Raw genomic sequence first — 113,183 nt, 5'->3', positions numbered from 1 at the left:
CTTGAGGTCCACGACCCACTTGGTGGCCGACACGTACCCGTACAGACCGGGCACCACCTGGCGCACGGGGAAACCGTGGTCCACGGGGAGGGCCTCGCCGTTCATCGCGATCGCGAACAGCGCCTCGCGGCCGTCCATGACCACGTCGACCGGCGTGCCGCAGGTGAAGCCGTCGGCGGAGGTGGACAGGAGCATGTCGGCGCCGGACTGGAGGCCGGCCTTGCGCAGCACCTCGGCCATGCGGACGCCGAGCCAGCGGGCGTTGCCGGCGTACGGGCCGCCGACCTCGTTGGAGACGCAGGTGAGCGTGACGTCCGCCTCGGTGAGCGGCATGCCGAGCAGTTCGGCGTACGTGAGCTCCACCGGCCGGTCGACCATGCCGTGGATGCGCAGCTTCCAGTCGCGGGGGTCCACCTGGGGGACGATGAGCGCGGTGTCCACCCTGTAGAAGTCCTGGTTTCTCGTGATAAATGACGACAGGCCCTTGATGCGGAGGTCGGCGCCTGCCGAAATGGGCTTGGCAGGCGTCACGGGCTTGGGCAGCGCCACGCCCACCCGTGCGGAGTCCACCACCTGCCGCCCGCCGAGCTGCCGTCCCAGCACGGCGGCCGCTCCCGCGACCACCACCCCACCGGCGGCGCCGGTCAGCAGCCGCCGCCTGTCGAAGGCCCGCAGGTCATCTCCTGCCCGCATCACGACGGGGCGCTCCACGTCGTCGGCCCTCGTGTCACTGGGCCCAGCGACGGTGGCCGCCGCGCCGCTCGACGCGGCGGTACGGCGCTCGCCCGTCGCCCGCCGTACCAGCCAGGAGAGCGTCCACGCGCCGACGGCCACCCCGATCACGGTCGGCAGCACGTCCAGGACCCCGGCGTCGGGGCGGGTGAGCACCGCGATGGCGCCGACCGCGCCGAACGCGGCCAGCCCCGCGAAGCCGTAGGCGAGCCGCCGCAGGGACAGCACCCCGATAAGGGCCGCGACGGCGGCGAGCACCACCAGGACGCCCCCGACCAGGACCGACTTGTCGTTCTCGCCGAACGTCGTGATCGCGAACTCCTTCAAAGGAGCAGGCGACAGATCGACTGCCACATCGCCCACGGCCACGACGGGGAACGTCTCCGGCCCGACGAGCGCGGCCACGAGCTGGGCCACTCCGAGGGCCACGCCCCCGGACACCAGCCCCACCAGGGCCCCGGCCCAGGCGGGCGCCACCGAATTCCTCTGCACAACTCGACGCTACGCCGCCCGGCGCCACACGGTTCTTACGCGATGGTTACGAGCTGAGCAGCTCTCGCACGAGGGGCGCCAGCGCACGGAAGGCCCGCCCCCGGTGGCTGATCGCGTCCTTCTCCTCCGCCGACAGCTCGGCCGTCGTGCGCTCCTCGCCGTCGGGCACGAAGATCGGGTCGTAGCCGAACCCGTTGGACCCACGCGGCGAGGTGACCAGGTGGCCCGGCAGCAGGCCCTCGACGACCCGGCTCTCCCCCGAGGGCAGCGCCAGCGCGGCGACACAGGCGAACTGGGCGGTCAGCTTGTCGGCGGGCACGTCGGACAGCTGCGCCAGAACCAGGTCCAGGTTGGCCTGGTCGTCGCCGTGCCGCCCCGACCAGCGGGCGGAGAAGACGCCCGGCATGCCGCCCAGCACGTCGACGCAGAGCCCCGAGTCGTCCGCGACCGCGGGCAGCCCCGAGCCCTGGGCGACGGCGTGCGCCTTGAGCAGTGCGTTCTCCTCGAAGGTGAGCCCGGTCTCGGCGACCTCGCCGATCGAGGGGAACTCCTCGAGCCCCACGATGTCGAAGCCGGCCAGGATGCGGCGCAGCTCCGCGATCTTGCCCGCGTTGCGGGTGGCCAGCACGATCTTCATGAGCTCAGAGCCTCCTGCTGGATCAGCGTGAGCTCCTCGCAGCCGGTCACGGCCAGGTCGAGGAGCTGGTCGAGCGCCGCGCGGTCGAACGGGGCGCCCTCGGCGGTGCCCTGCACCTCGACGAAGCTGCCCTCTCCGGTCATCACGACGTTCATGTCGGTCTCCGCGGCCACGTCCTCCGTGTAGCAGAGGTCCAGCATCGGCACCGAGCCGACCACCCCGACGGAGACGGCCGCGACCGAGCCGATCAGCGGGTCGCCCGGGCACATCCGGCGCTCGCGCATCCAGGCGATCGCGTCCGCGAGGGCGACGTAGGCGCCGGTGATCGCGGCGGTCCTGGTGCCGCCGTCGGCCTGCAGCACGTCGCAGTCGAGCAAAATGGAGTTTTCGCCCAGCGCCTTGTAGTCGACGCAGGCCCGCAGCGAGCGCCCGATCAGCCGGGAAATCTCGTGGGTCCTGCCGCCGATTTTGCCGCGAACCGATTCGCGATCGTTACGAGTATTGGTCGCCCTGGGCAACATGGCGTATTCGGCCGTAACCCATCCCTGGCCGCTGCCTCTGCGCCACCGGGGCACGCTGTCCTGGACCGAGGCGGCGCACAACACCCGCGTGTTGCCGAATTCGACCAGCACCGAACCTTCGGCATGAGCCAGCCAATCTCTGGTGATGGTGATGCTGCGTAGCTGGTCAGGGTTGCGGCCATCCTGTCTGGACATGCAGATCACCCTATCTCCGTGCCACGACACTCTTGACCAAATGTGTCCGCCACATGGATCCTTACGCAATGACAACGGGGGTGTTGCGAAACCCTGACTTCCTCCGGTTCCTCAGTTCGCATGTCGCGGACGAACTTGGGGCGAATATCTCACGTGTGGCGCTCCCGCTGGTGGCCGTGTTCGCACTGCACGCCGGTCCGGCTGAGGTCGGTGTGCTGTCAGCGCTGCAGACGACGGCGTTCCTGCTGATCGGCCTGCCGGCGGGGGTATGGGTCGACCGGATGCGCAAGCGCCGCGTGATGATGGTCACCGACCTGGCCAGGTTCCTGCTGCTCGGCAGCATCCCGCTGGCGGCCCAGCTGGGGCTGCTGTCGATCGGCATGATGTTCGTGGTCGCACTGCTGGCGGGCGCGAGCCAGGTCTTCAACGACGTCGCCGACCAGACGTACCTGCCGGAGCTGGTCGGCACGGGGCAGCTCAGCGACGGCAACTCGAAGCTCGAGGTGGTCCGCTCGGGCGCGTTCCTGGCGGGGCCGGGCATCGGGGGCGCGCTGGTGCAGCTGATCGGGGCGCCGTTGACGCTGATCGCCACCGCGCTCGGCTCGCTCGGCTCGGTGCTCTTCCTCGGCTCGATCAAGGCGCCCGACAAGCCCCCCGCGATCACCGAGCACACTTCGCTGCTGCGCGGCATCGGCGAGGGTCTCGCGTACGTGTGGCAGGACCGGCTGATGCGCATGTTCGTGGCCTCCACGGCGGCCGTCAACCTGTGCGTCAGCGCCGTGCTCGGCCTGTCGGTCTTATTCCTGGCCGACGAGGTCGAGCTGGCCCCCGGCGTCGTCGGCCTGCTGCTCATGTCCGGCGGCGTCGGCGGCCTGATCGGCGGCCTGACCGCCGGCTGGCTGTCCAGGCGGTACGGCATAGCCAGGATGACCTGGCTGGCCGTCAGCGTGGCCTCCCCCTTCGGCCTGCTGATGCCGATGACGCAGGCCGACTGGCGGGTGGTGTGCTTCGCGATCACCTCGATGGCGCTCTCGTGGAGCGCGACACTGATGAACGTCGGCCAGATCACCTACCGGCAGACCGTGACCCCCGAGCACCTGCTCGGCCGGGTCAACGCGTCGGTGCGGTTCATGGTCTGGGGCATCATGCCGCTGGGCGCGCTGCTCGGCGGGCTCGTCGCCCAGCAGATCGGCGTGCGGGAGGCCCTGTGGGTCTTCATGGCGGGCAGGCTGCTGGCGTTCCTTCCGCTGCTGTTCTCGCCGCTCCCCCGCATGCGTGACTTCAACGAGGTTCAGGCCAGGTCGTAGACCGCGCCGCTGCGGGCCAGCTCGAGCGGGCCCGCGAAGCCACCTCCCGTAGCCTGCTCGAGCACGGTCCTCTGGTCGTTCCACGGGACGAGGTGCGTGAGCACGAGCCGGCCGACGCCGGCCTTGGCGGCGTGCTCGGCCGCCTGGCGGCCGGTCAGGTGCAGGTCGGGAGGCAGGCCGGGGCGCTCGACGAACGACGCCTCGCACAGCATCAGGTCGGCGCCCGCGGCCAGCTTCACCAGCTCGCTGGACTCGCCGGTGTCGCCGGAGTAGGCCACGGACCTGCCGCCTTCGGACACGCGGAAGCCGTACGCCTCGACCGGGTGGTTGACCAGCCCCGCGGTCAGCGTGAACGGCCCGATCTCGAAGGAGCCCGGCGCCAGCGGCACGAACTCGAAGGCGGTCTCCATGCCCGGCTCCTCCGGCATGCCGTACGCGGCCGAGAGCCGGCGCGGCGCGTCGGCGGGCGCGTAGACGGGCACCAGAGGGTACGGCGCCGCGGGCCCGTACGTGCGGGCCACGTGATAGCCGCACATGTCGAGACAGTGGTCGGCGTGCAGATGGGACAGGCAGATGGCGTCCACGTCGTACAGGCCGATGTGGCGTTGGAGCGCACCGAGCGACCCGCCGCCGAAGTCGAGCAACATCCTGAACCCGTCCGCCTCGAGGAGGTAGCAGGACGCGGGGCTGTCGGGCCCGGGAAAGCTGCCCGAGCATCCGACGATGGTCACCTTCATGTGGGCTCCTTTTCCGCGTCGCGGCCGTTAAAGGTAGTACCCCCCACTGGTGCGACCTCGACCACATCGATCTCCGGGCCCAGGAAACGCCGCCCGAGCCGGGCGAAGAGCAGGGAGTCGCCGGTGGCGCGGAAGCGGTGCCGGGGGGTGGCCTCGCCTCCCGCCGCCAGATCGCGGTCGTGCAGGATCCGGTAGACGTCCTTGGCCGTCTCCTCGGCGCTGGAGACCAGCGTGACCCCGTCGCCCACGACGTAGGAGATCGCGCCGGTGAGCAGCGGGTAGTGGGTGCAGCCGAGGATGAGGGTGTCGCACCCCGCGGCCCTGATGGGCTCCAGGTATTCGCGCACGACCTTGATGAGCTCGTCGCTCATCGTCTCCCCTCGTTCGACGTACTCCACCAGGCGTGGGGCGGCCACGCCGGTGAGCTCTACGTCGGGCGCCGCGGTGAAGGCGTCGTGATAGGCCATGGAGTCGATGGTGGCCCTGGTCGCGATCACGCCGACCTTGCCGGTGCGGGTGGCTCGCACCGCGCGCCTGGTGGCGGGCTGGATCACCTCGATGACCGGCACGTCGTAGCGCTCACGCGCGTCACGCAGCACTGCCGCGCTGGCGCTGTTGCACGCGATCACGAGCATCTTGACGCCGTGCTCGACGAGGTGGTCCATCACCTCAAGGGCGTAGGCGCGGACCTCCGCGATGCGTTTCGGCCCGTACGGCTGGCGGGCCGTGTCGGCCACGTACGTAATGGACTCGTGGGGCAACTGGTCGATGATCGCGCGAGCGACCGTCAGGCCGCCGACCCCGCTGTCGAAGATCCCAATACTCGTGTCCGGCACGCTCTAGAGGGTAGGCGACCTGCGCGATCAACTCTGCGTAAGAATCCTCACATTCGTAGTTGTCAGCCTCTTCCGACCCGGGCCAGCTGGCGCGACTGGGCGACGAGGCGGCCCGCGGAGTCACGTACCTCGACCTCCTCGTCGAACCAGCCGTCCGAGATCAGCCGGCCGCTGCCGAGCAGCGTGAGCCAGCCGGGCGCGGGCAGCGCGCGCAGGTGCCAGGTGAGCTCCACGGTCGGCGCCCAGCCCCGCGCGCCCGCGGAGAACACCACGGGCGGCAGCGCGTCGACGGCGAGCGCCAGCACGTACGGGTCTGGTTCCTGGGGTTCGGCCATCCTGAAGTACGCCCGCGACTCCGGCCTGCCGGTCGGCTCGCCCTTCAGCCAGCCGATCGTGGGCGGGTCGAAGAGCAGCTCCATCTGGGCGTTCAGGGTCATGCCCGACTCCGGCTTGGGGTCGGGGAGCTTGACGCACTCATCGCGGCCCGGCATGTCGTCCGCCGGCTCCTCGAAGACCGGCTCGGCCCCGTTCAGCGTGGCCGTCGTGATCAGGCCCTCGATGTGCGCCATACCGTCCTGCACGAGCGTGGCCCTGGCGAACGCGGCCGTCCTGCCCGCCTTGAGCGGCTCGATCCTGACCTGCGCGGGGCCGGCGACCGGTGCTTTCAGGAACTGCGCGGTCGTGCTCACCGGGTGCTCGAACGGAGAGGCGTCCACCGCCGCGCGAAGTATCACGGCCATCAGGTAACCGCCATTGAGCGGGCCGCCGATGGCGTATCCGGGATCGAGACAAACGTCGTACGTGCCCTCATCGACCTTGATCGCCTGCGTCGCCTCGTCGAACTTGGTCATCCACGCCCGCCTCAAATCCAGAACACTATTCTGGAGCCATACTCTAGTGCATCCCGCTATCAGCGCGCCTACCTGCGAAAACATGATTCGGCTGAGAAAGTTCGATCATGTCGAGTGTCACCGAACTCATCGGTCAGTCCGTTTGGGACTCCAATGGGGTGTGGGTCGGCCATGTCGTGGACATCCGAGTGGTCAAACACAAGGGGGAGCTGCAACAGAGCCACACCGTCTACGGACTCGTCGTCTCGAGCCTGCGCGCACCGCTGCTGCTGGGCCTCACCCGCGAACGCGATGACCGCCCCGAATGGCTCTCCCGGATTTTGTCCCGCCTGGCCTATGCGTGCTGCACGTTTGTGCCGTGGGAGTGCATCGCGGAGTACGGCGGCGGCGAGGTCCACATCAGCGCGCTGAGAAAGGAGCTCACCCGGGTCTGAAATCTCACTTCAGTACATTGCAAGCGCCGCTCTAGCAACATCAGCTAACTTCTTTGAGGTCTAAAGTCCCCATTGTGAGTTGAGTGATGTCTGCGAATAATCCCCCCTACGGCCAGGATCCTGACCGGACCACGGCGTACAACCCCTCGGCTTCGGGCCAGCCTTACCCGCCGCAGCAGCCCTACCAGCAGCCTTACGGACAGCAGGGGACGTACGGGCAGCAGGCGTCCTACGGCCAGCAGCAGCCGTACAACCCTCAGCAGTCCCAGGGGCAGCAGCAGCCTTCCTACGGCACCCCTTACGGCCAGCAGCCCTCTTACGGCCAGCAGCAGGCACAGGGCGGCTGGCAGCAGCAACAGCAGCCGCAGCAGGGTTGGCAGCAGGGCCAAGGTTGGCAGCAGGAGCAGCAGGGCTGGCAGCACGACCAGTACGCCCAGGGCGGCTGGCAGCAGCAGGGCCCCGAGGGCTTCGGCCCGGCGGAGCCCGCCAAGAAGGGCCGCAAGACGTGGATCATCGCCGCGGCCGCGGCGCTCGCGGTGATCCTGCTCGGCGGTGGCGCGGTGTGGGCCGTCGGAGCCATCGGGGGCGGCGGCACGCAGCCGAACGAGGTCCTGCCCGCGAACTCGATCGCCTACGTCCGGCTCGACCTGGACCCGGCCGCGAACCAGAAGCTGGCGCTGTTCCAGGTGGCCAGGAAGTTCACGATGACCAAGGACACCTTCACCGGCGAGGACCCGCGCAAGGCGATCTTCGGCATGTTGAACGAGGACTCCGACTCCAAGATCGACTTCGCCAAGGACGTCGACCCCTGGCTGGGCAGCAGGGTCGGCTTCTCCGCCGTGCCCTCGGGCAAGGAGGAGCCCGACTTCGCGGTGGCCATCCAGGTCAAGGACGAGGCGCAGGCCAAGGCCGGCCTCGCCAAGGTCTTGAAGGGCGACAAGTACGGCCTCGCCTTCCGCGAGGACTACGCGCTGCTCAGCTCGACCCAGCAGCTGGCCGACAAGTTCGCGAAGAGCGACACCAGCCTGGCCGACAACACCGAGTTCAACGACGACATGGGCGCGATCGGCGAGCAGGGCGTGCTGTCGTTCTGGGCCGACATGGGCGGGCTCATGGACCTGGCCAAGAAGGAGATCCCGGCCGACCAGGCCGCCGCCGTCGAGCAGATCAAGGACGCCAGGTTCGCCGGCGCGCTGCGCTTCGACAGCGCGTACGTCGAGCTCGCCGGTGTCATGCGCGGCGCGAAGGGCCTGACGCCCGAGGGCGACCTGCCCAAGGCCGAACTGGGCACGCTGCCCGCCACCACGGCGGGCGCCCTGTCGATCTCCGGCCTCGACCAGATCGTCACCAAGCAGTGGGCCCAGATCCAGAAGCAGGCCGCGGCGACCGGCGGCACGGAGATCAAGCAGTTCATCGAGCAGGCCCAGAGCCAGCTCGGCCTGCAGCTGCCCGGCGACCTCGCCACGGTCGTCGGCCAGAACTTCACGCTCGCGGTGGACAGCCAGGGCCTGGACGGCGACCAGATCAAGGGTGGCGTGCGCGTCGTCACCGACCCGGCCAAGGCGCAGGCCATCGTCGACAAGGTCCAGCAGGCGCTGACCTCCCAGAGCAAGGGCGCGCCGCAGATCGCCAAGGTCAAGGGCGACGGCGTCTTCACGGTCGCGACGACGGACGAGTACGCCAAGCAGCTGGCCGGGGAAGGCACACTCGGCGACTCGGAGACGTTCCAGACCGCCATCGCCAATGCCGATGACGCCAACTACGCGGTCTACGTGGACCTGGACAAGGTCGAGAACCTCTACCTCAAGTCCATGGAGGGCGACGACAAGGCCAACGCGCAGGTGCTGCGGGCCGTCGGGATGAGCGGCAGCCTGACCGACAGCGAGGCGACGTTCTCGCTGCGGGTCCTGTTCAACTGACGCCGAAGAGAAGGCGGCCGGTCACGGACCGGCCGCCTTTCTTTGTCGGTCATGCCCAGAGCTGGCCTTCGAGGCGGTCTTCGGCCTCCTCCAGAGTGCCCTCGTAGGCACCCGTGGACAGGTATTTCCAGCCGCCGTCGGCCACCACGAACACGATGTCGGCGCGCTCGCCCGCCGTGACCGCCTTCTTGGCCACCCCCAGCGCCGCGTGCAGCGCCGCGCCGGTCGAGACCCCGGCGAAGATGCCCTCGGAGGCGAGCAGCTCCCGCGTGCGCCGCAGCGCGTCGGCCGAGCCCACGGAGAAGCGGGTGGTCAGCACGGACTCGTCGTAGAGCTCGGGGATGAAGCCCTCGTCCACGTTGCGGAGCCCGTACACCAGCTCGCCGTAACGCGGCTCGGCCGCGACGATCTGCACGCCCGGCACCCGCTCGCGCAGGAACCGGCCGACCCCCATCAGCGTCCCCGTCGTGCCGAGCCCGGCCACGAAGTGGGTGACGGTGGGCAGGTCCTCGAGGATCTCCGGACCGGTGGTCTCGTAGTGGGAGCGCCAGTTGGCCGGATTTCCGTACTGGTAGAGCATCACCCAGGAGGGATTCTCGGCCGACAGCTCCTTGGCCACGCGTACGGCCTCGTTGGAGCCGCCCGCGGCCGGCGAGGAGATGATCTCCGCACCCCACATGCGCAGTAGCTGGCGGCGCTCCTCCGAGGTGTTCTCCGGCATCACGCAGATCAGCTTGTAACCCTTGAGCTTGGCCGACATGGCGAGCGAGATGCCGGTGTTGCCGCTGGTGGGCTCGAGGATCGTGCAGCCCGGAGTGAGCCTGCCGTCCTTCTCGGCCTCCTCGATCATCCAGAGGGCCGGCCTGTCCTTGATCGACCCGGTCGGGTTGCGGTCTTCGAGCTTGGCCCAGATCCGCACGTCGGCGGAGGGCGACAGCCGTGGCAGACCGACGAGCGGTGTGCGGCCGACCGAGTCGATCAGTGATTCGAACCGCATGTCATCCGCCGGCGACGGCAGGAAGCACGGTCACCGTGTCACCGTCGGACAGCGGCGTACCGAGGCCGCCCAGGAAGCGCACGTCCTCGTCGTTCAGGTAGACGTTGACGAAGCGGCGCAGGCTGCCCTCGTCGACCAGGCGGTCCTTGATGCCGGGGTGGGCGGACTCAAGATTGCTGATCAGCTCTTCGAGGGTGGCGCCCTCGGCGTCGACGGCCTTGGCGCCGCCGGTGTAATTACGCAAGATGGTCGGAATGCGAACTTCGATGGCCATCGCGCTCAGTCTCCTCAGGTCAGGTCGTCCCATCGGCAGCAACGCCGACGGCTGAAGGGGGATTCCGGGCAGGGGCTTCCGATAAGAAACCTGCTCAGACTGCTGCCGCCGCCCTACTCTCCTGCCCGGTCAGGACCGTAGCGGCAGTGAGACGGCAGATTCCTCATCGACAGTCGTAAACGACGACAGCCGGAGTATGCGCGAAGAGGAAGCTCTGCACCGGCCTGACCATCATGGGAGAAACCTTACCTCTTCCTCCGTAATCACTCCGTCGAGGATCCGGTACGAGCGGAACTCGACCTTGTCCTCGTCCCGTGTGGAGACCAGCACGTAGTGGGCGTCCGGCTCAGAGGCGTAGGACACGTCGGTGCGCGACGGGTACGCCTCGGTGGCGGTGTGGGAATGGTAGATCACGACGGGTTCCTCGTCGCGGTCGTCCATCCCGCGCCAGACGCGAAACTGCTCCATGGAGTCGAAGCGGTAGAAGGTGGGCGAGCGCTCGGCGTTCTCCATCGGGATGAACCGCTCGGGAACGCCGTTCTTGCCCGCGATGACACCGCACGCCTCGTCGGGGTGGTCGGCACGGGCATGGGCGACGATCTTGTCTGCCAGTTCCTGCGAGATCGACAGCATGCCCGGAAATTACCAGAGCGCCCGGACCAGGCTGTCCTGGAGGTAGGTCAGCCAGTCGTAGGTGACGTAGGCCGGGTAACGCGGATCGTCCTCGGACATCATGGCGATCTCGTCGTGGACCTCCTCGGTCACGTCGAGCTTCGTGCCGAGCGTGAGGCGTACGTCGTTGAGCGAGCGCAGCCACGCCTGGGCCTGCTCGGGCGTGAGCTCGGCACGGCCCGACTTCGCGGTGTCGAAGACGGTCTGGGCGTCGGCCCGCTTGCCGTCGCGCAGCGTGGCCTCGGTGTAGCGGCGGAACTCCGCCGACTCCTGCTCGTCCTCGTATGCCGAGGGGAACAGCCGGGCCAGCACCGGGTCGGACGGCGCCTCGCCCCCTCCGATGCCCAGCGCCCGCTCCAGCGGGTCGTCACTGGTCTGCCCCGGCTCCACGATGCCCAGCATCATCGAGACGAGCGAGCGCAGCAACGAGACCTCCGCGGCCTCGAACTCCGCGATGACGCCGCCACCCTTGCCTCGCGAGAACCCCGATGTCACCCGCGCCGCCTCACTTGACCGAGTCCGGCTGGAGCGTCGCCCACAGGCCGTAGGAGTGGAGAATCTGCACATCGCGTTCCATCTCTTCACGCGTGCCGCTGGACACGACGGCCTTGCCCTTGTGGTGAACGTCCAGCATGAGTTTCTCGGCCTTCTCCTTCGTATAGCCGAAGACCGTTTGGAAGACATAGGTCACGTAGGACATGAGGTTGACGGGGTCGTTCCAGACGATGGTCACCCATGGCAGATCGGGTCGGACGTCCGATGACGGACGCTCAACGGCGATTGGAGCGGTGCTACCCACATCCCCGAGTCTGCCCTATCTGGGCCGTAGTCTTCGAGTCGTGACGATGCCCATGAGCACTGCGTTGCTCACAGATCACTATGAGCTGACGATGCTACAGGCGGCCCTGCGGAGTGGGGCCGCGAACAGACGCGCCGTTTTCGAGGTTTTCGCCAGACATCTACCGGGCGGCAGACGCTACGGGGTTGTCGCTGGGACGGGACGTGTCCTGGACGAGCTGGAACGCTTCCGTTTCGGTGAGGAAGAACTCACCTATCTGTCCGAGAACCATGTCGTCGACGACACCACTCTGGCGTTTCTCGCCGATTACCGGTTTTCCGGGAACATCTACGGCTACCGCGAGGGCGACCTCTACTTCCCCGCTTCTCCCATCATGATCGTGGAGGGCACGTTCGCGGAGGCCGTGCTGCTGGAGACCCTCGCGCTGTCGATACTCAACCATGACTGCGCCATCGCCTCCGCCGCCTCCCGCATGACCAACGCGGCGGGCAAGAGGCCGATCATCGAGATGGGCTCGCGCCGTACGCATGAGGGCGCCGCCGTGGCCGCCGCCCGGGCCGCGTACATCGCCGGGTTCGCCTCCACCTCCAACCTGATGGCCGGGCACGTGTACGGCGTCCCGACGGCCGGCACGGCGGCGCACGCGTTCACGTTGCTGCACGACTCGGAGAAGGAGGCGTTCGAGGCCCAGATCGCCTCGCTCGGCCGCGGGACGACGCTGCTGGTGGACACGTACGACGTGGCCGAGGCGGTGCGCACGGCCCTCGAACTGGCCGGGCCGGACTTGGGTGCGGTACGCATCGACTCGGGCGACCTGGCCGCCGCCGCGCAGGAGGTACGCGAGCAGCTCGACGCCCTCGGCGCCTTCGACACCCGCATCCTGGTCACCTCCGACCTGGACGAGTACGCCATCGCCGCGCTCGCCGCAGCCCCCGTGGACGGCTACGGCGTCGGCACCTCCCTCGTGACCGGGTCCGGCGTCCCCACGGCGGCCCTGGTGTACAAGCTGGTGGCGCGGGAGACGGCCACGGGCAAGCTGGAGGCCGTGGCCAAGCGCTCGGTGGGCAAACCGTCGCGCGGGGGCCGCAAGGAGGCGTTCCGACTGCTGGACGAGTGGGGCCACGTGGAGACCGAGCTGATCACCACCGGCGGCCTGGTCCCCGAGGGGGGCATCCCCCTGCTGCACGAGCTGGTGCGCGACGGTGAGGTCGTGGGCAGGGAGCCCGTGTCCGCGACCCGCGAGCGCCACGCGGACGCCGTCGCCAGCCTCCCCCAGGAAGCCCTCCACCTCGGCAGGGGGTACGCGGCGATCCCCACGGAGTTTGCCTGACGTACTAATGAGAAGTCTGCTAAATGGACCGCCGCAACGGCCTTGACCCGGCACGGCGGCAGGGCGGTGGGCTGATGAGCAGATTTCTTATTAGAGTTCTGGTTATGGGGACCGCGCTGATCATCGTCGATGTGCAGAACGACTTCTGTGAGGGTGGCAGCCTGCCCGTGACCGGAGGCTCCGAGGTGGCGGCGGCGATCACCCGGCACGTGGCCGAGCACGGCTATGACCACGTGGTGGCGACCCGCGACTACCACATCTCGCCCGGCGCCCACTTCTCCAACAAACCCGACTATGTCTCGACGTGGCCCCCACACTGCGTGGCCGGCACCCCCGGAGCGGACTTCCACCCGTCCTTCGACGTATCGGGCGTGGAAGAGGTGTTCAGCAAGGGCGGGTACGCGGCCGCGTACAGCGGTTTCGAGGGCTCCTCCGGCGACGGGGTCCCGCTGTCCGAGTGGCTCAGGCAGCGCGGGGTGCACGAGGTCGACGTGGTGGGGATCGCCACGGACCACTGCGTACGCGCCACGGCGCTCGACGCGGTGAAGAACGGCCTGGCGGTTCGGGTGTTGCTGGACCTGACGGCGGGCGTGGCCCACACGACCACGGAGGTGGCGCTGGCGGAGATGAAGGACGCGGGCGCCACCCTCCGGGGGGCGCCCGTCGTGGGGTGATCAGTCGGCGTCAGCAGGCAGGATCGTCCGCCCGTCTCGCTGTCGAGCACCTTGCGGGCCGCCAGGTGCGCGTCCGACGCGTGGTCGGCAGCCGCCAGCACGCCGCTCATGTCGAGAATGGGCATCAGTCGAGCTCATCCCGGCCGGCCCTTCCGGCCGGCACCTCGTCTGCGCTGCTCGCGAAGTTGGGATCGCCGCTGTCGAACAGCGGCAGCCGCGGCCGATGCCCCTCCAGGACGATCTTCTCGCCGAGGGCGCATGATCGCCTCACGGATGTAGACGTCCTCGGACATCCCGTGAGCCCGGGCCGCCTCGGCGACCTGGTGCTTGATGCCCTCGGGCAGCTACAGGCACCCTTTTACGGTAACCCGGCGCACCCACGGCGCCACTGATCACGATGCGTACATGATAGGCAACGCTGAGGTCATGTGATATCCATGAGGGCGAACCCTCTCCGGAGCCGTAGTAATACGGAGAGTCACATAATCCTTTTTCGTGTGAGGTACTTTCATGTTGGCCGTCTCCCTGGGTGTGGCCTGGCTCGTGCTCGGCCCCCTGTGCCTGTGGGTGCTCGTGAAGGGCCGCGCAGTCGAGCGGGTGGGTGCGATCGTGACGGTGGCGCTGCTGGAGGGCGGCACGATCGCCATGGACGCCCTCTACCCGTCCACACCCCCTGCCCATGCCGTCGCGGCGCACGTCGAGCCCTCCTGCGACGAGCGCGTGCCGGTGCCCCGGTCCGCTCGGATGGGGCGGGAGATCATGCTGACGTGGGCGGCGACCCCGCACGAGTGCCGGGCGGCCGAGGCCGTCGTGCGCACGCAAGGGCGGAAGATGCTGGTCTGGCTGTACGAAGGGCCGAGCATCGGCCGGCGCGTCTCCGTGCTCGCGGTGCGTCGCCAGCACACGTTCACGCTGCCCGTACAGGTCAAAGGCGGTACAGCGGCACTCAGGGTTCCAATACACGCAAAATCGGGCTATGTCCTGACCGATGGGCGCACGGGGCGACGCATACCGAAGCAGGCCTCCTAAGGGACGACCGGGTCGACGCCACAGGCCTTGCTCGCAAGCCGCCCGCCTGAGCTCAGGCCTTGGCCACCGCCAGGCGCAGCGCGTCGTCGAGCCGGGCGAAGACCTCGAACGCGTGCCGCAGCCCCGTGATCGACAACACCCTGGACATGACGCCCTGGACCCCTCCGAGCAGGAGCCTGGTCCCCCTGGACTCGCACCGCTGCAGGACGCCGACGAGCTCGTTCATCCCCATCGAGTCGCAGAACCGCAGCTCACCCAGGTCGAGGATCAGGAAGGGCCTCGGGGGCAGGTCCCAGAGGGGCTCCAGGTGCTCGCGCAGCACCGACAGCGCGTTGACGTCGAGCTCGCCCTCGAGCCTGACGATGACTGCGTTTCGAGTGAGGCCGGAAGTGACGCTCAACGTCGGCTTTCTGGTGGCCTCAGACGACATGGGCAAAGTCCTTCTGCGTATCCCGAGATGAGCCAAGTGTGGTTGTTGCCACTTTGGTTGAGTTTCTAACGGGAGGGCACTGTTCTGTGGCCAAACGCACAGAGTCACGGAGCGTAGCAACAACCGAATTGCCGGGATTCGGGCGGAGGCCACGACGGAGGACCACCGCCCGGACGGCGAGCGCGAGCCGCGGCCGGAGATGGGCCGCAACCCTCGCTAGAAAGCTCGGCTAGCGCCGCTGGGTGGCCCAGCGGCGGATGGTGTCGATCCGCTCCCGGATCTGCTCCGCCGTCGCCTGGGCGATCGGCGGACCGCCGCACGCGCGGCGCAGCTCCGAGTGGATGACGCCGTGCGGCTGGCCCGTGCGGTGGTTCCACGCGCCCACCAGTCCGTTGAGCTCGCGCCTCAGCTCCGCGATCTGCTCGTGCGGCGACAGGGTCTCGCGCGCCGGCTCCACCGCCTGCTTGCGCTTGGCCGCCTGCTGGTCGGACTGGCGCTTGCGCAGCAGCGTCGCCACCTGGTCGGGCTCCAGCAGACCCGGCAGACCGATGAAGTCCTCCTCCTCGGCCGAGCCGACCTCCGCGCCCGTGCCGAACTCGCCACCGTCGAACAGCACCCGGTCGAACGTCGCCGACGTCTCCATCGTCTCGAACGGGAGCTCGTCGCCGAGGACGTCGGGATTGTCCTTCTGGCGGTTGGCCTGCTCGAGGAGGCTGTCGTCGAGCCCGTCCTCCGGGGGACGCTTGTTGAGCACGTGGTCGCGCTCCACCTCCATCTCGTTGGCCAGCCCCATGAGGGTGGGCACCGAGGGGAGGAAGACCGAGGCCATCTCGCCGCGCTTGCGGGCGCGCACGAAGCGGCCCACGGCCTGGGCGAAGAAGAGCGGGGTCGAGGTGGAGGTGGCGTAGACGCCCACGCACAGGCGGGGGATGTCGACCCCCTCCGACACCATGCGCACGGCCACCAGCCAGCGGTCTTCCGAGGCCGCGAACGCCTTGATCTTCTTCGACGCCCCGGGGTCGTCGGAGAGGACGACCGTGGCGCCCTCGCCGGTGATGTTGCGCAGGTGGCGGGCGTAGGCCCGGGCGGTCTCGTGGTCGGTGGCGATGACCAGGCCGCCCGCGTCGGGCACGCCCCTGCGCACCTCCGTGAGACGGCGGTCGGCGGCCTGCATGACCTGGCGGATCCAGTCGCCCTTCGGGTCGAGCGCGGCCCGCCACGCCTGGGAGAGCTGGTCCTTGGTGAGCGGTGTGCCGAGCGTCGCGGCGATCTCGTCGCCCGCCCTGGTGCGCCACTTCATCTCGCCGGAATACGCCAGGAAGATGACCGGGCGCACGACGCCGTCGTCGAGCGCGGGGCCGTAGCCGTAGGAGTAGTCGGCGACGCTGCGCTTGAGGCCCTCGCCGTCCTCCTCGTAGCCGACGAAGGGGATCGGGTTGTCGTCGGACCTGAACGGGGTGCCGGTCAGCTGGAGGCGGCGTGTGGCGGGCTCGAACGCCTCGCGCACGCCGTCGCCCCACGACTTGGCGTCGCCCGCGTGGTGGATCTCGTCGAAGATCACCAGCGTCTTGCGCGCCTCCGTGCGCGCCCTGTGCAGGGCGGGGTGCATGGCGACCTGCGCGTACGTCACCGCGACGCCCGTGTAGTCGCGCGAGGTGGCGCCCTGGCTGTTCTTGAACTCGGGGTCGATGGCGATGCCGACCCGGCTGGCGGCATCGGCCCACTGGCGCTTGAGGTGCTCGGTGGGCGTGACGACGGTGACCGCTCTGATCACCCCGTTGGCGAGCAGCTCGCTGGCGATCCGCAGGGCGTAGGTCGTCTTCCCCGCGCCCGGCGTCGCCACGGTGAGGAAGTCACGCGGCTCGCGCCTGAAGTAGAGGTCGAACGCCTCCTGCTGCCAGGCACGCAATTTGGGCGCGGTGCCCCACGCGGCTCGGTCTGGATAGGAAGGCGAAAGGTGGGACGCGGCGAAGGTGCTCACCGCATCACCTCTGGGGTTCGTGTGCTTCGCTTTCTCACAGTGACCCAAGGGTAATCGGGCCCACCGACAAGACGTGCCGTGAGCCGAGGATTCTGGCCAACGTCATCTCCACGTGCTAGGGCTGGCGGACAAGAAACCTGCTCACCGGACTGCCGCCCCACCGTCATGCCGGGTCAGGCCTGGCGGCAGTCCTTTTCGCAGGTTTCTCATCCGTATCGGATGCTCGCCATGACCGCGTCGAGCGCCTGTCTGCGAGCGGTTTCCTCGGGTTGGAGCAGCCCCACGAGCAGCACACCGTCGCCGCCCCGAGTGAGCAGTGTCACTCGCATGAACGCCGGCCGGTTGGCCACATCCTGATATTCCGCCCGCATCGCACGCGTGCGGCCTCCCGGAAGTTCCTTGTTCTCCACGACGGTCACCCGGTCGCCCTTGAGCAGCAGCCTGGAGTACAGCTCCGCGGCCTCCGCCGTGGCCTTCTCTGCGTTCTCCACGGGCCCGGGGACCGGCCTGGCCATGACGAGCCCGCCGCCATCGTCCCTGATCACCGACGTGAACCCCGTCACCGGCGCCACCACCCCCTGGCGCCATCCCTCCGGCAACGTCACCGTCACCCCGGCCAGCGAGTCGCTCAGCCGGCCGGTCTCCACCGGTGGCGCGGTGATCCGCAGCGCGACGGCGCTCGCCCCCGCGACCAGTCCAACCCCGGCGAGCACCGCCGCCGTCACACCTGCCCATCGCCGCCAGGCGGGCCCTGCCACGCGCCTGCGCCGCCCTGGATCCACCGGAGAGCCGCGGAACCGGGCGGACGGGGGTAGCGAGTCCCAAGGGTCCTCCTCGCTCTCCACGGTCCTGCGGATCCGTGGGTTCCAGGGCTCGTCCGGTTCGAGATCCAGCGGGTGGGGCTTGCCGCGTACCGGCTGCAGGTCGAGCGGATGCGGCTCCCGCCGTACCTGCTCGAAGTCCCGGACGGGCTCCGGCTCCAGGTCCGGTACGGCCTCCAGGGGGCCCGCGCGCCCGCGCCGCGGCTCCTCCTCGTGAGGCGGGCCCCACGTGTATCGCGGAGGAGTGCGGCGATGCCTCGGACCGGGCTGAGGCGGCCAGACGCGGCGATCATCCTCCATGGCACCTCCCTGTCCCGCTGTCCTATCACTCCTCGGGACGAGGGTCAGGAGAACCGTTGTCGCTGTGACAGGAGAGGCGGAATTCAGCGGGTGCGTCCGGCGAGCGCGGTGGCGCTCAGCGCGATGGCGGCCATGAGGAACGAGATCACGACGAACCCGGTGGCGATCTGGGAGGGCGAATGCCCGATCAGGTTGATCAGCGCACCTCCGATCCCGATCGAAAGCGCGGATCCGAGCATGTCCGTGACCGACAGGGCGGCCGAGTTCGCCCCCTGCTCGTTCACCGGCGACTGCTTCAACGCGGTCACGCTCACCGTGGTCATGCCGAATCCCATCCCGAACCCGGCCACGATCCAGGCGGGCACCGCGATCCACCCGGTCACCCCAGGAAGGACGGAAAGCAGACAAATCAGGATCGAGATGGTGACGCACCCCGCCCCCAGCCGGATCCTCTTGTACGCCTCCCCGTCCTTCCTGCTCTGCAGGTACGACCCCGTGGACCATCCCAGCGCCCCGGTGGTCAGCGCGATCCCCGCGTAGGTCGGATCGAAGCCCTTCACCTCTTCCAGCGCCAGCGGGATGAAGGAGTTCACCCCGAAGAAGGCCGCCGAGAAGAACCCGCGCATCAGCACGGTCGTCGCCAGCCCGCGCCCGAACCGCAGCGCTCTGGGCGGCAGCAGCCGGTACAGCCCGTAGACGAGGAACGCGAGGCCCGCCACCGTCTCGACGGTTCCCGGCACGGGATCCGTGTGCAGCCGGTCCACTCCGTGCAGCAGCACCCCGGCTCCGCCCGCCGTGGCGGTGGCGGCCAGCGTCATCGCCAGCGGCTTCGACCGCGGCCCCTGCGACGGCTCCGCCTCGGACGAGGGCATGCGCAGCGCGGGTACGAGCATCGCCAGCGCGGGCACGACCAGCGGGATGATCCCGAAGAAGACGTAGCGCCATCCCCACTGCACGGCCACGAACCCGGCCACGGCCGGCCCCACCATTGCGGGCACCACCCAGGCCGCGGAGACGGCCGCGAACACCTTGGGCCGCAGCCCCGCCGGATAGACCCGCGCGATCATCACGAGCAGCGCCACGATGGAGGCCCCCGCCCCCAGCCCCTGCACGGCCCGCGCCACGAGGAACAGCACGGCCGACTGGGCCGCTCCGGCCAGCGCCATGCCCGCCACGAACAGCACCACCCCGGCCAGGAACGGCGCCTGGTAGCCGCGGCGGTCCGACCAGAGCCCCGCCACCACGTTCGCGAACAGGCTGGCGATGAGGAAGGCGGAGATGCTGATCCCGTAGAGGTTGAGCGCGTTCAGCTCCTTCGCCACCGTCGGCATGACGACCGCGACCGACATGCCCTCGAAGGCGACCAATGTGATCGTCAGGACGATCCCGACCGTCGGGGTTCGGAATTCGGGCGCGAGGATACGCGTGGGTCCGTGGGGAGTGTCGAGTGCTTTCGGTGCTGTCACCCACACATCGTAATTTGCCGGAAACCTAGGTCACCGGGGCGTGCCGGTACACCGCCCACATCTGATGCATGCGCTCCGCCTGCTCCTGCGTGAACTCCGACATGCAGCGGTCGTAGGCGTAGTCCATGAAGTTGTGCGCGGGGTCGGTGCCCGGGTTCGAGCAGGTGTCCTTGCCCGGCGGGCAGCCCTCGGTCGGACTGGCCTCCATCGGGGTGTCGGCGATGCCGTCGCCGGGCATCGTGCAGCCGTTCTCGAACGTGTGGAAGAGGCCGAGCCAGTGCCCGATCTCGTGCACTCCGGTGAAGCCGCGGTTGTAGTTGGAGAGCGGGCCGCCGGGCAGGCTGCGCCAGTCGATCACGACGCCGTCGAGGCCGGGGGACTCGTCGTACCAGAAGGGGTAGCTCGAGAAGCCCAGCATCTGCGTGCTGAGCTGGGCGATGTAGAGGTTGAGCGTGGTGGCGTCGCCGCGGTGCAGTTTCACCTTCATCGGCCGCTCGTTGCCGACGGGGTCGGTGAACCACACGGCGTTCTCGTCGACCGTGACGCCCTCGAGCTTGAAGCGCACGCCGGTGTCCACGCCGCCGTAGACACCGCCGTACGCGGAGTTGAGCGTCTTGATCTGAGCCTCGACGTCCTGGTCGGAGACCGGGCGCACGCCGCCGGTGATGACGTGGACCCAGGTGGGCACGGTGATCCGGGCGGGCGGCGTGATGCCGGCCAGCCTCCTGGTCACCTCGGTCATGACCCTGGCCACGTCTTCCGGCTTGGGCGAACGTGGCCACGGCACCCGCAAGGCATGGGCGGCGGCGCAAACTGCCGCCTGCGCGGCCTCGACCCGGAGCGGCGGCGTGAGCCCGGCCGCCAGGAGGCACGCCAACGAGACGGCGGTCACGCGCCGGGCCATGCAATCCCCCACTACGACATGAGCTGGTCTGGCTACCGACCGTAACTCGACGTGGAGGGATTACCGCTCAGCAACACTCACTGCTTGTCGTCGCCGCCCTTGCCGCCACCCGCGGGCAGACCCTGGTAGATCTCCTTGCACTCCGGGCAGACCGGATATTTCTTGGGATCGCGGCTGGGCACCCAGACCTTGCCGCACAGGGCGCGAATGGGCGTGCCCGTCACCATGCTCTCGGTGATCTTGTGCTTGTCCGCGTAGTGGGCGAATCGCTCGTGATCGCCATCGCCGTGCGACGTCCGCGGCGTGGTCTCCTGCTCTGGGAGGATCTTCGTGCTGCTCACCCCACCGAGTTTATGCCCGCACGCGCCCTGGTCCCCCACACAGCGGTACGGCCCCCGCCACGTGGCGAGGGCCGTACGTGAAAGACGAGGTCAGCCCATGTGGACCGGCGCGCCCTCGGTCTTCCTGCCGGACTTGACGAACAGCGTCAGCACGGCGGTCAGCAGCGCGATGCCGGTGCTCACCAGGAAGGCCAGGTGCATGCCGTCCATGAAGGAGTTGTGCACGGCGTCGCCGATCTGCTGCGGCACACCGGGCGGCACGGCGCCGAACGCGGCGGCCTTCTCCAGCGCCGTCATCTGCGCGGGCGGGATCGCCTGGGCAGCCGGGCCCAGGTAGCCGGCCAGCTTGTCGGAGATCTCGCCGGCCATCACGGCGCCCAGGATCGCGGTGCCGAGCGCGCCGCCGACCTGCATGGCCGACTGCTGCACGCCACCCGCGACGCCGGTCAGCTCAACCGGGGCGTTACCCACGATGATCTCCGTGGCGCCCACGAACACCGGCGACATGCCGAAGGCCAGCAGCACGAACGGGATGCCGCTCTCGATGAACGACGCGTCGATGCTGAGCTGCGACATGAGGAACATCGAGATCGCGGTGATCACCAGGCCCGCCGCCATCGTGATCTTCGGACCCAGCCTGCCGATCGCCATGCCCGCCAGCGGCGAGGCGAAGATCATGCCGGCGCTCATCGGCAGCATGCGCAGGCCCGCCTCCAGCGGGGACAGGCCGTGCACGCCCTGGAAGAAGAAGCCCAGGAAGAACATCGCGCCGAACATGGCGAACGCGACCATCATCATCAGCACGGTGCCGATGGAGATCGAGGCGTTCTTGAACAGCGACAGCGGCACCAGCGGCTGGCTGGCCCTGCTCTGCCAGAAGATGAACGCGCCGACCAGCACCACGAACACGGCGATGAAGGTCAGCGTCGTGCTGTCGCCCCAGCCCCACTCGGGAGCCTTGATGATCGTCCAGACTAGCGAGAACATCGCGCCGGACAGCAGCAGCACGCCGAGCCAGTCGATCCTCGCCAGCGTTTGCGCGCGGTTGTCCTTGATCAGGATCGTGCCCAGGACGAGGGCGGCGAGGCCGACGGGGGCGTTGATGAAGAAGACCGTCTCCCAGCTCGCGTTCTCGACCAGCAGGCCGCCCACGATCGGGCCGGCGGCGCTGGACAGGCCGATGATCGCACCCCAGGCCCCCATCGCCTGGTTGAGCTTCTCGCCGGGGAACGCTCCACGCAGCAGCGCCAGGGCGGCCGGCTGGAGCAGCGCGCCGAACAGGCCCTGCAGCACCCTCAGGGCGATCAGCGCGCCGACCGGGCTGAGGCCGGGAATGATGTCGGCGAGCTCGGCGCTGAGTCCGATGCCCACCGAAGAGAGGGCGAAGCCGGCCACACCGATCAGGAAGACGCGCTTGTGCCCGAACAGGTCGCCCAGCTTGCCGGCGGTGATCAGGAACACCGCCAGCGCCAGCAGGTAACCGCTGGTCACCCACTGCAAGTCGGACAGCGAGGCCTTGAGGTCAACCTGGATGGACGGGTTGGCGATGCCCACGACCGTGCCGTCGAGCATGACCATGATGACGCCCAGGCTGACCGCCAGCAGCACGAGCCACGGGTTGCCCGCTGTCCCCGTTTTAGCGGGGCCGAGCGACGACGGCGCGTCGACCGCCTTCGCATGAGCCATGAAGTCCCCCTAAGTAAGCCCCCACCGGGGCATAGATCTCGTAAACACTAGGTAATCTATGTCAGAGGATGACTTATCACAATCGATTTTTAATCGTCGCGGTATGACTTATGGCACACTGTGACAGAAAGGTTTCGAGGGAGTGGCCACTGTGGGTCTTCGGGAACGCAAGAAGGAGAAGACGCGCCTGGCGATCCTCGACGCCGCGCTCGACCTCTTCCTCGAACAAGGATACGAGTCGACCACGGTGGAGCAGATCGCGGGGGCCGTCGAGATCTCTCCTCGTACATTCTTCCGCTACTTCACCAGCAAGGATCACCTGGTGCTGTGGTTCCACGACCACGGCGAGGAGATCCTGCTCGAGACCCTGGCCTCCCGCCCCGAGGACGAGCCTGCGTTCACGTCGCTCACGCACGCGCTGCGCGCGGTCCTGCACGACGTCATGAGCTCAACGCCCGAGGACGCGGAGAGGTTCCTGAAGATGCGGCGGCTCCTGGAAGGCCATCCGCGCCTGGTCGGGCTGTCGGTGGCCCGAGGCGCGGAGACCGAGCGCCGCCTGGTCGAGGTGATCGCCACCCGCCGGGGCGTGGACCCCGACGAGGACCAGCTCTCACACCTGATCGTCGCGTTCGCCTCGTGCACCATGCGCGTCGGCTTCGAGTGCCCGCGCCGCGACGCGACCCTGCCGGAGATCACGCGGCGGATGGCGGAGACCATCGAACTGGCCGAACGCTCGCTGCGGCCCGGCTGGGACTGCTGAGGGGCCGGACCGCCGGGTCGTCAGTTCATCGTCGGGTCCTCCGGGCAGGTCGCCACGAAGGCCAGTTCGCCGGGCTGGCGCCGTAGCACGTGCCGCCAGAGCGCCCGGGGATCGTGATGAAAGGTGTCGCCGGCCTCGGAGTCGACGACGTACCAGGCGCCTTCGGCGATCTCACTCTCCAACTGGCCGGACGACCATCCCGCGTACCCCGCGAAGATGCGCATCTGCGCGATCTCCCCCTCCAGGATCTCGGGCGGCGCGTCCAGATCCACCGTGCCCAGCCGCGAGACGGCCGGGGTGCCCGCGTGCAGCCTGCGCCAGCCGAGCGGCTCCTCGCCGCTGGGGACCGCCGCCAGCGCGAGCGCGCTGTCCGTCTGCACCGGCCCGCCCTCGAAGAGCACGGGCGGCCCGGTCACCAAGGGGTCCCACACGGGGAGAACCTGGGTCACCGAGATGTCGCTCGGCCTGTTGAGCACCACACCCAGGGTCCCGCCGTCGTGGTCGTGTTCGAGGATCAGCACGACACTACGCCGGAAGTTCGGGTCATCGAGAAGCGGCGTCGCCACCAACAAACCGCCGACGTAGATCGCTTCCGCCATACCTCCATCATGAAGGGTCCAGACCAGTCTGCGCTCCCCTAGTCCGCCGATGTTACTTTTCGTGCCCGCTTGGGCACCTTACGTAGCAAAGATCATGCTCGGGGGGAGCTCATGCGCATAGGAACGCGTATCGTCCTGGCCGCTGTCGCACTGTGCGCCGCGCCGCTCCTTCCCAAGAGCGCGCAGGCGTGGCCGGACCGCGATGACCCGTTCACGCTGACGGTGGACGACGTGGGCTGCCGCTCGGGACGCGCGGAGGTCACGCTCCACAACCAGACCTCCGAAGCCATACGCTTCGACCTCCAGGCCGACGGGGAGAGCGTGGCGACCGGCTCGATCCCGGCACGCAAGACGATCGCCAGGCAGGTCCGGGTGCGGAAGGGCAGTGCGGCCGAGATCGAGGCGTACTCGTTGAACGACCGTCAGCCGGGCACGCTCATCGACTCCAGCCGCGTCAGGAACGACTGCCCCTGGGGTCACCACCGCGGCAACCTGCCCTTCACCGGCCCGCCCACCGACCTCATCGCCAAGCTGGCCACGGCGGGCGGCCTGATCGTGATGGGCGGCATCCTGTGGTGGTACGGCTCCATCTGGCCGCGCTCGACCCCCTAGGACTCCCCCTCCATCCCCCGTACGACGAACGCCCCGGCCCTGGCGGCGGCCAGCGTGCGCGACACCGACCGCTCGGCGTCCTCCCGGGTCACCGGCTCCCTCGTGACCACCAGCCGGTAGTAGAGCGGCGCCGAGATCGCCCGGATCACCTCGCCGCCGTCCGTGCCCTCGGGCAGCTCGCCCCGCTTGACGGCCAACTCCACGACGTTGGCCCACTCCTCGATCCGGCGCAGGTAGAAGGTGCGCAGCGCGCCGGCGGCCTGATCGTCGCTGGTGGCGGCGGCGATCACCGCCTGGAACGTGGCCCCGAGGCGCCCATCGTTGATCGCCCCCAGGACGGACAGGGCGTTGGCCCGCAGGTCGCCTTCGACGCCACCCGTGTCGGCATGGGGCGTGGACTGGTTGGCCAGCTCGGTCATGAGGTCGGCGACCAGGCCCGCCCTGCTCCCCCATCGCCGGTAGACCGTGGTCTTGCCGACGCCCGCCCTGGCCGCCACCTGATCCATGGTCAGGCCATGGAAGCCGTGTTCGACCAGCTCATCCTGCGTGGCCTCCATGACGGCGGCGCGCACTCTCGCCGTACGGCCACCGGGCCGCACAGTTCCCGCCGAACGGGAAGGTTGGTCCATCTAGTCTCCTTGTCGCAACGTTCCATTCTAACGGAACTTCCATTCCATTAAGGATCAACATCGCGTTTCCCCCACCTCCTGGACGCGGACATGAGGTGATCGGTTCCACCCCAAGATTCGTTCGGCAATACCGAACACACCTGCGCTAAGGTGCGGGTGTGGGAGAGACGATTCAGTCGGTGGAGCGGGCGGCGGCGATCCTGCGCCTGCTCGCCTCAGGACCACGCCGGCTCGGGGTGGCCGAGCTGGCCAGGGCGCTGGGCCTGCCCAAGGGCACACTGCACGGCATCCTGCGCACGCTGGTCCACGTCGGGTTCGTCGAGCAGGACCAGGCCAGCGGGAAGTACCGCCTCGGCGCCACGCTGCTCCACCTGGGCAGCAGCTACCTCGACGTCAACGAGCTGCGCACCCGCGCCATCAACTGGGCCGACGCCCTGGCGGGGCGCAGCAGGGAGAGCGCCTGGATCGGCACCCTCCACGAAGGTCACGTGCTGGTGATCCACCACGTGTTCCGGCCCGACGACAGCCTGCAGGCCCTCCAGGTGGGCACCTACCTGCCGACGCACGCCAGCGCGCTCGGCAAGGTCCTGCTCGCCCACGATCCGTACGGCGAGGCGCCCGCACCGCCGCTCCAGCCGTACACGAAGAACACGGTCGTCGACCCCGCGGCGCTGGAGAAGGAGCTCGACCTGGTCAGGACGCGCGGCTGGGCGGCCGAGATGGAGGAGCTGACCGAGGGCGAGGTGGCCATCGCCGCGCCCATCAAGGACCCGCGCGGCCTGGTGGTGGGCGCCATCGGCATACGCGGCGCCGTCGAGCGGCTGGCCACCGACGGCGCCCTGCACATGGAGTTCGTCTCGTACGTACGCGACGCCGCCCGCGCCATCACCCGCTCACTTGAACATCCCTAAGGCCACGAAATAGCATTCGTTCGGCATTGCCGAACCTGAACCAAGCGAGGAACCCCGTGCCTCGACCTCACTACGTCGCAGCCATCGACCAGGGCACCACGTCCAGCCGCTGCATCGTCTTCGACCAGGCCGGCAACATCATCTCCGTCGCCCAGCGCGAGCACCGCCAGATCTTCCCGAGGCCGGGCTGGGTGGAGCACGACGCGGGCGAGATCTGGCAGGCCGTGCAGGGCGTGCTCGCCGAGGCGGTCAGCGGCGCCGGCATCGAGGACGGCCAGATCGGCGCGCTCGGCATCACCAACCAGCGCGAGACCACAGTGCTGTGGGAGCGGGCGACGGGCCGGCCCGTCTGCCCGGCGATCGTCTGGCAGGACACCCGCACGGCCCCGCTGACCCGGGCGCTGGCCGAGCACGAAAAGCTGTTCAAGGAGAAGGCGGGGCTGCCGCTGACGACCTACTTCTCCGGACCGAAGATCCGCTGGCTGCTGGACGAGGTCCCCGGGCTGCGGGAGCGGGCCGAGCGCGGCGAGGTGCTGTTCGGGACGATGGACAGCTGGCTGCTGTGGAACCTCACCGGCCGGCACCTCACTGACGTGACCAACGCCAGCCGTACGATGCTGATGAACATCCACACGCTGGCCTGGGACGACGAGCTGCTCGCGGCGCTGGGCGTGCCCCGCGCGATGTTGCCGGAGATCCGCCCGTCCGCCGAGGTCTACGGGCACACCGCGGCAGGCGTGCCGGTCGCCTCGGCGCTCGGCGACCAGCAGGCGGCGCTGTTCGGGCAGACGTGCTTCGCGCCCGGGGAGACCAAGAGCACCTACGGCTCCGGCAGCTTCCTGCTGATGAACACCGGCCAGGAGCCCGTCGTCTCCAAGCACGGCCTGCTGACCACCGTCGGCTACCAGATCGGCGACGGCCCAGCCACCTATGCCCTGGAGGGCGCCATCGCGGTCACCGGCTCGCTGGTGCAGTGGCTGCGTGACAACCTGGGCCTGATCTCCAGCGCGGCCGAGATCGAGACCCTGGCCAGGACGGTCGACGACAACGGCGGCTGCTACTTCGTACCGGCCTTCTCGGGCTTGTTCGCGCCGCACTGGCGGTCGGACGCGCGCGGGGTGATCGCGGGGCTGACCGGGTTCGTCAACAAGGGGCACATCGCGCGGGCCGTGCTGGAGGCCACGGCGTGGCAGACCCGCGAGGTGGTCGACGCGATGAACGCCGACTCGGGGCTCGACCTGACCACGCTGCGCGCCGACGGCGGCATGACCGCGAACAACCTGCTCATGCAGACGCTCGCCGACGTGCTCGCGGTGCCGGTGATCCGGCCCATGGTGGCCGAGACGACCGCACTCGGCGCCGCCTACGCCGCCGGGCTGGCGACCGGCTACTGGCCCGACATCGACAGCCTGCGCGCCAACTGGCACAAGGCCGCCGAGTGGCGCCCGGCCATCGACGAGACCGCGCGCGAGCACGAATACCGCAACTGGAAGAAGGCCGTGGCCCGCACCCTCGACTGGGTCGAGCAGTAGGGAGTCTGGAAATGAGGACCACGACCGGCGCTGATCGGGTGGAGACCCGTGAGGAGCTCTCCCGCACCGCCTACGACCTGCTCGTGATCGGCGGCGGCATTCTCGGCACGTCGGTGACCTGGATGGCCGCGCAGGCCGGGCTGCGGGTGGCCATGGTCGACGCGGGCGACTTCGCCGGCGCCACCTCCAGCGCCTCCTCCAAGCTCGTCCACGGCGGCCTGCGCTACCTGCAGACCGGCAACGTCAGGCTGGTCGCCGAAAACCACCGCGAGCGCCGCGCCCTGGCCGCCGACATCGCACCGCACCTGGTCAAACCGCTGACGTTCCTGGTGCCGATCTACAAGGGCGGGCCGCACGGCGCCGCCAAGCTGGGCGCGGGGGTGTTCCTGTACTCGGCGCTGTCGGTGTTCGGCGACGGCATGGGCAAGGTGATCACACCACACCAGGCCATGGCGCGCGTCCCCGCGCTGCGGAGCGAGGGGCTGCGTGCCGCCGCCGTCTACGGCGACCACCAGATGAACGACAGCCGCGTCGCGGTCATGACCGTCCGGGCCGCCGTGGACGCGGGCGCCGTCGTACTCAACCACGCCGAGGTCGTCGGACTGCGCAAGACGGGCGGCACCGTCGCGGGCACCGCCGCGGGCACCGTCACTGGGGCCGACCTGCGCGACCGGCTCGACGGCACCGAGTTCGGCGTCTCCGCCCGGCTCGTGCTGAACGCCACCGGGCCATGGGTGGACCACCTGCGCCGCATGGAGGACCCGGACGCGGCGCCGAGCATCCGGCTGTCCAAGGGCGCCCATCTGGTCCTGCGCCGCCACGAGCCGTGGAAGGCCGCGCTGACCACGCCGATTGACAAGTACCGGGTGTCGTTCGCCATTCCATGGGAGGACCACCTGCTGCTCGGCACCACGGACGAGGCATACGAGGGCGACCCCGCCGCGGTGAGCGCCACCGACGCCGACATCGCCCAGATCCTGGACGAGGCCGGCCACGCGGTACACGACTCCCAGCTCAGACGCGAGGACATCACCTACGCCTTCGCCGGGCTGCGGGTGCTGCCCGGCGGCCCCGGCCAGGTGGCTGCGGCCAAACGGGAGACGGTGGTGACCAGGGGCTCGGGCGGCATGCTCTCGGTGGCGGGCGGCAAGTGGACCACCTACCGCCACATCGGCAAGCACGTCCTCGACACACTCGCGCACCTGCCGGGGCTGCCGCTGGGCGACGACCTGGCCGACATCCTGCCCGCCGTGCCGCTCCCCGGCCTGGCCAGCCCGGACGCGGTGGCCATGCGCCTGTGGACCGACCGCGACCCGGGCGCGCGCATGGACCCACTGGTGGCCAGGCACCTGGCCACGCATTACGGCTCGATCGCGTTCGACCTGGCCCGGCTCATCCGCGACGAACCCGCGCTCGGCGAGCGCATTCACCCGGACGGTCCCGACATCTGGGCCCAGGCGGTTTACGCGCGCGACCGCGAGTGGGCGGCCACGGTGGACGACGTCGTACGCCGCCGCACGACGCTCACGGTCCGCGGCCTCGACACTCAGGACGTACGGGCCAGGATCCAGGAGTTGCTCGGCTGATCCTGGGCCGCCACGAGCGCGCCGGATATAGAAGAGTGTCCTGGCCGGGACCGACGGGGCGCCCACTCCCGTGGCCGCCTGACCGCTCGCAGAAGTGGTCTGGCCGTCCGGCGGCGGGGAAGGGGGGTGGCATGTGTACTCCCATGAACGAAGCCCTGATCCGTCACTTCTGCGACCTTCGCGACGGCATCCACGGCCAGGCCGTCTCGCGGGAGGACAAGGAGCACCTGTTCGCCAGGGCCACCGAGCTGCTGGACCCGGTGGCGCGCCGAGCCCTCGAGGAGGTCAACGCCGACCTGCTGCTCGGCACCGGCGAAGTGGTGGCGAGCGGGGTCACCCGGTCGCGCGAGGGCGGGCTGAACGCGATGTGGTCGCTGACGTGGCCGGAGCAGCGCGCCTGCCACGTCCAGCCGATCGCCATCGTGGCCCATTACGGATGCGACTTCCACCACCCGCACCTGCGGGGCAACACGGTCGGCGACTGGCCGATGAACGTCTTCGACGCGGCGGACGCTGAGGCGCAGCTCGACACCTTGCGAGTGATCGCCGCGGGCGACGCCCACAACCTGGTCTTCCAGGAAACCTACCGCCTCATGCCCGCCGTCACGGCCCAGACCGCGTAACCCTCCGCCCACCGCACCACACCGACGCGCAGGCCAAGGGCGGACAGGCACGTTTCGGGCGCCGGTGGGGAGAGAGGGCGCGCGGCGGGACTCGGCACAACGCGTGCGGCGTGGCGCGCGAACCGGCGGCACAACGCATGCTGCGGCTCGGCGGGAACCACGGAACCAGGCGGCACACCGCATACGGCGGGCCGGTGGGAGCCACGGAGCCGGTCAAAGGACCGCCGTAACGGTGGCCGGCCACGTGCGGGTCAGCGGGCGTCCCCCTGGAGGCGCTCAACCTGGACGGCGGGCGGCGCCAAGCCGGCTCCGCCGTAACAGATGGAAAACCACCCGCCACGTGCGGCGGGCGGACCCGGCCAGACCCCGCCGCACAGCTACGAGATGGAGATCTACGCCTCGGTGAAGCCGCGGGCGCGCCCCCCGGCGGATTCGCGCACCGCGGCCGCGACGGCGGCCGCCACGTCGGGGTGGAACACGCTGGGGATGATGTAGTTGGGACCCAGCTCCTCCGGCGTGACGACGGCGGCGAGGGCGCCGGCGGCGGCCAGCAGCATCTCCTGCGTCACCCCACCCGCCTGCGCGTCCAGCAGCCCGCGGAAGACGCCCGGGAAGGCCAGCACGTTGTTGATCTGGTTGGGATAGTCGGACCGCCCCGTGGCCACCACGGCCGCGTGCTCGCGGGCGTCGTCGGGCGACACCTCGGGCTCCGGATTGGCCAGCGCGAACACCACCGCGTCCTTGGCCATGGTGGCGATGTCGTCACCGGTCAGGATGCCCGGCGCCGAGACCCCCACAAAGACGTCGGCGTCCTTGACCGCCCCCCGCAGATCCCCCGAGTAGCCTTCGGCGTTGGTGTGGTCGGCGATCCAGCGCAGCGACTCGTCGAGGTCGTCGCGCCCGCGGTGCACGGCTCCCAGGTAGTCGCAGACGACCACGTTGCGCGCGCCGGCCGCCAGCAGCAGCCGCAGCACGGCGTTGCCGGCCGCACCCGCGCCCGCCATGGTGATCTTGACGCTCTCGATGCTCTTGTTGACGACCCGCAGCGCGTTGGTGAGGGCGGCGAGCACGCAGATCGCCGTGCCGTGCTGGTCGTCGTGGAAGACGGGGATGTCGAGCAGCTCGCGCAGCCGCCGCTCGATCTCGAAGCAGCGCGGCGCGCCGATGTCCTCCAGGTTGATCCCGCCGAACCCGGGCGCGATCACCTGCACCGTGCGGACGATCTCGTCGACGTCCTGCGTGTCGAGGCAGATCGGCCAGGCGTCGATGCCCGCGAACCGTTTGAACAGCGCCGCCTTGCCCTCCATCACCGGCAGCGCGGCCTCGGGGCCGATGTTGCCCAGCCCCAGCACGGCCGAGCCGTCGGTGACGACGGCCACCGTGTTGCGCTTGATGGTCAGGCGCCTGGCGTCCTCCTTGTTGCGCGCGATGGCCATCGACACGCGCGCCACGCCCGGCGTGTACGCCATGGACAGCTCGTCGCGGTTGCGCAGCGGCACCTTCGACTTCATCTCGATCTTGCCGCCGAGGTGCATGAGGAACGTGCGGTCGGACACCTTGTGGATGACGACGCCCTCGACCGCCTCGAGCTGGTCGACGATGGTCTGGGCGTGGTCGGTGTCCCTGGCGGCGCAGGTCACGTCGATACGGAGCTTCTCATGGCCCGCGTTGCTCACGTCGAGGGCTGTGACGACACCCCCTGCCGACTCTACGGCGTGGGTGAGCTGGCTGACGGCCTTGCCGCCGGCCGGCACCTCGAGACGCACAGTGATGGAGTACGACACACTCGGGACGGTCGCCACGTCAATCGCTCCTTCGGGACTGACCAAGAATTCCCCCATGATAGGGCTCCCCAGGTCAATCCAGTGCCTCGGCCGCCGCGACGATCAGGTCGACGCATGTCGGAACGGGGATCGTGGTGCTGTCGATGACCAGGTGATATTGACAGGGATCCGTCGGATCGACCCTGTAGAAGTGGCGCACGTAGGCCACCCTGGCGCGGTCGTTGTCCTCGATGATCTTGCGGGCCTCGCGCTCGCTCATCCCCCCGAGCGTGGCCGTCTGCCGGATCCTGCGCTTGACCGGCGCGTCGAGCCTGACGTGCAGCGCGCCCGGGTGGTCGGCCAGCACCACGGCCCCCGCCCGGCCGAGGAACACCCCGCCCTGGTCGAGGGCCATGTCTTTGAGCATGCGTTCGGTACGGCGGACGAACTCCTTGGGCGCGAGCGGCATCGCGCCCGGCACGTACATGTCCACGCCGCCGAATGTGACCGTGGGCAGCCGCATCGCTCCCGAGAGCAGCCTGCCGAGGCCGTGTTCGGCCCGGTCGTCGTGGGCCAGCGCCTCCTCCAGCGTGCAGCCCAGCTCCTGGGCCACGGCGCTGGGGATGGCGCGGTCGACGAAGGGCACACCGATACGCTCCGCGACGGCCGGGCCGATCTGACTGCCGGCCGTGCCGTATGTCGCGGATATGGTGACGATCCGCATAGACCCAGGTTAGAACAGTGCGCTTGCCAAAGCTCTACGCGCTCTCGCCAAAGATGGGTCTTCGGCCGGCAACGCGTCGAACAAGCCGAGCAGGTGACGCCTGGCCTTGTCGCGCTCGTCGCCCGAGGTGCGCTTGACCACGGCGATGACGCGGTCGAACGCCTCGTCGACCGAGCCGGACAACATCTCCAGATCGGCGGCGAGCAGCTGCGCGTCGATGTCGGCCGGGTCCTGCAGTCGTCGCTGGACGTCGGCGGGGTCGGCGTCCTCGGTGCGCTTGATCAGATTGACGCCGGCGAGGCCCATCTTGGCGTCCTCGTTGCCCGGCGCGCGGGCCAGCAGCCGCTGGTAGGCCGCCGCCGCCGCGTCGAGGTCGCCGTCCTCGATGGCCTGCTCGGCGGCCACGACGTCGGGGTCGGCGGGCGGTTCCGCGGGCCCCTCCTCGCCTTCGGGTGCCGTCTGGGGCCGGGCGTCGGGGTTGGCCTGGTAGAACTGCTCGACCGCGCCCATCAGCTCGTCGAGCCAGCGGCGCACCTCCTGCTCGGGCAGCACCTGCTGGAAGCCGGTGACGGCCTGCCCCTGGAAGATCGCCAGCACGGTCGGCACGGCCTGTACGCGCAGCGCCTGGGCGATCTGCGGGTTGGTGTCGACGTTGACCTTGGCCAGCACGACCCTGCCACCGAGGTCGCCTGCCACTTTCTCCAGCACCGGGCTGAGCTGGGCGCTGCCCGGCGCTCTGGGCGACCACAGATCGAGGATCACCGGCACGGTCATCGATCGGTCGATGACCTCGGTCGTGAACGTCTCCTCGGTCACGTCGACGACCGAGGCCGACGAGGCCGCCTGGGGACCCGCCGCCTCCCGCCGGGCCTGCGCCTCAAGGGCCTGCTTGCGCGCGCCCAGGTCAATCGCTCCGTAGAGCGACCCGGGCTTAGAGAAGTCCGCCATGCTCTTCATCTTGCCGCATCGTCGAGGTGACGAAGTCACCCGCCGCCCTGTTGAAAGTCACACGTCGCCCTCCTGGAAGTCTCCCGCCGCCACCCTGAGGGTGCGCAGCTGGGTGAACATCCGGTGGAGTTCGTCCTCGGCGTACATCGTCAGGCCGAACTCGGCGTCCATCAGGTCACGGGTGGCCCGCTCCACGACGTCCCTGCCGGCCTTGGTCATCTCGGCGAGCACGCCGCGCCCGTCGCGCGGGTTGGGCAGCCGGGTGACGAACCCGGACTTCTCCAGCCTGTCCACCGTGTTCGTGACGCTTGTGGGGTGGACCATGAGCCGTTCGCCGATCTTCGACAGCGGAAGCGCTCCTGTCTTGCTGAAGGTCAGCAGGACCAGGGCCTCGTATCGGGCGAAGGTCAGGTCATACGGCTTCAGGAGCGCGTCGAGCTGCGACAGCAGGATCTGGTGCGCTCTCATGATCGAGGTCACCGCGGCCATGGCGGCGGAGGGCCCGAAGTGGGCACGCCAGCTCTCCGCGGCGCGGTCGATGGGGTCGAACGGCAGGTTGAGCGGCTTGGGCTGTGACACAGCGCATACGCTAGCGCGCCGGTCATCCCGGTTCGTCCGGTGACCTGGAGCGACAGGCATCCCCGCTTGACCAAGAATCCGGACGTCAATCATCACGCTCAGTTATGGTTCTCGTACACATGGTGACGCGAAAGCCAAGTCCATCGGCCTGTGGGGACGGGCCGGACTGATCGTTTTCGTCTTGCCGAGGGGCACGGGGGGTGCTTGATGAACGTCAACAGGGAAAAGCGTGCGTGAGCACGCGGGCGTTTCACGAGAAGAGCTGAAGCACAGCGCGGCCGTCACGGTTGCCGTGCTCATGGCTCTCGGCCTGGTCGCGGCGTGGAACGTCCTGATACCCGGCGTGGACGCGTGGGAGAACATCGTGGCCGCCGTCATCGGCTCGCTGCGGTTGACCGGGCCCGTGGCCGCGGCCTTCGCGGCCTGGGTGGCGCTGCGCAAGCGCAGGGCGTTGCGCGGGCGGTCGCTCACGACGTGGCGGGCGCTGAAGGCGCCGCTGGCCATCGTGGTGGTGGTCGTCGGTTCGTTCGGGGCGACGGTGCTGATCCTGGCGGTCAAGACGGTTCTCACCGACCAGGCGGGGCGGCTGAGCCTGTCCGGGCTGGGCATGGGCATGGCGGGTCTGGCCCTGTATTCGGTGATCGGATGGGTGGCCGGGTGGTTGCTGCCCAAGGCGTTCACGCCGCCGCTGGCCGGGCTCGCCTGTTACGGATTGTTCTCGTGGCTGGCCGACGACCGCGGCTGGGCCGACAAGCTGGCGCCCGGCACCGGGGAGCCGTACGACCTGTTCCAGGGGTTGAGCGGGGCGCCCTTCTTCGACCAGACGATCTGGCTGCTCGGCATCACGGCGGCGCTGCTGCTCGGCTGGGCGGCGCTGGTGACCAGGCAGGCCCTGGTGCTGGCGTGCGCGCTGCTGTCCGTGCTGGCGGCCGGGATGGGAGTGTCGCGGGTGCTGGCCCAGCCGAAGCCGGCCGCGGCCGTGGACATCGCGTACAGCTGCCAGGATTGGCCGATCACTGTGTGTGTTCATCCGGGGATGCGGGCGGGGCTGACCGAGCTGGGGGCGACGTTCACGCAGATCGCCTCCCGGCTGGCGGGCACGCCCGCGGCGTTCACGCGGGTGGAGCAGCGGCCGCTGGAGGAGGAGCTGAAGCCGTCGAACGGGCTGGCGCCCATCCACGTGCCCGACCTCTCGGCGGGGTTCGCCGAGGAGGCCGCGTACGAGTACATCGAGTCCCTGGCCGCCCCCTGCCCCGGCACGGTGGCGGACGGTTACCGGGAGATCGTGATGGCGTGGCTGCGCGGGGAGCCGCTGCCCGGGGGCCCGCTGCCCGAGCACCAGTACGCCGCGTCGTGGTTCTCATGGTTGAGTGAGCACCAGCGGAGGGAGTGGCTGCGGATGTTCTACAGCGACTTCCAGAACTGCGGGCTGTCGAGCACGCACTTCGGCGGGGGCCCGGCGCGGGCGCAGAAGGCGCCGTCGGCCCGCCCCACGCCCGAGTCGAGCCACGTGTACCCGGTGTACCCGGAGAGCGAGGACACGCCCAACTCCGCCCCCAGCGCGTCCATGGCCGGTCTGGGATCCGTGACGGAGTGAACGACGGGGATCGGAAGATGTCACCAAACGGCTGGGACTGATGATCGCCGGGCGGGTAGTCATGCTCGCATGACGACTTCCCGTACGACGCCGCCCGAGGTGACCCCCGAGCGGCGTCGCAGGTGGCGATATGTGGCGGGGCTCCTCGTCCTGGCGGTCCTCCTCGTCGTGGGCGGCCGCCTGGCCTGGACCTGGCTCAACCCGCTCGGTGAGCGGACCATCGACCGCAGCCAGCCGGTGCTGCTGCAGTCCATCAAGGACCTGAGCCGCTTCGAGGCCGCGACGGGCAACTTCCAGGTGGTCGTTGACCTGGAGAAGGACGCCAACTTCCTGCCCGACGCGATCAAGGGCACCCGCACGCTGTTCGTCGGGGCGGGCGGGGTGGACGCGTACGTCGACTTCTCCGGCCTGGCCACGAACGCGGTGACGGTCTCGGAGGACCGCACCCAGGCGACCGTGCGCCTGCCCCGGGCGCAGCTGGAGAAGCCGAACCTGGACAACAGCCGCTCTTATGTGTTCGCGCAGCAGCGTGGACTGTTCGACCGGGTCCAGGGCTTCCTGTCCGGGTCGCCGGGCGATCAGCGGGAGCTGTACCTGCTGGCGGAGAAGAAGATCTCGGAGGCGGCGGTCGCGAGCGACCTGCGCGCCAGGGCAGACGCCAACACCAAGGCGATGGTGTCGGGCCTGCTCAAGTCGCTCGGCTTCACCAAGGTCACGGTGAAGTTCACGGACGAGCCCTAGTACCTCACGGGCGCCTTAGTCACCCTGTGCACCCTCCTAAGTATCTCCCTACTCCCGATACGTCCGGAGATAGGGCATCCGTCCGATGTGTCCGGGAGGGCCTTAGGAGGAGTCTTAAGAGTGCAGGGAACAAGGAGCACGAACACAAGGGGCACTCCCATGAACGCCGAACTCGAATACACCGTGATGCAGTACCAAGCCTCCGAACTCCGGCGGGCGGCCGCCGAGGAGCGGCGCGCACGGGAGGCCCGGAAGAGCCTGCGGTCGGAGCGCCGCCACCGCTCGGTCCTCGCCAAGTTCCTGTCCTCATGACCGCCCACAAGCAGCCCGGCCGCAACCTCCCTCGCGGCCGGGCTGAACAGCCCCCGTAGGGGGCGGCGTCACGGGTTCATGACGCCTTCGTCGCGTTGCCCCGGTCCATTCCTGGTCGGACCGGGGCATCGCGCTGTGTAAGGGCCTCCAGTTGCCGTACGACTCTGTCGAGTGGCGCGGAGGCGTCGATTTCATGTGTCGCCGTGGCCCGCAACAGCGGCTCCACGAGGGCCAGGTCGTTCAGGATGGCCTCTCGCTCCTCGGGGAGCTTGCCGAAGGGGTTGTTGGTGCGTGCGGCGATCCTGGCCAGCATCACGCCGGCGGGCGCGCTCAGCAGCACGACGTGATCGAACCGCGCGTAGAACCGGCCCTGGTTCGACTTGCAACCTGCCACGAACAGGCTGCCCTCTCGGTGCCCGTCGAGCAGCTCCGCCATCGCGTCCTCGCGCCACACCCAGTCCGGCGACCCGTCAGGCGCCGTCACCCAGTGGCTCCATGCGTCGGTGTCGGTGTCGACGGTCCTGTGCCCGCGCGCGGCCAGGGCCTCGAGCGCGGTCGACTTGCCCGTGCCCGACATCCCGGTGACCAAGACCTTCGCCATGCGGCGAGGCCCTTACGGCTTGGGGACGGTGATGAGCAGGGCGTCGCCCTGGCCGCCGCCGCCGCACAGGCCCGCGGCGCCCAGGCCGCCGCCCCTCCGCTTCAGCTCGTACGCCAGCGTCAGCACGATCCTCGCGCCCGACGCCCCGATCGGGTGGCCCAGGGCTATGCCGCCCCCGTTGACGTTCACCTTGTCCAGAGGGACGTCCAGCTCCTTGACGGACTGCAGGACCACGCTGGCGAAGGCCTCGTTGATCTCCACCAGGTCCAGGTCGCCGGCCGTGACGCCCTGCTTGGCCATCGCCTGCTTGATGGCGTTCGCCGGCTGGGACTGCAGGGACGCGTCGGGGCCGGCCACGTTGCCGTGCCTGCCGATCTCGGCCAGCCACTCCAGGCCCAGCTCTTCCGCCTTGGACTTCGACATGACCACGACGGCGCACGCCCCGTCGGAGATCTGCGAGGCCGAGCCCGCCGTGATGGTCCCGTCCGCCGCGAAGGCGGGCCGGAGCCTGGCGAGGGTCTCCGGGGTCGTGTCACCGCGTACGCCCTCGTCCTCGCGGACGACCAGCGGCTCGCCGCGGCGCTGCGGGATCTCCACAGGGACGATCTCGTCCTCGAAGACGCCGTTCTTGATGGCGGCGGCGGCCAGCTGGTGGGAGCGGGCCGACAGGGCGTCCTGCTCCTCGCGGCCGATGCCGAGGCGGGCGTTGTAGCGCTCCGTCGACTCGCCCATCGCGCACTGGTCGAACGCGCAGAACAGACCGTCGTGGGCCATCGAGTCCACGACCTCCGAGCCGCCGTACTTGACGCCCTTGCGCAGGCCCGGCAGGAGGTGGGGGGCGTTGGTCATGGACTCCATGCCGCCGGCCACCACGATGTCGAACTCGCCCGCGCGGATGAGCTGGTCCGCCAGCGCGATGGCGTCGAGGCCCGACAGGCACACCTTGTTGATGGTGATGGAGGGGACGGTCATCGGGATGCCCGCCTTGACGGCGGCCTGGCGGGAGGGGATCTGGCCCGCGCCCGCCTGGAGCACCTGGCCCATGACGACGTACTCGACGGCTTCCGGCGCCACGCCGGCGCGCTCCAGAGCCGCCTTGATGGCGATGCCTCCGAGCTCCACGGCCGGCAGCCCGGCCAGGGATCCCAGGAGTTTGCCGATGGGAGTGCGAGCTCCGGCCACGATGACGGAACTGGACATGACAACGGCCTCCTACGCTCGCGTCGGGTTCTTTGACACCATACCCACGAGTAGTCGCACGCTCGCTATGGAGGCGGACCACACATGTTCATGCGGATCGACCACATCGGGATCGCGTGCAGGGACCTCGAAGAGAAGATCGCGTTCTTCTCGGAGACGTTCGAGCTGACCGTCGTCGCACGGGAGGTGAACGAGGAGCAAGGCGTGAAAGAAGCCATGCTGCACATTGCCGACGGCGAAGGTGGGGGCTCCTACATTCAGCTCCTGGAGCCTCTCTCGGAAGACTCCCCCGTGGGAAAATTCCTCGCGAAGCGGGGCGAGGGCGTCCACCACGTGGCATTCGGCGTGCCCGACATCACCGGCGCCATGGCTAAGATCAGCGAGAAGGGTGTGAGGCTGCTGGACGAGCGTCCAAGACACGGGTCGATGGACTCGCAGATCGCGTTCCTGCACCCCAAGGACGTGGGCGGGATGCTGACGGAGTTGGTCCAGGCGGCCAAGCGCTAGAAAAGGCACAAATCGCGCAAATGTAACTAGTCACGCAGAAAGTTGGACGGGGCTTCGCAGGTGGCACCAGCGGAGTACGCTTGACCTTCCACCGGACATGGAGCCTGCCGCGAGGCACAGGCTCCTGGATCGGATGCCCCGAACCCCCCGTCCGGCCCGTGTAGCCGTCTCGACAACCCAGGATCGAGCCTCCATGCAGTCCGACATCGACGCCCAGCTCAACAACTTCTTCGAAGACGCCCCAGCACGCGAGTTCGACGTGGTGCTTCGTGGTTACGACCGGCATCAGGTCCACGATCACCTGAAGCAGCTCGACGGGGAGCTACGTCAGGCCCGCGAGCAGGTCACGGGCCTGCAGCGCGATCTGTCCGACTCCCAGCGCCAGCTGCAGGAGCAGGAGCGGCCGACCTACTCCGGCCTCGGCGCCCGCATCGAGCAGCTGCTCCGCCTGGCCGAGGAGCAGGCCACCGAGCTCGTGCAGGCCGCCAGGTCCGAGGCCAACGAGATCAAGGCCGCCGCCAAGGTCGAGGCCGCCGACCTGCGTGCCGCCGCCGAGTCCGAGGCCGCCGAGAAGCGCGCCCAGGCCACGCGCGAGAGCGACGAGATGCGGACCGCCGCCGAGCGGGACGCCGAAGAGATCCGCTCCACGGCCCGCCGGGAGGCCGACGAGCTGACCAACACCACCGAGCGCGAGGTCGCCAAGCTGCGGGCCACCGCCGACCACGAGGTGGCGGAGAAGCGGGCCGACGCCGAGCGCGAGATCGCCAAGCTGCGCACCACCACCGAGCGTGAGGTCGCCCAGCTGCGGGCCTCGACCAAGCGCGAGCGCGACGAGGTGCTCACCACCGCCAAGCGCCAGGCCGACGAGATGCGCGCGCAGGCCCAGCGGGTGCTGGAGGAGTCCGAGGCCAAGCGGGCGCAGGACGAGGCCGAGTTCGAGATCCAGCTCGCCTCCCGCCGGGAGGAGGCCGAGCGCCAGGAGGCCGAGCGCCACGCCACGGCGCAGGCCGCCACGCAGAAGCTGGTCGCCGAGGCCGAGCAGCGGGCCGCCACCGCCGAGTCGCGGGCCACGAAGGCCACCCAGCAGGCCGAGCAGACCCGCCGCGAGGCCGACCTGCACGCCAAGCAGCTCGTCGCGAACGCCCGCAAGAGCGCCGAGACGGTAGTGGCCGACGCCAAGTCGAGCGCCGAGACGATCGTCACCGAGGCCAAGAACGAGGCCGAGCGCACCCGCACGGCGATGCAGCGCCAGGTCGACGAGCTCACCCGCCAGCGCGACAGCATCACCAGCCACCTGGCCCAGCTGCGCCAGCTGCTCGGTGGCGCCGCCCTGCCGGGCATGGAGCCGGAGCCCGCGGTCACGGCCGCCCCGCCGAAGCCCGCGCTCGCCGCGCCCGCCGTCGTCGAGGCCCCGGCCCCGGCGCCCGCTCCCAAGGTCGAGACCAAGGCCGAGGACGACGCCGAATGGTGGCAGGAGTAGCCGCCGGGCCGCCTATGGGGCTGCACACGGGGGCTGAATAGCAGGTTGGAGAGGGCCTGGCGATCCGATGGTCGCTAGGCTCTCTCTTTGCCATCAGCTTGTATAAGTTGTACGGGTTTGCCGCCGACCTTCCCTGGGAGTCGCCTTGTCCGCGGATACCGAGCCCACCACCACCGCAGAGCCACCGAAGACCGCGGAGAAGGAAGCAGCACGGGCTCAGGAGAGCGACGACGCCGCGCAGCCGTACGGGCTGCCCGGGAAGCCGCTCGCCCGGGGCCCCTTCCTGTTCGGGCTGGTCGGCGGGCTCGGGGTGCTGACGGCGATCGCGCTCGCCCAGATGGTCGTCCAGTCACTGAGTACGATCATCCTGATCGTGGTGGCGATGTTCCTGGCCGTCGGCCTGAACCCGGCCGTCGAGGCCCTCCAGCGGCGCGGCCTGGCCCGGAGGGGCGCGATCTCGATCGTGTTCGCCGGGGTCATCGTGGCGTTCGCGCTGTTCGGCCTGGCAGTGGTGCCGCCGGTGAGCCAGCAGCTGACGGAGTTCGTCGCGGCAGTGCCCGACTACGTCACCGAGCTCGGCAAGAACCCCACGCTGCACCAGCTCGACGCCGACTACCAGATATTGGCGCAGCTCAAGACGTTCGTGACGACCACACTGGGGCCGTCGCTGGCCAGCGGGATCATGGGCGCGGGGCTTGTGGTGCTGAACGGCGTGTACACCACGGTGACGCTGCTGGTGCTCATGCTCTACTTCCTCGGCTCGCTGCACACGATCAAGGAGTACCTGCTCAAGCTCGTGCCGTCCTCCCGGAGGACGCGGACGCGGGCGATCAGCGAGGAGATCCTCACCGGCATCGGCGGGTACGTCGCGGGCAACGTGCTGATCTCGATCATCGCGGGCGTCCTGTCCTGGATCTTCCTGTCCGTCGCAGGCGTCCAGTACGCACTCGCGCTCGCCCTGGTCGTCGCGCTGACGGACCTGATCCCGCTGGTGGGCGCCACGATCGGCGCGGTGCTCGTGACCGGCGTCGCGTTCCTGCAGTCGGTGCCCGCCGGGATCGCCTGCGCGATCTTCTTCATCGTCTACCAGCAGGTCGAGAACTACTTCATCTACCCGAGGGTGATGAAGCGCTCGGTGGACGTGGCGCCGGCCGTGACGGTGATCGCCGCGCTGTTCGGCGGCGCGCTGCTGGGCATCGTCGGCGCCCTGCTGGCCATCCCGGTGGCCGCGGCGATCGCGCTGATCATCCGCGAGGTCGTGGTGCCGCGCCAGGACGGCGTCTGAGGCCCTTTGGAGCGAGGGGGCTTCTGCCCCGCCCGGCCGTGCCCCGGCAACCCGCCACGCTTCGGCTGAGGCCGACGGCGCGCGCGTCAGAAGGCGTCAGCGCTGGGAGCCGCCGAGCTCTGTCCTGAGGAACTCCGCCACCGCCGCGTTGAACGCCTCGGGCTGCTCGACCGCGCTCAGATGGCCCGCCTTAGGGATGATCTCAACCCGCCCATCGGGCACGGCCTGCGCCATCGCCTCGGCGTCGGCAGGCGGCGACAGCTCGTCCTCCTCCCCCACGACGACAAGCAGCGGCACTTTCAGCGCGCTCAGCGTGTCGAACGAGTCGGGCCGGGCGGCCATGGCGCGTTGCGCCCAGGCGACGGCACCCGGCGGCGCGGACTGCACCAGCCCCTTGACCCGCCCGAACACCATGGCCCGCCGCTCCTTGGTCGTCGGCCCGATGAGCCCGGGAAGCACCTCGTCGACCAGCACCCCGCTGCCGTCGGACAGCACGGCCTGGGCGATACGTTCCCGGTTGTCCCTCGCCGGGGGCGGGTCCGCGCCGGCCTTGGTGTCGGCCAGGATCACGCCGAGGACCCGGTCGGGGTGCCGCCGGCAGAACGCCATGGCCACGTAGCCGCCCATGGACAGCCCGCCGACCACCGCCCTGTCGATGCCCTCATCGTCGAGCAGCGCGGCGACGTCGTCGGCCATCAGGTCGATGGACGGGTCGTCGTCGCCCAGCCGCGAACCGCCGAAGCCGCGCAGGTCGGGCGTGATGACCCTGCAGGCCTTGGCCAGCCCCTCCCGCTGGGCCAGCCACATGGCCGACGACAGCGGGAACGCGTGAAGCAGCACAACCGGGAGCCCGGTCCCGGACGATCTCGTGTAGAGCTGCACGGACGACACGGTAACCCGGTTCACGGCGGCAAGCACTCAATGTCGTATGCCGATATCACCGATAACGCCGACCGCTTCCGTAAGAAGCAGCCATAAAGGCGGCACTCCGCCAATGTCCGCCATAATCCTGACATTGCCTGGTGAATAATTCCTGCGCACAATCCAGGCAATGGGCTGGTGCACCCCCGCGGCGACAGCGACGGCGGAACCCACTGTCACTTCGTGGTGCGGCGGCTCAGATGGCCGTGGCGCCGCCGTCCACGAACAGCACCTGACCCGTCATGTACGCCGAAGCCGAACTGGCCAGGAACACGGCCGGCTGAGCCATCTCCTCCACCGTCCCCCAGCGCCGCATGGGCACACTGGCGACCGTGGCGGCCCCGGAGGTCTCGTCCTCCCAGAGGTTGCGGTTGAGGTCTGTGGCCGTCCATCCAGGGCACAGGGCGTTGACCCGTACCCCGGACTGGGCCCACTCCACGGCCAGCGTCTTCGTCAGCGCCACCAGCCCCGCCTTGGCGGCGGCGTAGGGCGCCAGGAAGGGCGCGCCGAGCGCCGCCACGGAGGCCACGTTGATGACCGTGCCCTCGCCCCGCTCCAGCAGGTGGGGGGCGACCGTGTGGCAGACGGTCATGGCCGAGTCGAGGTTGAGCCGCATCAGCTTGTCCCACCCCGACAGCCGCAGGTCCTTGAACGCGACCAGGAAGTTCGAGCCGCCCGCGTTGTTGACCACGATGTCGAGGTGCCCGAGCCCGTCGATCGCCGCCGCCACGGCCCCGGCCGCGGCTTCGCGGTCGGTGAGGTCGGCGGGGATGACGACCGCGCGCCTGCCCAGCGCCTCGACTTCCTTGCCGACTTCGGCCAGGGTCTCGGCCGACCGGGACACGAGCGCCACGTCGGCCCCCGCCTCGGCGTACGCGAGCGCGATGGCCCGCCCGATCCCCTTCGACGCCCCGGTGACCAGAGCCTGCTTCCCACTGAGATCGAACGCGCCCACAATGCCTCCTCAAATCATTACCGAACAAGATTCTAGGGACATGGCCCCCGAAAACGCCACCGGCGCGGAACCCATGAGGGTCCCGCGCCGGTGTCCGGTCAGTAGGGGCTAACCTCCCAGCCCCCAGATGATGATGTCGAGTGCGTCGGCCAGCCCGCTCTTGTCCAAGTACTGGGTGACCTTGAAGCCGGTTTCGGCGATCGTGCCCGTCCTCGTGTTCTCCGGCTCGATCTTCTCCGGCCTGAAGATTTGCCGCTCGCCCTGGCCGGAGCCACCGGGCCTGGCGGCAGGCGGCGGTCCGTCCGGATACATCCGGCCGTCACGGTAGACGGTGTAGGACTGGGTCGGCTGGGTCGAGCCGTCGTTGCGGTAGATCTGGCTCGGCCGTGGCTGCATCGGCTGCCGGCTGTCCCTGGGCGGCGTCTGCCGCTGCTGCGCCCTGTGGCTGGTCGGCCGCTGCGCCGGACGCTGCCGTGCCCGCTGGATCCCGCTGGGGACCCGGCCGGCCCGCCTGTTGCGCGTCCTGGCCGCCGCCGCGGCCCGGCGCTTCGCCGCCGCCTCAGCGGCCTTTCTCCTCGCCTCTCTTCTCGCCGCCGCCGCGGCCCGCCGCTGTGCCCGTGCCGTCGCCGCCTTCCTGGCTCTCTCAGCCGCTCTCTTCTTGGCCTGTTCCTGGAGCTTCTTCCTGGCCGCGGCCGCGGCCTTCTTCCGCGCCGCTTCCAGGGCCCGCTTCTTGGCCTCGGCCGCGGCTCTCCTCCTGGCCTCCGCCAGTGCCCGGCGCCGCGCCGCCGCGAGTGCGGCCCGCCTTGCCGCCGCACGCGCCGCCGCGATGGCGGCCCGCCTGGCGGCGGCCATCGCCAGCCTCCTCGCGATGATCTGCGCCGAGACCCGCACCACGATGGCCGCGACGAACCAGAACAGCTGACCGTCGGGGTCGCTCATGGTGACGGGGCTGTTGTTGGCGTAGGCGTAGGCGTTGAGCTGCTGCGGGTTCTGCTCCTCCATGACGGGGTCGACCGAGAGGAAGCGCCCGTTCTTGGGGTCGTACTCGCGGGCCCCGAGGTGGACCAGCCCGGTCGTGGAATCCTGAGTGCCTCCCACGAATCCGCGCTGCCCCGGCCAGAACGCCGGTGGCGATCCCCGGTTCTCGCCGAACGGCGTCGTCCTCCGTACGGCCAGCTCACCGGTCCCGGCGTTCACCGCCGCCTGTGCGGTGCCCTGGTGGTCGTTGACCAGGAAGTAGACCTGGTTGTCCGGCGTCCGCACCGCGATGGGCTCGCCGCCGAAGGTGTAGTAGCGGGTCTGCTCTACGACGTCCTTGGCGAAGTCGAAGCGCAACTCCATGTCGTCGATGTAGAGCGTGGCGTCGGTCGGCGTCTTGCGGATCAGCCGGTCGCCCTCCGCGTTGTACACGAAGGACGTCGTCTTGCCCGCCTCCGTCACCGACTCCAGGTTGCCCTCGGCGTCCCAGACCAGGCTCTGGTCGGAGTTGCCGACCTTGCGCCTGGTGGTGTTGCCCGCGGCGTCGTACTCGAAGAGGTCCGACCCGACGGTCTGCAGCGCGTGCGGCTGCTCAGCGCCCGGGGCCGGATAGGTGGAGGTACGGGTGGTCTCACCCGCGCCGCCCCAGGCGTGCTTGATCTCCTTGGTCCGGTTGCCTGTGGCGTCGTACTCGTAGCTGACCGCGTACGGGGCCACGCCGCCGATCTTGTCCGACTGCGGGGTGCCGCCGGCGCAGTCGTCGGTGGCCGTCCACGCCGAGGTCATGCGGCGCAGGTGGTCGTACTTGAAGCACTGCGTGTCCTGGCCGCTCGCACCCTTGTCGGCGATCTTGGTGATGTTGCCGACCGCGTCGTAGGTGTAGTTGAGGTCCAGGTCGGTCGCCGTGGCGCCCTCCCTGTCCACCCGCATCCTGGACAGCCTGCGGGTGGCCTCGTCATGGGTGTAGGTGAGCCAGGTCTTCTTCCCTCCGGTGCTCAGCTCCGTCTGCAGGGTCTCGCCCAGCTTGGAGTAGCGGGTCGCGGTCACGTACGTGGACAGGCCGCTGACCTTGGTCGGCTGGCTGAGCTCGTCGTAGGTGTAGACGACCTGCTCGTCCGCCAGGCCGCCCCCGGCGGGGAAGCTGACGGACTGGACCTGGTCGTCGATCGTGTAGCGGGTGTTGAGCTGGTACGAGCCCGCCAGCTTGCCCTCCCGCTCGGGGATGGTGACGGTCTCGCGCAGCGTGCGGTAGTCGGTGTCGATGGCGTTGATCTCCGCCTTGTACGCCTGCCCGCCCACGTAGCGGATGCTGGCGTTCATGTGGCCCTTGGCCAGCGCGTCGTACTGCCACTCGGCGAGCAGCGCACCGGTCTCGGAGCCCTCGCGCAGCTCCTTCTTGCGGCCCAGAATGTCGTAGACGTAGTACAACGTCTTGCCGCGCGAGTCAGTGGTGCTGACCAGCTCGTCTGCGTCGTTGTACGTCATCGTGGTGGCGCCCTTGTCGGGGTCCTCCATCTTGATCTCGCGGCCGCGCATGTCGTAGTGGTGGCGCCACACGTTGCCCGCCGCGTCGGTCACCGTGGACAGCCGCCCGGCCTGGTCGTAGGTGTACTTGGTGGACTCGTACTCGCCCGTCGGGGTGGCGCCCTTGTACTGGCGCAGCTCGATGAGCCGGTCCTCGGCGTCGCCGATGCGGGTCGTGGCGGTGCCTCCGGGCGGCGGCGTCACGTGGATCCGGTCGCCCTGCTGCGTGGTGCTGACCCGGTACTTCTCCTGTCCCTTCGACTTGAGGATCTGGGCGTTGACGTCTCCGGTGCCGTCGAAGGTCACCGCGACCTGGTTGGGCACGTCCACGTCGGCCACGGCGAGCAGGTCGGTGGAGGGCGTCCCGGTGGCGAAGTAGCCGGTGTTGGACTTGGCCGCCTCGCCGAGCGAGTTGTAGATGGTGTCGGTGATCGTGCGCCCGTCACGGAGCGCCGGGTCCTGCGTCTGCTCGTCGCGGGGCGCGGGCTCCTGCGTCTGGCGCTTGCGCATCAGGCCGTCGTACAGCTCGTGGCTGGCGCTGTAGGTGCCGTCCGCGTTCAGCGTCTTCGTGGTGACGAAGCTGGGACCGTCGGTGCGCATCGTGTAGGCGTACTCGGTGCTGGGCGACTGTCCGGACGCCTTGCTGCGGTCGGGCTGCCAGACCTTGACCAGGCGGCCGAGCGCGTCGTACTCCATGTCGATGCGGCGGTTGTTCGCGTCGATCTCGGCGTACGGCTCTCCCCAGGCCGGTTCGAGCAGGGTGCGGTCGACGTGGCCCAGCTGGTTGGTCTCCTTGATCTCGGTCGGGGGCGCGCCCGCCGTCGGGGTGTAGGTGGTGGTGGACTTGGTGCCGAGCGCGTCGGTCTCGCTGGTCTCGCGGCCGTAGGCGTCGTAGGTGTGGGTGCTCTCCACGATCGTCGCGCCGTCCCCGGAGACGGTGTGCTCGACCGTGGTCACGTCGCCCTTGGTCGGCGCCTGGCCGTACGCCTTGTTGTCGTACTGGACCTTCTCGTCGGAGATGACCTCACCGGCGGCCAGCGTGGACACGGAGGTGCCGCAGCCGGCGGCGACCTTCTGGATCCGGCTCGTGTAGTCGAGCATCCAGCTCGTGTCGTTGCGGGCGTAGGTGTAGCGGGTGCACTGGTCGTCGTCGGTCGTGGCCAGGTCGCCCTTCTCCTCCACCTGGGTGAGCAGGCCCTTGGTGTCGTACGCGCGCTCCTCGCCGGTACGCCGCCACTTGCCTCCATCCAGCGCGGTGCGGGTGACCATGGACTTGGGCTCGACCACGTACGCGGCCTTGGTGATGCCGTCATCCGTGGACTGGGCGGTCTTCACTGACCAGGGCTCCTCCAGCGTGGCGGTCAGGATGGCCCCGCCGTCGCCGTCGTAGAGGATCTCCTCGCGCTCGAAGCCCGCCAACTGGTCGAGGTCGTCGAGCTTGACGCCCTCGGAGTCCGTGACCTGCGCGCTGCGCTTGGAGCCGTCGGCCTGCTTGTCACCGTCCATGCCCCGGAAGTACCGGAACTCCGTCAGCGTGCGCTTGGTGTCCTGGCCGTCGCCCTGGCGCACCCGGACCCGGCCGTAGCCCCGGAAGTCGGACCACGTGCGGTGCTCGGGCTTGACCAGGGCGTTCTCGGCGTAGCGCCAGGCGGTCCCGTCGAGGTACTCGTAGTCGGTGACGACGTTGGGGGCGCCGCCGACGCGGTCCACCTCGACCGTCTGCGTGACCACGTACTTGTGGAACCAGTCGTTGACCTCGGCCTCGTTCGGCGGTGACCAGCGCTGCGGGAAGCAGCGCCTGGTGTTCTTGTCGGCGGCGGGAACGTCGCCGGGCTTGCAGTCGGCGGCGGAGTAGTTGACGCGCAGCTCGCCGCCGGACTCGTTGTTCACGGCCTGCACGCGCCACTTGACCAGCGGGGCACGGCCCTCGTTGGCGTCCACCCGGTTGGGCAGCTGGACACCGGTGAACGTGACCTTGGGCAGCGTGAGCGTGGCGCCCACATGGCCGGACTGCTGGATCGACGCCAGCCACAGCGCCGGACTCATGCCGTCACCCGAGGCGGGGAACTGGTGCGTCAGCGTCCAGGAGTCCACCGCGCAGTACTGCGCGCCCGCGCACTTGGCCGGGTCGGTGTTGAGGATCTGCGTGGTGACCTTGGCCAGACGCTTGCGCGTGAAGAACGTCGGCGCCAGACGGTCGACGCACTTCACGCCGGAGTCGCAGATCTGGTCGAACGGGACGTCCGGCCAGCTGCTGGCGGTCTCCTTCTTGAGCTGGTCGGCGGCGCAGGTGATCGTGCCGCTGGGCAGGCAGCGCTCGGCCACGTCGAAGACGACGCGGGCGGCGGGTGCCTTGGTGAACAGCTCGTTCTGCAGGTAGCCGTAGTCGATGCGGGTGAGGTAGCCGGCGCGGTCGTACACGGTGCCCAGTTCGGGCTTCATGTTGCGGCCGTAGTAGTTCTTCTCCTGCGCGTACCAGTACGTGGTGGCGTTGCCGTGGGTGTCCACCGCGTAGTCGAGGTTCCACCGGTAGGCCTGCTGGCACCAGGCGTTGGCTGGCGTGCTGGAGTAGCAGGGCTCCCCGCTGTTGTTGCCGAACACCGGCACCGTCTGCACCGACTTCGTCTCCGGCTTGCCGGTGACCCAACCGGGCAGGCGGTTCAGGCCGAAGGTGTACTGGGTGCCGTCGGCGCCGGTGACGCGCCAGTACTCGCCGTTGTTGTCGCCGTTGGTGGCCCCGGTGAGGTACTCGATCCGGGTGCCGTCGTCACGCTTGGGCCGCCACTGCTTGGTCGTGGCGTCCTTGATCAGCTCGACGGCCGAGTTGCCGAGCGACAGGGTGACGTTCTCCCCGTCCCAGCACAGGTCGCCGGTCTTCTTGCCGTCGATCATGCAGGACTTGTAGCGGCGCTCGATGTAGCCGCTGGGGTTCAGCTCGAAGCCCTCACCGACCCAGGACGGCTGGTTGTTGGTCGAGGCGGTGCGGCCGTCCACGCTCTGGGAGGAGTAGTCGATCGACAGCTCCGGCTCGTCGCCACCCAGCGCGGGAGGAGTGCGCAGGTCGTAGTCCCAGTTGAAGTCACCGGACTGGGCTCCGACGCTCCAGCTCGCCGACGGCGCGAGTGAGGTGGCGGCGTGGTCGCCGGACGGGCCTGAGGCGGCGGCCGTGACCGCGTACAGGCCGGCCGACTCGAACTCGGCGGTCAGCGTGCCCGCCTTCGTGTCGTTCTCGCTCTTGACCGGCTGGGGCGCGGCGCAGCCGTCGGCCGCGGTCAGCGCGCAGTCCTCCAGCTTGACCACACGGAGCCGGGAGCCGTAGTCGCCGCCGTAGGCGTAGCGGAAGCCGGAGTAGTCGATCTGCAGGCGGGTCTTCTTGCCGGACGCGGCCTTGAGGCTCGCTCCCTGGCCGGGCGATACGCGCATCGCGAGGCCGAGCAGCTTGGAGTCGAGGAGCTCGACGCGTACGGGGTCGGAAGCCTCGGCCTTGGCGGCGGCGCCCGTCTGCGGGGCCAGCTTCACGGGGAAGCCGGTCGCCGCCAGGGTGCTCGCCCCGGTGCCGCCCAGCTCCGCCGCCTGGGGTTTGGGCCAGGTGACGCCTGGTGGCGCCTTCCACGCCTGTTTCTCGACGGGATCGGCCAGCGGGGGCAGGACCGGGACGCTCGTGCCCTTGACCGGCTTCTCGTTCTGCACCGAGGGGGCCGACCGGGGCGCGGCCTCGGCAGGCATGGCGTACGTGAGGGGGACGACGAGGGCGATGGAGAGCACCGCCGCGAGCCTGCGGGGCCAGGACGACTCGGGCTTGGGCTCCAGGAAACGGTTCCAGTAAGGGTCGGGATTGTCGGGTTCGTCGGGTTGGTGAGCTCGGTTCCAGCGGGATTCGGGCAGGTCTAACTCACTCGGCAGGTCCATGAACCTCTCCCAGTCGGGGTGCTGATCGGGACTTACTGGGTGGCTGAAGGTGCTGGGATTTACTGGGCGGCTAGTTGGGCGATCTGCTCGGCGCTCAGTACGCCGTCATAGGTCCGGACGTCGTCCACGGTTCCTGGCCAGTAGCCGGTGAAGGCGCCCGCGGTCTTGGTCCGGCCCAGCTGCAGCGGGCCGGTGGCGTTCCACGCGCTGACGTGGTCGGTGATCGTGGTGGTGGAGAGCTGACCGTTGACGTAGATGCGTAGCTCGCCGGCCAGCGCGTCGTAGACGCCGGCGATGTGCGTCCACTCCAGCGCGTTGGGGATGGCGTCGGAGCGCGTGCGTACGAGAGCGGCCGTGTCGGTGTCGGCGGCGCGCATGCCGAGGGTCCACCGCCCCTGTTCCTTGTCGAAGCCGAGCTGGAACCCGGCCGTCCTGCTGCCCGGCTGTGCCACGGCCGCGGTGTCGGCGGTCGGCACGTAGTCGAGCTGGGTCCAGGCGGCGACGGTGAAGCTCGACTTGGTGTTGACGGGGGCGGCCGTGGTCTGGGCGTAGCCGTTGACGCCGTCGAGCGCGAGCGCGCCGTCCAGCCAGCCGGCGGTCCACGACGCGCCCCCGGCCAGCGTCGCGGCCGTGGCCCGGCCCGAGGAGTCGGCGGCCGACGTGCCGGACTCCTCGTCCAGCTTCCAGTGACCGACCAGCGTGGCGGCGCTGTTGACCAGGTCGGCGACCTCGTCGGCGAACATCGCCCGGCCGTAGACCCGGACCTCGTCCACATCGCCCGGCCAGTACTCCGCCGCGGCGCCGTTGACCTTGCCCCGGCCGATGGTGAGCGGCCCGGTGGCGTTCCACGGCTGGGTGAAGGCGACTGAGGACTCCAGCTTGCCGTTGACGTAGAGCGAGAGCCGGCCCGCCGCGGAGTCGTAGACGCCGGCCAGGTGGGTCCACTCGTTGAGCCTCGGGGCGGCCGCGGAGAGGGCGCGGACGGTCGTGGCGCCGTCGGCGTCAGTGCCCGCCCGGGTCAGCGCCCAGCGGTCGTCGGGCTTGGAGTACTGGAGCGCGTAGCCGCCTGTCCTCGCGCCTTCCTGGGTGACGACGGTGGCAGTGGCGCCGTTGCCCGTCAGGCGGGCCCAGGCGGTGACGGTGAAGTTGCGGCTGGTGTCGGTTATGGGGCCGGAAGTCTGCGCGTACGCGTTGGCCAGGCGCAGGCCCATGCCGGTCCTGCCGGTCGTCCACGTGGCCCCGTAGAGGGTCGCGGGGTGGGCGTTCGCGGCGTCGGCGGCCGCGGTGCCCTGGCCCTCGTCCAGCGCCCAGTGGCCGCTGGCGGCCTTGCCCGCGTTGACGTTGAAGACGTACGTGCGGATCGGGCCGAGCTGGCCCGCGCGGTCCTTGCTGCGGACCGACAGGACGTTGGGGCCGTCATGGCTGGGCGTGAGCGCGATCGTGGCCTTGCCGTCCGCGCCGGGTGCGACCTCCGTCTTGGGCGTGGTGTCGAGCCCGTAGAGGTACGCGGCCACGTCGGTGACGCCGTTGGGGTCGAAGGTGAACGTGCCTGCCAGGCCGACTCCGTCGCTCCAGGTGTCCTCGGAGTACTCGGGCGAGGTCACGACCGGTTCCCTGCCGGGGGCCGTGGCGTCCACGGTGGCCTCGCACCAGGGGCTCCAGGCGCTGGTGGCCTTTCCGTCCTCAGCGCGTACGTGCCAGCGGATGAGCGCGCCGTCGGCGTACAGGCTGGTCGGGATCGTCGCGTAGTAGGCGGAGCCGGACGAGCCCGTCCCGGTGACGTACTCGCCGGTCTTCGTCCCGGCGGCGTTGTACCACTCGAAGTGGCCCTTGACCGAGTTGTCGGTGTCCTTGAGCTTGGCCCACAACTTCGGCGTGGCCGTGCTGATGACCGGCCGCCCCTCGCCGGAGACGCAGGCGCCGCCCGGGTCCGACCACGTGTCCGCGGCCACCGGGTCGGTCGGGATCGAGTTGTACTCGATGACGGCGACCGGGTTGTTCTTGAACTTCTTCCAGGCCCAGTAGTCGGTCTCGCTGGTGGCGTAGAGCCCGATGGTCATGGTGGACCATTTCTTGGCGGCGGCGTCGGCGGCCCACGACGTGACGTCGAACTCCACACCGCCGGGCGCGCAGGACCCCGTGCCATAGCCCTTGGCCACGTTCACCGTGGAGAGCAACCTGCTCTTCGTCGGCGGGTTGTTCCAGGTGGTGCTCTTGCTGATCGCGCTGGTCCCCCAGGCCTCCACCTTGCGGGCGTCGCATGAGTACGACCACGTCTCATACGTACGCAGCGTCGCCTTGATGATCTGCTTGCCGTGGATGGTGGAGCCGGTGGCCATCTGGAAGAACGAGCGGTTCGTCTGGGTGGAGCTGATGTGGCCGACGCGGGCGACGTCGCTGGAGTTGAGGTAGTTGGAGTTGGGCCAGTTTTTCCAGACCGCCGTCCACGAGCCGCGCGAGGCCGAGAAGTACGGGTCCAGGTAGACGGGGAACTTGGTCTTCGGATCCGCCAGCATCTTCCTGTCCGGCTTCAGCCGGAGCTGCCTGCCCGCCAACTCCACGCCCATCGTGGCCTGCTTGGCCTCCGGAGAGCGGCCTTCCTTGAGCGCCTGCGGGCTCGTGATCCCCTCGGAGTCCCACATCTTCGGCGTGGGCGCGATGAAGATCGTGCCGCCGCCGTTGTCGAGGGCCTCCAGGTTGCCTGCCGTGTCCGACTTCAGCGACAGGCCCTTGGTGGTGAGCGGGTAGGCGAGCTCGGTCAGGTTCGCCGCCGCCTCCCGCGACTTGACCACCAGGAGGTGCGAGAAGCCGTCCACGTCCGCGGTGACCTGGAGGTCGACTCCCGGCGCGACCTCGGGGTAGGTGGCGGTGTCGCCGTTCAGGGTGGGCTTGGGCAGGGTGCCCTGCCAGCCGAGCTCCAGGGACTTGGCGCCGCGCGACAGGCGGGCGAGCGGGGCGGTGCCGCCGCCGGAGAACGTCATGCCGGCCGCCGTGGCCACCGGCTCCACCGCGCCGTCGGGGCGCATGCGGAGCGTGGTGTCCACGGGGACCCAGCCGGTGGCCTTGCGCACGCGTACCGGGCGGACGTACTGCTCCAGGGTGAACGTGCCGTCGGGCTTGGCCCAGACCTGGCGGGTCTCGTTGCGCAGCGACTCGACCTCGACCGGCTTGCCCCCTGTGCGGGCGAGCGTGAGAGCGGACTCCTCGGGCGGCTGGACGGTTTGTGTCTCCGCAGGCCGTTGGACGGTAGGTGTCTCCGCGGGCGCCGGATCTGGTATCGCAATGATCGTGAAGGCTAACGCCGCCGCAACCAACCCACGCAATGCCCGCATACGTCCTCGCCCAAGGTGAGCTGGGATTACGCGCGGGACGGACCACCCGCCCGGCGTTTCCACGATCTTCGGTTGACGATCGGATTTTCACCCTGGTAGAGCAGCAGGTCTAGAGTTTTGCTCATTCTGCTCAAAGTTTCCTTCATGGCTGCGACCCATCCGGAAATTTCCGTCAGAGCGCGTCTCAGACCTCCGTCGGCAGCGGCCACGCGGCCGGGTTGATCCGCTTGACGATCTCGTTCAGGGCGATGCGGACGTACGGCTCACCCACCCACAGGTGCTTGGCCCCGTCCACCCCGATGACCTCGGCCTGCGGCACCCGCGCGAACCGCTCACGGGCCTCGTCGGGCCGGAGGTAGTCGTCGAACTCGGGCACGAGCGCCACCAGCGGCCGCCCGAACCTCGTCCAGGCGTCCAGGTCGTCGTCCGTGGCCCTGTGCAGCGGTGGCGAGAGCAGAATGGCACCCTCCACCAGCGGGTCGTGCGCCCACTTCAGCGTCAGCTCGGTGCCGAACGACCAGCCGACCACCCACACGTGCGGCAGGTCGTGGTATTCGGCGTACTCGAGCGCCGCGGCGACGTCGAACCGCTCCCCCTCACCCCCGTCGAACGTGCCCTCCGAGGTGCCGCGCTCGGAGGAGGTGCCCCGGGTGTTGAAGCGCAGCACGGCCAGGTCGGCGAGGGCGGGCAGCCGGTTGGCGGCCTTCTTGTAGACGTGGCTGTCCATGAACCCGCCGTGCGTGGGCAGCGGGTGCAGGGTCACCAGCGTCGCCACAGGGGGACGGTCGAGTGGCAGGGCCAGCTCACCCACCAGGGTCAGGCCGTCGCCCGTGTGCAGTTCGATCGGCTCGCGCCGGGCGGGGAGCACGGTCGCCGCGCGAATCTCCACAGTTGCTTCCCTTCAATAACGGGTGCGGCCTGGGCCGCGGTCGAGTCTCTTACGCCAGCAGGCCGGGTGCCAGTGGCGGCGCTCCTCGTCGCCCCCCGGCCAGTTGGGCCAGGCCACGAGGTGCGGCTGGCCGCTGCGGATCTCCTGGTCGCAGCCCGGGCACCGGTAGTCCTTGGTCGAGGAGGCGCCGGTGAGCATGCGTACCTTCCACTCGCCGTCGGGCCATTCCTCCACTTTGTCCAGCCCGGTGGGGAAGCCGAAGGGGCGGGAGGACTCCCTACGGCGGGCGCGGCGGGGGCTCATCGACGTGGGAACTCGCTCACTTCGGCAATGACCAGCTGGTCGAGCAGGGGCGCGGGCGCGAAGGCGGGCTCGCGGTACTCGGCGTAGAGGGCTCTCAGGCCGTCTCTGACCCTGGCCAGGCCGAAGGACTCCAGCATTTCGAAGGGTCCGGCTGGATAACCGCAGCCCAGCCGCATGGCCGCGTCGATGTCCTCGATCGAGGCGTATCCCGAGTCGTACATCCGCACGGCGTCGTTCAGGTAGGGGAAGAGCAGGGCGTCCACCACGAACCCCGCCCTGTCCTTGCACGGCACCGGCGTCAGCCCGGCGATCTTCACCAGGTCCCTGGCGGCGGCCGCGGCGTCCTCCGACGTGAGCGCCGTCGAGACGAGCTCGGCCACCTGGTCGCCGACGAGGTGCACGCCGACCATCCTGGCGGGATCGGGGAGGCGTACGGCGTGCTCGATCACGGGGCGGTCGGCGAGGCGCAGCACGACGTCGGGGTCGCCGGACGACTTGAACCCGGCCGCCCGCAGCCGCTCCTCGAGCCCGTCGCCCCTAGCCCCGTCGCCTTCGGACCCGACGACCTCGAACGTGCCGAGCCTGGACTTCACCGGCTCCTTGGGCGGTGAGTCGCCATAGAAGCCGCGGCCCGTCTTGCGGCCCAGCAGCCCGGCGGTGACCAGCTCGCGCAGGAGCGGCGAGGGCGCGTGCCGCCGGTCGCGTGTCTCGTCGAACAGCACCCCCATCACCTCGTACGCGGTGTCGAGCCCGATCAGGTCGAGCAGCGCGAACGGCCCCATGGGCAGCCCCACGCCCAGCCGCATCGCCGCGTCGATGTCGTCGCGCCCGGCCACGCCCAGCTCCATGAGCACGGCGGCCTGGTTCAGATAGGGCAGGAGCAGCCGGTTGACCACGAAACCGGCCCGGTCGCCCACCGCCACGGCCGTCTTGCCCAGCCTGCCCGCCAGCGCCGTGATGTCCGACACCACCCCGGGCGCGGTCACCACCGTCCCCACGACCTCGACCAGCCTCATCACCGGCGCGGGGTTGAAGAAGTGCATGCCGACCACCCGGTCGGGGCGGCCGGTGGCGGCGGCGATGGCGGTGACGGACAGCGAGGAGGTGTTGGTGGCCAGCACGGTCTCGGGCTCGCAGATCCGGTCGAGGTCCTTGAACAGCGAGATCTTGTAATCGAGGATCTCGGGAATCGCCTCGACCACCAGGTCGACGTCCCGCAGGTCCTCGCGCGAGGTGGTCAGCGTGATGCGGCCCAGGATCTCGTCCCGCTGCCCCGGCGCCAGCTTCCCCCTGTCCATGGCCTTCCCGGTGGAGCGCTCGAGATGCCCGCGCCCCCTGGCCAGCGCCTCGGCGTCGGCCTCGACCCCGATCACGCGCAGCCCGGCCCGCGCGAACACCTCGGCGATCCCGGCCCCCATCGTGCCGAGCCCGACCACTCCCACCCGTTCGAACGCCATGCGTCCAGTTTTCCAGAGCCGCTAAGGTGGAGCGTCATGCGGCTGGTCATCGCGCGATGCAGCGTGGATTACATCGGACGGCTCACGGCGCACCTGCCGATGGCCCCCAGGCTTGTACTGATCAAGGCGGACGGGAGCGTGAGCATTCACGCCGACGACCGCGCCTTCAAGCCGCTCAACTGGATGAACCCGCCGTGCAAGCTCAAGGAGGACGGCGAGACCTGGACGGTCACCCACGGCAAGACCGGCGAGAAGCTGGTCCTGACGATGGCCGAGATCCTCCACGACTCCAGCCACGAGCTCGGCGTCGACCCCGGGCTGATCAAGGACGGGGTGGAGGCCCATCTGCAGGAGCTGCTCGCCGAGCACATCACGACGCTGGGGGACGGCTATTCGCTGATCCGGCGGGAATACATGACGGCGATCGGGCCGGTGGACATCCTGTGCCGGGACGCGGTGGGGGCGACGGTGGCGGTGGAGATCAAGCGGCGGGGGGAGATCGACGGGGTCGAGCAGCTGACTCGCTATCTTGAGCTGCTCAATCGCGACCCGCTGCTGGCACCCGTGCGGGGCGTCTTCGCCGCCCAGGAGATCAAACCCCAGGCGCGTGTTCTTGCCACGGACCGCGGCATCGACTGCGTCACCCTGGACTACGACACCCTCCGCGGCATCGAACCCGAGAACCCGACTCTGTTCTGATCTGATCTGTTGCCATCCCGCCGCACATGGTGAGACCCCCATACGTTACGGCTGCGCCCTGAGCAAGCCACCCGCCATACTTCAGCTGGTGGCCCTCCAGGAAACGGCCTCTGTCCCTTCACCGGCTGGGCGCCGTTACGCGAGCCCATGATTGCCCGGTTACCGTGGCCCACCCCTGGCGCCGTCCACATTGCGCCCAGCCGCGCCGCACGCGTCACGTGCCGCCAACGGTCAGGCGGCGTAAGGCCAAGGGGTGGCGTTTGGCCTAGTAAGGGGCGACTTACCGGATTATCGTGGCGCCATGACGACGCTGACGTTCGACTCACTCAACCCGGCGACCGGCGAGATCGTCGGCAGTCACCCCAAGCACACCCCCGACGCCGTCCACGAGGCCGTCGGGCGGGCGGAGGAGGCGGCCGGGTGGTGGGCCGCCGTCGGACCGGCTGAGCGGAAGCAGCGGCTGCTGGACTACAAGGCGGTCATCACCCAGAACCTCAGGGACCTCGCCCGGCTGGTCCATGAGGAGACCGGCAAGCCTCTGGGCGACGCCACGCTGGAGATCGTGCTGGCCATCACCCACCTCGACTGGGCCGCGCGCAACGCGCACAAAGTCCTGGGCCGCCGTCGCGTCAACACCGGCATGATCGGCCTCAACCTGGCCGCCACGCTCGAATACCTCCCTCTCGGCGTGGTCGGGGTGATCGGCCCGTGGAACTACCCGGTCTTCACCCCGATGGGCTCCATCGCCTACGCGCTGGCGGCCGGCAACGCCGTCGTGTTCAAGCCCAGCGAGCTCACCCCAGGCATCGGTGTGCGACTGGCCGAGCTGTTCGCCGAGGCGGTGCCCGAACAGCCCGTGTTCCAGGCCGTGACGGGGCTGGGCGAGACCGGGGCGGCGCTGGCCGGCGATCCGAGGGTCAAGAAGGTGGCGTTCACCGGGTCCACTGCCACGGCCAAGCGCGTCATGGCCGCCTGCGCCGAGAACCTCACGCCCATCGTGGCCGAGTGCGGCGGCAAGGACGCGTTCATCGTGGACGCCGACGCCGACCTCGAGAAGGCCGCCGACGCCTGCCTGTGGGGCGCGATGTCCAACGCGGGCCAGACCTGCGTGGGCGTCGAGCGCGTCTACGTCGTCGACGCCGTCTATGAAAGCTTCATGCGCGAGCTGTCCGACCGGGCGACAAAGGTGAAGGCCGGCGAGGACTACGGGCCGATCACGATGCCGGGGCAGGTGGACATCATCAAGCGGCACATCGATGACGCCGCCAAATCCGGAAAAGTCGTGACCGGTGGCCCCGGATCCGTACGCGCTCCGTACGTGGACCCCGTGATCGTCGAAGACGTGCCGGAGGACTCCCCCGCGGTGCGCGAGGAGACGTTCGGCCCGACCATCACCGTCCGCCGCACCCGCGACGCCCAGGAGGCCCTGGAACTGGCCAACGCCTCCGCGTACGGCCTGGGCGGGACCATCTTCTCCCGGAACACGCACAGGGCCATGGAACTCGCCCGCATGATGCGTACCGGAATGACCGCCATCAACTCCATCATCTCGTTCGCCGGAGTGCCGGCGCTGCCGTTCGGCGGGGTGGGCGATTCGGGGTTCGGGCGGATACACGGAGCCGACGGTCTACGCGAGTTCGCCAGGCCCAAAGCCATCTCCCGTCAGCGCTTCGCGATGCCCGGGATGAACCTGACATCGTTCACCCGGGGGCCCGCCGAACTTGAGCGGCTGATCAGGCTTGTCACCTTCTTGCACGGCCGACGTAAAAGTTAATCTTCTTACCCTTTCCCAAAACGGATCATCCGTCCATAATTGTGTGCTCTGGGGGCCACGATCATGTTGGACGGGTGGAATGTGAACCGGTCTTACCGGGGGATGTCAGCTGAGCAAAGACTGGCAGACAGACGCGAGCGGCTGATGACGGCCGCGTACACGCTATACGCCAAGCCGGGATTCACGGCGACGACCATCGAAAGGCTGTGCTCGGAGGCGAGGATCTCCAACCGCGCCTTCTACGAATGTTTCGGCGGACGCGAGGAGCTCCTTCAGGCGTTACACGAGCGCTGCGTGGACGAAAGCCTCGCGGTCGTGACCAAAGCCGTCCAGGAGGCGCCGAAGACACTTGACGACAGAGTCAAGGCCGGGATTCACGCCTATATCGAGTTCACAACGGCGGATTGGCGGCGCGCCCGCATCATGCACGTCGAGGTACGCCGCTCGGGAGATGTCCTGACGCAGTCCCGTCAGCGCTCGGTGGACTCGTTCGCGCGCCTCATCGAGGAGGCGTCCGCCGATTTCGCACAGACCACCAGGTTGAATCGGCGACTGGTGGCACTCGGTGTAGTTGGAGCGCTACAAGAGTTGCTCATCGAATGGCTGCAGGCGGACGAGCAACCGCCGATCGACGAACTCGTCGACGTCGCGGTGCACATCTTCACCCAGAGCCTCGGCGCGCCCTGAGTATTCGAGAACCATTTCCAACGGTCAGCCCGAAAACCGCATTCTGGCTAACCCAAGAAAGAGCGGGCAACGGCTGATCGTCGCCCGCTCGATATGTCACATCAGGCCACCGCGGCAGCCGGAACCTCTACATGCAGGACCCGATTCAGCCGGGTCACCGCCAGGATCCGCATGATCCTCGGTGGCACCCCCCGAAGAACGAGGCGGCGTTGCACGCTCAGCGCGCGCCTATGCGAGCCCACCAGCACCCCGAGACCGGTCGCGTCGATCATCTCCAGTTTGGAGAGATCCAGGATCAGGTCACCTTCGCCGGAGTCGAGAGCCTTGTGCAGCCGCTCCCGCACCCCAGCGGAGGTGCCGGCGTCGAGCCTGGCACCGATCCGTACTACCTGGGCACGTGGATTGCCCCGGACTCGCATGCCACCTCCTCAGTCAGACACGCAGCGTAGTCACTGCCCTGCGCAGAGCTCTCATCGAGCCGAACCCTGTGCAGTCTTGTCTCCCCTACCCACCTATCGGAATTGACACGACTGCTTTCAGCAGGAACTCTCCGTCGTCCGTAGGGTGGGCGCTCACCTTGCCGCCCACGGCGGCCATACGCTCCCCCATGCCCGTCAGCCCGCTCCCCAGATCCGCGGCCTGCCTCCGCGCCACGCCGTCGTTACGTACGCTCAGCTCCGCCTCCTGCGGGGTGAAGCGGATCGTGATGTCGCAGAACGTCGCGGTGCTGTGCTTGAGCACGTTGGTCACCGCCTCGCGAACCGCGTAGGCGAACACCGGCGCCACCTCGTCAGGCAGCTCGCCATAGGGCATGCGCAGCTCACAGCGGACGCCCGCCGCTTCGAGCACTCCCTTCACGCTATTCAGCTCAGCTGCCAAGTCAAGCTCGCGGTAGCCGCGCACGGCCTGCCGCAGCTCCTTGAGCGCCTTCCTGGTCAGCGCGTTCACCTCGGCCATCTCGGCCTTGGCCGCCCCCGCGTCCACGTCCGACAGCCGTACGGCCAGCTCGGTCTTGACCGCGATGGCGGAGAGCTGGTGCCCCACGAGGTCGTGCAGGTCCCTGGCGAAGCGCAGCCGCTCCTCGGCCAGCGCCAGCCGCGTGTGCGCCTCCCGCCCCTCATGAGCCTGTACGGCGAGCGACCAGATCCACACCCAGACCCTGTTGGACGGCGGCACTATCGCGCACCAGATCCCGTAGGTCAGCGTGTAGAAGATGAGGCCCGCGCCCACGGGCAGGTCCATGCCCATGACAGGCGTGCCGGTCGCCAGGGTCAGGCCGCCGAGCGCGATGCCGACCGCCCACGCGCCCGCCGCCATCGACCAGGACCTGCGTCTGGGGATCTCGAGCGTGGCGACGCCCAACCAGCACATGAGCACGAAACCCCACCCGAACGGGTCGGCCCCGCCCAGGACCGCCGTGACCAGCGCGAGAACCGCCGCCACCACCACCTGCCTGGTGGGATAGCGGCGGTGGTCCAGTATCTCGTTGAGTATGCGCGAGCAGTACCACGTGAAGCAGATCGCGGCGATCAGCGCGGGCACGACACGCCACCACTGAAGCCTTCCCTCGGCGAACATGATCGCGGTCGTCATGGCGATGAGCAGCCACATCACGACGAAGTTCGAGATCAGCACCTTCCAGGTGAGGCGGCGCGCCCGCGTGATCTCGTCCATCTAGCCCGCGCGCAGCACGTCGCCGAGCTTGAGCCTGGCCCCGGTCCGCAGCACGGCCCGCTGGTAGATCTTGGCGCCGAAGCCCAGCACCGCGAGCACGGCCAGCGCCATGGCCGCCATCGACACCCCCGCCTGCCACAGGGGCACCTCGGTCGCGGCCATCCGCACCGGCATGACCATGGAGGAGAACGGCGGCACGTACGACACCACCGTGGCCAGCGTGCCGGTCGGGTCGTCGGTCGCGTAGAAGGCCACGAGGTACGTGAGCATGATGACCATGGTCAGCGGCGTCATCACGGTGCTCACCTCCTCCTGGCGCGAGACCAGCGAAGCGAGCGCGGCCGCCAGCGTGGCGAAGAACGCGTACCCGAGAATGAACCACACCAGCACCCCGGCCAGCACCCCCGGGATCCCGGGCGGGAAGTCGGAGGCGACCCCGGAGGCCGAGGCCGAGACGAACCCGACGAACAGGATCGTGACCAGGTTGATCAGGCCGACCACGCCCAGCCCGATGATCTTGCCGCCGAGCAGCTGCCACGGCCGCAGCGTCGAGAGCAGGATCTCCACGATCCGGCTCCCCTTCTCCTCCACCACGCCCATGGCCACCATCATGACCTGGCCCATGAGAAGCATGAAGAGCACCAGGACGAGCACCACGGCGATCCCGGCGCGGGCCGCCTCATAGCGCGTGTCGGCGCCCACGGACTCCATCTTCAGCGGCGGGATCGACACGCCGGCGGCGCCGAGCCTCACCTCGCGGTTGACGCTCTGCAGCAGCACGCCGAGCTGGCTGTCGATCTCACCGTCCGTCAGCACCCTCGTGCCGTCGACCAGCACCGCGTCCACGTCCCCGTCGAGCACGGCCCGCTTGGCGGCGGCCTCGTCGGGGAAGCCACGCCACTCGAACTTCGCGTCCGGCGCGGCGGCCTGCAGCGGCAGCTGCTGGGAGTTGACGGTGCCCAGCGTGTACGAGTCCGGCCCGCCCATCACCTTGGGCGCGAAGGACACCGCCGCCACCAGCAAGGCCGTGATGATCAGACCGATCGCGAACCCCTTGGTCCGCAGCTGCGTGGTGATCTCCCGGCGGGCGACCAGCATCAGCCCGTTCACGCCACGGCCTCCTTGAAGATCTCGGTGAGGGTCGGCCGCTCGACCCCGAAGTGCTCAACGTGCCCTGCCTTCGCGGCGCGCCGCAGGATCTCCTGGTCGTCCCCGCCGTCGCCGGTACGCAGGACGTGCCTGTCGCCGCTCACGGTGACCGTGCCGGGCAGGCCGTCAGCCCAGCCGGGGGCAGGGTCGCGTACGACGACGCGCAGCGTATTGCCCTCGGCCGCCCGCAGGTCGGCCACCGTGCCCGTGGCCACCATCCGGCCCGCCGAGACGATGCCCACCGAGTCGCACAGCCGCTCGACCAGCTCCAGCTGATGGCTGGAGAAGATCACCGGCACGCCGCCCCTGCAACGCTCCTGCAGAGCCGTGGCCAGCGCGTCCACCGCGATCGGATCGAGCCCGGAGAACGGCTCGTCCAGCACCAGCACCTCCGGCTCGTGCACCAGCGCCACGGCCAGCTGCACGCGCTGCTGGTTGCCCAGCGAGAGCGCCTGCACGGCGTCGCCCCTGCGCTCGGTCAGCCCTAGCCGCTCCAGCAGCTCGTCCGTGGCCTTCTTCGCGGCAGCGGGACTGAGCCCGTGCAGGCGACCGAAATATTCGATCTGCTCGGCGACGCGCATCTTCTGATAAAGCCCTCGCTCCTCTGGCATGTAGCCGAAGCGCCGCCGGTCGTCGTAGCCGAGCGGCCTGCCCTGCCAGCTCACCGAGCCGGAGTCCGCCTGGAGCACCCCCATGACGATGCGCATGGTCGTCGTCTTGCCGGCGCCGTTCGCGCCCACGAACCCGAACATCTCGCCGGGCCGTACTGAAAAGCTGATTCCGTCCAGGGCGACCTTGCCTTCGGGGGCGCCGGGCCCACCGCCGAAGCGCTTACGCAGCTCGCTGATCTCGAGCATCAGGTCATCTCCTTTGTCATGGGTCAATCGTGTCGTCGGCGGCGTTCGCCCTGCTAGTCGCGGAAATCACGGCCCCAGTATGGATCCCGCGTCCCTTTCTGATGACATTTGTCATTACGCTGATGCCATGACGCGCGCCGACAAGGACAAGCCGGTCGTCCTCTCCCGGATCTACACCCGCGCAGGCGACGATGGCACCACCGCGCTGAGCGACATGAGCAGGGCTTCCAAGACCGATCCCCGGCTGGCCGCCTACGCCGACGTCGAGGAGGCCAACGCTCACCTGGGGCTCGCCCTCTCGCACGGCACGCTGCCCGCGGACCTCGTGGAGGTCCTGGTCCGGATCCAGAACGAGTTGTTCGACGTGGGGGCCGACCTGGCCACGCCGGTCGTGGAGAATCCGGAGTTCCCGCCCCTGCGGGTGGAGCAGTCGTACATCGACCGGCTGGAAGAGCAGTGCGACCGCTTCAACGCCGAGCTCAAGCCCCTGCGCAGCTTCGTGCTCCCCGGCGGCGACCCCGCCACGGCCGCGCTCCACGTGGCCAGGGTGACGGTCCGCAGGGCGGAGCGCACCACGTGGGCGGCCCTGCAGGCCCACGACGACATGAACATGCTGACGGCGAAATATCTCAACCGCCTGTCGGACCTGCTCTTCATCGCCTGCCGGGTCGCCCACGGGGGCAACGAGATCCTCTGGAAGCCGGGCGGCACCCGCTAGGCGCGAAGTCCACGTAGGCGCCGAGCTGCACCCGCTGCTAGGCCACGTCCAGGTAGGCGCTGGGCGGCGCGGACTCCAGCCACGCCAGGAAGCCGGTCAAGGCGTCGGCGCTCATCGCGAGGGAGATCCCGCGAGTCGTCCCGCCGCAGTCGACAGCGAAAAGCCCGCCGTCGATCTCACGGCGGGCGGAAATGACGAGGCCGCGCCTCGCGATCGCGTGGCGCGGCCTCAGTCGGACGCCCAGGAGCGGAATCCAGTGGAGCTCCCCGTCGGCGTAGCGGGCTACCCCGCTCTGCCAGCCGCGGTCGCCCACACGCAGGCGACACAGTACGCTCCCGCGCGAGCGGGCCAGCGTGACGCCCCGCAGGACTATGAGGGCGGCAAAAGCTACGAGAATCAGAACCGTCGCCACCATGCCGCCCCCCAGAGCCCCGCTTGTAATTATTAAACCTCTTCGCCCGCCGCGCGGAGCCGAGCCCTGGCACGCTTGGCCTCGATTGCCGCGTCGGCGTCTTCCTGGTTGGCCTCGATCGAGGCCTGCGCCCGGTCGAGAGCGTCGCGGGCAGCCGCGACGTCGACCTCGGAACCGAGCTCGGCCACCTCGGCGAGCACGGAGACCTCGTCGTCGGCCACGGAGATGAAACCGCCGTGCACCGCAGCCACGAGGTCGCCCTCGCCCTCCCGTTTCACGCGCAGCACGCCGCCCTCGACGAGAACGCCGAGCACAGGTGCGTGTTGCGGCATAATACCGATCTCGCCGTCCACGGTCTTGGCAATCACCATGTCGGCCTCGCCCGACCAGATCTCACGCTCTGGTGAGACAACCCCTACTCGTAGCTTCGCCACTTTTGTAGGTTCCTTTCCGATCTGGTGGTGGCACGGCTTGCGTCACCGCGCCACCACCCTAGGGCGACTTACCGGCGCTCGAGGTCCTTGGCCTTGGCCACGGCCTGCTCGATGCCACCGACCATGAAGAACGCCTGCTCAGGCAGGTGGTCGTACTCACCCGCGCACAGGCCCTTGAAGGAGGCGATGGTCTCGTCCAGCGGGACGGTCTCGCCCGGCTGGCCGGTGAACGCCTCGGCGGCGTACATCGGGTGCGACAGGAAGCGCTCGATGCGGCGGGCCCGCTGGACGGTGACCTTGTCCTCCTCGGACAGCTCGTCGATACCGAGGATCGCGATGATGTCCTGGAGCTCGCGGTACTTCTGCAGGATCCGCTTGGTCTCCTGAGCCACCCGGTAGTGCTCCTCGCCCACGATCTGCGGGTCGAGGATCCGGGAGGTGGAGTCGAGCGGGTCCACCGCCGGGTAGATGCCCTTCTCCGAGATCGGCCGCGAAAGAACGGTCTGCGCGTCGAGGTGCGCGAACGCGTTGTGCGGCGCCGGGTCGGTGATGTCGTCCGCGGGCACGTAGATCGCCTGCATGGAGGTGATCGAGTGACCACGCGTCGAGGTGATGCGCTCCTGGAGCACACCCATCTCGTCGGCCAGCGTGGGCTGGTAACCCACGGCGGACGGCATGCGGCCGAGCAGCGTGGAGACCTCGGAACCGGCCTGCGTGAAGCGGAAGATGTTGTCGATGAACAGCAGCACGTCCTGCTTCTGCACATCGCGGAAGTACTCCGCCATGGTCAGAGCCGACAGGGCGACCCGCAGACGGGTGCCCGGCGGCTCGTCCATCTGGCCGAAGACGAGCGCGGTGTCCTTGAGGACGTCCGCCTCCTCCATCTCCAGCCAGAGGTCGTTGCCCTCACGGGTGCGCTCGCCCACACCGGCGAAGCACGAGGTGCCACCGAAGTTGCGGGCGACCCGGCGGATCATCTCCTGGATCAGAACGGTCTTGCCCACGCCGGCGCCGCCGAACAGGCCGATCTTCCCACCCTGCACGTACGGCGTGAGCAGGTCGATGACCTTGATGCCCGTGACGAGCAGCTCGGTGCGGGACTCGAGCTGGTCGAACGCCGGCGACGGCCGGTGGATGCCCCACCGCTCGGAGATCTTGAGCGAAGAGGTCGGCACGTCGAGCGTCTCGCCCAGCGCGTTCCACACGTGACCCTTGACCACGTCGCCGACCGGCACCGAGATCGGGGCGCCGGTGTCCTCGACCGCCTGGCCTCGGACCAGGCCGTCGGTGGGCTGCATCGAGATGGTCCGGACCAGGTTGTCGCCCAGGTGCTGGGCGACCTCGAGGGTCAGGGTCTTGTTCTCGCCGCCGAGGGTCACCTCGACCTTGAGAGCGTTATAGATCTCGGGCATCGCCTCGACGGGGAACTCCACGTCGACGACGGCGCCGGTGACACGAGCCACGCGGCCCGTGCCGGCCGCCGCGGCCTCTACGTTTTCAACAGCCTCTGCAGTCATTTCACTCTTTCCCCGCTGCGGCGTCAGCGAGCGCGTTGGCGCCACCGACGATCTCGCTGATTTCCTGGGTGATCTCGGCCTGGCGAGCCTGGTTCATCTCCTGGGTCAGCAACCGCATCAGCTCGTTGGCGTTGTCGGTCGCGGACTTCATCGCGCGCCGCCGCGCGGCCTCCTCCGAGGCCGCGGACTGCAGCAGCGCCGTGAAGATGCGCGACTCCACGTAACGCGGCAGCAGCGACTCCAGCACGTCGCCGGCCGTCGGCTCGAACTCGAAGTACGGCGGGATCGCGGTGGCCTCCGTCGCCTCGGTCTCCTCGACCTCCAGCGGGAGGATCCGCTTGACCACGACGTTCTGGGTCAGCATCGAGACGAACTCGGTCGAGACGATGTGGATCTCGTCGATCCCGTTCTCGTCCTTGAACGAGTCGATCAGCGTCTGCGCGATCTCCTTGGCGTCGGCGTAGGCCGGCTTCCTGGAGAAGCCGACCCACTGGCCGCCCATCTCACGGTGGCGGAAGCTGTGCCAGGTGACACCCTTGCGCCCGGTGACGAACGGCACCACGGTCAGTCCGCGCTGCTCCAGCAGCCCGCGCAGGGCCTCGGCCTCGCGCAGCGCGTTGGCGTTGAAGCCGCCGCAGAACCCGCTGTCGCTGGTGACGATGAGCACGCCCGCCTTGGCGGGGTTCTCCTTCGCCACCGTCAGCGGATGGTCGACGCTCGCCGCGTTGCTGACGACGCCTGTGACGGCGCGAGTGATCTCACGCTCGTAAGGCAGCGCCGCCTGCATCCGCTGCTGCGCCCTCACGATCCGTGAAGAGGCGATGAGCTCCTGGGCGCGCGTGATCTTCGCGGTCGACTTGACCGAGTTGATCCGCCGCCGCAGCAGCCTGAGCTGGGCTCCCATGACCTACTTCTCCGCCGCCGGACGGACAACCTTCTTGATCTTCTCCTGGCCGACCTCCTGGGCCTCCAGCGGAGCCACCGGCTCGTCCTTGACCAGCAGCTCGCCCGACGACGTGGTGAAGCCCTTCTTGAACTCCGTGATGGCGTCCTTCAGAGCGGTCACCGTGTCGTCCGACAGGTCCCTGGTCTCGCGGACGGTGTCGAAGATCCCCTTGTGCGAGGCCTGGATGTAGTCCAGGAACTCCGACTCGAAGCGGCGGACGTCCTCGATCGGCACGTCGTCCAGCTCACCCGTGGTGCCCGCCCAGATCGAGGCCACCTCGCGCTCCAGCGAGAAGGGGCTGTACTGGGGCTGCTTGAGCAGCTCGACCAGCCGCTGGCCGCGCTCGAGCTGGGCCTTGGACGCGGCGTCCAGGTCGGAGGCGAAGGCCGCGAAGGCCTCCAGGTCACGGTACTGCGACAGCGACAGACGCAGCGTGCCCGCGACCTTCCGCATGGCCTTGGCCTGCGCGGAGCCACCGACTCGGGACACCGAGACACCGACGTTGATGGCGGGCCGCACACCGGCGTTGAACAGGTCGGTCTCGAGGAAGACCTGGCCGTCGGTGATGGAGATGACGTTGGTCGGGATGAACGCCGAGACGTCGTTGCCCTTGGTCTCGATGATCGGCAGGCCGGTCATCGAGCCACTGCCCATGTCGTCGGAGAGCTTGGCGCAGCGCTCCAGCAGACGGGAGTGGAGGTAGAAGACGTCGCCGGGGAAGGCCTCACGGCCCGGCGGGCGGCGCAGCAGCAGGGAGACGGCGCGGTACGCGTCCGCCTGCTTGGTCAGGTCGTCGAAGACGATCAGGACGTGCTTGCCCTGATACATCCAGTGCTGACCGATCGCCGAGCCGGCGTAGGGCGCGATGTACTTGTAACCAGCGGGGTCGGAGGCGGGAGCGGCGACGATGGTGGTGTACTCCATCGCGCCGGCCTCCTCCAGGCGAGCGCGCACCTGCGCGATGGTCGAGCCCTTCTGGCCGACCGCCACGTAGACGCAGCGGACCTGCTTGGTGGGGTCACCAGAGGCCCAGTTCTCGCGCTGGTTGAGGATCGTGTCGACGGCGATCGCGGTCTTGCCGGTGCCACGGTCACCGATGATCAGCTGGCGCTGACCACGGCCGATCGCGGTCATGGCGTCGATCGCCTTGATGCCGGTGGCCAGCGACTCCTTGACGGGCTGCCGCTGGACGACAGTGGGGGCCTGCAGCTCGAGGGCGCGAATGGCCTCGGCCTCGATGGCGCCCTTGCCGTCGAGCGGGTTGCCCAGGGGGTCGACCACGCGGCCGAGGAAGTTGTCGCCGACGGGCACGGACAGGACCTCGCCGGTCCTGCGGACCGTCTGGCCCTCTTCGATGCCGCTGAACTCACCCAGGATCACGGCACCGATCTCGCGGGTGTCGAGGTTAAGTGCCAGGCCGCGCGTGCCGTCCTCGAACTCGAGCAGCTCGTTAGCCATCGCCGAGGGAAGGCCGGAGACATGGGCGATGCCGTCGCCGGCGTCGACGACGGTCCCGATCTCCTCGCGCGCGGCGCCTTCCGGTTCGTACGCCTGGACGAAGCGCTCAAGCGCGTCCCGGATCTCGTCCGGCCGGATCGTAAGCTCCGCCATCTCTACTCTGTCTCCCTATTCGCCTAGCCGGCCAACCGGCGGCGGACTTCTTCGATTCGTCCCACAATGGTGGTGTCGATGATCTCGTCGCCGATGCGGACCGAGAACCCACCGAGCACTCGCTTGTCCACCTCGACGTTCAGGTGCACGTCGCGGCCGTAGGAGGCGCTCAGCCACGCCGCCAAGCGCTGCTTCTGCCCCTCGGTCAGCTCGACCGCGCTGCGCACCACCGCCACAAGGCGCTGGCGCTGCGCGGCCACGAGGTGGCCGACCTCCTCCAGCCCTGCTTCCAGGCTACGCCCACGCGGATGCACCGCGACCTGCGTAATCAGGCGCAGGCTGCTCGGCGAGACCTTGCCGCCGAGCAGGTCGCGCAGCAGCTGCGCCTTGCCCGGCGCGGGTGCGGCCTGGTCGGCGAGCGCACGACGCAGGTCGGGGTTGGCGGCGACGATGCGGCCGAAGCGGAAGAGCTCGTCCTCCACATCGTCGAGCCTGGACTGGCTCTCCGCCTCCGCGGCCGCGGCGACGACACCGAGCCGTTCGAGCACGTCGGCCAGGTCACCGGTGCGCGACCACTTGGCCGCGACCGCGCCCTCGGTGGTGGCAAGAGCCGCCTCGCTGACCTTGCCCTCGAGCAGCGCGCGCACAGTGGCCGCCTTCTGCTCCCCGGACCTGGCCGGGTCGGAGAGGGCGCGGCGCAGGCCATGCTCGCGGTCGAGCAGATCGGCGACCGCGAACAGCTCGTCGGAGAGCGTACCGAGGTCGGCACTGCCTGCGACCGCGTTGAACCGCTCCTCGACCTCGGCCAGCGACGTCCTGCTCAAACCGCGCATCAGCGCACCGCCTGCGGCGAGGCCTCGAGCTCGTCGAGGAACCGGTCGACGATGCGGCTCTGCCGGACCTCGTCCTCGAGGGACTCACCGACGATGCGGCCGGCCAGCTCGGTCGACAGGCGACCGATCTCGGTGCGGAGCTGGGCGAAGGCGGCCTGGCGGTCCGCCTCGATCTGCGCGTGGGCCGCCTCGACTAGACGGCGGGCCTCGGCCTGCGCCTCCTCGCGGAGCTCGGCCTTGATCTGCGCGGCCTGCTCGCGAGCCTCCTCGCGCAGCCTGGCCGCCTCGTGCCTGGCCTCGGCCAGCTGGTCGCGGTACTGCTGCTGCAGGGCCTGCGCCTCGGCCTGGGCCTCCTCGGCCCTCTTGATGCCGCCCTCGATCGCGTCGGTCCGCTCAGCCAGCGTCTTCTGGATGCGCGGCATGAGGATCTTGCCGACGACGAAGAGGACGACGAAGAACGAGAAGATACCGACGACGAGTTCGTAGGCATGCGGGATGAGAGGGTTGGCGGCCCCCTCCTCGGCGAGGATCGTAGCTGCCTTGTACGTCATGAGTGCAGCCTTTCGTCAGAAGGGCGCGTTACTTGATGCCCTGGAAGATGAACGGCGCGACCAGGCCGATCAGGGCGAGGGCCTCGGTGAGGACGAAGCCGAGGAGCATGTTCTGGCGGATCAGGCCGTACGCCTCCGGCTGGCGGGCGATGGCCTGCACGCCCTGACCGAAGATGATGCCGACGCCGATGCCGGGGCCGATGGCGGCGAGACCGTAACCGATGGCGGTGACGTTGCCGGAGACCTCAGCGAGAACGCTCATTACTGTTATTCCTTTACTGGACGGCCGGTGAAGCGGAATCTCACCGGTCATGGATATTCCGGTATGTGGGTTCTCAGTGCTCTGGGTGCAGCGAGCCGCCGATGTACATGGCAGCCAGCATCGCGAACAGGAACGCTTGCAGGAACTGGATGAACATCTCGAAGCCCGTGAGGATGATGGTCATGATCACGCCGATCACGCCCACCCCGGCGCCGAGCGGCGTCAGCTTCTCGAAGAGGAACCAGAAGCCGACCATGCTGAAGAAGGCCAGCAGCATGTGGCCGGCGAACATGTTGGCGAAGAGTCGGACCGCGTGCGTGAAGGGCGCGATGATCAGGTTCGACAGGAACTCGATCGGCGAGAGCAGCACGTAGATCGGCTTGGGCAGTCCCGGCGGGAACATCATGTTCTTGAAGTAGCCGAGCGCGCCCTGGTGCTTCATGCCCAGGTAGACCTTGAGCACGTAGATCGAGAGCGCGAGCACGGCCGGGAAGGCGATGTGCGAGGCCACCGGGAACTGGAGCACCGGGATGACGCCCATGAGGTTCCAGAGGAGGACCGAGAAGAAGAGCGTCACCAGCAGGCCCATCCACCGGTCGGCGTCCTTGCCCAGGAAGGGCCGGGCGACCTGGTCGCGGACGAACATGTAGCCGTATTCGGCGACGTTCTGGAGCCCCCGGGGCACGACCTTGGGATTGGCGAAGGCCGCCCAGCAGAACCCGATCACGACGATCGAGGACAGGAGCGCGAGAAGAACCGGCTTGGTGAGCCAGTCCACCCCCGGGATGATGGGGGGGAGATTGAACAGTTCTTCTGGAGTCGGTGCCCCGAACTGATCGCTTGGAGGAGCGAGGACCGTCAGCGCCTTCACGCGGCGTTCCCTTCAACGTCGAAATGGATCACAAGAGATTCCTCAGCGAAGTGCTCGCTGTGTCGGGCTAGCGACCGAACTTCCGGTAGACCAGGTAGCCGCCGAGCACGACCCCAAGGACCACGCCTATGGGGAAGAACGCGGACATGTCCAGCCAACGGTCCAGCAACCACCCGATGCCCCCGTAGAAGGCCATCCCTGCGAGCAGATAGCTGGGGACTGACCACATGGCATCGGCGAAGTCGCGACCGTCCTCTTCTGGTCGGCGTTCCTTTGCGCTCATCGCGGGCCTGACGATAGCAGGCAAGTAGAGGACTAGTCATATCGGACCCCGTCCCTTTACCAGCCTTCATGAGTCGCCCTTTCCGGGGACCCGGGCCTCGGGGTCGACGTACAGCATCTTGGTCTTCATGAACGCGCGCACTTCGAAGCCCGTCCAGACCAGCGTGCAGACCACGACCGACCAGGCGAAAGCCTGGGTGTTCCAGGCGGTGGTGTCACGGAACGAGGCCAGCACCGCCATGATGGCGACGACTTTGACGAGGTAGCTGACCATCGCCGCGATCGCCATCATCTGGGGGGAGACCCGTGCGGCATAGGACACCGCTACCACGCTGATGCTGAAGAAAACCCCGACGAGCAAAGTGCCGATCGCGGCGCCCAGCGCTCCCTTGCCGCCACTGATCAGGAGCGAAACGGCCACGGCGACCACTCCGACCGCCAGGGTCGGGATCGCGGCGCTCTTGAGTACGCGCACGTCGTTGGCCTGCATCGATGCTCCATCAACATGTTATCAAGCGAGCGTTTGCTACCTCCAGAGCCGGTGCATCTGGAGTCCCTGCTCGTGAAAGATATCACAAGCTCACGGAAGACCGCTTTTACCTGCCGTTTCCAGTTCGCGATCAAGAACGGCTTGGAAAGACCGGAATGCCCGGATTTCCCTCGGCGCTCGCACGCTCGTGGGGGGCGCTTCCGGAGGGCGGCGCCTGCCGCTTGACCTGGGGATCCGCTGGAAGGATCGGCGGCATCGGCCCGGTGGGCGGACCACCGTCGTCGTCGGGGTTGTCGGGCGTCGCGGCGCGTGCACCGCCTCTCCCCCGCCAGCGCGGCATCGCCATCAGAACCAGCACGGCGAGCGCGAGCACGATGACGGCGGGGAACATCAGGACGGGCACGCCGACCCTGGACAGGCCCACGATGCCGAACGAGAACAGGAACGTCCACGCGTACATGATCAGCACGGAGCGCCGGTGCGAGTGGCCGATGTCCATCAGCCGGTGGTGCAGGTGGCCTCGGTCGGGCGCGAACGGCGACAGGCCTTGCGACGTGCGCCGAATGACCGCGGTTATCAGGTCGATGAGCGGCAGCACCAGGACGGCCGCGGGGATCAGCAGCGGGAGCAGCACCGGGAACTCGTTCATGTCCACGATGGCCGTGGTGTCGACCGGCGTCACGGTCACGATCGAGGAGGCGAGCACCAGCCCGATCAGCATGGCCCCGGTGTCGCCCATGAAGATCTTCGCGGGGTGGAAGTTGTGCGGGAGGAAGCCCAGGCACGTGCCGATGAGGACGGCGGCGATGGCCGCCGTGGCGGTGATGTTACTTCCGGAGATCTTCTGCGAGATGATGATCGAATAAACCCACGTGGCCATGCCCGCGATGCACACGATCCCGGCCGCGAGCCCGTCGAGCCCGTCGACGAAGTTGACCGCGTTGATCGTCACGACCACGACCAGGATGGTGATGATCGTGCTGAGCGTGTAGTCGACGCTAGTGGGGCCGCCCCAGGCCTCCGGCAGCGGGATGGACGTCAGCCGCATCTCGAAGAAGACCAGCACCCCGGCCGCCGCGACCTGCCCGGCGAGCTTGATGAAGGGGTCCATGCCCCACCAGTCGTCGAGGAAGCCGGTGAACGTGATGAGCCCGCCCGCGATGATCAGGGCGGGCACGGGCTGGGCGACGGTGCCCGTCAGCGCCTCGCTCGAGTGAGTGAGCTGGCCGGCCAGCAGCAATCCCACGACCAGCCCGCCGTACATGGCGAGGCCGCCCAGCCTGGGCGTCGGCGTGGTGTGCACGTCGCGATCGCGAATCTCCGGCATGGCGCCGATGCGGATGGCAAAGCGGCGCACCAGCGGAACCAGCAGGTAGGTGACCGCCGCCGATATGAGCGCCATGAACAGGTATTCGCGCACGGACCTAGTTTCCCGGATCATCCGGCCTGCTGGGGCCGGAAAACGACACAGACCAGCTTAATATTCGCTGAGATATGGCTGATGGATGGCAAGGAGCGCCGCGACTCTATCCCGAATCTCCCTGGCCGAACCCGGTTGGCGCACTGCCCTGGTCACCAGGGTTCCCACCTCTTTCAGCTCCTCGGGGCCCATGCCCTGGGTGGTCACGCACGGCGTGCCGACGCGGATCCCCGACGTGATCGCCGCCGGCTCGGGATCGTACGGGATCACGTTCCGGTTGAGCGTGATCCCCGCCGCGGCGCACCTGGTCTCCGCCTCGGCGCCGGACACGTCGAGTTCACGGAGGTCGATCAGTGCCAGATGGGTGTCCGTGCCGCCGGACACGGGCCGCATCCCATCGCCGGCCAGCGCTTCCGTCAGCGCCTGCGCGTTCACGATCACGCGCCTGGCGTAGTCCGCGAACTCCGGCCGCATCGCCTCCGCGAACGCCACCGCCTTGGCCGCCACCACGTGCATCAACGGCCCGCCCTGGATGAACGGGTACACCGCCCGGTCGATCTTCTTGGCCAACTCCTCCGTGCACAGGATGGCCCCTCCGCGCGGCCCGCGCAGCGCTTTGTGGGTGGTGAGCGTCACGACGTCCGCGTGCGGCACCGCCGACGGGATCGCGCCGCCCGCCATCAGCCCGATCGTGTGCGCCACGTCGGCCATCAGCCACGCCCCCACCTCGTCCGCTATGCCGCGGAAGACCGTGAAGTCGATCAGCCTCGGGTACGCCGTGGCGCCGCACACGATGAGCTTCGGCTGGTGCCGCAGGGCCAGGTCCCTGACTTCGTCGTAGTCGATGAGTTCGGTGTCCCTTCGCACCCCGTACGACACGACGTTGAACCATTTACCCGAGAAATTCACCTTGGAGCCATGGGTGAGATGGCCGCCGTGCGGCAGGGCCATGGCCAGCATGGTGTCGCCGGGCTGCAGGAGCGCGGCGTAGGCGGCCAGGTTCGCCGAGGCGCCGGAGTGGGGCTGGACGTTGGCGTGCTCCGCCCCGAACAGCTCGCGCGCCCGCTGCACCGCCAGCCGCTCGGCCCGGTCCACGACCTCACAGCCGCCGTAGTAGCGCCTGCCCGGGTAACCCTCGGCGTACTTGTTGGTGAGGGTCGAGCCCATCGCGGCCAGGACGGCGGGCGACGTGAAGTTCTCGCTCGCGACCAGCTGAAGATTGCCTCGCTGCCGGTCCAGCTCATCGAGCAAGACCTGTGCGAGCTCCGGGTCCTGCTTCCGCAGCAGCCCGAAGTCGGGGCCGTAGTAGGGTTCCTCACCCATTTTCCCAGGGTACGACCTGATGTCCCTTTCTCCCAGCCGCGGGTGCCTCCCACGCACGAGAACCCCGCCGAAGTACGGTGACGAGCCTCGTACGTGCTACTGGAACGCGTGCGGCGCGTTGGCCGTCGTCTGGATCCACCTAGGGGTGTCGGCCGCCTCGTCGCTGATCGTCGTCAGCACGTTGTGGCGGTAGACGGCGAGCCTGGTGCGCCACTCGCGGATGTCCTGGACGTAGCGCTCGCCCACAGGCGCGTCCCACGTCTGAGGGCTCTTGGCCAGGCCGTACGCCTTGTCAAGTGCCGTTCTGAGGCTCTCCAGCTGGGGCAGGACGGTGTTCCACGCCACGACCAGGCGCTGGTACTCGGGGTTGAACTCCCAGGCCCTCTGAGGGCTGTCCAGGGCTCCCGAGGCGCTGACCGGCGGGGTCTCGTTGGGGTCCCTTGGCCTGGGCGCCGGGGGGTCGACGTACATCACGCGCTCCTTTCCGGCGTGCCGGGGTCTATCTCGCCCTGCGGGCCGTCCGGCTGGATGTGCCTGGGTGCCCACTCGCCCTTGCCGTACTCGCCCGGGGGGACCTCGACCGAGGGCATGTCGAGGGGCTGGATGTCGCGGTGGTGCTCCACAACCGTCCTCAGCGCGTCCAGGCTGGGCGGGGCGACGTCCACGGAGACGACGTCGCTGCCGTCGCTTGCCCAGGCGCTGACGTTCGATGCCGCTGTTTCCGGCCCGTACGCGATCTGCACCTGGATCGAGGGGTTGGTCGGCGGGATCGTGACGGGTGCCCCTTGGCCTCCCGCCCGCTGGTCACCCGTGCCTCCTGCCCCCTGGTCACCGGCTCCCCGGGCGCCCGTCCCCTGCCCGTCACCCGCCCCTTGGCCCGTCCCGTCGCCCGAGGGCCGGTCGGGTGTGACACCCGTGCCGCCTGGCGTCGTGTCGGTGCCGCCCGGCGTGGTGTCCGTGCCGCCCGGGGTCGTGTCGGCACGACCTGGCGTGGTGTCCGTGCCGCCCGGGGTCGTGTCGGTGCCACCCGGCGTGGTGCCGGAGGCGCAGGCGTCGTCGTTCGTCCCCGCGGTGGGGGCTGTGCCGTCCGTGGGGGCCGTGCCGTCCGTGGGCGTGGTGTCGTAGCCCGACGTCTCCGACAAGCCTGGCATGTCCAGCGGCGGGATCTCGCGGTGATGGCCCACCACCGTCTTCAGCGCGTCCAGGTTGGGCGGGGTGGTGTCGGCGGAGACCACGTCGCTGCCGTCGTTGGCCCAAGTGTTGACGTCGGCGGCGTGGGTCGTCGCGCCGTCGGCGGGGAGCTTCGGCATCTCCGCCGGCTGGACCTTGTCGGCGTTCTGGAGCAGGTCTTCCAGTTGCTCGGCCGTGGGCGGATCGATGGGTATCTGCAGGACCTTGACGCCGTCGACCTCCACGATCTGCGGCCTGCTCACGTCCTGCTGGTCCTTGGCCGGGGTGCCGGTCGTGCTGCCGTCCGCCTCGGCGCCGCGGTCGCGCCGACTGTCCAGGTCGTCGTCCTTGGGCTGGTCGACAGGCTGGTCAACGGGCTGATCACCGGTCTTGTCCCCGGTCCCGGCGTCCTGGCCGGTCCCCGTGTCCTTGGCGCCGTCGCACGTCTTCCCATCGCCATCGGAGTCCGTCTTGCCGTCGGCGTCCGTCTTGGCACCGTCCCCGGTCTTGCCCTCGGCGTCCGTCTTGGCACCGTCCCCGGTCTTGCCGTCGGCGTCCGTCTTGGCACCATCGCCGGTCTTGCCGTCGGCGTCCGTCTTGGCACCGTCCCCGGTCTTGCCATCCGCGTCCGTCTTGGCACCGTCCCCGGTCTTGCCATCCGCGTCCGTCTTGGCACCGTCGCCGGTCTTGCCATCGGCGTCCGTCTTGGTGTCGTCGTTCTTCGGGGGTGTCTCGTCGGCCCGTGGATTGTCGTACTTGCCCTGATCCCCGCGTACGTCCTTGGGCTCGTCGTCCTGCGTGGACCCCGCCCCCGTCCCCGGAACGTCACCGCGCGGCCGGTCGACCCGCTTCTCCAGCACCCCGAGCCGGACGTTGACGTCCTTGACCATCGCGTCGACCGAGTCCGCGACCTGGGCGGGGCGGTGGGTGGTCACGGCGGACAGCTCAGCCCGTTGCATGGCGAGCCTGACCCGGTCCTCGACCGCGCGCATCTGCGTGGCCGCGTGTTTCACCTCGGTCAGCAGGTCGCGGACCAGCTTCGGATCCATGCCGTCGAACTTGCCCATGCGCCACTCCCGGACGTAATCGCCGCTCCGGGCCTCACCGTAATCTTGGCCGGAGGGCGATCGCAGCCGGGATAAGCAGACGGTATACGTCAGTCCTCGGTGGCGACGTACCCGATGATGCCGCGCAGCTTCTCCACCGGGATCGCACCGCGACGCAGCAGCCTGGGCACGGCCGTGGTGAGGTCGATGATGGTGGAGGGCGTGTTGTCGGTGGTCTTGCCGGCGTCGAGGTAGACCGCGACCGACTCCCCGAGCTGCTCCTCGGCCTCCTCCGCCGTGGTGGCGGCGGGGGCGCCGGAGCGGTTGGCGCTGGAAACGGCCATGGGGCCGGTCTCCTTGAGCAGGTCGAGCGCCACGGGGTGGAGCGGCATGCGTACGGCCACCGTGCCCTTGGTCTCCCCCAGGTCCCAGGAAAGGGCCCTGTTGGCCTTGCAGACCAACGTGAGCGGCCCAGGCCAGAAGGCGTCTATCAAGTCCTGCCCGTACGGCCCGAGGTCGTCTATGAGCGCTGTGGCGGCTCTGACGGTGCCCACGAGCACGGGCGGCGGCATCTCGCGGCCCCGACCCTTGGCGTCGAGCAGCGCGGTGACCGCCGACGGCGTGAACGCGTCGGCACCGATGCCGTAGACGGTGTCCGTCGGCAGCACCACGAGATCGCCACGGCGCACCGCTGCGGCGGCCTCCGTCAGGCCCTCGGTCCGCTGCTCCAGGTCGGAGCAGTCAAAGCGTCTTCCCACGATCCAATCACCTCGCTCGCATGGATCCTAGTCCTGGCCCAGCCGGGCCGTGACGAAGCGGTCTCTTCTGGTGAGGTCCTGGCGAAGGCGCACATCACGCCAGCCGTTGTCCTCGGGGAACGTCAGATAGACCGCTCTGCCCTGCTCGTCGGCGTGCTCGACCGCCACCCAGCCGCCCGGCCGCAGCAGGCGGCGGGCCGTACGCTCGACCGCGCGGACCTCGCCGAGCCCGTCGTCGCCGGAGCCGTACAGCGCCCTGGAGGGATCGTAGTGACGCACCTCGGGGTCGCGCGGGATCGCGCCGGGCGGGATGTACGGCGGGTTGGAGATGACCAGGTCGACCTTGCCGTTGAGCTCGGGCAGCGCCTCCGCGAGGTCCTCCGGGTGGAGGTGGGTGCGGCCCTGGCCGAGCTCGGAGATGTTGCGCTTGGCCCATGTGTACGCCTCGGGGTCGACCTCCACGGCGTGGACCTCGGCCAGCGCCACCTCCTGGGCGATCGAGAGTGCGATCGCGCCAGAGCCGGTGCCGAGGTCGACCACGAGCGGGGCTGTCACGTCCATCTCGCGCAGCGTCTCGATGGCCCAGCCCGCCAGCACCTCGGTCTCGGGCCGCGGCACGAACACTCCGGGCCCGACCGCGAGCTCCAGGTAGCGGAAGTAGGCGTGCCCGGTGATGTGCTGCAGCGGCTCGCGGGCCTCGCGCCTGGCGACGCCCTCCCAGAACAGCGCGTCGAAGTCGGCGTCCTTGACCGTGTGGAGCTCGCTCCTGCGCACGCCGTGGACGAACGCCGCGATCTCCTCAGCGTCGGTGCGCGGTGAGGGAACACCTGCCTCGGCCAGCCGGGCGGTGGCGAGGGCGATCTCGTCCAGCAGAAATGTCATGAGTGTTGTGCGAGCTTCTCCGCCATCTCGGCGTCGATGAGGGCCTGGGTGACGGCGTTGAGCTCGCCGTCGAGAACCTGGTCGAGGTTATACGCCTTGAAGCCGACCCGGTGGTCGGAGATGCGGTTTTCCGGGAAGTTGTAGGTGCGTACGCGCTCGGAGCGGTCGACCGTGCGGACCTGCGACTTGCGCTCGGCCTGCGCGGCTGCCTCGGCCTCCTCCTGCGCGATGGCCAGCAGCCGGGCGCGCAGGATGCGCAGGGCCGACTCCTTGTTCTGGAGCTGGCTCTTCTCGTTCTGGCACGAGACGACCACGCCGGTGGGCAGGTGGGTGATGCGGACCGCCGAGTCGGTGGTGTTGACGCTCTGGCCGCCGGGGCCGCTGGAGCGGTAGACGTCGATGCGCAGGTCGTTGGGGTCGATCTGGACGTCGACCTCCTCCGCCTCCGGGTAGACGAGCACGCCCGCGGCGCTGGTGTGGATGCGGCCCTGCGACTCGGTGACGGGCACCCGCTGCACGCGGTGGACGCCGCCCTCGTACTTGAGCCTGGACCACACGCCCTCGTCGCCCTTGGCCCTGATGCCGACCGTGACATCTTTGTAGCCGCCCAGGTCGGAGGGCTGGCTGTCGATGATCTCGGTCTTCCAGCCAAGGCGCTCGGCGTACCTCAGGTACATCCGCAGCAGGTCGCCCGCGAACAGCGCGGACTCCTCGCCGCCCTCGCCCGCCTTGATCTCCATGATGATGTCCTTGTCATCGTTGGGATCGCGCGGGATGAGCAGGTGCCTGAGCTTCTCCTCCAGCTGGGGGATGCGCTCCTCGATCTCGGCGGCCTCGGCCGCGAACGCCTCGTCCTCACCGGCCAGCTCCTTGGCGGCGCCGAGGTCCTCGCGGGCCGAATCGAGCTCGCGGTACGTGCCGACGATCGGCGTGAGCTGCGAGTAGCGCTTGCCCAGGGTGCGAGCCTTGCTCTGGTCGGCGTGCACGGCGGGATCGGCGAGCTGCAGCTCCAGCTCGGAATACTCCTTGAGCAACTCGTCGAGATTCACCGTGCGTCCTTACGTTTGAGTTCGGCTGAGGTCGGCCTTCACCAACAACGCCGACCCGGCGCACGGGAGTGCGTCCGGGCCGGCGTCGGTGAAGCTACTTGCCCGCGGCCTTCTTGCCGAAGCGCTTCTCGAAGCGAGCCACCCGGCCGCCGGTGTCGAGGATCTTCTGCTTGCCGGTGTAGAACGGGTGGCAGGCAGAGCACACGTCGGCGTGGATGACGCCGTTCTTGGCGGTGCTACGGGTGGTGAACGTGTTACCGCAGGAGCAGGACACCTGCGTCACGTGATATTCGGGGTGGATGTCGCGCTTCATCGCTGTCCTTTCGGGGTGCGGCCGCCGGGTCGCCTTCACGCACGGCGTGAACCGGAACCGCTAAATGGTCAGCTACCAGTGTGCCAGATCGTCCAACCATCCCAGGCCATCGCGCATTCCCGTCAACGGCCCAGGTACGTCAGAACGGCGAGGACGCGGCGGTGATCCTCCGGCGCGGGCCCGAGGGCCAGTTTGGCAAAAATACCGGAGATATGTTTTTCCACGGCGCCCTCCGTGACGACCAGCCTGGTGGCGATGGCGGTGTTGGAGCGGCCCTCGGCCATCAGGGCGAGCACCTCGCGCTCGCGGGGCGAGAGCGAGTCGAGCGGAGCGCCGCGGCGCTGGCGGCTCAATAACTGCACGACGACCTCGGGGTCGATGACCGTACCGCCGGCCGCCACCTGACGTACCGCCTCCAGGAACTCGGCCACGTCGGCCACCCGCTCTTTCAGCAGGTAGCCGACGGCCTTGCCGATGAAGTCTCCCGCGTAGCGCTCCTCGACGTACTGCGAGAGGACCAGGATCGGGAAGTCGGGTACGGCCGCACGCACCTGCAGCGCCGCCCGCAGGCCCTCGTCGGTGTGGGTCGGCGGCATGCGTACGTCGACGATCGCCAGGTCGGGCTCGTGCTCCAGCACCGCGGACACCAGCGCGGACCCGTCCGAGACGGCCGCGACGGTCTCGATGCCGCCGTCGGCGAGCAGGCGGGCGAGACCCTCACGCAGCAGTACGGAGTCCTCGGCGATGACCACGCGCATGGCCACATGACTACCATTCGCAGCGCGCCTGCGCACGGGAGAGCCCGCACGGACCGGCTACCACTCGCAGGGAAGCTCCGCACGCACCAGCGTGGGGCCGCCCAGGGGGCTGTGCAGGACGAGCACGCCGTCGATGGTGGCCGCCCGGTCGGCCAGCCCGGACAGGCCGCCGCCCGCGCACACGACCGCGCCGCCGATGCCGTTGTCCCACACGTCGACGACCACGCCGCGGTGGTCCCTGACCACCGTCACCGACGCCTCGGTGGCGCCGGAGTGCTTGGCCATGTTGGTCAGCGTCTCGGCCACGATGAAGTACGCGATGCTCTCTACCGCGGCGGGCGGCCGTTCGCCCAGCTCGACGGAGACGTCCACGCGGACGGGCGCCCGCGCGGCCAGCCCCGACAGGGCCGCGTCCAGGCCGCGGTCGCTCAGGATGGCCGGATGGATGCCCCTGGCCAGGTTGCGCAGCTCGGCGATGGCCGCCTTCGTGCCGGCGTGGGCCTGGGCGATGAGCATCCTGGCCTCCTCGGGCGCGTTGTCGAACTTCGACTGAGCCCGCCCCAGGTCCACCGCCACCGACAGCAGCCGCTGCTGCGCGCCGTCGTGCAGGTCGCGCTCTATCCTGCGCCGTTCCGCCTCGGCCGCGTCGATCCCCCTGGCCCTGCTGGCCCGCAGCCGCTCCTCCTGGCTGCCGCCGAGCAGCACCGTCGCCAGCGTCCCGTGCAGCCAGGCCATCCCCTGCACCAGGTACGCCGCCAGCACGAACAGCAGCACCCCGAACATCGCGGCCACGAAGGCGCCCGGCCAGCTGTCGATGGTCAGCTCGCTGTGGAGGCCCGTCGCCACCCACAGAGACATCAGGATGGGCTGGATGAGCAGCATGGCCGACGCCGTCCACAGGACCACGGACAGGGCCGTCTCGACCAGGCCGAGCGGGAGCAGCATCAGCAGGTAGCCCAGGTCCTGCCAGGTGGCCGCGTCCGCCAGCAGCCACCGGAGATGCGCACCTAGCCCGCGTTCCGGCCTGGGGTGGTACGGGTCGTCTATCTTGACGCCGAACGCCGCGTGCATCAGCCGCCGCTCCAGCATCGCCCCGCCACGCCACATCAGCACCGTCGCCATCACCAGCGGCACGCCCACCCAGACGACCGTCAGCGTGAGCGCGGCGGGCAGGGCCACGGACAGCACGACGAACCAGCCGAGCCCGAACCCCCCGGTGACCAGCAGGTACGGCGCCGCCCGCCACGTCATCGGGTCGACCACGATGCCCAAGGGGCCCTTGGGACCTAACGGAACACGGTCCTTCAACGCGACTGATGGCATGTCCCCAGAGTGCCCGCAAGAAGGGCCGAGGTGAATGTGGGAGGCTCCGTCGTCGAGGTAGGGCTAACCCCCGCCCCGCCACTCCGACGAACCCCCGCCTCGCCACACAGAGCGCGACGCGGTGTGAACGGAAAGGGGCGGCAGGGGATGAACCCCTGCCGCCCCTTCAGTGCCGGGAGCCGCTAGTCGCGGTCGTTGCTCACCGTGGTCTTCTGGACCTGCAGGAGGAACTCCGCGTTGGACTTGGTCTCCTTCATCTTCTCCAGCAGCAGCTCGAGCGCCTGCTGCATGTCCAGAGCGTGCAGCACCCGCCGCAGCTTCCAGACGATCTGGAGCTCGTCCTTGCCCATGAGGATCTCTTCCTTACGCGTGCCGGACGCGTCCACGTCCACCGCGGGGAAGATCCGCTTGTCGGCCAAGGAACGGTTGAGCTTGAGCTCGGCGTTGCCGGTGCCCTTGAACTCCTCGAAGATGACCTCGTCCATCTTGGACCCGGTCTCGACCAGGGCCGTGGCGAGGATCGTCAGCGAGCCGCCGTTCTCGATGTTGCGGGCGGCGCCGAAGAAGCGCTTGGGCGGGTAGAGCGCCGTGGAGTCGACACCACCCGACAGGATTCGGCCGGACGCCGGGGCCGCCAGGTTGTAGGCGCGGCCGAGGCGGGTGATCGAGTCGAGCAGGACTACCACGTCGTGGCCCAGCTCCACCAGGCGCTTGGCCCGCTCGATGGCGAGCTCGGCGACCGTGGTGTGGTCCTCGGCGGGACGGTCGAAGGTCGAGTGGATGACCTCGCCCTTGACCGACCGCTGCATGTCGGTGACCTCTTCAGGCCGCTCGTCCACGAGCACGACCATCAGGTGGCACTCGGGGTTGTTGCGGGTGATCGCGTTGGCGATGGCCTGCAGCACCATCGTCTTACCGGCCTTGGGCGGCGAGACGATGAGGCCGCGCTGGCCCTTGCCGATCGGCGAGACGAGGTCGATGATCCGCGTGGTCAGGATGTTGGGCTCGGTCTCGAGGCGCAGGCGCTCCTGCGGGTAGAGCGGCGTCAGCTTGTTGAAGTCGGGCCGGTTGCGGGCCTGCTCCGGGTCCATGCCGTTGACGGTGTCGAGGCGGACCAGGGCGTTGAACTTCTCGCGCCGCTCGCCGTCGCGGGGCTGCCTGACGGCGCCGGTGATGACGTCGCCCTTGCGCAGGCCGTTGCGGCGGATCTGGGCCAGCGAGACGTAGACGTCGTTGCTGCCCGGCAGGTAGCCGCTGGTCCTGACGAACGCGTAGTTGTCGAGGATGTCGAGGATGCCGGCGATCGGGATGAGCACGTCGTCGTCGCCGATGACGGGCTCGCCGCCCTCGAAGCGGTCGCGACCACGGCCGCGGTTGCGCTCCCTGAAGCGGCCCCTGCGGCCACGGCCACCACGGTCGTCGTCGTCGCCGCCCCGCTGGTCACCGCGCTGGTCGCCCCGCTGGTCACCGCGCTGGTCACCGCGCTGGTCACCGCGCTGGTCACCGCGCTGGTCACCGCGCTGGTCGCCTCGGCCGCCCAAGTCGGCGGCGCGCTCGCGCTGCTGCTCGCCACGCCCGCCGTCGCGGCTGCTCTCAGGTCGGCCGCCCTCACCGCGGTCGCCGCCCGAACGGTCGCCGCCAGAGCGGTCACTGCTGCTCGAACGGTCGCCACGCTCGCGGCGCTCGCCGCGGCCGCGGCGCTCGCGGCGGCTCTCGCCGCGCTCGGCTCGCGTCTCGCTCTGGCCGCTGTCCACGGCCGGGGCCTGCTGCTCCACGACCGGCTCTGCCGGAGCGGCAGCGGCGACGGGCTCGGGGGCCGCGGCCACGGGCTCCGCCGGCTGTGCGACGGGCTGCGGAGCGGGCTCCTCGGTGGTCTTGGCGCGGGAACGTTCCCTGCGTGTACGGGTGGGCCGCTCGGCGGCAGGCGCCGCGTCCGCCGCGGCAGGAGCCTCGGCCGCCGGAGCGGGGGCCGGTGCGCCTTCGCCGGAACCGCCACCCTGCTTCTCCTGGATGGCCGCGATGAGCTGGCTCTTCCGCATGCGCCCGGTCCCGCTGATGCCCAGCTCCGCTGCCATCTTCTGCAGCTCGGGCAGCACCTTGGCGGACAGGCCGGTGCCGGAGCGACGCGCACGGGTGGTCTTCGCCGGTGCGCGGGTGGGGGTGTCGCCGGACGCCGGCTCAGCGCCTGATGCGTCGGAGAGGAGTTCGGTGGTGTCGCTCAACTAAAAGGTCCTTCCCAGGGGTCGGGCGCCGGTTTCGTTCTGCCGGGCGTCCCGGAGGTGCTTGCGATCCGGCGGGACAGACCGGGTCGGGGTGCACTCTGCGATCTTCGGCTGTCGCTTTGGACGGCCGCCACTCTTGGGGAGGGGCTCGTCCAAGCCGCCACAGGGCCGTGGCGCGTGGCTGACACCCCTCAGATTGCTGTCGCCAACCAGATGTCGATGTGTCTCGAACGCGCAGGTCCCCGTCGTCGCCGCCTCGTTTCGAGCCAACCGGGTGTGGGCCAACCGGAGGCGACGGATTCCGGGGAGACAGCCGCGCTGCCCACGCCTCGCGACGTGAAGCATGATGCAGCGATGTGTGGCTGACAAGCACGCACCCACCAAGGGGGCATCTGGTGCGGCTACCAGCCTAACATCACCAGCGCACACGGCTATTCCCTGAAGGTCTAAAGAGGCATCAGCGTGTCTCGGGGACCTGAACGTTCGCACCAAACGGGTCGACGTCCATTAGCTGGATGTGCCAGTCATTACCCACTTCTGGCGCGATCAAATCCTGCGTATCCGATGTCGAAAACGCAAGAACCGTGGGACCCGCTCCCGAAACGACCGCGGCCACGCCCACAGCACGGAGACGTTCTACCAGATTCGCGGTGTCCCGCATGGCAGGCGCGCGATAGTTCTGATGGAGTCGATCTTCGGTGGCGGCAAGCAGAAGCCCTGGCTCCGGGCACTGGGTCAACGCTGCGATCAGCAGCGCGGCCCGCCCGGCGTTGAACGATGCGTCCTTGTGGGGCACGTCCTTCGGCAGTAGTCCCCGTGCGGTCTCCGTGGCCAGCCGCGTCGATGGCACGGCCACGACTGGGCGGATGCGCTCATCAGGGACCAGTTTCACCATATGCGGTGCCCCCGTGTGGTCGGACCAGGCCACCGTCAGCCCGCCGGCCAGGCAGGGGGCGACGTTGTCCGGATGGCCCTCCATCTCGGTGGCCAGCGCGAAAACCTCGCCGTCCGAAAATTGTTCGCTCTCAGCCAAAGCGCGGGCGGCCAGGATGCCCGCGCAGATCGCCGCCGACGAGGATCCCAGCCCGCGCGCGTGCGGGATCCTGTTGTGGCAGCGCAGGCGTATCCCGTCGGGCTGGCCGACCCCCATGCGGTCGAACGCCGCCCGCATGGCCTTGACGACGAGGTGCCCTTCGCCGAGATCGACCTCCCCGGCGCTCTCGCCGTCCACGATCACGCGTGTCCCGGGCTCGTCGGCGAGCGTGGCCTCGACGTCGTCGTACAGGCTCAGCGCCAGCCCGAGCGCGTCGAAACCCGGCCCGAGGTTCGCCGAGGTCGCGGGCACGCGAACCTGAACGGTCCTCCTCAACTTTTGCCTCCCCGTGCTCGCCGTCAGGCGAGGTTGAGCGCCGCCGCGGCGGCGTGAACGTCGATGGGGATGACGACGGGCGCGGGCGCGCCGGAGATCGCCCAGTCGGGATCCTTCAGCCCGTTGCCCGTGACCGTGCAGACGATGCGCCGGCCCGGGTCGACGAGCCCCTGCGCGTGGGCCTGCAGGAGCCCGGCGACGCTGGCCGCGGAGGCCAGCTCGACGAAGACCCCCTCTTCCTGCGCCAGCAGTTTGTACGCCGCCGCGATCTGCCTGTCGGTCACCGCCTGGATGACGCCGCCCGACTCGTCGCGGGCCGCGGTGGCCAGCGACCAGGAGGCCGGATTGCCGATGCGGATGGCGGTGGCGATCGTGTGCGGATGGGCGACGGGAGCGCCGTGCACGATGGGCGCCGCGCCGCTGGCCTGGAAGCCGAACATGCGCGGCCGCTTCGTCGCCACCCCGTCGGCGGCGTATTCCTGGTAGCCCATCCAGTACGCCGAGATGTTGCCCGCGTTGCCCACCGGGATGCAGTGGATGTCGGGCGCGTCACCCAGGGTGTCGACGATCTCGAACGCGGCCGTCTTCTGTCCTTGAAGCCGGAACGGGTTGACCGAGTTGACCAGGGCGATCGGGTAGCTGGACGACAGCTTGCGGGTCATCTCCAGGCAGTCGTCGAACGACCCCTCGACCTGCAGCAGCGTGGCCCCGTGGACGAGCGCCTGGGCGAGCTTGCCCATGGCGATCTTCCCCCGCGGCACCAGCACGGCGCAGGTCAGCCCGGCGCGGACGGCGTAGGCCGCGGCCGAGGCCGAGGTGTTGCCCGTGGAGGCGCAGATGACCGCCTTGGCACCCTCCTCGACCGCCTTGCTGATGGCCATGGTCATGCCGCGGTCTTTGAAGCTGCCCGTCGGGTTGGCGCCCTCGACCTTCAGGTAGACGTCGCACCCCGTCAGGGCGGACACGCGGTGCGCGGGCACCAGCGGCGTGCCGCCTTCGAGCAACGTGATGACAGGCGTCTTCGTGGTGACGGGAAGACGCTCACGGTATTCCTCGATGAGGCCACGCCACGACCTGCTCATGATGGCTCCCTACCTGCGGTGTTCGGCACCGAGTGTACGGGGTGTGGAAGACCGGCGCGGAGCCGTGTCCACGGGCCGGACACATCCATTGGACAGGGGCACTATTCAGGAAATTCTCAGCATCTCCCGATAAGGTCTCGGCAGGGGGTCACCACCATGGACGCGCGTCCTGCTTTGAGGCAGAACGACTATTCACCGATAGCGGCGCCGGAGCTCGGCGCCTGGTCACCCGCCCTTTCCGTGAGCGTGGTGATACCGGCTCACGGCGGGCAGGACAAGCTCGACCTGACGCTGGCGGCGCTGGCGACGCAGACGTACCCGGACCATCTCATGGAAGTCCTCGTCGTCGACGACGGCAGTGAGCCGCCCATCCGGCTGCCCGAGATCCGCCCGTTCAACACCCGCGTCGTACGGGTGCGCGACGGCTGGGGGATCTCCAACGCCGTCAACACCGGCGCCAAGGCCGCCGACGGCGAGATCATCCAGCGGCTCGACGCCGACATGGTGGCCTGCCGCGAGCACATCGAGGCACTGGCCCGGTGGCACCACGTGACGGACTACCTGGTCACGATCGGGATGAAGAAGTTCGTGGACGCGCCGCCGGTCACGCCGCGACAGGTCTACCAGGCGGCGCACCTGGGAGAGCTGTTCGACCTGGCCGCGGCCGTGTCGAGCTCGACCGAGGCGACGATCGCCAAGACCGACGGGCTACGCAAGAGCCGCAATCCTTATCACGTGTGCACGGGGCCGACTTTCGCCCTTCCCAGAGAGGTCTTCCACGCCGTCGGCGGTCTCGACCCGGCCGTGGTGCGCGGGGAGGACACCGAGTTCTCCTACCGGCTGGCCATGCACGGCGTGGTGTTCATTCCGGACATGGACGCGCAGGCCGTACACCTCGGGCTGCCCGCGCAGCACCGCGACAGGGAACGCGCCGTGCGGGCCGTGGAGCCGTACCTGGCACACCGGATCCCGCTGCGCAGGGATCTGCGCAAGGACCGGGGGCGGCGGTGGCTGGTGCCGTACGTGGAGATCGTGCTCGACGTCACGGACACCTCGGAGTCGGTGGTGCGGCAGGCGGTGGCGGCGGCGCTGGACAGTAAGCTGCAGGACGTGGTGGTGACGCTGGTGGCCCCGTGGTCGCGGCTGAACTCCTCGCGGCGCTCGGTCCTGTCGGATCCGTCCTTCGAGATGCGGCTGATGCGTGACCTGTTCGCGCACGACGAACGCATCCGCCTGATCGACGAGGCCGCCCCGACGCCCGCGCCCACGCCGTTCCGCTACCGCGGGCCTGTGGACGTGCCGCTGCACCGGGCGACGCTGGAGCGCATGATCGAGTCCGTGCAGAAGGATCTCGCGGGGATGCTGATCGTCGACCTGCCCGACGGGCGCACGGCTCGCCTGGAGCGCACCTCGGCCCTCGGCCGCGCCGCCCTCCTCGCCGCCCCCGGGGCTGACCTGGACGACATCATCGCCACCACCCACGGCGTACGCCACGAGGCCCCGGACCGCTTCTGGCCCGCTCCCGCTCAGCCCGGCCCGGTGACCATCCCGGCTCCCGCCGCGACCCCTGCCCCGGCCCCGGTGACGGTTTCCGCGGCGCCGGCGGAGAACACGCTGCTGCGCCGCCTGAAATCCGCCCTCCGCCCCAACTGACGCTTCCGGGCACAATCCCTCAAGAGGGTCGCCGCGCCGCTCAAGGGCGCACCACCACACAAAGCGCGCGCCATCACGAAAGGGCGGACCGCCGCGCGGGGCGCACAAAATTCCGCACAGTCGCACAGACGTGCATCAGCGTCGCACGCGTGGCATGGGCGCGCCGCCACGCGAGAAGGCACGTAGCGCGGTGGCGCGGCGAAACGGGCCGCGCCGCCGATCAGCCGCGCAACCGCTTACGCAAGGCGCGTTTCATCGTCGTCGACACCAGGGCCCGGAGGCCCTGCTGGGCCCGGTTGGCGGCGGCCAGCTGCCTGCGCAACGTGCCGACCTCGCGCCGGAGCTCCACCGCCGACTTGCGCCAGCGCCCCGCCTCATCCCGCCACTTGGCCACCTGCGCCCGCAGCCGCTCGGCCTCCTTGGCCAGGCGGGCCGCCTCCGCCTGGGCCTCCACCCTGGCCCGGTACGCCCCCCGCCGCCCGAGCAGGGGCGCGGCCTCGGTGGTGAACCCGTAGGTCTCGCCCTCCACCCAGGAGACGCCCGACACCGCGTCCACCACGTCGTCGAAGTCCTCCCCAGGAGCCGCCACGAGGTGGGCCCTGGCGAAGGCGGACGTGCGTTCCAGGCGTGCCGCCACGACGCCCCCGGACGACTCGTGGAGCAGCACGTTGACCAGGCCCAGGCCCTCGTCGCGGGCCAGGTCGAGCAGGCGGGCGAGCGAGTCCTCGCCGGGGATCCAGCCGGGCGGCAGGCGCAGCACGAACGGCACGGCCGGGTCGACGGACTCCGTGGGGTACAGGCGTACCCGGCCCTCGTGCCGGTAGTGGCCATGGACCAGCACCAGCTCGAGGTCGGGGTCCTTCAGCGGCGCGCGGCGGTCGCGCTCGAGGGTGTCCCAGGGCCCGAGGAGAAGCACGAAGATGTCGGGAACGGTGCCGGCGAGCAGCGCGTCCACCGTGGCGCGCACCGCGTCGTAGCCCGCCGTGCCGTCCACCACCACGGTGACGTACGGGACCTTCCACTGCCGCCCGGGATGTCCGCGCAGCCAGCGGTAGGACGGGATGCGATCGGCCACGAACGCGTGGCTCACCCGGTCGATCGGCTGCTTGTCGCGCATCCGCATCGTTGGCCCGAGGTGGTACGCGCGCGCCGCCGGCTCCGGCACGAAGACCGCGCCCGCCTGGCTGAGCCGGTAGCCCATCTCGGTGTCCTGGCCCAGGATCAGCTCGTCGTCCATGGGGCCCGCCGCCTCGACGAGCCGGGCGTTGACCGAGGTCGCGCCCCCGACATGGAGGCTGAACGGGCGCTGGGGGTTGTCGGTGAGGCCGTTGGTGCGCTCGACCAGGTCGACGATCCAGGCGTGCGGCTCGGCGGGTTCGAAGTGCTTCTCGAGGTCGCCGGGGAGCTCGGGGGGCAGCTCGGCGTCGGTGAACCGGATGTAGCCGGTCACGACGAGGTAGGGGGCGGCGTGGTGCCAGCGCATGTGGGCCTCGATCGCGCCCGGGGTGAGCACCACGTCGGAGTCGAGCCAGTGGATCACATCGCCCGTCGCATGCGCCAGGCCCGCGTTGCGGGCATTGGCACGGCCCGGCTCCGTGCAGACGATCAGGCGCGTGCGCTTGGGGCGGACTGCGGGCAGGCGCAGTGGGGGCGTGCTGCCGTTGTCGACGACGATGACCTCGGTCAGCTCCGCCGGGTACGTCTGCCTGGCCAGCCCGGCCAGCACCAGGTCGAGCTTGTCCTGCCCGCCGTAGGCCGGGATGACGACGCTGACTTTGAGCTCAGGGGTGAAGTCATCAAGGAGGGGCTCGAGGACCCGGTAGTCATTGCCGCGTACCTTCAGCGAGCCGTCGACACGCGTCATGCGGCTTCCATCAGCAGGCTCGGGCGGAAGCCGCGCCACTGGTTGACGGCCACCTTGAGGAAGTGGGCCAGCGGCAGCTGCCAGGTGTGCTCGTCGCTGAGCCCTCTGCGCAGGACGTAGCCCAGCCCGTGAGTACGGTAGACGCGCGCACCGGCCTTTTGCGCCAGTTTCAGGAATTCAAGATCGACACCCCGCGGTAACCAAGGAAATCCGCCGATTTCCCAAAATTTCTCCCGGGATACCAAGATCGTCCCTCCCGCCACGTGGTCGGTCCACACCTCGCTCGGATAGGCCGCCCCGCTGGCGAACGTCGTCCGCCGCACCGTCGCCCGCAACGGCTCCAGATAGAAGAACTCGGCCGTCGTCCCCACCACATCCGCCCCGGAGTACGACAGCGCCATGAACAGATCGCCCAGGTGGCGGGGCCCGTACCAGTCGTCGTCATCCCACTTCGCCAGGTAGTCGCCGCTCGCGAGCGCCGCCACCCGGTTGAGCACCTCGCCGAACGGCACGGACTCGGGCGCCTCTACCCATTTCACAGGCAGCGAACAGGACTCGACCGACTCGCGTACCTCCTCGAACCCCACCCCATGCAGCCCGAGCAGCACCTCGACCTCGACGTCCCGCTGCGGCTCCATCTGGGCCAGCGCCGCCCCCACCAGCTTCGACCGCTTGCTTGACATGACGATGCTGATCTTGGGCTGGGAGACGGGGTGCGCCAGGCGGCGCAGGCGTACGCTGTGCTCCTCCCTCCGCAGGTCGGCCAGCGAACGCGCGCTGCCGTCGGCCGCGTGGCCGAGCCAGTCGCGGTCGGTGAGCAGCGAGGCGAGGTCGCCGGGCACCCAGGGCGCCGCCCGGTCGGCGGTTAGCGGGATGCCGGCCGCGGCCAGGCGCAGCAGGCCGTCCAGGGGCACCTCGGCGGCGGGCCACTCGATCTCCAGTCCGCGCAGCGGGCGCAGCGCGGACACGTCGGGTGCCTGACCCTCGACCGCCCAGCCGCCATCCGCCCAGTGCAGCCGGGCCAGCCCCTTCTCCGGCGTACGCGCGAAGCCGCAAGGGGTGATGGACATGGGCCTCCTCGGGACTCGGTCGGCGCCTACCTTACGCCGGTTTTACTGACCGGTAGACCCTGCCGCCACATTCGGAAGGCCCTACGCCGCAGGTGAAGGCGACGTGATTCTCAGTTTTCCTCCAGGAACCTGTGGCACGGTAGGGATCGATGTTTATTAAGGTGTCAATAATCCCGAGATGTCTCTGACGCCTCTGATGTCCGATAAGCGTTGAACTACGAAAGGTATGCGCGGATGCTCTCGCCCCGCCGACTGGCAGCGACCGCCGCAATCCTTGCAGCTCTGACCATCGGCGTTCTCGCGCTGCTCGTACTCGCCGGCCTGATCACTTTCGGCGCGGCCGCGGCCACGGTGGCCTTCCTGGTCACGCTGGCGGCCCTCGCGTTCCTCGTGCTCACCGTGCGCCGCCTCGACGGCAAGGCGCACCGGATCGACCTGCGGATCAAGAAGTACGAGGCGGAGCTGGCACGGACCACCACCGCGCTGAAGAACATCGAGACCCGGCTGGACCTGCTGGTGCAGGCCGTCGAGGACTCGGCCGCGCGGCGGGCCGACGACCTGGGCGCGATCCTGGCCTCGCTCGGGGAGGACCGGGTGAACGCCATGGCCCGGGCACGAGAGGTGGAGGAGCTGCGCGAGGAGGTCCGCGCGCTGGCCAAGGACTCCGTATGACGCGGGTCAGGCACAACGACTACGGGGTGCTGCGGCCGCCCGCGGTGGGGGCGTGGGAGCCCTCTCTGCGGGTCTCGGTGGTCATCCCGGCTTACAACTGCGCGGAGGCGCTGGAGCGTACGGTTCCGGCGCTCGCGCGGCAGACGTACCCGGCCGAGCTGATGGACGTGGTGGTCGCGGACGACGGGTGCGAGCCGCCGCTCGACGTGCCGGGCGCTCGGGTCGTACGGGTGGCCGGCGGGTGGGGGCGCGGCGCGGCCAGGCAGGCGGGGCAGCTCGCGGCCACCGGGGACGTGATCCACTGGCTCGACGCCGACATGCTCCTCGCGGACGACCACATCGAGGCGCACATGCGCTGGCACCACCTGGTCGACTACGCGGTGGTGATCGGGGACACGCGGTTCGTGGAGGAGCCGGGCGAAGAGGGCGTCCAGTCCGAGTACACGAGGAAGACCCTGGAGTCCTCCAGGCGGCTCAAGGACGCGGGGGCGAGCGCGTACCTGCTGCACACGGGCGCGTCCACGTCCGTACGGGCGGATCTGCTCCGCGCGGCGGGCGGCGTGGACACGTCCCTGAACATGGCCGAGGACACCGAGCTCGGCTACCGGCTGGCGCAGGCGGGAGCGGTGTTCATCCCCGATGCGGAGGCCAGGGCGTGGCACGTCGGGCCCTCCACCGTGATGCTGCGCGAGAAGGAGGTGCACCGGCACAACTGGTCCTACCTCGGCGACCTCATCCCCGACCTGCGCTGGCTGCGCAGCCATCCCAGGCGTCACTGGCGGGTGCCGTACGTGCGGGTCGTCGTGACCGCGACCACGTACGAGGAGACGCGGGCGACCGTGGACTCGGCGCTCGCGGGCACCCTCGCCGACGTCGCCGTGACGCTCGTCGGCCCCTGGGACAAGCTGACCGATGAACGCCGCTCCAACCTCGACGACCCCTTCCTCGACCTGCGCCTGCTTCACAACCTCTACGCTCACGAGCCCCGGGTGTCGTTCGCGCAGAGCGTACCCGTCTCCGCCGCACCCGCCCCCTTCCTGCTCAGCGTGCCCACCGGTTGGGTGCTGGGCGCCGACACGCTTTCCAGGCTGGTACGTCACGCGGACCGCGACCTGCTCGGCCTCGTCAGCGTCGCCCTGTCGGAGGGCGCGTCCGGGGTCGTGGCCGCTCGCCTGGAGCGCACGGCGGCGTTCGCCCGCGCCTCCCTGTTGGATGGCGGGGCCGATGACCTGGTGGACGAGATGTTCGGGTCCGAGTGGGTCAGCGGGGCCGAATACGCTTTCGCGGCGGCGGCGGAGGAGGCCGAGCCGCTGGCCGGGGATCCCGCGAAGTGGCGGGCGCTGGCCGGGGAACGGCTGAGGGAGGTCAAGGAGCTGCGCGCCGAGGTGGCGCGGCTCGCGGCCGAGGTCGAGCGGCTGTCCGCCGCGCCGCCCGCCGATGACCAGGAGGGCCGTGGCGGGTTGAGCTCGCTGTTCAGGCACCTGCGGAGCGCCGGATGATCCGGGAGTTGCTGGCGGAGCTAGGCGGGGCGCGCGTCTTCTTCGCCGGAATCGACGACGTCGCCCCGATCTACGACGCCGCCGCCAGGCCCAAGGGGTCCTCCGATCGGACGCGGGAGGTCGTGGACCTCGACCGGCACCTCCTGGAGCCGGCCGCCGAACCCGAGCAGGCGAGCGAGGTTCTCGTGGTGGCCAGGACGCCGGCCGACCTGCGCAGGATCGCGACGCTGCACAAGCTGTTGCCGCAGGCCGAACGGGTGGTGGTGGCCGTGCTGGACACGCCTGCCTCGCATCCCGCACCGGTGCCCACGCCGACGCCCGCACACCGATGGCGGTCTTTGACGGACTTGCGGGTGTACCAGCCCAGGAACCGGGTCTGGGTAGTCGATGCCCGTTTCTCCGCGCCCACACCCGCGGGCCGCACCGTGACGGCGACGGCGCGGGCGTTCGCGGGACACCGTCTCGACGTCATCGCGGCCCCCGCGGCGGCGATCGCGGGCGTCGGGGCGGCCGACTGGCGCCCAGGCGACCCGAACGCGACGCCCGCCGAGGTCACGGGGCCGGTGCCTGAGCGGGTGGGCGCGCCGGGCAGCGACGTGGTGCTCCGCACGCTCGGGCACCCGCGCGCCTTCGACCCCGACCACGCGCCCACCGGCGAGGCCGCCGGCCCCGCACCGATTCGCGACGCGGAAAGCGCCACACGGTCCCAGGACGCCGATTCCGCCGCGCGGTCCCAAGACGCGGGCGCCACACGGCCGGGCGCCGCAGCAGGAGCCAGGCACGAGCGCGGTGAGGGAGCCGCAGGCGAGGGCGCCTTCCTGCGGGACGACGAGACGCCCAACCGGGCGCGCACCAACGACGCCGGAGGCGCTGCGCAGACCGTGGGCGCATGGGGCGAGGCGCGAACCAACGGCGCCGGGGCCACGGCGCGACCCGACGATGCCGGGGGCACGGCAGGCGCGGCGGCGCAGGACAACGGCGAGGGCGCTCTCGCGTGGAGCGACGAGACGCCCGACCCGGCGCGCACCAACAACGCCGGAGGCGCTGCGCAGACCGAGGGCGCATGGGGCGAGGCGCGAACCAACGGCGCCGGGGCCACGGCGCGACCTGACGGCGCCGGAGGCACAGCGCAAGGCAACGGCGAGGGCGCCCTCGCGTGGAGCGACGAGACGCCCAACCCGGCGCGCACCAACGACGCCGGGGGACCGGCGCGGGCCAAGAGCCCCGGAGGAGGCGCGACGCGGGCTGGAGGCGCCGGGGGCTCGGCGGGGGCCAAGGGCGTTCACGGCGGCGCGCGGGCCGGCGAAGCGGCACGGCACGGTGGCGCAACGGAGGGCGGCGACGTCCTGGCCGGCGAGGCGGAGGTCGTCGAGTGGGCCGGGGACGAGACGCCCATTGAGCGTCCGACGCTGCGGGCCGTGAGCTGGGAGCGCCTCGGGCGCCCGGGGATGGCGGACTCGCCGCTGGCCGACCCCGACGTGCTGGGCGAGCCCTCCATGATCCCGCCCGTGGACGAACGGCTCGTGAACCCCCAGGGCTTCGTCACCACCCCCTCCCGTGGCATGGCGTCGCTGGCCGAGCGGGACGGGCGATGGTCGGTGGTGCTGGACGGGAAGGTCGTGACGTCGTTCGCCGAGTCCGGCGGGGTCACCGACGCGGACGTGGCCAGGTTGCGGCAGATCCGCGGCGTCGAGGTGGACTGGCGGCACGCGCACAGCGGTCCGCTGGCCGCCGTACGGGTGCTGGCCGGGCTGGCCGCAGCCGGGGTGCCGCTGCGGGCGGAGGCGGTGCCGCGATGGGCTGGCGCACTGGGTGACGAAATAATCAGGCTCATCGAGCTTTGCCCGGATATTTCGGATGATCTGCGGCGCGAGGAGCACAGCATCCGCCTGCGCCGCGCCGCACTTCGTACCCACGGCGTCGCCGCACGATGGGAGCAGCTCGGCGCCCCCGCCCCCGCTCCCCCGCTCACCTCGGTCCTGCTGGCGACCCGCCGCACCGACATGGTGTCGTTCGCGCTCGACCAGATCACCCGCCAGCGCGGCGCGCAGCTCGAAGTGATCCTCGCCCTGCACGGCGTCCCCAAGGGCCACCCGGACGTGGCGAAGGCGATCGCGGCGTTCGAGGGCCCGCTGACCGTGCTCGAGGCCGACCGCCAGGCCGTGTTCGGTGAGGTGCTGAACGAAGCTGCCGCGCGGGCCTCGGGGTCGTTCCTGCTGAAGATGGACGACGACGACTGGTACGGCCCCGACTTCCTGTCCGACCTGCTGCTGGCGCATTCGTACTCGGGGGCCCAGGTGGTCGGCACGGTGCCGGAGTTCGTGTATTTGTCGTCCATCGACGTCACCGTGCACCGCAAGCAGGTGACCGAGCAGATCACCAGCTTCGTCGCCGGAGGGACGATCCTGGTGGAGCGGTCGGCGTTCCAGGCGGTGGGCGGGTTCCGGCCGTTGCGGCGCTCGGTGGACACCCAGTTCCAGGAGGCCCTGCAGGCGGCGGGCGGGCAGATCTACCGCACCCACGGGCTGGGCTACATCCTGCGCAGGGGCCCGGCGGCCAACCACACGTGGCAGGAGCCGATCGGGACGTTCCTGCAGCGCAACAGGCAGCAGTGGCGCGGCTTCCGCCCGAACGCCCTCATGGCCATGGACGGGACCCCATGACAGGCATTCCGCGCATCCGGCGCAACGACTTCGGCGTCCTCACGCCGCCCGCCCTGGGCGAATGGGAGCCCACGCTCAGCGTCACGGTCGTCATCCCGGCCCACGACCGCCAGGAGACCCTGGACCTCACGCTGGCCGCGCTCTCCGCCCAGAGCTACCCCGAGCACCTCCTGGACGTCATCGTCGTGGACGACGGCAGCACGACCCCGCTCTGCCTCCCGGAGATCGTCCCGGCCAGGACCAAGCTCATTTCCAGCCCGCCCGGCGGCTGGGGCCGGGCCTGGGCCGTGCAGGCGGGCCTGGACGCCGCGACGGGCGAGGTCGTGTTCGTCCTGGACGCCGACATGGTCCCGCACAGGCAGCACGTGGAGGCCCAGCTCCGCTGGCACCACCTGGCCCCGTACGTGGTGGCGCTGGGCTGGATCGACTTCACCGCCACCATCGAGCTCCCGACGCAGGAGCAGGTACGCCAGGCGCTGGAGACGGGCACGGAGGGCGACCTCTTCCCCCTCGCACCGCACCGCCACGACTGGGCGGAGCAGATCATCCGCGACCACGACGGCCTGCGTACCGCCTCCAGTTCGCTGGCCACCCGCGTCCACGTGGGCGCCACGGTGTCGTACCCAGCCGCGCTGCTGCGCTCGATCGGCGGCATGGACACGTCCCTGGTCCTGGCCGAGGACACGGAGCTGGGCTACCGCCTCACCCAGGCTGGCGCGGTGTTCGTGCCGGACCCGGAGTCCCGTACGTGGCACATCGGGCTCCCGACGGCGATGCGGGACTTCGCGGCGCTGAAGCGCTACAACGACCCGTACGTCGCCGACCTGGTCCCCTACCGCCGCTACCTCCGCACCGACCCCGGCCGCCAGTGGCTGGTGCCGTACGTGGACGCGACCGTGCAGGCCGGCTCGTACGAGGACGTCCGGGCGACGGTCGACGCCCTGCTGGCCGGCTCGATCCAGGACATCAGGGTCACCGTCCCCGGCCCCTGGGACGCGTTGACCGCCGAACGCCGCTCCCCGCTCACCGACCCGTACCTCGACCTCCGCCTCATCCACGCGAACTTCGCCCACGACCCCCGCGTCCGCCTGACCGGGCCGCTCGAGGGGACTCCCCCGTTCCAGCTCTCGGTGCCGCCCGGCTGGGTCCCCTCCAAGGACACGGTGGAACGCCTGGTGGCCCACATGGAGGAGCACGACCTGGGCGCCCTCTGCGTGGCCCTGGAAGAGACGGCGGAGGGCGTCACGGCCGCCCGGCTGGACCGTACGGCGGCCCAGTCACGAGCCGCGCTGGTGGCCGCCCCGGACGACGACTGGGACGACCTCCTCGACGCCCTTTTCGGCCTGGAGTGGCTGGACGGGGAGAGCTGGGGGTTCAAGCGCCGCCCGGCGGTCTATCCGCCGCGCAAGAGGCCGGTCTCGGAAGTCGCCAAGCTCACAGCCGAGCACGACAAGGAGATCGCCCTCTATCGCAAGCGCGTGGCCGCACTACGGGCGGAGATGGCGCAGTTGCGGCGGGAGGCGGGCAAGCACGGCAGGGACGCGGCCCGCTGGCGCGAGAAGGCCGAGGCCTGGCGCAGGGAGGCGGTCCGCCTCGCCCGCGCCCAGAACCGCACGGTGCTCAAGAGAGCCGTCCGCAAGGTCCGCGGCCTGGCCTTCCCCGACGGTTAGTCGTCGCCCTCGACGCGCATCACGCTGGCTATGGCGCGTACGATGTCCAGCTCCCGCAGCCCCTCCATGGTCGCCGACAGCGCCGCGTCGGTGGCGCGGTGGGTGACGATGACGAGCTGGGCGTCGTCCCCGTGCCCCTCCTGGCGCACGGTCTGGATCGACACGTCGTGCTTGGCGAACAGCTCGGCCACCCGCGCCAGCACGCCCGGCTTGTCGGCAACGTCGAGAGCCACGTGGCAGCGCGTGACCGTGTCGCCCATGGGGTGGGCCGAAAGGTCCGCGTACGTGGACTCCTCCGGCCCTCTCGTGCCCGCCAGGCGGTTGCGGGCGACGGCCACGAGGTCGCCGAGGACCGCCGAGGCGGTGGGCGCGCCGCCGGCCCCCTTGCCGTAGAACATGAGCTGCCCCGCCGACTCCGCCTCCACGAAGACCGCGTTGTACGCCTCCCGCACCCCCGCCAGCGGATGCGTCCGCGGGATCATCGCCGGGTGCACCCGCACCCCGAACGAGCGTCCGTCGTCGGAGCGGGCGCAGATGGCCAGCAGCTTGATGACGTAGCCCATGGCCTTGGCCGAGGCCACGTCGGTGGCGGTGATCTCGGTGATGCCCTCGCGGTGCACGTCGGCGGCCGTGACGCGGCTGTGGAAGGCGAGCCCGGCCAGGATGGCGGCCTTGGCGGCGGCGTCGAAGCCCTCGACGTCGGCCGTGGGGTCGGCCTCGGCATAGCCCAGGGTCTGGGCCTCCTCCAGGGCGTCGGTGAAGGAGGCGCCCGTGGTGTCCATCTTGTCGAGGATGTAATTGGTGGTGCCGTTCACGATGCCGAGCACGCGCTTGACGTGGTCGCCGGCCAGCGACTCGCGCAGGGGGCGCAGCAGCGGGATGGCGCCGGCCACGCTGGCCTCGAAGTAGAGGTCGCCGTTGCCCTTCCTGGCGGCCTCGTGCAGGGTGGCGCCGTCCTCGGCCAGCAGCGCCTTGTTGGCCGTGACCACCGACTTGCCCCTGGACAGGGCGGAGACGATCAGCGTGCGGGCAGGCTCGATGCCACCGATGACCTCGATCACGATGTCGACGTCGTCGCGTGTGACCAGCGCCTCGGCGTCGGTGGTGAGCAGGTCGGGATCCACGTCCACGTCGCGCTTGCGGCCGAGCCGGCGCACCGCGACCCCGGCCAGCTCCAGCGGGGCGCCGATGCGCGCGGTGAGGTCGGCGGCCTGCTCGTGCATGAGCCTGATGACCTGCGAGCCGACGACACCGCAGCCCAGGAGAGCCACTTTCAGCGGTTTCACAGCTGCCCCCTCAAGAGGTCGTCCTCGGTCTCGCCCCGCACGATCACCCGCGACTCGCCGCCGGAGACGGCGACCACGGCGGGCTTGGGCAGGTAGTTGTAGTTGCTGGCCAGCGAGCGGCAGTAGGCTCCCGTCGCTGCCACCGCGATCAGGTCGCCCGGCGCGAGGTCGGCGGGCAGGTGAAGATCGCGGACGATGATGTCGCCACTCTCGCAGTGCTTGCCGACCAGGCGGCTGAGCATGGGCTCGGCCGTGCTCTCGCGGCTGGCGAGCACGGCGGTGTATTCGGCGCCGTAGAGGGCGGTGCGGACGTTGTCGCTCATGCCGCCGTCGACGCTCACGTACGTGCGCAGGCCCTCGACGTCCTTGATGGTGCCGACGTCGTACAGGGTGATGCCCCCGGACCCGACGATGGTGCGCCCCGGCTCGACGGTCAGCCTGGGCACGGGCAGACCGGCGTCCTTGCACACCTTGGTGACGATCTCGCGCAGGCCGTCGGCCAGCTCCTTGATGTCGGGCGCCTCGTCGCCCTCGACGTAGGCGATGCCGTAGCCGCCGCCGAGGTCGAGCTCGGGGAGCACGACGCCGTGCTCCTCCTTGATCTGCACGAGCAGCGCCGTCAGGCGCCTGGCCGCCACCTCGAACCCGGCCGTGTCGACGATCTGGGACCCGATGTGCGAGTGCAGCCCGACCAGCTCGAGCTGCGGGAGGGCGAGCACGCGGCGTACGGCCTCGGCGGCGGCCCCGGTGTTGAGCGACAGCCCGAACTTCTGGTCGTCGTGCGCCGTCGCGATGAACTCGTGCGTGTGCGCCTCGACCCCGGTGGTCACCCGGATCATCACCTTGGGCCGCTTGCCCAGCTGCTCGGCGAGGTAGCCGAGCCTGGCGATCTCCTCGTACGAGTCGGCCACGATGTGCCCGACCCCGGCCTCGAGAGCCCTGGTCAGCTCGGCGACGGACTTGTTGTTGCCGTGCATCGTGATGCGCTCGGGCGGGAACCCGACGCTGAGCGCGACCGCCAGCTCGCCGCTGCTGGCCACGTCGAGCCCGAGGCCCTCGTCGTGGAGCCAGCGGACGATCTCCTTGCACAGGAACGCCTTGCCGGCGTAGTGGACCTCTGAGCCCGCGAAGGCCGTGGCGTAGTCGCGCATGCGCGAGCGCACGTCGGCCTCGTCGAGGACATAGAGCGGCGTGCCGTGCTCGCGGGCCAGATCGCGCACGTCCACGCCGCCGATAGTGAGCGCGCCATCGGTCCGGGTCGACGTTCGGGGCCAGATCGCGGGGTTGATCCGGTTGAGGTCGGCGGGCGCCACCGGCGGGCGCTCGTGGGGCAGCATTTCTGCATGCCGGTCCCCGGCGGGATGGACGAATCGGCTCACCCGATCGAGGCTATCGGAACAGCAAGTGAGCCATGACCCACTGACCACGTATCGAGACACGATCAAGCCCTGAAAGGGATATTTTTCCGATTTTTCGCCGTTTGGCCGGATATTTTGCAATCCCGTCACAGCCGTTCCGGGCCGGGCAGCACACTCCGTACGGCGTCCGCCAGCCGCACCCGCGCCGTGTGCACCGGCCCCGGCGGCTCGTCGCCGACCGGGACGGCGGGCGCGCGCTCGTGCGCGTCGTGGTAGGCCAGCGCCAGCCGCACGAGGTACGTCTCCCACCCCGGCTCCCTGCTGACCATCCGCCCGGGCAGCTCGGCCAGCACCCGCAGCACCCGCCGGTCATGGGGTCCGTCGAGCAGCTCCCCGCGGAACCCTTCTGACGGCACTCCCAGCTCCCGCGCCCACCGGAGCGCGGCGCAGGCCCGCACGTGCCCGTATCGCACCACGAACCCGGGGTTCTCCCAGGTCCGCGGGAAGTCCGCCCACGAGGGCTCCGGGATCTCGACCGGCTCGACCCCCTCGACCAGCTCCCCCGGCACGCTGACGACGATCCGCAGGAACCCGGGCCCCAGGACCTCGACCTCGGACACCCCGTCCAGCTCCCCGACCTGCTCGGCCAGCGACTCGGCGGAGATGTTCCGCCGCAGCGCGACCGCGGAGACATAGACGGCCTCCCGCTCCCACGTCCCCTCGGGCACCGGCGGCTCCCCCAGCACCTCGGCCAGCTCCACGGGTGTCATGGCGACGACCTTATGCCGGGAACTCGGCGACGCAGGTAGATCGTCAATCTACACAGAGTAAAGGGGGCCAAATGGCGCGCAAGGTCGATCCGGCGGCCCAGCGGATGCGGGAGTGGCTGCTGCGGCTGCTGCTGTGCCTGCTCGCAGGCGTCGGGCTGAGCGTCTATGTGTCCCGGCCGGCCTGGAGCGGCGTGGGCATCGCCGCCGTGCTGATGGCCGGGTCGTTGCTCTCGATCCTGCCGCTCGGGTTCCTCGTCGCGAAGATGAAGGCGAGCGCCCGGCTGACCACGGTCGCCCTCGCGGCGGGCGAGGCGGTGTTCGAGCTGGCGCGCCTGGGCCTGCTCGCCTGGGCGGGCGCGGGAGCGGCCGAGGCCGCCTGGGCCGGCTTGTGGTCGGCGGCGCTGCTGGCGGCGCTCCTGCTGGCGATGATGTCGCTGAGGCGGCTCCTCAAGCCCGATGAACCCGGCAGGGCCGCCGACAGCCCCGGCCACGTGCTCGCTCCCCGTCAGCTCGTGGTCCAGGTGGGCATGATCGCCCGGGACATCGGCGCCTGTCTCCTCGTGGTGTGGAGCCCGTGGCTGGTGCTGGCGACGTTCGCCACGGGCACGGGCAGCGTGCTGCTGAGGGAGCAGCCGATCGGGAGGACGTGGGTTCAGACGATCTCCGGTTACGTGCTGCTGGTCGTCGCGCTCGTGCTCTGGCTCAGATGAGCGCGTGCGGTTCGGCGGAGCCGTACTCGACCAGCTGGGCCGCCCCCAGCAGCCAGCGGTCCTCGTCGCGTACCCGCACGTAGCCGAACCGGTCGGCCGAGAACACCTTGATCCCGTCCGTGCGGCACTGCCGCATGAGCACCTCGTCCCACCCCTCGGTGAGGTCGGCGAAGCCCAGCTCGCGCAGCGTGTTCCTGCGGGCCAGGAGGGTCGCGCCGACGATCTCGGGGACGTACGTGTACTCGGCGTCGGGCTGCTTGAGCAGCGTGGCCTGGGGCTTGCGCAGGTGGGCGTAGAAGGCCGCCTTGCCCACGATGTCGGCGGTGCTGAAGAGGAAGGCGCGCCGCAGGTCCGACAGGTAGTGCGCGCCGTACACGTCGCGCGGGTCCATGACCGCCACCAGGTCGGCCTCGCACAGGTCGATGCCGGCGCCGAGCATCGCGCCCTCGGTCATCGAGGGCTGCGGGCGGCGGTGGACGATCTCCACGTCCGGCAGCACGTCGCGGGCCCGCAGCTCCGACTCCGGCGGCCCGATGATGATGAGCTGGTCGACCCCCGACTGCTTGGCGACCTGCGCCAGCGCGTGCTCCATCAGGTACGGGTCGCTGATCGGCAGCAGAACCGAGGTGTTGAGCGTGGCGCGGGCGCTGGGCAGGCCGATCGCGTCGAGCAGCTCGTCGATGCGCTCGGACATCGTGCCCATCTGGTACGCCCGCCGCAGCGCCACGTGCGCCCGCCGGGTGTCGGGGTCGGGGCCGATGGGGGTGCCGCAGGCGGCCAGCTCGGCCAGCCGCCACTGGGGCGTCCCCGGCGGGCAGTCCACGCCGGCGGGCCACCGGTAGGAGGTCAGCACGTCGGGGTACATGAGGTGCTCGGGCAGGAGCTGGTCGAGCGTGAGCGTCCGGTCGATGCGCCCGCTGGAGAGCGGCAGCGGGTTGTGCACCCTGGGCTGCACCCCGAACTGCAACCGCGGCCAGGCCACCGTGAGATCGGTCGTGAACCGGTGCTCGAACAGCTCGGCCGCCGCGGCGTACGCGGCCACGTCGCCCTGCGTGTGCCAGAAGACGGTGCGGATGCCGCGCTCGGCGCACCAGGCGAGCAGCGCCTTGAGCCCCTCGCCCGGCTCGCCGATGATCTCCTCGGCCCACGGCCCCCGCGTGACGGACTCGACCACCAGCAGGTGGGGCACCTCCAGCGGGAGCACCCTGGCGAAGTCGCGGGGCGTGAAGCCGGTCGTCTGCCGCCACTCGTAGCGGAGCAGCGCCTCGACGTGCGGGTCGGCGATCACCGCCGCCGTCAGATGCGGCCGGGTGTTGGGTCCCGTCGGCACCCGGAAGGGCTTGAGCTTGAACGAGGCGCCCCCGACCGTCCTGGTCGTAGTCGTGGCCTGGAACGCGGCCCCGGGGCGCTCGTCCTTGGGCTTGACGGCCGCGGGGGGCCTGCGCTTGGGCGCGATGGGTCGCTTGACGGGCTTGGCGGCGCCCCTGAGCCCCTTGGCCAGCCGCACCGGATTGCTCTTGCCGCTCTTGATCGCGTCGCCGAGGCGGTTCCAGCGGGCGACCTTGATCGAGGACAGCTTCCAGTTGGCGACCTCGGCCTGGAAATGCTGCTCGGCCAGCTCCCTGCGCAGCTTCTCGGCGGTCGCCTCCTCGGCGGCGAGCCGTTCCTCGGCCTCGTTCAGCCGCGCGGCCAGCGCCCTGGCCTCCTCGACGCTCTGCTCGGCGGCGGCCAGCTTGGCCTGGGCGGCGTCCAGCAGCCTGGCCAGCTCCGCCGCTCGCTCCGCCTGCGCGACGGCATCCCGCAAGGCTCTACGCGTGCTCTCGAGCTCAGTAGACAAATGGACCTCCGCTCCCTCAGCCCGGCAAAGGATACTCTTTTGCCGGAAGCGTCTCGAAGGGATGAGATCCGGTGCAGTTCAACGTGCGGCCCTACGTCTGCGGAGCTCTAGGCCGGATCGACACCGCCATGCTCGGCAAGCTGATCGCCGCCGGGCCGCGGGTCCTCCCGGCGCTCCAGTCGCCCGAGGCGGCCCTGTTCAGCTCCACGCCGCTGCCGCCCTACCATCGGGCCGGCCAGGCGTTCGCGTTCTCCTGGGGCGAGCGCAAACCCGCCGCCGCCGAGGACTGGATGGCGGTGGCGGAGACGTACGAGACTCCGGGGCTGATCGGCGACGGCGAGCGTGTCACTCTCCACACGGGCGCCCTGGGGCTCGTGGACGTCTACTACGTGCGTCACGGCGACGCGGTCTACTTCTCGTCCCTGATCCAGCCGCTGCTCAGCCTCGTGCCGATCGAGATCGACTGGTCGGCGTGGGCCTCGATCATCCAGGTGACCTTCCCGCTGGGCGAGGCGACGCCGTACGCCGACGTCAAGCGGCTGCCCGGGTCGAGCGCGCTGGTGTGGCGGCACGGCGGGTTCGCGACGGAGCGCAGGCTGCCCCGATGGCTGCGCACGGAGCCGTACGAGTCGTGGATCAGCCCCCGAGAGATCGTCGACCTGCTGCACGAGGTCTACGAGGACTACGACGGCCGCAAGCTGCTCGTCCCGGTCAGCGGCGGCTACGACTCCCGGCTGCTCGCCGGCGTGGCCAAGGCCCGCGGGATGGACGTCGAGTCGTGGACGACCAGCCCCGACGACGGCACCGACACCGACATCGCGTTCGCCAGGTCGATCACCAGGGAGCTGGGCATCCCGCACCGGGTGATCATCCAGGACGCCGCCGACTACCCGGGCGACGCGGTCGAGGTGGCCCGCAGGCTCGAGTACCTCACGCCCCACCACGCCTGGTACGCGCCCTTCGCCAAGGAGGTGCACGGCGCGGGCCGGATCCTCGTCGACGGCCTGGCCGGCGGGCCGCTGCTGAAGAACTTCATGGTCAGCGGGGCCGCGCTGGAGGCCAGGACGCAGGCGGAGCGCACCGCGGCCGTGCTCGGCTCGCTGTCGCTGGGGGCGCCTTCCCAGCCGTTCCTGTCCAAGGCCGCCGCCCAGTGGATGGAGGAGACCGTTCGGGAGCAGTTCGCGGGCGCCACCTCCATGTTCCACGGCCACCGGGCCGAGCTGCCGCTCTCGGTGCTGCACACCAGGACCGTGCGGGGCATCGCGCGCTCGGCGGTCAACCTGGTGGGGCCCGAGGCGTCGTTCGCGGCGCCGTTCATCGACCCGCGTTTCTTCGACGCCGCGCTTTCTGTCGGCGTGGCCCGAAAGGACAAGGGCCGCTTCTACCGCGAGGTGCTCCACGCGGCCAATCCACGGGTGGCCGCACTGCCCTCCACCAATGTGGTCAAGCAGCCCCTCCAAAGGGTGCCGCTGCGGTCCACGGCCGCTCCCGCCCGAAATTATTCGCACCGCATGTTGGAGACTGTGGTGAGACGGGTGCCGGGGCTGCTGTCCGACGAGCTGCACGAGGTGATCGCCGGCGGACCTGACGCTCTGACCAGGTTCAACGGATGGAACGACCGCTTCTGGGTGCGGGGATTGGTGCTGTTCGGACTATGGCTGAGCGACTTCGAGAACGACCTCTCGGACCTCGCGCCACCTTTTTAGTGAACGCTGGGTAACAGAGCGATTACATACGGATCTCTCGGGTACTAACCCTGGCACAGCAGAAGCGGGTTCCGGAAAGCCACCGGGCTGGTAGTGTTCGGCCCGTAAGCGCCGCACAAACGGGCGCCAGATCACAAATCAGGTCTCGTTCAAGGGCAGTGGGGTTCGCAGGGATGACGACTCCACGCGGCGCGGTCACCAGATAAACGCCGGGGCAACCGGTGACTTCGTCCTGCCCACATCTCTTCCTGTGAGCGACATATGATCAACGCATCCCCAATGCCGGAGCCGATCTCCGAGGCGTTCGTCTCGGAGGATCCAGCCTGGTACAAGCGGGCGGTGTTCTACGAGGTTCTCGTCCGGGGGTTCAAGGACTCCAACGGCGACGGCACCGGCGACCTGCGCGGTCTCATCGAGAAGCTCGGCTACCTCGAGTGGCTCGGTGTGGACTGCCTGTGGCTGTTGCCGCTGTACGAGTCGCCGCTGCGTGACGGCGGCTACGACATCTCGGACTACATGAAGATCCTCCCGGACTTTGGGGACCTGGGCGATTTCGTGCAGCTGATCGAGAAGGCGCACGAGCGTGGCCTCCGGATCGTCACCGATCTTGTGATGAACCACACAAGTGATCGCCACCCCTGGTTCCAGGCGTCCCGGCACGACCCCGAGGGTCCGTACGGCGACTTCTACGTGTGGTCGGACCACCCCACGGGGTTCCCCGACGCGCCGGTGATCTTCATTGGCGCCGAGGAGTCCAACTGGACCTACGACCCGGTGCGCAAGCAGTACTACTGGCACCGTTTCTTCCACCACCAGCCGGACCTGAACTATGACAACCCGGCGGTGCAGGAGGCCATGCTGGAGGTCCTGCGGTTCTGGCTGGACCTGGGCATCGACGGGTTCCGGCTGGACGCGGTGCCGTACCTGTTCGAGCGCGAGGGCACGGCGTGCGCCGGGCTGCCCGAGACGCACTCGTACCTGAAGAAGATCAGGGCCGAGGTGGACCGGCTCTACCCCGACCGGGTGCTGCTCGCGGAGGCCAACGGCTGGCCCGAGGACGTGGTGGAGTACTTCGGCGACCCCACCACGGGCGGCGACGAATGCCACATGGCCTTCCACTTCCCCCTCATGCCGCGCATCTACATGGCGGTCAAGAAGGAGACCCGCGAGCCGATCTCCGAGATCATGTCGCGCACGCCCAAGCTGCCCGAGAAGGCGCAGTGGGGCATCTTCCTGCGTAACCACGACGAGCTCACCCTCGAGACAGTGACCGAGGAAGAGCGCGACTACATGCACAAGGAGTACGCCAAGGACCCGCGCATGCGCGCCTACCTGGGCATCCGCCGCCGGCTCGCCCCGCTGCTCGACAACGACCGTGACCGGATCGAGCTGTTCACGGCGCTGCTGCTGAGCCTGCCGGGCTCGCCGATCATGTACTACGGCGACGAGATCGGCATGGGCGACAACATCTGGCTGGAGGACCGCGACTCGGTCCGCACGCCGATGCAGTGGAGCCCCGACCGCAACGCCGGTTTCTCCTCGGCCGACCCGGGGCGGCTCTACCTGCCCGCGGTCATGGACCCGATCTACGGCTACCAGGCGGTCAACGTGGAGGCCCAGCAGCGCCACGAGGGCTCACTGCTCCACTTCACCCGCAAGATGCTGGAGATCCGCCGCAAGCACCCGGTGTTCGGCGTGGGCGCGTACACGGAAATGTGGTCGTCGAACCCGTCCGTGCTCACCTTCGTCCGCGAGGACCGCGACGACATCATGCTGTGCGTGAACAACCTGTCGAAGTTCCCGCAGCCGGTCGAGCTGGACCTGCGCAGGTTCGAGGGGATGATCCCGGTCGAGGCGCGGGGCGGCGTGCGCTTCCCGCCGATCGGCGAGCTGCCGTACCTGCTCACGCTGCCGGGGCACGGCTTCTACTGGTTCGCGCTGAAGAGCGAGAAGTCTCTCAGCGGGAAGTGACCGGCACCTGGGCACGGGCCGCGCGGCGGGCGGGAATGAGCGCCACCGCGAGGGCCGTGCCCACGGCGACCGCGACGGCGGCGATCAGCGTCAGGGCCGAGGGCGCCCGCCCGATGCCCGCGCCGACGCCACTCGTGTGGCCCTGCAGGTCGATCAGCCCGGTCACGACGGACATGCCCGCCGCGGCGCCCACGCCGACCCCGAGCACCACCAGCAGCCCCGTGCCCGTCACCAGCGTGGCCATGACCTGGCGCGGCGTCAGCCCCATGGCCTTCAGCACGGCCAGGTCGAACGCGTGGTCGCGCAGCCCGAGAGCGCTGGCGGTGAGCAGGTTGGCCAGGCCGATCAGCATCAGCACGGCGATCAGCGCCACGATCACCACCCGGATGACCGCCAGCCGGTCCGCCGGGTTGACCGCGGCCTGGACGTCCAGGCTCTCGCCCGACTCGGCCAGCAGCCGTCCGCGTACTTCGGCCTTGTCGGCGCCCGGTTTGAGGGCGAGCGCGTAGAACTCGGGCGGCACCGAGTCCTTGGCCGCCAGGCTGTCGAGCCCCACCGAGATCACTTCGCCGTCCAGGTCGGGCTCGACGGTCCTGCCGACGATCCTGACGATCAGCGGCGTGCCGCCCACGGTCAACCGCACCCGGTCGCCGATCTTGACTCCGAGCAGGTCGAGCAGGCCCTGCCCGGCCACCGCCTCGCCCTGGCGGGCGTACATGCGCCCCTCGACCACGGGGAACGGGTACGGCTCCGTCGAGCTGCCGATGGCCCGCACGCGGACCGAGCGGGCCTCTCCGGGCGCCAGGGCGTTCACATCGGTGCCCGGGTAGACCTGGGCCACGTCCCTGTCCAGCTCGGCGATGCGCTTGGCGTCGGCCGGCTCCAGCTTGCCGGGCCTGACGTACAGGCTGGCGTGCTGGCCGACCTGCTCGGGGTGGTCGGCGAAGTTGTCCAGCGTGGCCCAGACGCCGAGGCCGATCGTGATCATCATCATCGGCACGGCCAGCCCGAACGCCGTCAGGAACGCCGGCACGCGCCGGGTGAAGGCGTCCCTGGTGCCGAGGACGAGCGCGGGCGGGAGGCGTACCAGGAGGGCCAGCCGGGCAAGCCTGGACAGGTGGCCGCGTGGCGGCAGGGCGGGCGCGTCGGGGATCGGCGGCGTGCGGCCGCCGCGCCACGCGGGCACGCCCACCGCGGCCAGCACCACCAGGGCCGTGCCCGCGACGATGGCCAGCACGGGGATGGGCGCCACGGACGTCGCGCCGAGCACCGCCGCCGTCACGCTCCAGCCCACCAGGGCGCCGATCGCGACGCCGAGCAGCCCGAGCGCGCCGTGCTCGACCAGGAGCAGCAGCGCGATCTGGCCCCTGGTGAAGCCCATCGACTTGAGCGTGGCCAGGTCGCGGAGCTGGCCCAGCACCCGCCCGCCGGCGGCGTTGGCCAACGCGAGCGCGGCGGCCACGAGACCGACCACCCCGAACAGCGCCAGCAGCGTGCCCAGCAGCCGGTTGTCCAGCTCCATGGCGGCCCTGACCTCGCGCCAGGTGTAGACACGCTGGAGCTTGTCCTCCAGCATGACGACCACCCGCTGCGAGACGACCTGCGTGGCGTCGGGGTCGGCCAGGCGCAGGCCCGTCACCCACTCGCTGCGGCCCAGCATGGGTTCGATGCGGTCGAGCATGGCGGGCAGCACGTAGGCCAGGCCGGGCGTCCACTGGGGGTAGAAGCCCTGCTCGGCGGAGTCGGCGATGCCGCGTACGTACAGGGTGTGGCGCTCACCGCTGAGCGCGATGATCGTGAAGGGGGCGCCGATCCTGAGCCGCAGCGAGGTCGCGAAGGAGCGCTCGACGACCACCCCGTCGGGCTGTGAGGGGTCCAGCCACCTGCCCTCGGCCACCACCGGGTGCGCCACCTGCGGCGGCGTGGCGGGCATCGCGCGCAGCGCCGCGGGCTCCTTCTTGCCGTCCTGCGCCACGGTCACGGGCGCCGATCTGTACGGGCCCGCGACCTGCGTCACGCCGTCGATGCCGCCCAGGGCCACCTGAGGGCTGTCGTCGGTGTAGAGCCAGACGTGGGCGCCGTCGGTCTGGGCGAACAGGCTCCGCCACGGGTTCGTGCCGTCCTCGAGGAGGGTCGCGGCGGTGATCAGCGCGGCCACGATCCCGGCCACGGTCAGCACGGTCAGCACCGCCTGGGCCTTCCTGGCCCGCAGGTCGGCCTTGATCCACCTGCTCCCCGCGAGAGTGGCACTCATCGAAGATCGATCACCTCGCCGGCCGTTCTCGTGCGTCTGCGCGAGATGCGGCCGTCGTCCACGATCTCTCCGTCGAACAGGGACACCAGCCGGTCGGCCAGGCTGGCCACGCGAGCGTCGTGGGTGACCATGACGATCGTCTGGCCCTCCTTGTGGACGTCGCTGAGCAGGCGGAGCACGTCACGGGTGTTGCGGCTGTCGAGGTTGCCGGTGGGCTCGTCGGCCAGCAGCACGCTGGGCTGGTTGGCCAGCGCCCTGGCCAGCGCGACCCGCTGCTGCTCGCCGCCGGACAGCTGGGCGGGCGCGGCGTCGGCGCGGTCGGTGAGGTTGAGCGCGCCGAGCAGGCTCTCCCGCCGCTCTCGGGCCACCTTGGGCGAGGCCCCGGCGAGCAGCGCGGGCAGCTCGACGTTGTCGCCGACGGTCATGTTGGCGACGAGGTTGAAGAACTGGAAGACGAACCCGACCTTCTTGCGCCGCAGCAGCGCCCACGCGCTCTCCGAGAGCGTGTCGACCCGCTTGCCGTCGAGCCAGATCTCGCCGCTGGTCCTGGTGTCGAGGCCGCCCAGCATGTGGACGAGCGTGGACTTCCCCGACCCGGAGGGACCCATGATCGCGACGAACTCACCCGGCTCCACCTGCAGATCCACACCGCGCACGGCAGGCACGGGCACTGCGCCATCCTGGTAGATTTTGACCAGATTGACCGTTTTCACAACCGCGCTCATGCCAGATCCTCCTGGCAACGCTCGAGCCAGTCAAGATCCGCCTGCAGGTGGAGCATGGCGCCCTCGATGAGAAGGGTCGCCACCCGGTCGGTGGGCGGCGTACGGGCCAGGAGGTCGTTGAGATCGCCCATGAGCGACAGGTAGTGGCGGCGCTGCCGGCTGATCAGCGCCATCCGGTCGGCGATGCCGGTGAGGGGGGCGAGCACGAGCTTCATGAAGAACTCGTCGCGCACCCTGGGGCCTTCCGTGGGCTCGTCCACCCAGGTGGTGAGCACCTCCCGGCCCTTGGCCGTGAGGTAGTAGACCTTCTTGTTGGGCCTGTTGGACTGTTCGACGTCCACCGCCCTGACGAGACCGTCCTTCTCCAGCCTGCCGAGCGTGACGTAGATCTGGCCGATGTTGGGGGAGGGATAGGCGCTGCCGAACGTCTGCTCCAGCGCCTGTTTGAGCTCGTAGCCGTGAGCCGGCTCTTTAGCCAGGAGCGCCAGCAGGTGAAGCCGCACTGCCCCACCTCCCCGCCGTGTTACGAATGCGTTACGTAGGTATCCGTTGACCTACAGATTACATGTGTGCATAACATGAATGCATCTACCTAACACGTATGTAACCCCCCTCTGAACATGGAGGAAACAGAGGTGCGCTCGCTTCCGCTCTTCCTGGCCGTGCTCCTGGCTGCGGCCGGATGCGCTTCGGCGAGCAATGAGGGCAGCGGCGAGACGGGTACGGGCGGCACAGGCCCCATCACGTTCGCCACCGGCCGCGACACCACGGCGTACCTGCAACCCCTGCTGGACCGCTGGAACCAGGCCCACCCGGCCGAGAAGGTGACGCTGCTCGAGCTGCCCGAGGCCGCCGACGAGCAGCGCGCTCAGATGGTGGCAAACCTCCAGGCCAAGAGCGGCCGGTACGACGTACTGGGGCTCGACGTGGTCTGGACGGCCGAATTCGCGGAGAACGGCTGGATCATCCCCCTGGAGCGCGGGTTGTTCCCGCTCGACAGGTTCCTGCCGCCCGTCGTGGAGACGGCGGTCTACAAGAACAAGCTCTGGGCAGTCCCGTACACGAGCAACGCGGGACTGCTCTACTACCGGACCGACCTGGTCAAGAAGCCGCCGCGGACGTGGGCGGAGCTCCGCGACCAGGCACGGCAGGTTACGAAAAAGAATGACATTGGAGGCTATGCCGGGCAGTTTCTGGCGTACGAAGGGCTCACCGTCAACTTCTCCGAGGCCCTGCAGTCCGCCGGCGGGCAGATCGTCAGCCGGGACGGCACGGAGGTGACTCTCGATCCGGCCAAGGCTCAGATCGCGCTCGACTTCCTGCTTCAGGGTCTGCGCGAGGGCTGGATCCCCAAGGAGTCGCTGAGTTACAAGGAGGAGGAGTCGCGCCTGGCCTTCCAGGAGGGCCGGCTGGCCTTCGCCCGCAACTGGCCGCACGCGTACGGCCCCGCCAAGGCGAAGCTGGGCGACAAGCTCGGCGTGACCCGGCTGCCGGGGCCCACCGGTCCCGGGTCCAGCACGCTGGGCGGCGCCAACCTGGCGATCAGCGCGTACTCCAGGCATCAGCACACGGCGCAGGAGTTCATCCGCTACTTCACGAGCCTGGAGAACGAGCGCCGGGTCCTCACCGAGGGCTCGTTCCCGCCCGTGTGGACCGAGCTCTACGACGATCCCGCCCTGATCAAGCGCTTCCCCTACCTCCCCGTGCTCAAGGAGAGCATCCTCGCGGCCAAGGCCCGGCCGGTGAGCGCCAACTACAACCAGCTGAGCCTGGTGATCGCCAGTTCGGTCGCCAAGGCACTCGGCAACCCCTCCAGCGAGTCCGCCGACGACGTCGCGGTCTCCATGAAGTCAGAACTCGAAGAGATCATCAGAACCCAGTGAGGCAGCCATGCGAAAAGCCAGAGCAGCAGTCATCCTTGCCGGGCTCGCGGTAGCCGTCGCCGCCTGCGGCAACGCCCCCACGACCACCCCCACCGCTTCGGGCTCCGCGTCGGCCCCCGCCGCCGCCAAGCCGCTCCAGGGCGTGAAGCTCGAGGTCGCCGCCAAGTGGACCGGCGCCGAGCAGAAGAATTTCGAGCAGGTGCTCAAGGCCTTCTCCGACAAGACCGGCGCCGAGGTCACGTACGCCTCCACCGGCGAGGACACCGGCGCCTACCTCGGCCCCCGCATCCAGGGAAAGAACCCGCCGGACGTGGCCGTCCTCCCGCAGCCCGGCCTGGTGCAGCAGTACGCCGACCAGAACGCGCTCAAGCCGCTCTCCGACGACGTCATCAAGGAGATCGACACCAACTACACCCCGTACTGGAAGGAGCTCGGCTCCGCCGGTGGCAAGGTGTACGGCGTGCTGATCAAGGCGGCGCACAAGTCGCTGGTCTGGTACCGCGGGCAGGCGTTCGACGACGCGGGCGTGCAGCCTGCGACCACCTGGGACGAGCTGGTCAAGAACGCGCAGACCATCGCCGACTCCGGCACCGCGCCGTTCTCGCTCTGCGCCGCCTCGGGCTGGACGCTGACCGACCTGTTCGAGAACGTCTACCTGTCCACCGCCGGCGCCGAGAACTACGACAAGCTCTCCAAGCACGAGATCCCGTGGACGGACCCGACCGTGACGACCGCGCTGGAGAAGATCCAGCAGATCGTCGGCAAGAAGGAGTTCCTGCTCGACGGCAGCTCCGGCGCCCTCCAGACCGACTACCCGACCTGCGTGTCCAAGGTCTACGGCAACAAGAAGTCCGCCATGGTCATCGAGGGTGACTTCGTGGCCGTCGAGGCCGCACAGTCGGGCGCCAAGGTCGGCGAGGAGGCGAAGTACTTCCCCTTCCCCAAGGCCGGTGACACGGCGCCCGTCGTCCTGGGCGGCGACGTCGCGGTCGCGATGAAGGACTCCCCCGGCGCGATGGCGCTGCTGCAGTTCCTGGCCTCCAAGGAGGGCGGCGAGATCTGGGCCAAGCTGCCCGGCTACCTGTCGCCCAACAAGAACGTCTCCCCCGACAACTACCCCGACGAGCTGACCAAGCAGCTCGGGCAGACGATCGTCTCGGCCGGTGACGCCGTCCGCTACGACATGTCCGACCTCGCGCCGAGCGCGTTCGGCGGCACCGACGGCAAGGGCGAGTGGAAGGTACTGCAGGACTTCCTGCGCAACCCGAGCGACATCAAGGGCGCACAGACCGCACTCGAAGCCGAGGCCAAGAAGGCCTGGAAGAAGTAAAGAGGTAAGGCCGTGACCGAACGGTTGGACGGCCCGCAGGCCCCGTCCGCGAAGATCGCGGACGGGTCCTCCACCGGACCGGCTGAAACCCCCCGTACCAAGAGACGCCTCGGCCCATCGCCGACGGTCGCCATCGCCTTCCTCCTCCCGGCGGCGCT

At 69.6% G+C, this 113,183-nt stretch carries 104 protein-coding genes (2 of these 104 running past the window's edge); 33 read left to right on the top strand and 71 right to left on the bottom strand.

From position 1 onward, the window contains the following. The 3 genes in view from ACQPWU_RS10785 to rph are tightly spaced (at most 46 nt apart) and all read right to left on the bottom strand, a layout consistent with a single transcriptional unit that may run on beyond the window. On the bottom strand, window positions 1–1,224 hold the 5' portion of the coding sequence (locus ACQPWU_RS10785) for a molybdopterin-dependent oxidoreductase (protein WP_433438729.1). Its footprint begins 399 nt before the window's first position; the window shows 1,224 of its 1,623 coding nt (coding positions 1–1,224); it begins with the start codon at window positions 1,222–1,224; its stop codon lies off the left edge, out of view. A gap of 46 nt (window positions 1,225–1,270) precedes the next feature. Continuing rightward, on the bottom strand, window positions 1,271–1,861 hold the full coding sequence (rdgB, locus tag ACQPWU_RS10780) for an RdgB/HAM1 family non-canonical purine NTP pyrophosphatase (RefSeq protein WP_433438727.1): 591 nt from the start codon (window positions 1,859–1,861) through the stop codon (window positions 1,271–1,273). Continuing rightward, window positions 1,858–2,577, bottom strand: a complete 720-nt coding sequence (gene rph, locus ACQPWU_RS10775) for a ribonuclease PH (RefSeq protein WP_433438725.1) — start codon at window positions 2,575–2,577, stop codon at window positions 1,858–1,860. Before rph ends, rdgB begins: the two co-directional genes overlap by 4 nt. A gap of 53 nt (window positions 2,578–2,630) precedes the next feature. Here rph and ACQPWU_RS10770 point away from each other — a divergent pair, with 53 nt between their 5' ends. Continuing rightward, complete coding sequence (locus ACQPWU_RS10770; protein WP_433438723.1) at window positions 2,631–3,884, top strand: MFS transporter; 1,254 nt, start codon at window positions 2,631–2,633, stop codon at window positions 3,882–3,884. Here the strand turns inward: ACQPWU_RS10770 and ACQPWU_RS10765 are convergent. The 3 genes from ACQPWU_RS10765 to ACQPWU_RS10755 all read right to left on the bottom strand — a co-directional run bounded on the left by ACQPWU_RS10765 (window position 3,869) and on the right by ACQPWU_RS10755 (window position 6,308). Then, window positions 3,869–4,621: an MBL fold metallo-hydrolase gene (locus tag ACQPWU_RS10765; RefSeq protein ID WP_433438721.1), complete on the bottom strand. Its 753-nt coding sequence runs from the start codon at window positions 4,619–4,621 to the stop codon at window positions 3,869–3,871. The two genes, ACQPWU_RS10770 and ACQPWU_RS10765, sit on opposite strands and share 16 nt — an antisense overlap. Next, on the bottom strand, window positions 4,618–5,457 hold the full coding sequence (gene murI / locus ACQPWU_RS10760) for a glutamate racemase (protein WP_433438719.1): 840 nt from the start codon (window positions 5,455–5,457) through the stop codon (window positions 4,618–4,620). Before murI ends, ACQPWU_RS10765 begins: the two co-directional genes overlap by 4 nt. A gap of 62 nt (window positions 5,458–5,519) precedes the next feature. Next, complete coding sequence (locus ACQPWU_RS10755; protein ID WP_433438717.1) at window positions 5,520–6,308, bottom strand: thioesterase family protein; 789 nt, start codon at window positions 6,306–6,308, stop codon at window positions 5,520–5,522. Window positions 6,309–6,415: 107 nt separating this feature from the next. Here ACQPWU_RS10755 and ACQPWU_RS10750 point away from each other — a divergent pair, with 107 nt between their 5' ends. Both ACQPWU_RS10750 and ACQPWU_RS10745 read left to right on the top strand, forming a co-directional pair. Beyond that, on the top strand, window positions 6,416–6,742 hold the full coding sequence (locus ACQPWU_RS10750) for a hypothetical protein (protein WP_360690043.1): 327 nt from the start codon (window positions 6,416–6,418) through the stop codon (window positions 6,740–6,742). 86 nt (window positions 6,743–6,828) lie between these two features. Then, window positions 6,829–8,661, top strand: a complete 1,833-nt coding sequence (locus ACQPWU_RS10745) for a DUF3352 domain-containing protein (protein WP_433445183.1) — start codon at window positions 6,829–6,831, stop codon at window positions 8,659–8,661. 49 nt (window positions 8,662–8,710) lie between these two features. Here ACQPWU_RS10745 and ACQPWU_RS10740 read toward each other — a convergent pair whose 3' ends face one another. The 5 genes from ACQPWU_RS10740 to clpS form a co-directional block, all read right to left on the bottom strand. Continuing rightward, on the bottom strand, window positions 8,711–9,658 hold the full coding sequence (locus ACQPWU_RS10740) for a PLP-dependent cysteine synthase family protein (protein ID WP_433438715.1): 948 nt from the start codon (window positions 9,656–9,658) through the stop codon (window positions 8,711–8,713). Between the two features lies 1 nt (window position 9,659). Next, window positions 9,660–9,932: a MoaD/ThiS family protein gene (locus ACQPWU_RS10735; RefSeq protein WP_360690047.1), complete on the bottom strand. Its 273-nt coding sequence runs from the start codon at window positions 9,930–9,932 to the stop codon at window positions 9,660–9,662. 231 nt (window positions 9,933–10,163) lie between these two features. Continuing rightward, window positions 10,164–10,565, bottom strand: a complete 402-nt coding sequence (locus ACQPWU_RS10730; RefSeq protein WP_433438713.1) for a Mov34/MPN/PAD-1 family protein — start codon at window positions 10,563–10,565, stop codon at window positions 10,164–10,166. A gap of 9 nt (window positions 10,566–10,574) precedes the next feature. After that, window positions 10,575–11,099: a DUF2017 domain-containing protein gene (locus tag ACQPWU_RS10725; protein WP_360690051.1), complete on the bottom strand. Its 525-nt coding sequence runs from the start codon at window positions 11,097–11,099 to the stop codon at window positions 10,575–10,577. Between the two features lie 10 nt (window positions 11,100–11,109). Continuing rightward, window positions 11,110–11,403: an ATP-dependent Clp protease adapter ClpS gene (clpS, locus tag ACQPWU_RS10720; RefSeq protein ID WP_090935661.1), complete on the bottom strand. Its 294-nt coding sequence runs from the start codon at window positions 11,401–11,403 to the stop codon at window positions 11,110–11,112. Between the two features lie 46 nt (window positions 11,404–11,449). Between clpS and ACQPWU_RS10715 the strand changes: the two genes are divergently transcribed. Together ACQPWU_RS10715 and pncA are read left to right on the top strand one after the other, a co-directional pair. Continuing rightward, window positions 11,450–12,733, top strand: coding sequence for a nicotinate phosphoribosyltransferase (locus ACQPWU_RS10715; protein ID WP_433445182.1), 1,284 nt, complete (start codon window positions 11,450–11,452; stop codon window positions 12,731–12,733). 104 nt (window positions 12,734–12,837) lie between these two features. After that, window positions 12,838–13,407: a pyrazinamidase PncA gene (gene pncA / locus ACQPWU_RS10710; RefSeq protein ID WP_433438710.1), complete on the top strand. Its 570-nt coding sequence runs from the start codon at window positions 12,838–12,840 to the stop codon at window positions 13,405–13,407. A 124-nt stretch (window positions 13,408–13,531) separates the two neighbouring features. On the opposite strand, the gene ACQPWU_RS10705 is transcribed toward pncA, so the two are convergent. Then, the gene (locus ACQPWU_RS10705) at window positions 13,532–13,678 is read right to left on the bottom strand and encodes a hypothetical protein (protein WP_433438708.1); all 147 of its coding nucleotides are present in this window, start codon (window positions 13,676–13,678) and stop codon (window positions 13,532–13,534) included. A gap of 239 nt (window positions 13,679–13,917) precedes the next feature. Between ACQPWU_RS10705 and ACQPWU_RS10700 the strand changes: the two genes are divergently transcribed. Next, window positions 13,918–14,436 (top strand): hypothetical protein, encoded by a 519-nt coding sequence (locus ACQPWU_RS10700; RefSeq protein ID WP_433438706.1) that lies wholly within the window; start codon window positions 13,918–13,920, stop codon window positions 14,434–14,436. A 52-nt stretch (window positions 14,437–14,488) separates the two neighbouring features. Here ACQPWU_RS10700 and ACQPWU_RS10695 read toward each other — a convergent pair whose 3' ends face one another. The 7 genes from ACQPWU_RS10695 to ACQPWU_RS10665 all read right to left on the bottom strand — a co-directional run bounded on the left by ACQPWU_RS10695 (window position 14,489) and on the right by ACQPWU_RS10665 (window position 22,365). Further along, the gene (locus ACQPWU_RS10695) at window positions 14,489–14,866 is read right to left on the bottom strand and encodes an STAS domain-containing protein (RefSeq protein ID WP_433438704.1); all 378 of its coding nucleotides are present in this window, start codon (window positions 14,864–14,866) and stop codon (window positions 14,489–14,491) included. A 229-nt stretch (window positions 14,867–15,095) separates the two neighbouring features. Further along, entirely contained in the window at window positions 15,096–16,847 is a 1,752-nt protein-coding gene (locus tag ACQPWU_RS10690; protein WP_433438702.1) for a DEAD/DEAH box helicase, read from the bottom strand. Between the two features lie 206 nt (window positions 16,848–17,053). Further along, the gene (locus ACQPWU_RS10685) at window positions 17,054–17,968 is read right to left on the bottom strand and encodes a hypothetical protein (RefSeq protein ID WP_433438700.1); all 915 of its coding nucleotides are present in this window, start codon (window positions 17,966–17,968) and stop codon (window positions 17,054–17,056) included. Window positions 17,969–18,051: 83 nt separating this feature from the next. Then, a complete protein-coding gene (locus ACQPWU_RS10680; protein WP_433438698.1) occupies window positions 18,052–19,434 on the bottom strand; it encodes an MFS transporter in 1,383 nt (460 codons plus the stop codon). 25 nt (window positions 19,435–19,459) lie between these two features. Beyond that, entirely contained in the window at window positions 19,460–20,338 is an 879-nt protein-coding gene (locus ACQPWU_RS10675) for a zinc metalloprotease (RefSeq protein ID WP_433438696.1), read from the bottom strand. 77 nt (window positions 20,339–20,415) lie between these two features. Continuing rightward, a complete protein-coding gene (locus ACQPWU_RS10670; protein WP_360690070.1) occupies window positions 20,416–20,679 on the bottom strand; it encodes a DUF3039 domain-containing protein in 264 nt (87 codons plus the stop codon). Between the two features lie 90 nt (window positions 20,680–20,769). Beyond that, window positions 20,770–22,365: a DHA2 family efflux MFS transporter permease subunit gene (locus ACQPWU_RS10665; protein ID WP_433438694.1), complete on the bottom strand. Its 1,596-nt coding sequence runs from the start codon at window positions 22,363–22,365 to the stop codon at window positions 20,770–20,772. A 151-nt stretch (window positions 22,366–22,516) separates the two neighbouring features. Here ACQPWU_RS10665 and ACQPWU_RS10660 point away from each other — a divergent pair, with 151 nt between their 5' ends. Next, window positions 22,517–23,125: a TetR/AcrR family transcriptional regulator gene (locus ACQPWU_RS10660; RefSeq protein ID WP_433438692.1), complete on the top strand. Its 609-nt coding sequence runs from the start codon at window positions 22,517–22,519 to the stop codon at window positions 23,123–23,125. A 20-nt stretch (window positions 23,126–23,145) separates the two neighbouring features. Here ACQPWU_RS10660 and ACQPWU_RS10655 read toward each other — a convergent pair whose 3' ends face one another. Further along, entirely contained in the window at window positions 23,146–23,724 is a 579-nt protein-coding gene (locus ACQPWU_RS10655) for a YqgE/AlgH family protein (protein ID WP_433438690.1), read from the bottom strand. A 111-nt stretch (window positions 23,725–23,835) separates the two neighbouring features. Here ACQPWU_RS10655 and ACQPWU_RS10650 point away from each other — a divergent pair, with 111 nt between their 5' ends. After that, the gene (locus ACQPWU_RS10650) at window positions 23,836–24,336 is read left to right on the top strand and encodes a hypothetical protein (RefSeq protein WP_433438688.1); all 501 of its coding nucleotides are present in this window, start codon (window positions 23,836–23,838) and stop codon (window positions 24,334–24,336) included. Here ACQPWU_RS10650 and ACQPWU_RS10645 read toward each other — a convergent pair. Then, the gene (locus ACQPWU_RS10645; RefSeq protein WP_433438686.1) at window positions 24,333–24,965 is read right to left on the bottom strand and encodes a TetR/AcrR family transcriptional regulator; all 633 of its coding nucleotides are present in this window, start codon (window positions 24,963–24,965) and stop codon (window positions 24,333–24,335) included. The two genes, ACQPWU_RS10650 and ACQPWU_RS10645, sit on opposite strands and share 4 nt — an antisense overlap. Before the next feature lie 158 nt (window positions 24,966–25,123). Here ACQPWU_RS10645 and ACQPWU_RS10640 point away from each other — a divergent pair, with 158 nt between their 5' ends. The 4 genes from ACQPWU_RS10640 (at window position 25,124) to ACQPWU_RS10625 (ending at window position 29,617) form a co-directional block, all read left to right on the top strand. Further along, on the top strand, window positions 25,124–25,876 hold the full coding sequence (locus ACQPWU_RS10640; protein ID WP_433438684.1) for an IclR family transcriptional regulator: 753 nt from the start codon (window positions 25,124–25,126) through the stop codon (window positions 25,874–25,876). A 56-nt stretch (window positions 25,877–25,932) separates the two neighbouring features. Continuing rightward, on the top strand, window positions 25,933–27,408 hold the full coding sequence (gene glpK / locus ACQPWU_RS10635; protein ID WP_433438682.1) for a glycerol kinase GlpK: 1,476 nt from the start codon (window positions 25,933–25,935) through the stop codon (window positions 27,406–27,408). A gap of 11 nt (window positions 27,409–27,419) precedes the next feature. Then, complete coding sequence (locus ACQPWU_RS10630; RefSeq protein WP_433438680.1) at window positions 27,420–28,994, top strand: glycerol-3-phosphate dehydrogenase/oxidase; 1,575 nt, start codon at window positions 27,420–27,422, stop codon at window positions 28,992–28,994. A 143-nt stretch (window positions 28,995–29,137) separates the two neighbouring features. Then, window positions 29,138–29,617 (top strand): hypothetical protein, encoded by a 480-nt coding sequence (locus tag ACQPWU_RS10625; RefSeq protein WP_433438678.1) that lies wholly within the window; start codon window positions 29,138–29,140, stop codon window positions 29,615–29,617. A gap of 392 nt (window positions 29,618–30,009) precedes the next feature. On the opposite strand, the gene ACQPWU_RS10620 is transcribed toward ACQPWU_RS10625, so the two are convergent. The 4 genes from ACQPWU_RS10620 to ACQPWU_RS10605 are packed head-to-tail and all read right to left on the bottom strand — an operon-like array spanning window position 30,010 to window position 33,631. Beyond that, a complete protein-coding gene (locus ACQPWU_RS10620; protein ID WP_433438676.1) occupies window positions 30,010–31,419 on the bottom strand; it encodes an NAD-dependent malic enzyme in 1,410 nt (469 codons plus the stop codon). 55 nt (window positions 31,420–31,474) lie between these two features. After that, complete coding sequence (locus ACQPWU_RS10615; protein ID WP_433438674.1) at window positions 31,475–32,104, bottom strand: AAA family ATPase; 630 nt, start codon at window positions 32,102–32,104, stop codon at window positions 31,475–31,477. Between the two features lie 9 nt (window positions 32,105–32,113). Continuing rightward, the gene (locus tag ACQPWU_RS10610; protein WP_433438672.1) at window positions 32,114–33,052 is read right to left on the bottom strand and encodes a tetratricopeptide repeat protein; all 939 of its coding nucleotides are present in this window, start codon (window positions 33,050–33,052) and stop codon (window positions 32,114–32,116) included. A 57-nt stretch (window positions 33,053–33,109) separates the two neighbouring features. After that, window positions 33,110–33,631 (bottom strand): MarR family winged helix-turn-helix transcriptional regulator, encoded by a 522-nt coding sequence (locus ACQPWU_RS10605; RefSeq protein ID WP_433438670.1) that lies wholly within the window; start codon window positions 33,629–33,631, stop codon window positions 33,110–33,112. Between the two features lie 229 nt (window positions 33,632–33,860). On the opposite strand from ACQPWU_RS10605, the gene ACQPWU_RS10600 reads away from it, so the two are divergent. From ACQPWU_RS10600 to ACQPWU_RS10590, 3 genes are all read left to right on the top strand, one after another. Continuing rightward, the gene (locus ACQPWU_RS10600; RefSeq protein WP_433438668.1) at window positions 33,861–35,228 is read left to right on the top strand and encodes a hypothetical protein; all 1,368 of its coding nucleotides are present in this window, start codon (window positions 33,861–33,863) and stop codon (window positions 35,226–35,228) included. Window positions 35,229–35,297: 69 nt separating this feature from the next. Beyond that, window positions 35,298–35,969, top strand: a complete 672-nt coding sequence (locus tag ACQPWU_RS10595) for a DUF4230 domain-containing protein (protein WP_433438666.1) — start codon at window positions 35,298–35,300, stop codon at window positions 35,967–35,969. A 159-nt stretch (window positions 35,970–36,128) separates the two neighbouring features. Further along, window positions 36,129–36,281, top strand: a complete 153-nt coding sequence (locus ACQPWU_RS10590) for a hypothetical protein (protein ID WP_433438664.1) — start codon at window positions 36,129–36,131, stop codon at window positions 36,279–36,281. Between the two features lie 76 nt (window positions 36,282–36,357). Here the strand turns inward: ACQPWU_RS10590 and ACQPWU_RS10585 are convergent, their stop codons facing one another. Both ACQPWU_RS10585 and ACQPWU_RS10580 read right to left on the bottom strand, forming a co-directional pair. Next, entirely contained in the window at window positions 36,358–36,882 is a 525-nt protein-coding gene (locus ACQPWU_RS10585; RefSeq protein WP_433438662.1) for an AAA family ATPase, read from the bottom strand. A gap of 12 nt (window positions 36,883–36,894) precedes the next feature. Beyond that, window positions 36,895–38,082: an acetyl-CoA C-acetyltransferase gene (locus ACQPWU_RS10580; RefSeq protein WP_433438660.1), complete on the bottom strand. Its 1,188-nt coding sequence runs from the start codon at window positions 38,080–38,082 to the stop codon at window positions 36,895–36,897. Window positions 38,083–38,166: 84 nt separating this feature from the next. Between ACQPWU_RS10580 and mce the strand changes: the two genes are divergently transcribed. The 3 genes from mce to ACQPWU_RS10565 all read left to right on the top strand — a co-directional run bounded on the left by mce (window position 38,167) and on the right by ACQPWU_RS10565 (window position 41,354). After that, window positions 38,167–38,589, top strand: coding sequence for a methylmalonyl-CoA epimerase (gene mce, locus ACQPWU_RS10575; protein ID WP_433438658.1), 423 nt, complete (start codon window positions 38,167–38,169; stop codon window positions 38,587–38,589). Between the two features lie 193 nt (window positions 38,590–38,782). Then, window positions 38,783–40,069, top strand: a complete 1,287-nt coding sequence (locus ACQPWU_RS10570; RefSeq protein WP_433438656.1) for a DivIVA domain-containing protein — start codon at window positions 38,783–38,785, stop codon at window positions 40,067–40,069. A gap of 145 nt (window positions 40,070–40,214) precedes the next feature. Continuing rightward, on the top strand, window positions 40,215–41,354 hold the full coding sequence (locus tag ACQPWU_RS10565) for an AI-2E family transporter (RefSeq protein ID WP_433438654.1): 1,140 nt from the start codon (window positions 40,215–40,217) through the stop codon (window positions 41,352–41,354). A 96-nt stretch (window positions 41,355–41,450) separates the two neighbouring features. Here the strand turns inward: ACQPWU_RS10565 and ACQPWU_RS10560 are convergent, their stop codons facing one another. The 7 genes from ACQPWU_RS10560 to ACQPWU_RS10530 form a co-directional block, all read right to left on the bottom strand. Then, a complete protein-coding gene (locus ACQPWU_RS10560) occupies window positions 41,451–42,236 on the bottom strand; it encodes an alpha/beta fold hydrolase (protein WP_433438652.1) in 786 nt (261 codons plus the stop codon). Between the two features lie 235 nt (window positions 42,237–42,471). Continuing rightward, window positions 42,472–43,230: an SDR family NAD(P)-dependent oxidoreductase gene (locus tag ACQPWU_RS10555; RefSeq protein ID WP_433438650.1), complete on the bottom strand. Its 759-nt coding sequence runs from the start codon at window positions 43,228–43,230 to the stop codon at window positions 42,472–42,474. 108 nt (window positions 43,231–43,338) lie between these two features. Continuing rightward, window positions 43,339–49,641, bottom strand: coding sequence for an RHS repeat domain-containing protein (locus ACQPWU_RS10550; RefSeq protein ID WP_433438648.1), 6,303 nt, complete (start codon window positions 49,639–49,641; stop codon window positions 43,339–43,341). 59 nt (window positions 49,642–49,700) lie between these two features. Further along, the gene (locus ACQPWU_RS10545) at window positions 49,701–52,964 is read right to left on the bottom strand and encodes a LamG-like jellyroll fold domain-containing protein (RefSeq protein ID WP_433438646.1); all 3,264 of its coding nucleotides are present in this window, start codon (window positions 52,962–52,964) and stop codon (window positions 49,701–49,703) included. A gap of 193 nt (window positions 52,965–53,157) precedes the next feature. Then, the gene (locus ACQPWU_RS10540; protein ID WP_433438645.1) at window positions 53,158–53,862 is read right to left on the bottom strand and encodes an alpha/beta hydrolase; all 705 of its coding nucleotides are present in this window, start codon (window positions 53,860–53,862) and stop codon (window positions 53,158–53,160) included. A gap of 12 nt (window positions 53,863–53,874) precedes the next feature. Beyond that, a complete protein-coding gene (locus tag ACQPWU_RS10535; protein ID WP_433438644.1) occupies window positions 53,875–54,165 on the bottom strand; it encodes an ATP/GTP-binding protein in 291 nt (96 codons plus the stop codon). Further along, on the bottom strand, window positions 54,162–55,622 hold the full coding sequence (locus ACQPWU_RS10530) for a 3-hydroxyacyl-CoA dehydrogenase family protein (RefSeq protein WP_433438643.1): 1,461 nt from the start codon (window positions 55,620–55,622) through the stop codon (window positions 54,162–54,164). The genes ACQPWU_RS10535 and ACQPWU_RS10530 overlap by 4 nt, the downstream gene beginning before the upstream one ends. Before the next feature lie 36 nt (window positions 55,623–55,658). Here ACQPWU_RS10530 and nucS point away from each other — a divergent pair, with 36 nt between their 5' ends. From nucS to ACQPWU_RS10515, 3 genes are all read left to right on the top strand, one after another. After that, window positions 55,659–56,321 carry an endonuclease NucS gene (gene nucS / locus ACQPWU_RS10525; RefSeq protein WP_433438642.1) on the top strand — a complete coding sequence of 221 codons (663 nt, stop codon included), beginning with the start codon at window positions 55,659–55,661 and terminating at the stop codon, window positions 56,319–56,321. 301 nt (window positions 56,322–56,622) lie between these two features. Further along, window positions 56,623–58,095 (top strand): aldehyde dehydrogenase family protein, encoded by a 1,473-nt coding sequence (locus tag ACQPWU_RS10520; protein ID WP_433438641.1) that lies wholly within the window; start codon window positions 56,623–56,625, stop codon window positions 58,093–58,095. A 144-nt stretch (window positions 58,096–58,239) separates the two neighbouring features. Next, entirely contained in the window at window positions 58,240–58,782 is a 543-nt protein-coding gene (locus ACQPWU_RS10515; RefSeq protein ID WP_433438640.1) for a TetR/AcrR family transcriptional regulator, read from the top strand. Window positions 58,783–58,883: 101 nt separating this feature from the next. Here the strand turns inward: ACQPWU_RS10515 and ACQPWU_RS10510 are convergent, their stop codons facing one another. From ACQPWU_RS10510 to ACQPWU_RS10495, 4 genes are all read right to left on the bottom strand, one after another. Beyond that, window positions 58,884–59,201 (bottom strand): STAS domain-containing protein, encoded by a 318-nt coding sequence (locus ACQPWU_RS10510; RefSeq protein ID WP_138720739.1) that lies wholly within the window; start codon window positions 59,199–59,201, stop codon window positions 58,884–58,886. Between the two features lie 85 nt (window positions 59,202–59,286). Then, window positions 59,287–60,456: a sensor histidine kinase gene (locus tag ACQPWU_RS10505; RefSeq protein WP_433438639.1), complete on the bottom strand. Its 1,170-nt coding sequence runs from the start codon at window positions 60,454–60,456 to the stop codon at window positions 59,287–59,289. Then, a complete protein-coding gene (locus ACQPWU_RS10500) occupies window positions 60,457–61,566 on the bottom strand; it encodes an ABC transporter permease (protein ID WP_433438638.1) in 1,110 nt (369 codons plus the stop codon). Beyond that, window positions 61,563–62,462, bottom strand: coding sequence for an ABC transporter ATP-binding protein (locus tag ACQPWU_RS10495; protein WP_433438637.1), 900 nt, complete (start codon window positions 62,460–62,462; stop codon window positions 61,563–61,565). Before ACQPWU_RS10495 ends, ACQPWU_RS10500 begins: the two co-directional genes overlap by 4 nt. Before the next feature lie 127 nt (window positions 62,463–62,589). Here ACQPWU_RS10495 and ACQPWU_RS10490 point away from each other — a divergent pair, with 127 nt between their 5' ends. After that, a complete protein-coding gene (locus tag ACQPWU_RS10490) occupies window positions 62,590–63,180 on the top strand; it encodes a cob(I)yrinic acid a,c-diamide adenosyltransferase (RefSeq protein ID WP_433438636.1) in 591 nt (196 codons plus the stop codon). 37 nt (window positions 63,181–63,217) lie between these two features. Here ACQPWU_RS10490 and ACQPWU_RS10485 read toward each other — a convergent pair whose 3' ends face one another. The 24 genes from ACQPWU_RS10485 to thrC all read right to left on the bottom strand — a co-directional run bounded on the left by ACQPWU_RS10485 (window position 63,218) and on the right by thrC (window position 86,104). Beyond that, a complete protein-coding gene (locus tag ACQPWU_RS10485; protein ID WP_433438635.1) occupies window positions 63,218–63,595 on the bottom strand; it encodes a DUF2550 domain-containing protein in 378 nt (125 codons plus the stop codon). A 29-nt stretch (window positions 63,596–63,624) separates the two neighbouring features. Next, window positions 63,625–64,026: a F0F1 ATP synthase subunit epsilon gene (locus ACQPWU_RS10480; RefSeq protein WP_043616272.1), complete on the bottom strand. Its 402-nt coding sequence runs from the start codon at window positions 64,024–64,026 to the stop codon at window positions 63,625–63,627. Window positions 64,027–64,094: 68 nt separating this feature from the next. Further along, window positions 64,095–65,543 (bottom strand): F0F1 ATP synthase subunit beta, encoded by a 1,449-nt coding sequence (gene atpD / locus ACQPWU_RS10475; RefSeq protein ID WP_433438634.1) that lies wholly within the window; start codon window positions 65,541–65,543, stop codon window positions 64,095–64,097. Window position 65,544: 1 nt separating this feature from the next. Further along, on the bottom strand, window positions 65,545–66,447 hold the full coding sequence (locus ACQPWU_RS10470; protein ID WP_360692435.1) for a F0F1 ATP synthase subunit gamma: 903 nt from the start codon (window positions 66,445–66,447) through the stop codon (window positions 65,545–65,547). A gap of 3 nt (window positions 66,448–66,450) precedes the next feature. Further along, window positions 66,451–68,100 (bottom strand): F0F1 ATP synthase subunit alpha, encoded by a 1,650-nt coding sequence (gene atpA, locus ACQPWU_RS10465; RefSeq protein ID WP_433438633.1) that lies wholly within the window; start codon window positions 68,098–68,100, stop codon window positions 66,451–66,453. Window positions 68,101–68,123: 23 nt separating this feature from the next. Further along, entirely contained in the window at window positions 68,124–68,933 is an 810-nt protein-coding gene (locus ACQPWU_RS10460; protein WP_433438632.1) for a F0F1 ATP synthase subunit delta, read from the bottom strand. Then, entirely contained in the window at window positions 68,933–69,484 is a 552-nt protein-coding gene (locus ACQPWU_RS10455; RefSeq protein ID WP_433438631.1) for a F0F1 ATP synthase subunit B, read from the bottom strand. Before ACQPWU_RS10455 ends, ACQPWU_RS10460 begins: the two co-directional genes overlap by 1 nt. Window positions 69,485–69,512: 28 nt before the next feature. Then, window positions 69,513–69,746, bottom strand: a complete 234-nt coding sequence (gene atpE / locus ACQPWU_RS10450; RefSeq protein WP_036327412.1) for an ATP synthase F0 subunit C — start codon at window positions 69,744–69,746, stop codon at window positions 69,513–69,515. A 73-nt stretch (window positions 69,747–69,819) separates the two neighbouring features. Continuing rightward, window positions 69,820–70,524, bottom strand: coding sequence for a F0F1 ATP synthase subunit A (gene atpB, locus ACQPWU_RS10445; protein ID WP_433438630.1), 705 nt, complete (start codon window positions 70,522–70,524; stop codon window positions 69,820–69,822). Window positions 70,525–70,684: 160 nt separating this feature from the next. Continuing rightward, window positions 70,685–70,900 (bottom strand): AtpZ/AtpI family protein, encoded by a 216-nt coding sequence (locus ACQPWU_RS10440; protein WP_360692451.1) that lies wholly within the window; start codon window positions 70,898–70,900, stop codon window positions 70,685–70,687. Window positions 70,901–70,966: 66 nt separating this feature from the next. Further along, entirely contained in the window at window positions 70,967–71,389 is a 423-nt protein-coding gene (locus ACQPWU_RS10435; protein WP_433438629.1) for a hypothetical protein, read from the bottom strand. Window positions 71,390–71,519: 130 nt separating this feature from the next. Further along, on the bottom strand, window positions 71,520–72,809 hold the full coding sequence (locus ACQPWU_RS10430; protein ID WP_433445181.1) for a glycosyltransferase family 4 protein: 1,290 nt from the start codon (window positions 72,807–72,809) through the stop codon (window positions 71,520–71,522). A 57-nt stretch (window positions 72,810–72,866) separates the two neighbouring features. Then, window positions 72,867–74,132, bottom strand: coding sequence for a serine hydroxymethyltransferase (gene glyA, locus ACQPWU_RS10425; protein WP_433438628.1), 1,266 nt, complete (start codon window positions 74,130–74,132; stop codon window positions 72,867–72,869). Window positions 74,133–74,228: 96 nt separating this feature from the next. Further along, a complete protein-coding gene (locus ACQPWU_RS10420) occupies window positions 74,229–74,603 on the bottom strand; it encodes a hypothetical protein (RefSeq protein ID WP_433438627.1) in 375 nt (124 codons plus the stop codon). Further along, entirely contained in the window at window positions 74,603–76,369 is a 1,767-nt protein-coding gene (locus ACQPWU_RS10415) for a hypothetical protein (protein WP_433438626.1), read from the bottom strand. The genes ACQPWU_RS10420 and ACQPWU_RS10415 overlap by 1 nt, the downstream gene beginning before the upstream one ends. 89 nt (window positions 76,370–76,458) lie before the next feature. Then, entirely contained in the window at window positions 76,459–77,106 is a 648-nt protein-coding gene (locus ACQPWU_RS10410; RefSeq protein WP_360692469.1) for an L-threonylcarbamoyladenylate synthase, read from the bottom strand. Between the two features lie 27 nt (window positions 77,107–77,133). Next, window positions 77,134–77,988 (bottom strand): peptide chain release factor N(5)-glutamine methyltransferase, encoded by an 855-nt coding sequence (prmC, locus tag ACQPWU_RS10405; protein WP_433438625.1) that lies wholly within the window; start codon window positions 77,986–77,988, stop codon window positions 77,134–77,136. Then, entirely contained in the window at window positions 77,985–79,037 is a 1,053-nt protein-coding gene (prfA, locus tag ACQPWU_RS10400) for a peptide chain release factor 1 (protein WP_433438624.1), read from the bottom strand. Before prfA ends, prmC begins: the two co-directional genes overlap by 4 nt. Window positions 79,038–79,131: 94 nt before the next feature. Then, entirely contained in the window at window positions 79,132–79,350 is a 219-nt protein-coding gene (gene rpmE / locus ACQPWU_RS10395) for a 50S ribosomal protein L31 (protein ID WP_020546698.1), read from the bottom strand. A 122-nt stretch (window positions 79,351–79,472) separates the two neighbouring features. Beyond that, a complete protein-coding gene (locus ACQPWU_RS10390; RefSeq protein ID WP_433438623.1) occupies window positions 79,473–80,108 on the bottom strand; it encodes a response regulator in 636 nt (211 codons plus the stop codon). A 57-nt stretch (window positions 80,109–80,165) separates the two neighbouring features. Next, on the bottom strand, window positions 80,166–81,371 hold the full coding sequence (locus ACQPWU_RS10385; RefSeq protein ID WP_433445180.1) for a sensor histidine kinase: 1,206 nt from the start codon (window positions 81,369–81,371) through the stop codon (window positions 80,166–80,168). 242 nt (window positions 81,372–81,613) lie between these two features. Beyond that, the gene (gene rho / locus ACQPWU_RS10380) at window positions 81,614–83,653 is read right to left on the bottom strand and encodes a transcription termination factor Rho (protein WP_433438622.1); all 2,040 of its coding nucleotides are present in this window, start codon (window positions 83,651–83,653) and stop codon (window positions 81,614–81,616) included. 457 nt (window positions 83,654–84,110) lie between these two features. Beyond that, window positions 84,111–84,998 (bottom strand): homoserine kinase, encoded by an 888-nt coding sequence (gene thrB / locus ACQPWU_RS10375; RefSeq protein WP_433438621.1) that lies wholly within the window; start codon window positions 84,996–84,998, stop codon window positions 84,111–84,113. A gap of 47 nt (window positions 84,999–85,045) precedes the next feature. Then, complete coding sequence (gene thrC / locus ACQPWU_RS10370) at window positions 85,046–86,104, bottom strand: threonine synthase (RefSeq protein WP_433438620.1); 1,059 nt, start codon at window positions 86,102–86,104, stop codon at window positions 85,046–85,048. A gap of 156 nt (window positions 86,105–86,260) precedes the next feature. On the opposite strand from thrC, the gene ACQPWU_RS10365 reads away from it, so the two are divergent. After that, a complete protein-coding gene (locus ACQPWU_RS10365; protein WP_433438619.1) occupies window positions 86,261–87,757 on the top strand; it encodes a glycosyltransferase in 1,497 nt (498 codons plus the stop codon). 220 nt (window positions 87,758–87,977) lie between these two features. On the opposite strand, the gene ACQPWU_RS10360 is transcribed toward ACQPWU_RS10365, so the two are convergent. Together ACQPWU_RS10360 and ACQPWU_RS10355 are read right to left on the bottom strand one after the other, a co-directional pair. Then, the gene (locus ACQPWU_RS10360) at window positions 87,978–89,621 is read right to left on the bottom strand and encodes a glycosyltransferase (RefSeq protein WP_433438618.1); all 1,644 of its coding nucleotides are present in this window, start codon (window positions 89,619–89,621) and stop codon (window positions 87,978–87,980) included. Further along, a complete protein-coding gene (locus ACQPWU_RS10355) occupies window positions 89,618–90,691 on the bottom strand; it encodes a glycosyltransferase family 2 protein (protein ID WP_433438617.1) in 1,074 nt (357 codons plus the stop codon). The genes ACQPWU_RS10360 and ACQPWU_RS10355 overlap by 4 nt, the downstream gene beginning before the upstream one ends. Window positions 90,692–90,925: 234 nt before the next feature. Between ACQPWU_RS10355 and ACQPWU_RS10350 the strand changes: the two genes are divergently transcribed. The 4 genes from ACQPWU_RS10350 to ACQPWU_RS10335 are packed head-to-tail and all read left to right on the top strand — an operon-like array spanning window position 90,926 to window position 97,195. Next, window positions 90,926–91,363 (top strand): hypothetical protein, encoded by a 438-nt coding sequence (locus ACQPWU_RS10350; RefSeq protein WP_360698351.1) that lies wholly within the window; start codon window positions 90,926–90,928, stop codon window positions 91,361–91,363. Next, window positions 91,360–92,862: a glycosyltransferase gene (locus ACQPWU_RS10345; protein ID WP_433438616.1), complete on the top strand. Its 1,503-nt coding sequence runs from the start codon at window positions 91,360–91,362 to the stop codon at window positions 92,860–92,862. The genes ACQPWU_RS10350 and ACQPWU_RS10345 overlap by 4 nt, the downstream gene beginning before the upstream one ends. Continuing rightward, a complete protein-coding gene (locus ACQPWU_RS10340; protein ID WP_433438615.1) occupies window positions 92,859–95,525 on the top strand; it encodes a glycosyltransferase in 2,667 nt (888 codons plus the stop codon). The genes ACQPWU_RS10345 and ACQPWU_RS10340 overlap by 4 nt, the downstream gene beginning before the upstream one ends. Next, window positions 95,522–97,195, top strand: coding sequence for a glycosyltransferase (locus ACQPWU_RS10335; protein ID WP_433438614.1), 1,674 nt, complete (start codon window positions 95,522–95,524; stop codon window positions 97,193–97,195). Before ACQPWU_RS10340 ends, ACQPWU_RS10335 begins: the two co-directional genes overlap by 4 nt. On the opposite strand, the gene ACQPWU_RS10330 is transcribed toward ACQPWU_RS10335, so the two are convergent. From ACQPWU_RS10330 to ACQPWU_RS10320, 3 genes are all read right to left on the bottom strand, one after another. Next, window positions 97,192–98,481 (bottom strand): homoserine dehydrogenase, encoded by a 1,290-nt coding sequence (locus ACQPWU_RS10330; RefSeq protein ID WP_433438613.1) that lies wholly within the window; start codon window positions 98,479–98,481, stop codon window positions 97,192–97,194. The two genes, ACQPWU_RS10335 and ACQPWU_RS10330, sit on opposite strands and share 4 nt — an antisense overlap. Continuing rightward, a complete protein-coding gene (gene lysA, locus ACQPWU_RS10325; RefSeq protein WP_433438612.1) occupies window positions 98,478–99,860 on the bottom strand; it encodes a diaminopimelate decarboxylase in 1,383 nt (460 codons plus the stop codon). Before lysA ends, ACQPWU_RS10330 begins: the two co-directional genes overlap by 4 nt. A 125-nt stretch (window positions 99,861–99,985) precedes the next feature. Next, window positions 99,986–100,609 (bottom strand): anticodon-binding protein, encoded by a 624-nt coding sequence (locus ACQPWU_RS10320; protein ID WP_433438611.1) that lies wholly within the window; start codon window positions 100,607–100,609, stop codon window positions 99,986–99,988. 71 nt (window positions 100,610–100,680) lie between these two features. Here ACQPWU_RS10320 and ACQPWU_RS10315 point away from each other — a divergent pair, with 71 nt between their 5' ends. Beyond that, window positions 100,681–101,319, top strand: coding sequence for a hypothetical protein (locus tag ACQPWU_RS10315; protein ID WP_433438610.1), 639 nt, complete (start codon window positions 100,681–100,683; stop codon window positions 101,317–101,319). On the opposite strand, the gene ACQPWU_RS10310 is transcribed toward ACQPWU_RS10315, so the two are convergent. Next, window positions 101,312–103,156 carry a hypothetical protein gene (locus ACQPWU_RS10310; RefSeq protein WP_433438609.1) on the bottom strand — a complete coding sequence of 615 codons (1,845 nt, stop codon included), beginning with the start codon at window positions 103,154–103,156 and terminating at the stop codon, window positions 101,312–101,314. The two genes, ACQPWU_RS10315 and ACQPWU_RS10310, sit on opposite strands and share 8 nt — an antisense overlap. Before the next feature lie 71 nt (window positions 103,157–103,227). Here ACQPWU_RS10310 and ACQPWU_RS10305 point away from each other — a divergent pair, with 71 nt between their 5' ends. Beyond that, a complete protein-coding gene (locus ACQPWU_RS10305) occupies window positions 103,228–104,862 on the top strand; it encodes an asparagine synthetase B family protein (RefSeq protein ID WP_433438608.1) in 1,635 nt (544 codons plus the stop codon). A 279-nt stretch (window positions 104,863–105,141) separates the two neighbouring features. Then, complete coding sequence (treS, locus tag ACQPWU_RS10300) at window positions 105,142–106,833, top strand: maltose alpha-D-glucosyltransferase (RefSeq protein ID WP_433438607.1); 1,692 nt, start codon at window positions 105,142–105,144, stop codon at window positions 106,831–106,833. Here treS and ACQPWU_RS10295 read toward each other — a convergent pair. From ACQPWU_RS10295 to ACQPWU_RS10285, 3 genes are read right to left on the bottom strand one after another with little or no spacing between them, the layout of a single operon-like run. Next, on the bottom strand, window positions 106,820–109,087 hold the full coding sequence (locus ACQPWU_RS10295; RefSeq protein WP_433438606.1) for an FtsX-like permease family protein: 2,268 nt from the start codon (window positions 109,085–109,087) through the stop codon (window positions 106,820–106,822). The two genes, treS and ACQPWU_RS10295, sit on opposite strands and share 14 nt — an antisense overlap. Further along, window positions 109,084–109,812 carry an ABC transporter ATP-binding protein gene (locus ACQPWU_RS10290; RefSeq protein ID WP_360686838.1) on the bottom strand — a complete coding sequence of 243 codons (729 nt, stop codon included), beginning with the start codon at window positions 109,810–109,812 and terminating at the stop codon, window positions 109,084–109,086. Before ACQPWU_RS10290 ends, ACQPWU_RS10295 begins: the two co-directional genes overlap by 4 nt. Beyond that, the gene (locus ACQPWU_RS10285; RefSeq protein WP_433438605.1) at window positions 109,809–110,315 is read right to left on the bottom strand and encodes a PadR family transcriptional regulator; all 507 of its coding nucleotides are present in this window, start codon (window positions 110,313–110,315) and stop codon (window positions 109,809–109,811) included. The genes ACQPWU_RS10290 and ACQPWU_RS10285 overlap by 4 nt, the downstream gene beginning before the upstream one ends. Before the next feature lie 132 nt (window positions 110,316–110,447). Between ACQPWU_RS10285 and ACQPWU_RS10280 the strand changes: the two genes are divergently transcribed. The 3 genes in view from ACQPWU_RS10280 to ACQPWU_RS10270 are tightly spaced (at most 12 nt apart) and all read left to right on the top strand, a layout consistent with a single transcriptional unit that may run on beyond the window. Further along, on the top strand, window positions 110,448–111,695 hold the full coding sequence (locus tag ACQPWU_RS10280; protein WP_433438604.1) for an ABC transporter substrate-binding protein: 1,248 nt from the start codon (window positions 110,448–110,450) through the stop codon (window positions 111,693–111,695). Window positions 111,696–111,702: 7 nt separating this feature from the next. After that, a complete protein-coding gene (locus tag ACQPWU_RS10275) occupies window positions 111,703–113,025 on the top strand; it encodes an ABC transporter substrate-binding protein (protein ID WP_433438603.1) in 1,323 nt (440 codons plus the stop codon). Window positions 113,026–113,037: 12 nt separating this feature from the next. Further along, window positions 113,038–113,183, top strand: the 5' portion of a protein-coding gene (locus ACQPWU_RS10270; RefSeq protein WP_433438602.1) for an ABC transporter permease subunit. 1,231 nt of this gene lie beyond the right edge of the window; only the first 146 of its 1,377 coding nucleotides appear in the window; the start codon lies at window positions 113,038–113,040; its stop codon lies off the right edge, out of view.

Origin of the sequence: Nonomuraea sp. CA-141351 (assembly GCF_050944675.1) — a bacterium.
In the GTDB taxonomy this organism is placed as follows: Bacteria; Actinomycetota; Actinomycetes; order Streptosporangiales; family Streptosporangiaceae; genus Nonomuraea.
Note: the sequence above shows the minus strand (reverse complement) of the source record. Positions and strands in the feature narration are given on the sequence as shown.

Excerpts from the sequence above, each read along its gene's own strand:
- rdgB (WP_433438727.1), bottom strand. The coding sequence starts at position 1,861 with ATGAAGATCGTGCTGGCCACCCGCAACGCGGGCAAGATCGCGGAGCTG.
- rph (WP_433438725.1), bottom strand. The coding sequence starts at position 2,577 with ATGTCCAGACAGGATGGCCGCAACCCTGACCAGCTACGCAGCATCACC.
- ACQPWU_RS10770 (WP_433438723.1), top strand. The coding sequence starts at position 2,631 with ATGGATCCTTACGCAATGACAACGGGGGTGTTGCGAAACCCTGACTTC.
- ACQPWU_RS10765 (WP_433438721.1), bottom strand. The coding sequence starts at position 4,621 with ATGAAGGTGACCATCGTCGGATGCTCGGGCAGCTTTCCCGGGCCCGAC.
- ACQPWU_RS10755 (WP_433438717.1), bottom strand. The coding sequence starts at position 6,308 with ATGACCAAGTTCGACGAGGCGACGCAGGCGATCAAGGTCGATGAGGGC.
- ACQPWU_RS10750 (WP_360690043.1), top strand. The coding sequence starts at position 6,416 with ATGTCGAGTGTCACCGAACTCATCGGTCAGTCCGTTTGGGACTCCAAT.
- ACQPWU_RS10745 (WP_433445183.1), top strand. The coding sequence starts at position 6,829 with ATGTCTGCGAATAATCCCCCCTACGGCCAGGATCCTGACCGGACCACG.
- ACQPWU_RS10740 (WP_433438715.1), bottom strand. The coding sequence starts at position 9,658 with ATGCGGTTCGAATCACTGATCGACTCGGTCGGCCGCACACCGCTCGTC.
- ACQPWU_RS10735 (WP_360690047.1), bottom strand. The coding sequence starts at position 9,932 with ATGGCCATCGAAGTTCGCATTCCGACCATCTTGCGTAATTACACCGGC.
- ACQPWU_RS10730 (WP_433438713.1), bottom strand. The coding sequence starts at position 10,565 with ATGCTGTCGATCTCGCAGGAACTGGCAGACAAGATCGTCGCCCATGCC.
- ACQPWU_RS10715 (WP_433445182.1), top strand. The coding sequence starts at position 11,450 with ATGCCCATGAGCACTGCGTTGCTCACAGATCACTATGAGCTGACGATG.
- pncA (WP_433438710.1), top strand. The coding sequence starts at position 12,838 with ATGGGGACCGCGCTGATCATCGTCGATGTGCAGAACGACTTCTGTGAG.
- ACQPWU_RS10700 (WP_433438706.1), top strand. The coding sequence starts at position 13,918 with ATGTTGGCCGTCTCCCTGGGTGTGGCCTGGCTCGTGCTCGGCCCCCTG.
- ACQPWU_RS10695 (WP_433438704.1), bottom strand. The coding sequence starts at position 14,866 with ATGTCGTCTGAGGCCACCAGAAAGCCGACGTTGAGCGTCACTTCCGGC.
- ACQPWU_RS10685 (WP_433438700.1), bottom strand. The coding sequence starts at position 17,968 with ATGGAGGATGATCGCCGCGTCTGGCCGCCTCAGCCCGGTCCGAGGCAT.
- ACQPWU_RS10675 (WP_433438696.1), bottom strand. The coding sequence starts at position 20,338 with ATGGCCCGGCGCGTGACCGCCGTCTCGTTGGCGTGCCTCCTGGCGGCC.
- ACQPWU_RS10665 (WP_433438694.1), bottom strand. The coding sequence starts at position 22,365 with ATGGCTCATGCGAAGGCGGTCGACGCGCCGTCGTCGCTCGGCCCCGCT.
- ACQPWU_RS10655 (WP_433438690.1), bottom strand. The coding sequence starts at position 23,724 with ATGGCGGAAGCGATCTACGTCGGCGGTTTGTTGGTGGCGACGCCGCTT.
- ACQPWU_RS10650 (WP_433438688.1), top strand. The coding sequence starts at position 23,836 with ATGCGCATAGGAACGCGTATCGTCCTGGCCGCTGTCGCACTGTGCGCC.
- ACQPWU_RS10645 (WP_433438686.1), bottom strand. The coding sequence starts at position 24,965 with ATGGACCAACCTTCCCGTTCGGCGGGAACTGTGCGGCCCGGTGGCCGT.
- ACQPWU_RS10630 (WP_433438680.1), top strand. The coding sequence starts at position 27,420 with ATGAGGACCACGACCGGCGCTGATCGGGTGGAGACCCGTGAGGAGCTC.
- ACQPWU_RS10625 (WP_433438678.1), top strand. The coding sequence starts at position 29,138 with ATGAACGAAGCCCTGATCCGTCACTTCTGCGACCTTCGCGACGGCATC.
- ACQPWU_RS10615 (WP_433438674.1), bottom strand. The coding sequence starts at position 32,104 with ATGCGGATCGTCACCATATCCGCGACATACGGCACGGCCGGCAGTCAG.
- ACQPWU_RS10610 (WP_433438672.1), bottom strand. The coding sequence starts at position 33,052 with ATGGCGGACTTCTCTAAGCCCGGGTCGCTCTACGGAGCGATTGACCTG.
- ACQPWU_RS10595 (WP_433438666.1), top strand. The coding sequence starts at position 35,298 with ATGACGACTTCCCGTACGACGCCGCCCGAGGTGACCCCCGAGCGGCGT.
- ACQPWU_RS10590 (WP_433438664.1), top strand. The coding sequence starts at position 36,129 with ATGAACGCCGAACTCGAATACACCGTGATGCAGTACCAAGCCTCCGAA.
- ACQPWU_RS10585 (WP_433438662.1), bottom strand. The coding sequence starts at position 36,882 with ATGGCGAAGGTCTTGGTCACCGGGATGTCGGGCACGGGCAAGTCGACC.
- ACQPWU_RS10580 (WP_433438660.1), bottom strand. The coding sequence starts at position 38,082 with ATGTCCAGTTCCGTCATCGTGGCCGGAGCTCGCACTCCCATCGGCAAA.
- mce (WP_433438658.1), top strand. The coding sequence starts at position 38,167 with ATGTTCATGCGGATCGACCACATCGGGATCGCGTGCAGGGACCTCGAA.
- ACQPWU_RS10570 (WP_433438656.1), top strand. The coding sequence starts at position 38,783 with ATGCAGTCCGACATCGACGCCCAGCTCAACAACTTCTTCGAAGACGCC.
- ACQPWU_RS10550 (WP_433438648.1), bottom strand. The coding sequence starts at position 49,641 with ATGGACCTGCCGAGTGAGTTAGACCTGCCCGAATCCCGCTGGAACCGA.
- ACQPWU_RS10535 (WP_433438644.1), bottom strand. The coding sequence starts at position 54,165 with ATGAGCCCCCGCCGCGCCCGCCGTAGGGAGTCCTCCCGCCCCTTCGGC.
- ACQPWU_RS10530 (WP_433438643.1), bottom strand. The coding sequence starts at position 55,622 with ATGGCGTTCGAACGGGTGGGAGTGGTCGGGCTCGGCACGATGGGGGCC.
- nucS (WP_433438642.1), top strand. The coding sequence starts at position 55,659 with ATGCGGCTGGTCATCGCGCGATGCAGCGTGGATTACATCGGACGGCTC.
- ACQPWU_RS10520 (WP_433438641.1), top strand. The coding sequence starts at position 56,623 with ATGACGACGCTGACGTTCGACTCACTCAACCCGGCGACCGGCGAGATC.
- ACQPWU_RS10515 (WP_433438640.1), top strand. The coding sequence starts at position 58,240 with ATGACGGCCGCGTACACGCTATACGCCAAGCCGGGATTCACGGCGACG.
- ACQPWU_RS10510 (WP_138720739.1), bottom strand. The coding sequence starts at position 59,201 with ATGCGAGTCCGGGGCAATCCACGTGCCCAGGTAGTACGGATCGGTGCC.
- ACQPWU_RS10505 (WP_433438639.1), bottom strand. The coding sequence starts at position 60,456 with ATGGACGAGATCACGCGGGCGCGCCGCCTCACCTGGAAGGTGCTGATC.
- ACQPWU_RS10495 (WP_433438637.1), bottom strand. The coding sequence starts at position 62,462 with ATGCTCGAGATCAGCGAGCTGCGTAAGCGCTTCGGCGGTGGGCCCGGC.
- ACQPWU_RS10490 (WP_433438636.1), top strand. The coding sequence starts at position 62,590 with ATGACGCGCGCCGACAAGGACAAGCCGGTCGTCCTCTCCCGGATCTAC.
- ACQPWU_RS10485 (WP_433438635.1), bottom strand. The coding sequence starts at position 63,595 with ATGGTGGCGACGGTTCTGATTCTCGTAGCTTTTGCCGCCCTCATAGTC.
- atpD (WP_433438634.1), bottom strand. The coding sequence starts at position 65,543 with ATGACTGCAGAGGCTGTTGAAAACGTAGAGGCCGCGGCGGCCGGCACG.
- ACQPWU_RS10470 (WP_360692435.1), bottom strand. The coding sequence starts at position 66,447 with ATGGGAGCCCAGCTCAGGCTGCTGCGGCGGCGGATCAACTCGGTCAAG.
- atpA (WP_433438633.1), bottom strand. The coding sequence starts at position 68,100 with ATGGCGGAGCTTACGATCCGGCCGGACGAGATCCGGGACGCGCTTGAG.
- ACQPWU_RS10460 (WP_433438632.1), bottom strand. The coding sequence starts at position 68,933 with ATGCGCGGTTTGAGCAGGACGTCGCTGGCCGAGGTCGAGGAGCGGTTC.
- ACQPWU_RS10455 (WP_433438631.1), bottom strand. The coding sequence starts at position 69,484 with ATGACGTACAAGGCAGCTACGATCCTCGCCGAGGAGGGGGCCGCCAAC.
- atpE (WP_036327412.1), bottom strand. The coding sequence starts at position 69,746 with ATGAGCGTTCTCGCTGAGGTCTCCGGCAACGTCACCGCCATCGGTTAC.
- ACQPWU_RS10440 (WP_360692451.1), bottom strand. The coding sequence starts at position 70,900 with ATGAGCGCAAAGGAACGCCGACCAGAAGAGGACGGTCGCGACTTCGCC.
- ACQPWU_RS10435 (WP_433438629.1), bottom strand. The coding sequence starts at position 71,389 with ATGCAGGCCAACGACGTGCGCGTACTCAAGAGCGCCGCGATCCCGACC.
- glyA (WP_433438628.1), bottom strand. The coding sequence starts at position 74,132 with ATGGGTGAGGAACCCTACTACGGCCCCGACTTCGGGCTGCTGCGGAAG.
- ACQPWU_RS10420 (WP_433438627.1), bottom strand. The coding sequence starts at position 74,603 with ATGTACGTCGACCCCCCGGCGCCCAGGCCAAGGGACCCCAACGAGACC.
- ACQPWU_RS10415 (WP_433438626.1), bottom strand. The coding sequence starts at position 76,369 with ATGGGCAAGTTCGACGGCATGGATCCGAAGCTGGTCCGCGACCTGCTG.
- prmC (WP_433438625.1), bottom strand. The coding sequence starts at position 77,988 with ATGACATTTCTGCTGGACGAGATCGCCCTCGCCACCGCCCGGCTGGCC.
- rpmE (WP_020546698.1), bottom strand. The coding sequence starts at position 79,350 with ATGAAGCGCGACATCCACCCCGAATATCACGTGACGCAGGTGTCCTGC.
- ACQPWU_RS10390 (WP_433438623.1), bottom strand. The coding sequence starts at position 80,108 with ATGCGCGTGGTCATCGCCGAGGACTCCGTACTGCTGCGTGAGGGTCTC.
- thrC (WP_433438620.1), bottom strand. The coding sequence starts at position 86,104 with ATGAGCAGGTCGTGGCGTGGCCTCATCGAGGAATACCGTGAGCGTCTT.
- ACQPWU_RS10365 (WP_433438619.1), top strand. The coding sequence starts at position 86,261 with ATGGACGCGCGTCCTGCTTTGAGGCAGAACGACTATTCACCGATAGCG.
- ACQPWU_RS10360 (WP_433438618.1), bottom strand. The coding sequence starts at position 89,621 with ATGACGCGTGTCGACGGCTCGCTGAAGGTACGCGGCAATGACTACCGG.
- ACQPWU_RS10355 (WP_433438617.1), bottom strand. The coding sequence starts at position 90,691 with ATGTCCATCACCCCTTGCGGCTTCGCGCGTACGCCGGAGAAGGGGCTG.
- ACQPWU_RS10350 (WP_360698351.1), top strand. The coding sequence starts at position 90,926 with ATGCTCTCGCCCCGCCGACTGGCAGCGACCGCCGCAATCCTTGCAGCT.
- ACQPWU_RS10345 (WP_433438616.1), top strand. The coding sequence starts at position 91,360 with ATGACGCGGGTCAGGCACAACGACTACGGGGTGCTGCGGCCGCCCGCG.
- ACQPWU_RS10340 (WP_433438615.1), top strand. The coding sequence starts at position 92,859 with ATGATCCGGGAGTTGCTGGCGGAGCTAGGCGGGGCGCGCGTCTTCTTC.
- ACQPWU_RS10335 (WP_433438614.1), top strand. The coding sequence starts at position 95,522 with ATGACAGGCATTCCGCGCATCCGGCGCAACGACTTCGGCGTCCTCACG.
- ACQPWU_RS10320 (WP_433438611.1), bottom strand. The coding sequence starts at position 100,609 with ATGACACCCGTGGAGCTGGCCGAGGTGCTGGGGGAGCCGCCGGTGCCC.
- ACQPWU_RS10315 (WP_433438610.1), top strand. The coding sequence starts at position 100,681 with ATGGCGCGCAAGGTCGATCCGGCGGCCCAGCGGATGCGGGAGTGGCTG.
- treS (WP_433438607.1), top strand. The coding sequence starts at position 105,142 with ATGCCGGAGCCGATCTCCGAGGCGTTCGTCTCGGAGGATCCAGCCTGG.
- ACQPWU_RS10295 (WP_433438606.1), bottom strand. The coding sequence starts at position 109,087 with ATGAGTGCCACTCTCGCGGGGAGCAGGTGGATCAAGGCCGACCTGCGG.
- ACQPWU_RS10290 (WP_360686838.1), bottom strand. The coding sequence starts at position 109,812 with ATGAGCGCGGTTGTGAAAACGGTCAATCTGGTCAAAATCTACCAGGAT.
- ACQPWU_RS10275 (WP_433438603.1), top strand. The coding sequence starts at position 111,703 with ATGCGAAAAGCCAGAGCAGCAGTCATCCTTGCCGGGCTCGCGGTAGCC.